Annotated in this window: 103 protein-coding genes, 2 tRNA genes and 3 pseudogenes (1 of these 108 cut by a window edge); 34 read left to right on the plus strand and 74 right to left on the minus strand. The window is 72.1% G+C overall.

The features are described from left to right. Positions 1-2,766: MobF family relaxase (mobF, locus tag C7S10_RS10420; RefSeq protein ID WP_341476746.1), on the plus strand; the 2,766-nt coding region annotated here is incomplete at its 5' end. 2 nt (positions 2,767-2,768) lie between these two features. Here the strand turns inward: mobF and C7S10_RS10425 are convergent. Further along, complete coding sequence (locus tag C7S10_RS10425) at positions 2,769-3,326, minus strand: helix-turn-helix domain-containing protein (protein ID WP_165807113.1); 558 nt, start codon at positions 3,324-3,326, stop codon at positions 2,769-2,771. Positions 3,327-3,449: 123 nt separating this feature from the next. Here C7S10_RS10425 and C7S10_RS10430 point away from each other — a divergent pair, with 123 nt between their 5' ends. Beyond that, positions 3,450-3,680, plus strand: coding sequence for a helix-turn-helix domain-containing protein (locus C7S10_RS10430; protein WP_108344392.1), 231 nt, complete (start codon positions 3,450-3,452; stop codon positions 3,678-3,680). Between the two features lie 38 nt (positions 3,681-3,718). Further along, positions 3,719-4,774: pseudogene (locus C7S10_RS23155) on the plus strand (tyrosine-type recombinase/integrase); the annotation flags it as partial. Between the two features lie 192 nt (positions 4,775-4,966). On the opposite strand, the gene C7S10_RS10440 reads toward C7S10_RS23155, so the two are convergent. From C7S10_RS10440 to C7S10_RS10480, 9 genes are all read right to left on the minus strand, one after another. Next, positions 4,967-5,039, minus strand: a tRNA-Glu gene (locus C7S10_RS10440). Between the two features lie 79 nt (positions 5,040-5,118). Continuing rightward, positions 5,119-5,190 (minus strand) — tRNA-Gln (locus tag C7S10_RS10445). A 54-nt stretch (positions 5,191-5,244) separates the two neighbouring features. Beyond that, positions 5,245-6,183: a CPBP family intramembrane glutamic endopeptidase gene (locus C7S10_RS10450; RefSeq protein WP_108344393.1), complete on the minus strand. Its 939-nt coding sequence runs from the start codon at positions 6,181-6,183 to the stop codon at positions 5,245-5,247. 4 nt (positions 6,184-6,187) lie between these two features. Then, complete coding sequence (gene gltX / locus C7S10_RS10455; RefSeq protein ID WP_108344394.1) at positions 6,188-7,651, minus strand: glutamate--tRNA ligase; 1,464 nt, start codon at positions 7,649-7,651, stop codon at positions 6,188-6,190. Further along, positions 7,648-8,457 (minus strand): fumarylacetoacetate hydrolase family protein, encoded by an 810-nt coding sequence (locus C7S10_RS10460; RefSeq protein ID WP_108344395.1) that lies wholly within the window; start codon positions 8,455-8,457, stop codon positions 7,648-7,650. The genes gltX and C7S10_RS10460 overlap by 4 nt, the downstream gene beginning before the upstream one ends. A 65-nt stretch (positions 8,458-8,522) precedes the next feature. Next, positions 8,523-9,257, minus strand: coding sequence for a hypothetical protein (locus tag C7S10_RS10465; protein WP_108344396.1), 735 nt, complete (start codon positions 9,255-9,257; stop codon positions 8,523-8,525). Positions 9,258-9,333: 76 nt separating this feature from the next. Further along, positions 9,334-10,272 carry an ECF transporter S component gene (locus C7S10_RS10470; RefSeq protein WP_108344397.1) on the minus strand — a complete coding sequence of 313 codons (939 nt, stop codon included), beginning with the start codon at positions 10,270-10,272 and terminating at the stop codon, positions 9,334-9,336. Positions 10,273-10,302: 30 nt separating this feature from the next. Beyond that, entirely contained in the window at positions 10,303-10,689 is a 387-nt protein-coding gene (locus C7S10_RS10475; protein ID WP_108344398.1) for a nuclear transport factor 2 family protein, read from the minus strand. 24 nt (positions 10,690-10,713) lie between these two features. Further along, entirely contained in the window at positions 10,714-11,499 is a 786-nt protein-coding gene (locus tag C7S10_RS10480) for a hypothetical protein (protein ID WP_133176484.1), read from the minus strand. Between the two features lie 37 nt (positions 11,500-11,536). On the opposite strand from C7S10_RS10480, the gene C7S10_RS10485 reads away from it, so the two are divergent. Continuing rightward, positions 11,537-12,412, plus strand: coding sequence for a 3-methyladenine DNA glycosylase (locus C7S10_RS10485; RefSeq protein ID WP_108344400.1), 876 nt, complete (start codon positions 11,537-11,539; stop codon positions 12,410-12,412). Next, the gene (locus C7S10_RS10490; protein ID WP_108344401.1) at positions 12,388-12,894 is read left to right on the plus strand and encodes a 2'-5' RNA ligase family protein; all 507 of its coding nucleotides are present in this window, start codon (positions 12,388-12,390) and stop codon (positions 12,892-12,894) included. The genes C7S10_RS10485 and C7S10_RS10490 overlap by 25 nt, the downstream gene beginning before the upstream one ends. 55 nt (positions 12,895-12,949) lie before the next feature. On the opposite strand, the gene C7S10_RS10495 is transcribed toward C7S10_RS10490, so the two are convergent. Next, a complete protein-coding gene (locus C7S10_RS10495) occupies positions 12,950-13,591 on the minus strand; it encodes a sulfotransferase family 2 domain-containing protein (protein WP_108344402.1) in 642 nt (213 codons plus the stop codon). Between the two features lie 52 nt (positions 13,592-13,643). On the opposite strand from C7S10_RS10495, the gene C7S10_RS10500 reads away from it, so the two are divergent. Further along, positions 13,644-14,261 (plus strand): pentapeptide repeat-containing protein, encoded by a 618-nt coding sequence (locus C7S10_RS10500; RefSeq protein WP_108344403.1) that lies wholly within the window; start codon positions 13,644-13,646, stop codon positions 14,259-14,261. Between the two features lie 15 nt (positions 14,262-14,276). On the opposite strand, the gene C7S10_RS10505 is transcribed toward C7S10_RS10500, so the two are convergent. Both C7S10_RS10505 and C7S10_RS10510 read right to left on the minus strand, forming a co-directional pair. Next, the gene (locus tag C7S10_RS10505) at positions 14,277-14,660 is read right to left on the minus strand and encodes a VOC family protein (protein WP_108344404.1); all 384 of its coding nucleotides are present in this window, start codon (positions 14,658-14,660) and stop codon (positions 14,277-14,279) included. A 64-nt stretch (positions 14,661-14,724) separates the two neighbouring features. Next, a complete protein-coding gene (locus C7S10_RS10510) occupies positions 14,725-15,276 on the minus strand; it encodes an NAD(P)H-dependent oxidoreductase (protein WP_108344405.1) in 552 nt (183 codons plus the stop codon). A 71-nt stretch (positions 15,277-15,347) separates the two neighbouring features. Here C7S10_RS10510 and C7S10_RS10515 point away from each other — a divergent pair, with 71 nt between their 5' ends. Then, the gene (locus C7S10_RS10515) at positions 15,348-15,938 is read left to right on the plus strand and encodes a TetR/AcrR family transcriptional regulator (RefSeq protein WP_108344406.1); all 591 of its coding nucleotides are present in this window, start codon (positions 15,348-15,350) and stop codon (positions 15,936-15,938) included. 18 nt (positions 15,939-15,956) lie between these two features. Here C7S10_RS10515 and cimA read toward each other — a convergent pair whose 3' ends face one another. The 6 genes from cimA to C7S10_RS22200 form a co-directional block, all read right to left on the minus strand. After that, complete coding sequence (gene cimA / locus C7S10_RS10520; RefSeq protein WP_165807114.1) at positions 15,957-17,588, minus strand: citramalate synthase; 1,632 nt, start codon at positions 17,586-17,588, stop codon at positions 15,957-15,959. 161 nt (positions 17,589-17,749) lie between these two features. Next, positions 17,750-19,426: a serine/threonine protein kinase gene (locus tag C7S10_RS10525; protein WP_108344407.1), complete on the minus strand. Its 1,677-nt coding sequence runs from the start codon at positions 19,424-19,426 to the stop codon at positions 17,750-17,752. Between the two features lie 64 nt (positions 19,427-19,490). Further along, a complete protein-coding gene (locus C7S10_RS10530; RefSeq protein WP_243395308.1) occupies positions 19,491-21,371 on the minus strand; it encodes an AMP-dependent synthetase/ligase in 1,881 nt (626 codons plus the stop codon). 61 nt (positions 21,372-21,432) lie between these two features. After that, positions 21,433-22,512: a branched-chain amino acid aminotransferase gene (locus C7S10_RS10535; protein WP_108344408.1), complete on the minus strand. Its 1,080-nt coding sequence runs from the start codon at positions 22,510-22,512 to the stop codon at positions 21,433-21,435. Positions 22,513-22,540: 28 nt separating this feature from the next. Beyond that, on the minus strand, positions 22,541-23,608 hold the full coding sequence (locus C7S10_RS10540) for a 3-isopropylmalate dehydrogenase (RefSeq protein ID WP_108344409.1): 1,068 nt from the start codon (positions 23,606-23,608) through the stop codon (positions 22,541-22,543). Between the two features lie 10 nt (positions 23,609-23,618). Further along, positions 23,619-23,756 carry a hypothetical protein gene (locus C7S10_RS22200; protein ID WP_165807115.1) on the minus strand — a complete coding sequence of 46 codons (138 nt, stop codon included), beginning with the start codon at positions 23,754-23,756 and terminating at the stop codon, positions 23,619-23,621. Between the two features lie 362 nt (positions 23,757-24,118). Between C7S10_RS22200 and C7S10_RS10545 the strand changes: the two genes are divergently transcribed. The 5 genes from C7S10_RS10545 to C7S10_RS10565 all read left to right on the plus strand — a co-directional run bounded on the left by C7S10_RS10545 (position 24,119) and on the right by C7S10_RS10565 (position 29,017). Beyond that, positions 24,119-24,685, plus strand: coding sequence for an O-methyltransferase (locus C7S10_RS10545; protein WP_108344410.1), 567 nt, complete (start codon positions 24,119-24,121; stop codon positions 24,683-24,685). A 30-nt stretch (positions 24,686-24,715) separates the two neighbouring features. Next, entirely contained in the window at positions 24,716-25,348 is a 633-nt protein-coding gene (gene ccmA, locus C7S10_RS10550) for a heme ABC exporter ATP-binding protein CcmA (RefSeq protein WP_108344411.1), read from the plus strand. Next, entirely contained in the window at positions 25,335-26,804 is a 1,470-nt protein-coding gene (locus C7S10_RS10555) for a DUF6297 family protein (protein WP_108344412.1), read from the plus strand. The genes ccmA and C7S10_RS10555 overlap by 14 nt, the downstream gene beginning before the upstream one ends. 145 nt (positions 26,805-26,949) lie before the next feature. Continuing rightward, positions 26,950-27,567 carry a hypothetical protein gene (locus C7S10_RS10560; RefSeq protein ID WP_108344413.1) on the plus strand — a complete coding sequence of 206 codons (618 nt, stop codon included), beginning with the start codon at positions 26,950-26,952 and terminating at the stop codon, positions 27,565-27,567. Positions 27,568-27,595: 28 nt separating this feature from the next. Further along, positions 27,596-29,017 (plus strand): signal peptidase I, encoded by a 1,422-nt coding sequence (locus C7S10_RS10565; RefSeq protein ID WP_108344414.1) that lies wholly within the window; start codon positions 27,596-27,598, stop codon positions 29,015-29,017. A gap of 1 nt (position 29,018) precedes the next feature. Here C7S10_RS10565 and yczE read toward each other — a convergent pair whose 3' ends face one another. Then, positions 29,019-29,690: a membrane protein YczE gene (yczE, locus tag C7S10_RS10570; protein ID WP_108344415.1), complete on the minus strand. Its 672-nt coding sequence runs from the start codon at positions 29,688-29,690 to the stop codon at positions 29,019-29,021. 61 nt (positions 29,691-29,751) lie between these two features. Here yczE and yczR point away from each other — a divergent pair, with 61 nt between their 5' ends. After that, on the plus strand, positions 29,752-31,197 hold the full coding sequence (gene yczR, locus C7S10_RS10575; protein ID WP_108344416.1) for a MocR-like transcription factor YczR: 1,446 nt from the start codon (positions 29,752-29,754) through the stop codon (positions 31,195-31,197). On the opposite strand, the gene C7S10_RS10580 is transcribed toward yczR, so the two are convergent. The 8 genes from C7S10_RS10580 to efeU all read right to left on the minus strand — a co-directional run bounded on the left by C7S10_RS10580 (position 31,109) and on the right by efeU (position 43,514). Next, positions 31,109-35,440 (minus strand): carboxypeptidase regulatory-like domain-containing protein, encoded by a 4,332-nt coding sequence (locus C7S10_RS10580; RefSeq protein WP_108344417.1) that lies wholly within the window; start codon positions 35,438-35,440, stop codon positions 31,109-31,111. The genes yczR and C7S10_RS10580 overlap by 89 nt on opposite strands. A 164-nt stretch (positions 35,441-35,604) precedes the next feature. Then, the gene (serA, locus tag C7S10_RS10585) at positions 35,605-37,194 is read right to left on the minus strand and encodes a phosphoglycerate dehydrogenase (RefSeq protein WP_108344418.1); all 1,590 of its coding nucleotides are present in this window, start codon (positions 37,192-37,194) and stop codon (positions 35,605-35,607) included. Between the two features lie 77 nt (positions 37,195-37,271). Further along, on the minus strand, positions 37,272-37,988 hold the full coding sequence (locus tag C7S10_RS10590; protein ID WP_108344419.1) for a DsbA family oxidoreductase: 717 nt from the start codon (positions 37,986-37,988) through the stop codon (positions 37,272-37,274). 17 nt (positions 37,989-38,005) lie between these two features. Then, positions 38,006-38,668 carry an SDR family oxidoreductase gene (locus C7S10_RS10595; protein WP_108344420.1) on the minus strand — a complete coding sequence of 221 codons (663 nt, stop codon included), beginning with the start codon at positions 38,666-38,668 and terminating at the stop codon, positions 38,006-38,008. Positions 38,669-38,693: 25 nt separating this feature from the next. Beyond that, the gene (locus C7S10_RS10600) at positions 38,694-40,193 is read right to left on the minus strand and encodes a purine-cytosine permease family protein (RefSeq protein WP_108344421.1); all 1,500 of its coding nucleotides are present in this window, start codon (positions 40,191-40,193) and stop codon (positions 38,694-38,696) included. A 19-nt stretch (positions 40,194-40,212) separates the two neighbouring features. Beyond that, positions 40,213-41,451, minus strand: a complete 1,239-nt coding sequence (gene efeB, locus C7S10_RS10605; RefSeq protein WP_108344422.1) for an iron uptake transporter deferrochelatase/peroxidase subunit — start codon at positions 41,449-41,451, stop codon at positions 40,213-40,215. Positions 41,452-41,454: 3 nt separating this feature from the next. Then, positions 41,455-42,612, minus strand: coding sequence for an iron uptake system protein EfeO (gene efeO, locus C7S10_RS10610; protein WP_108344423.1), 1,158 nt, complete (start codon positions 42,610-42,612; stop codon positions 41,455-41,457). 41 nt (positions 42,613-42,653) lie between these two features. Next, entirely contained in the window at positions 42,654-43,514 is an 861-nt protein-coding gene (gene efeU / locus C7S10_RS10615) for an iron uptake transporter permease EfeU (protein WP_108344424.1), read from the minus strand. Between the two features lie 164 nt (positions 43,515-43,678). Here efeU and C7S10_RS10620 point away from each other — a divergent pair, with 164 nt between their 5' ends. Both C7S10_RS10620 and C7S10_RS10625 read left to right on the plus strand, forming a co-directional pair. Then, complete coding sequence (locus C7S10_RS10620; protein ID WP_108344425.1) at positions 43,679-44,578, plus strand: ABC transporter ATP-binding protein; 900 nt, start codon at positions 43,679-43,681, stop codon at positions 44,576-44,578. Then, positions 44,575-45,402, plus strand: a complete 828-nt coding sequence (locus C7S10_RS10625; protein ID WP_108344426.1) for an ABC-2 transporter permease — start codon at positions 44,575-44,577, stop codon at positions 45,400-45,402. Before C7S10_RS10620 ends, C7S10_RS10625 begins: the two co-directional genes overlap by 4 nt. A 68-nt stretch (positions 45,403-45,470) precedes the next feature. On the opposite strand, the gene ilvC is transcribed toward C7S10_RS10625, so the two are convergent. From ilvC to C7S10_RS10660, 7 genes are all read right to left on the minus strand, one after another. Beyond that, entirely contained in the window at positions 45,471-46,496 is a 1,026-nt protein-coding gene (gene ilvC / locus C7S10_RS10630; RefSeq protein WP_108344427.1) for a ketol-acid reductoisomerase, read from the minus strand. Positions 46,497-46,571: 75 nt separating this feature from the next. Continuing rightward, a complete protein-coding gene (gene ilvN / locus C7S10_RS10635; protein WP_108344428.1) occupies positions 46,572-47,123 on the minus strand; it encodes an acetolactate synthase small subunit in 552 nt (183 codons plus the stop codon). After that, positions 47,123-48,889, minus strand: a complete 1,767-nt coding sequence (locus tag C7S10_RS10640) for an acetolactate synthase large subunit (protein ID WP_108344429.1) — start codon at positions 48,887-48,889, stop codon at positions 47,123-47,125. The genes ilvN and C7S10_RS10640 overlap by 1 nt, the downstream gene beginning before the upstream one ends. Positions 48,890-49,133: 244 nt before the next feature. Further along, positions 49,134-49,805: a 4a-hydroxytetrahydrobiopterin dehydratase gene (locus C7S10_RS10645; protein ID WP_108344430.1), complete on the minus strand. Its 672-nt coding sequence runs from the start codon at positions 49,803-49,805 to the stop codon at positions 49,134-49,136. Next, complete coding sequence (locus C7S10_RS10650) at positions 49,802-50,215, minus strand: VOC family protein (RefSeq protein ID WP_108344431.1); 414 nt, start codon at positions 50,213-50,215, stop codon at positions 49,802-49,804. Before C7S10_RS10650 ends, C7S10_RS10645 begins: the two co-directional genes overlap by 4 nt. Before the next feature lie 19 nt (positions 50,216-50,234). Beyond that, positions 50,235-50,744, minus strand: a complete 510-nt coding sequence (locus C7S10_RS10655) for a CAP domain-containing protein (RefSeq protein WP_108344432.1) — start codon at positions 50,742-50,744, stop codon at positions 50,235-50,237. A gap of 22 nt (positions 50,745-50,766) precedes the next feature. Continuing rightward, on the minus strand, positions 50,767-51,468 hold the full coding sequence (locus C7S10_RS10660; RefSeq protein WP_108344433.1) for a GNAT family N-acetyltransferase: 702 nt from the start codon (positions 51,466-51,468) through the stop codon (positions 50,767-50,769). 24 nt (positions 51,469-51,492) lie between these two features. Between C7S10_RS10660 and C7S10_RS10665 the strand changes: the two genes are divergently transcribed. After that, complete coding sequence (locus C7S10_RS10665) at positions 51,493-51,945, plus strand: DUF6973 domain-containing protein (protein ID WP_108344434.1); 453 nt, start codon at positions 51,493-51,495, stop codon at positions 51,943-51,945. Here C7S10_RS10665 and C7S10_RS10670 read toward each other — a convergent pair whose 3' ends face one another. From C7S10_RS10670 to C7S10_RS10690, 5 genes are all read right to left on the minus strand, one after another. Continuing rightward, positions 51,946-53,610, minus strand: a complete 1,665-nt coding sequence (locus C7S10_RS10670) for an amidohydrolase family protein (RefSeq protein WP_108344435.1) — start codon at positions 53,608-53,610, stop codon at positions 51,946-51,948. It lies immediately after the preceding gene. A gap of 104 nt (positions 53,611-53,714) precedes the next feature. Next, positions 53,715-55,397, minus strand: a complete 1,683-nt coding sequence (gene ilvD / locus C7S10_RS10675; RefSeq protein ID WP_108344436.1) for a dihydroxy-acid dehydratase — start codon at positions 55,395-55,397, stop codon at positions 53,715-53,717. A gap of 43 nt (positions 55,398-55,440) precedes the next feature. Further along, positions 55,441-56,172: a helix-turn-helix domain-containing protein gene (locus tag C7S10_RS10680; protein ID WP_108344437.1), complete on the minus strand. Its 732-nt coding sequence runs from the start codon at positions 56,170-56,172 to the stop codon at positions 55,441-55,443. 130 nt (positions 56,173-56,302) lie between these two features. Next, on the minus strand, positions 56,303-56,761 hold the full coding sequence (locus tag C7S10_RS10685) for an SRPBCC family protein (protein ID WP_108344438.1): 459 nt from the start codon (positions 56,759-56,761) through the stop codon (positions 56,303-56,305). A gap of 47 nt (positions 56,762-56,808) precedes the next feature. After that, positions 56,809-57,915, minus strand: coding sequence for a WD40/YVTN/BNR-like repeat-containing protein (locus C7S10_RS10690; RefSeq protein ID WP_108344439.1), 1,107 nt, complete (start codon positions 57,913-57,915; stop codon positions 56,809-56,811). Between the two features lie 55 nt (positions 57,916-57,970). Between C7S10_RS10690 and C7S10_RS10695 the strand changes: the two genes are divergently transcribed. Then, positions 57,971-58,549 carry a PadR family transcriptional regulator gene (locus tag C7S10_RS10695; protein WP_108344440.1) on the plus strand — a complete coding sequence of 193 codons (579 nt, stop codon included), beginning with the start codon at positions 57,971-57,973 and terminating at the stop codon, positions 58,547-58,549. A gap of 22 nt (positions 58,550-58,571) precedes the next feature. Next, on the plus strand, positions 58,572-59,417 hold the full coding sequence (locus tag C7S10_RS10700) for an EamA family transporter (protein WP_243395309.1): 846 nt from the start codon (positions 58,572-58,574) through the stop codon (positions 59,415-59,417). A gap of 25 nt (positions 59,418-59,442) precedes the next feature. Here the strand turns inward: C7S10_RS10700 and C7S10_RS10705 are convergent, their stop codons facing one another. Further along, positions 59,443-61,107, minus strand: a complete 1,665-nt coding sequence (locus C7S10_RS10705) for an alkaline phosphatase D family protein (protein ID WP_108344441.1) — start codon at positions 61,105-61,107, stop codon at positions 59,443-59,445. Positions 61,108-61,204: 97 nt separating this feature from the next. Between C7S10_RS10705 and C7S10_RS10710 the strand changes: the two genes are divergently transcribed. Next, positions 61,205-62,128 (plus strand): alpha/beta fold hydrolase, encoded by a 924-nt coding sequence (locus C7S10_RS10710; RefSeq protein ID WP_108344442.1) that lies wholly within the window; start codon positions 61,205-61,207, stop codon positions 62,126-62,128. Positions 62,129-62,318: 190 nt separating this feature from the next. Beyond that, entirely contained in the window at positions 62,319-63,287 is a 969-nt protein-coding gene (locus C7S10_RS10715; protein ID WP_243395310.1) for a PQQ-dependent sugar dehydrogenase, read from the plus strand. Here C7S10_RS10715 and C7S10_RS10720 read toward each other — a convergent pair whose 3' ends face one another. The 8 genes from C7S10_RS10720 to gatC all read right to left on the minus strand — a co-directional run bounded on the left by C7S10_RS10720 (position 63,288) and on the right by gatC (position 72,589). Then, the gene (locus tag C7S10_RS10720; protein WP_243395311.1) at positions 63,288-64,082 is read right to left on the minus strand and encodes an ECF transporter S component; all 795 of its coding nucleotides are present in this window, start codon (positions 64,080-64,082) and stop codon (positions 63,288-63,290) included. Next, the gene (locus tag C7S10_RS10725) at positions 64,079-65,662 is read right to left on the minus strand and encodes an ABC transporter ATP-binding protein (RefSeq protein ID WP_108344443.1); all 1,584 of its coding nucleotides are present in this window, start codon (positions 65,660-65,662) and stop codon (positions 64,079-64,081) included. The genes C7S10_RS10720 and C7S10_RS10725 overlap by 4 nt, the downstream gene beginning before the upstream one ends. Beyond that, positions 65,663-66,769, minus strand: coding sequence for an energy-coupling factor transporter transmembrane component T (locus tag C7S10_RS10730; protein ID WP_108344673.1), 1,107 nt, complete (start codon positions 66,767-66,769; stop codon positions 65,663-65,665). Further along, positions 66,769-67,662, minus strand: a complete 894-nt coding sequence (locus C7S10_RS10735) for a hypothetical protein (protein ID WP_108344444.1) — start codon at positions 67,660-67,662, stop codon at positions 66,769-66,771. The genes C7S10_RS10730 and C7S10_RS10735 overlap by 1 nt, the downstream gene beginning before the upstream one ends. An 11-nt stretch (positions 67,663-67,673) precedes the next feature. After that, positions 67,674-69,044, minus strand: coding sequence for a prenyltransferase/squalene oxidase repeat-containing protein (locus C7S10_RS10740; protein WP_108344445.1), 1,371 nt, complete (start codon positions 69,042-69,044; stop codon positions 67,674-67,676). Positions 69,045-69,270: 226 nt separating this feature from the next. Continuing rightward, positions 69,271-70,749 carry an Asp-tRNA(Asn)/Glu-tRNA(Gln) amidotransferase subunit GatB gene (gene gatB, locus C7S10_RS10745; RefSeq protein WP_108344674.1) on the minus strand — a complete coding sequence of 493 codons (1,479 nt, stop codon included), beginning with the start codon at positions 70,747-70,749 and terminating at the stop codon, positions 69,271-69,273. A gap of 26 nt (positions 70,750-70,775) precedes the next feature. After that, a complete protein-coding gene (gatA, locus tag C7S10_RS10750) occupies positions 70,776-72,281 on the minus strand; it encodes an Asp-tRNA(Asn)/Glu-tRNA(Gln) amidotransferase subunit GatA (RefSeq protein ID WP_243395312.1) in 1,506 nt (501 codons plus the stop codon). An 8-nt stretch (positions 72,282-72,289) separates the two neighbouring features. Continuing rightward, positions 72,290-72,589 (minus strand): Asp-tRNA(Asn)/Glu-tRNA(Gln) amidotransferase subunit GatC, encoded by a 300-nt coding sequence (gatC, locus tag C7S10_RS10755; protein ID WP_108344447.1) that lies wholly within the window; start codon positions 72,587-72,589, stop codon positions 72,290-72,292. 79 nt (positions 72,590-72,668) lie between these two features. Here gatC and C7S10_RS10760 point away from each other — a divergent pair, with 79 nt between their 5' ends. Together C7S10_RS10760 and C7S10_RS10765 are read left to right on the plus strand one after the other, a co-directional pair. Continuing rightward, positions 72,669-73,199 (plus strand): SigE family RNA polymerase sigma factor, encoded by a 531-nt coding sequence (locus C7S10_RS10760; RefSeq protein ID WP_108344448.1) that lies wholly within the window; start codon positions 72,669-72,671, stop codon positions 73,197-73,199. Beyond that, a complete protein-coding gene (locus C7S10_RS10765) occupies positions 73,192-74,418 on the plus strand; it encodes a hypothetical protein (protein WP_133176485.1) in 1,227 nt (408 codons plus the stop codon). The genes C7S10_RS10760 and C7S10_RS10765 overlap by 8 nt, the downstream gene beginning before the upstream one ends. Before the next feature lie 8 nt (positions 74,419-74,426). On the opposite strand, the gene C7S10_RS10770 is transcribed toward C7S10_RS10765, so the two are convergent. Both C7S10_RS10770 and ligA read right to left on the minus strand, forming a co-directional pair. Continuing rightward, complete coding sequence (locus C7S10_RS10770) at positions 74,427-75,680, minus strand: calcium-binding protein (protein ID WP_165807116.1); 1,254 nt, start codon at positions 75,678-75,680, stop codon at positions 74,427-74,429. Positions 75,681-75,789: 109 nt separating this feature from the next. Continuing rightward, the gene (ligA, locus tag C7S10_RS10775; protein ID WP_108344451.1) at positions 75,790-77,937 is read right to left on the minus strand and encodes an NAD-dependent DNA ligase LigA; all 2,148 of its coding nucleotides are present in this window, start codon (positions 77,935-77,937) and stop codon (positions 75,790-75,792) included. Between the two features lie 174 nt (positions 77,938-78,111). On the opposite strand from ligA, the gene C7S10_RS10780 reads away from it, so the two are divergent. The 3 genes from C7S10_RS10780 to C7S10_RS10790 all read left to right on the plus strand — a co-directional run bounded on the left by C7S10_RS10780 (position 78,112) and on the right by C7S10_RS10790 (position 81,110). Continuing rightward, positions 78,112-78,729, plus strand: coding sequence for a TetR/AcrR family transcriptional regulator (locus C7S10_RS10780; RefSeq protein ID WP_108344452.1), 618 nt, complete (start codon positions 78,112-78,114; stop codon positions 78,727-78,729). Positions 78,730-78,775: 46 nt separating this feature from the next. Next, complete coding sequence (locus C7S10_RS10785; protein WP_108344453.1) at positions 78,776-80,374, plus strand: MFS transporter; 1,599 nt, start codon at positions 78,776-78,778, stop codon at positions 80,372-80,374. A gap of 97 nt (positions 80,375-80,471) precedes the next feature. Then, positions 80,472-81,110 (plus strand): alpha/beta hydrolase, encoded by a 639-nt coding sequence (locus tag C7S10_RS10790; protein ID WP_207769334.1) that lies wholly within the window; start codon positions 80,472-80,474, stop codon positions 81,108-81,110. A 36-nt stretch (positions 81,111-81,146) separates the two neighbouring features. Here C7S10_RS10790 and C7S10_RS10795 read toward each other — a convergent pair whose 3' ends face one another. Genes C7S10_RS10795 through C7S10_RS10810 form a run of 4 tightly spaced genes read right to left on the minus strand, consistent with a single transcriptional unit; the run spans position 81,147 to position 85,961 of the window. Beyond that, the gene (locus C7S10_RS10795; RefSeq protein WP_108344455.1) at positions 81,147-82,610 is read right to left on the minus strand and encodes a carboxylesterase/lipase family protein; all 1,464 of its coding nucleotides are present in this window, start codon (positions 82,608-82,610) and stop codon (positions 81,147-81,149) included. A 44-nt stretch (positions 82,611-82,654) separates the two neighbouring features. Beyond that, positions 82,655-83,644, minus strand: coding sequence for a uroporphyrinogen decarboxylase/cobalamine-independent methonine synthase family protein (locus C7S10_RS10800; protein ID WP_108344456.1), 990 nt, complete (start codon positions 83,642-83,644; stop codon positions 82,655-82,657). After that, a complete protein-coding gene (gene mnmA / locus C7S10_RS10805; RefSeq protein WP_108344457.1) occupies positions 83,641-84,765 on the minus strand; it encodes a tRNA 2-thiouridine(34) synthase MnmA in 1,125 nt (374 codons plus the stop codon). Before mnmA ends, C7S10_RS10800 begins: the two co-directional genes overlap by 4 nt. Continuing rightward, a complete protein-coding gene (locus tag C7S10_RS10810; protein WP_108344458.1) occupies positions 84,762-85,961 on the minus strand; it encodes a cysteine desulfurase family protein in 1,200 nt (399 codons plus the stop codon). The genes mnmA and C7S10_RS10810 overlap by 4 nt, the downstream gene beginning before the upstream one ends. Between C7S10_RS10810 and C7S10_RS10815 the strand changes: the two genes are divergently transcribed. Beyond that, entirely contained in the window at positions 85,960-87,297 is a 1,338-nt protein-coding gene (locus C7S10_RS10815) for a hypothetical protein (RefSeq protein ID WP_133176486.1), read from the plus strand. The two genes, C7S10_RS10810 and C7S10_RS10815, sit on opposite strands and share 2 nt — an antisense overlap. 1 nt (position 87,298) lies before the next feature. Here C7S10_RS10815 and C7S10_RS10820 read toward each other — a convergent pair whose 3' ends face one another. The 5 genes and pseudogenes from C7S10_RS10820 to C7S10_RS10840 all read right to left on the minus strand — a co-directional run bounded on the left by C7S10_RS10820 (position 87,299) and on the right by C7S10_RS10840 (position 90,132). Further along, complete coding sequence (locus C7S10_RS10820; RefSeq protein ID WP_108344460.1) at positions 87,299-87,943, minus strand: hypothetical protein; 645 nt, start codon at positions 87,941-87,943, stop codon at positions 87,299-87,301. Positions 87,944-87,997: 54 nt separating this feature from the next. Beyond that, positions 87,998-88,717, minus strand: a complete 720-nt coding sequence (locus C7S10_RS10825) for a response regulator transcription factor (protein WP_108344461.1) — start codon at positions 88,715-88,717, stop codon at positions 87,998-88,000. A 112-nt stretch (positions 88,718-88,829) separates the two neighbouring features. After that, positions 88,830-88,973 (minus strand): annotated as a pseudogene (locus tag C7S10_RS23160) (mycothiol transferase); the annotation flags it as partial. A gap of 69 nt (positions 88,974-89,042) precedes the next feature. Then, complete coding sequence (locus tag C7S10_RS10835) at positions 89,043-89,525, minus strand: ankyrin repeat domain-containing protein (RefSeq protein WP_133176487.1); 483 nt, start codon at positions 89,523-89,525, stop codon at positions 89,043-89,045. Positions 89,526-89,784: 259 nt separating this feature from the next. Next, entirely contained in the window at positions 89,785-90,132 is a 348-nt protein-coding gene (locus C7S10_RS10840) for a hypothetical protein (RefSeq protein WP_133176488.1), read from the minus strand. Between the two features lie 256 nt (positions 90,133-90,388). On the opposite strand from C7S10_RS10840, the pseudogene C7S10_RS23215 reads away from it, so the two are divergent. Then, positions 90,389-90,559, plus strand: a pseudogene (locus tag C7S10_RS23215) (DUF4304 domain-containing protein); the annotation flags it as partial. Here C7S10_RS23215 and C7S10_RS23165 read toward each other — a convergent pair. Beyond that, positions 90,522-90,821, minus strand: coding sequence for a DMP19 family protein (locus tag C7S10_RS23165; protein WP_108344464.1), 300 nt, complete (start codon positions 90,819-90,821; stop codon positions 90,522-90,524). The pseudogene C7S10_RS23215 and the gene C7S10_RS23165 sit on opposite strands and share 38 nt — an antisense overlap. A 154-nt stretch (positions 90,822-90,975) precedes the next feature. Beyond that, the gene (locus C7S10_RS22035; RefSeq protein WP_133176489.1) at positions 90,976-91,290 is read right to left on the minus strand and encodes a hypothetical protein; all 315 of its coding nucleotides are present in this window, start codon (positions 91,288-91,290) and stop codon (positions 90,976-90,978) included. Positions 91,291-91,547: 257 nt separating this feature from the next. Between C7S10_RS22035 and C7S10_RS21935 the strand changes: the two genes are divergently transcribed. Continuing rightward, a complete protein-coding gene (locus C7S10_RS21935; RefSeq protein ID WP_114327797.1) occupies positions 91,548-92,927 on the plus strand; it encodes an HNH endonuclease signature motif containing protein in 1,380 nt (459 codons plus the stop codon). A gap of 99 nt (positions 92,928-93,026) precedes the next feature. Here the strand turns inward: C7S10_RS21935 and C7S10_RS10860 are convergent, their stop codons facing one another. The 9 genes from C7S10_RS10860 to C7S10_RS10900 form a co-directional block, all read right to left on the minus strand. Beyond that, entirely contained in the window at positions 93,027-93,755 is a 729-nt protein-coding gene (locus tag C7S10_RS10860; RefSeq protein ID WP_108344466.1) for a nucleotidyltransferase domain-containing protein, read from the minus strand. Between the two features lie 6 nt (positions 93,756-93,761). After that, the gene (gene proB / locus C7S10_RS10865) at positions 93,762-94,895 is read right to left on the minus strand and encodes a glutamate 5-kinase (RefSeq protein ID WP_108344467.1); all 1,134 of its coding nucleotides are present in this window, start codon (positions 94,893-94,895) and stop codon (positions 93,762-93,764) included. After that, complete coding sequence (obgE, locus tag C7S10_RS10870; protein ID WP_243395313.1) at positions 94,892-96,451, minus strand: GTPase ObgE; 1,560 nt, start codon at positions 96,449-96,451, stop codon at positions 94,892-94,894. The genes proB and obgE overlap by 4 nt, the downstream gene beginning before the upstream one ends. A gap of 91 nt (positions 96,452-96,542) precedes the next feature. Continuing rightward, positions 96,543-96,797, minus strand: a complete 255-nt coding sequence (gene rpmA / locus C7S10_RS10875) for a 50S ribosomal protein L27 (RefSeq protein ID WP_108344468.1) — start codon at positions 96,795-96,797, stop codon at positions 96,543-96,545. A 42-nt stretch (positions 96,798-96,839) separates the two neighbouring features. Then, entirely contained in the window at positions 96,840-97,151 is a 312-nt protein-coding gene (gene rplU / locus C7S10_RS10880; RefSeq protein ID WP_107767848.1) for a 50S ribosomal protein L21, read from the minus strand. Positions 97,152-97,363: 212 nt separating this feature from the next. Then, positions 97,364-100,735 carry an Rne/Rng family ribonuclease gene (locus C7S10_RS10885; protein WP_108344469.1) on the minus strand — a complete coding sequence of 1,124 codons (3,372 nt, stop codon included), beginning with the start codon at positions 100,733-100,735 and terminating at the stop codon, positions 97,364-97,366. 377 nt (positions 100,736-101,112) lie between these two features. Continuing rightward, on the minus strand, positions 101,113-101,826 hold the full coding sequence (locus C7S10_RS10890; RefSeq protein ID WP_108344470.1) for a TIGR03936 family radical SAM-associated protein: 714 nt from the start codon (positions 101,824-101,826) through the stop codon (positions 101,113-101,115). A gap of 42 nt (positions 101,827-101,868) precedes the next feature. Further along, positions 101,869-103,065: a winged helix DNA-binding domain-containing protein gene (locus tag C7S10_RS10895; RefSeq protein WP_108344471.1), complete on the minus strand. Its 1,197-nt coding sequence runs from the start codon at positions 103,063-103,065 to the stop codon at positions 101,869-101,871. Continuing rightward, the gene (locus C7S10_RS10900) at positions 103,065-104,387 is read right to left on the minus strand and encodes a glycosyltransferase family protein (protein ID WP_108344472.1); all 1,323 of its coding nucleotides are present in this window, start codon (positions 104,385-104,387) and stop codon (positions 103,065-103,067) included. Before C7S10_RS10900 ends, C7S10_RS10895 begins: the two co-directional genes overlap by 1 nt. A gap of 75 nt (positions 104,388-104,462) precedes the next feature. On the opposite strand from C7S10_RS10900, the gene C7S10_RS10905 reads away from it, so the two are divergent. Genes C7S10_RS10905 through C7S10_RS10915 form a run of 3 tightly spaced genes read left to right on the plus strand, consistent with a single transcriptional unit; the run spans position 104,463 to position 106,593 of the window. Continuing rightward, complete coding sequence (locus tag C7S10_RS10905) at positions 104,463-105,260, plus strand: glycosyltransferase family 2 protein (protein ID WP_243395314.1); 798 nt, start codon at positions 104,463-104,465, stop codon at positions 105,258-105,260. Next, on the plus strand, positions 105,257-105,697 hold the full coding sequence (locus C7S10_RS10910) for a DUF2304 domain-containing protein (RefSeq protein WP_108344474.1): 441 nt from the start codon (positions 105,257-105,259) through the stop codon (positions 105,695-105,697). Before C7S10_RS10905 ends, C7S10_RS10910 begins: the two co-directional genes overlap by 4 nt. After that, positions 105,694-106,593 carry a glycosyltransferase family A protein gene (locus C7S10_RS10915; RefSeq protein ID WP_207769335.1) on the plus strand — a complete coding sequence of 300 codons (900 nt, stop codon included), beginning with the start codon at positions 105,694-105,696 and terminating at the stop codon, positions 106,591-106,593. Before C7S10_RS10910 ends, C7S10_RS10915 begins: the two co-directional genes overlap by 4 nt. Here C7S10_RS10915 and C7S10_RS10920 read toward each other — a convergent pair. Beyond that, a complete protein-coding gene (locus C7S10_RS10920; RefSeq protein WP_133176490.1) occupies positions 106,514-108,115 on the minus strand; it encodes a DUF2142 domain-containing protein in 1,602 nt (533 codons plus the stop codon). The two genes, C7S10_RS10915 and C7S10_RS10920, sit on opposite strands and share 80 nt — an antisense overlap. Before the next feature lie 138 nt (positions 108,116-108,253). Between C7S10_RS10920 and C7S10_RS10925 the strand changes: the two genes are divergently transcribed. Both C7S10_RS10925 and C7S10_RS10930 read left to right on the plus strand, forming a co-directional pair. Continuing rightward, a complete protein-coding gene (locus tag C7S10_RS10925; protein ID WP_108344476.1) occupies positions 108,254-108,814 on the plus strand; it encodes a hypothetical protein in 561 nt (186 codons plus the stop codon). Then, positions 108,814-111,363, plus strand: a complete 2,550-nt coding sequence (locus C7S10_RS10930; RefSeq protein ID WP_108344477.1) for a rhamnan synthesis F family protein — start codon at positions 108,814-108,816, stop codon at positions 111,361-111,363. The genes C7S10_RS10925 and C7S10_RS10930 overlap by 1 nt, the downstream gene beginning before the upstream one ends. On the opposite strand, the gene C7S10_RS10935 is transcribed toward C7S10_RS10930, so the two are convergent. Both C7S10_RS10935 and C7S10_RS10940 read right to left on the minus strand, forming a co-directional pair. Continuing rightward, positions 111,350-113,854, minus strand: coding sequence for a rhamnan synthesis F family protein (locus tag C7S10_RS10935; protein ID WP_108344478.1), 2,505 nt, complete (start codon positions 113,852-113,854; stop codon positions 111,350-111,352). The two genes, C7S10_RS10930 and C7S10_RS10935, sit on opposite strands and share 14 nt — an antisense overlap. Next, positions 113,851-114,414 (minus strand): hypothetical protein, encoded by a 564-nt coding sequence (locus C7S10_RS10940; protein ID WP_108344479.1) that lies wholly within the window; start codon positions 114,412-114,414, stop codon positions 113,851-113,853. The genes C7S10_RS10935 and C7S10_RS10940 overlap by 4 nt, the downstream gene beginning before the upstream one ends. Positions 114,415-114,449: 35 nt before the next feature. Between C7S10_RS10940 and C7S10_RS10950 the strand changes: the two genes are divergently transcribed. Beyond that, positions 114,450-114,688 carry the 5' portion of an alpha/beta hydrolase family protein gene (locus C7S10_RS10950; protein ID WP_243395315.1) on the plus strand. The gene runs 838 nt beyond the window's last position, so only the first 239 of its 1,077 coding nucleotides appear in the window; the start codon lies at positions 114,450-114,452; its stop codon lies off the right edge, out of view.

Raw genomic sequence — 114,688 nt, forward strand, 5'->3', positions numbered from 1 at the left:
CCGAGCGACCGCAACGACATCGTCGCGGAACTCCTTGGGATGGGGAGCAGGCATGGTCGACATCCTTCCAGCGGCGACTCACATCGCCACAGGTCAGGTGACAACCAAACCTTCAGCAGTCCCTGGAGGCGGTGGTCCGGGGTGCATGGCGGGGTGAAGTTCTACCGCGGCGCAGCGAACGCTGCCCGCGCCTATGTCGAGCGCGACAGGTCCCGCGCGGATGACTACTACCTCGGTGAGGGCACCGGTGTCGCCACCCGACTGACCGCCACCCCGCACGTCGTCGAGCACGTCGGCGAGCTGACCGGCGACGCGTACGAGGAGTGGGTGGCCGGGATCGACCTCGAATCGGGAAAGCCGAAGGGCCGACTCCGGAAGGATCCGAATGCGCTGCGGTTCGTCGAGGTCACCGTCAACGGACCCAAAACCTGGTCACTGGCCGCTGCCCTGCATCCGGAGATCTCCGCGGCCTTGGATGCCGCGCAGGACCGGGCGGCCGGCGAGATCGTCGGCTGGGTCGCCCAGCACGCCACCACCCGGGTCGGACCCCGGGACCGGCAGGTGCAGGTGCCGGTGGAGCGGATCGAGGCCGCCGTGATTCGGCACTACACCTCGCGGGCAGGTGACCCGCACCGGCATCTGCACCTCCAGATCAACGCCCGCGTGTGGGCGTCCGGGGCGTGGCGGGGTCTGCACTCGGTCGGGATCCGCGATTCGATCGAGGCGATCAACGGGATCGGGCACGCGGCCGTGGCCACTGACCCGGAGTTCCGGGCCGTGCTCGCCCAACACGGCTACTCGCTAAACAATGAGTCCGGCGAGATCCAACAGCTCGCGCCGTACGTGGGCGCGTTCAGTGCCCGGACCGCGCAGATCCGCCGCAACGTCGACCGGTACGAGGCCCAGTGGCGGGGCGAACATCCGGGCGAGGAACCCGGGGTGCGGTTGCGAGAGGCCTGGGATCGGCGCGCCTGGGCGCGAGCGCGTCCCGACAAGATCGTGCCTCGCGACGGTGCTGAGCTGGTGGCGCGCTGGAACGCCGAGCTGCGGGACCTCGGCTACCGCGACCCCGACACCCCGGTCCTGCTGGACCCGATCCGGGTGGGCTGGGTCGATCGTGACGGTGCGGCGGAGTGGGTGATTTCGCAACTCGGGGCGAAGCGGTCGGCGTGGAACGCCGCCGACATCCGTGGCCACGTCGAAGTCCTCGTCGCACAAGAGGGCCTCGTGGCTGAGCACACTGCCCGGATCGAGCTCACCGAGGACATCACCGCCCGCGCGCTCGATCAGTGCATTCCGCTGCTGCTGCGACCGGAGGTGCCCGAGCACATCCGCGCGTACACGTCGCCCCAGGTGCTGGAGGTCGAGGCGGAGATCATTCAGCGGATGGCACGACGCGCGGACCGGCCGGCTCGACCCGTTCGGCTCGCCGGTCGCGGGCTCGTGCGGATCGACCCGACCCAGGCCGCGGTGATCGGCCCCCTGGCCGGCGAAGGGCAATTGGTGGTGGTCGAGGGCGCGGCCGGAGCCGGCAAGACCACCGCCCTGCGCGCGACGCAGGCGCTGCTCGCGAGCCGAGGGCATCGGTTGGTGGTGGTGACACCGACGTTGAAGGCAGCCGAGGTCGCCGCGGCCGAGACCGGCGCGGACGGGCACTCGGCCGCGTGGCTGATCCATCAGCACGGCTGGCGCTGGGACAGCGAGGGCCACTGGATCCGACGCCCCGACTCGACACCGACGTCTGGGGCGCGACTCCGGCCCGGTGACCTGCTGCTGGTCGATGAGGCCGGGATGCTCGACCAGGACACCGCCCGCGCACTTCTCACCATCGCCGACGAGACCGGTGCCCGGGTCGCGCTCATGGGAGACCGCCACCAGCTCCCCGCCGTCGGACACGGCGGCGTCCTCGACCACGCGATCACGTGGGCACACCCGAGCGCCATCGTGTCGATGGACAGCGTGCACCGCTTCACCGACCCCGACTACGCCGCCCTCAGCCTGCGCATGCGCACCGGCGACTACCCCGCCGACGTGTTCGACGAACTCCGCCGACGCGGCCTCATCGTCATCCACCCCCGCGAGGTCGAACGGACCGCCGCCCTCGCCGAAACGGGCGCGACCGGCGCCCTCGTCATCGCGGACACCCGCGACCAGGTCGCCGACCTCAACGCCGCCATCCGCGAACACCAACCGGTCGGCGATACCGCGGACGATCACGTGGTCACCACCGAGCGCGGGGAACGGATCGGGCTCGGGGACCGGGTCGCCACCCGCCGCAACGACCCCAACCTTCAAGTCGCAAACCGTCAGACCTGGACCGTCACCTGCATCGGTGACGACGGCAGCCTCGTCCTCCACGGCAACAGACACGGACATGGTCGTGATCGAGAGATCCCGGCCGAGTACGCGACCCGGTTCGTCGAGCTCGCGTACGCCACCACCGCCCACGGCGCACAAGGCGACACCGTCGACCAGGCCCACGTCGCCATCAGCGACACCACCGGCGCAGCCGCGGCATACGTGGCCATGACGCGGGGCCGTCACAGCAATACCGCGCACCTCGTCGCTGACAACCCCGACGAGGCCAAGCAGCAGTGGATCGAGGTCTTCGGCCGAGACCGAGCCGACCTCGGACCGGCGCATGCTCGGCGCCAGGTGGTTGAGGCCATCGACCGGTACGGACCCAACCAGCGACGTCGCCGGGCACCGATCTCACCGTCGACAGCGCGGGCGCCGGCCCGGGTGCCCGGGCCACTCGGGTTGTAGGTCTACTTGTCCTCCTCGAGCGCCGGGGAGGTGGTGCGGACCGTGTCGCGTCGGCCCTTCGCGGCAGTGATCAGTGGATCCCACGCTTCGCGAATCGCATCGGAGAGCGTGAGCTCCTCCCACAGGTCAACCAAGAGGGCTCCGTCGACCACCTCTTGGATCATCTCCGGGAAGCCGATGGCCAAGACCAGTTGATAGAACTGGATCCGATCGGGCCGCTTGGACAGATCGAACACGGCTCTCTTGCCGAGCGACTCGGTGCCGAATAGTCGCACGCGCGCGAAGCACAACGGCGGCGGCACCGACCACAACCGATCCGGGACGTAGAACACCCGCCCATCGGGCTCCTCGGCCCAGAAGAATTCCACTCGCGGCACCGCCACCAGGTCCGCCTTGGCCGCGGCGAGCAACCGCTCGGTCACCGCCAACGTCGGCGACTTGCGGCCACTCTCGTACTCCGAGACCGCCGACTGCGCCGTTCGGGCCCCATACGCCAGCTCGGCCTGCGACATCCCCGCCGCACGCCGAGCCGTCTCGATGACCGATGTCCTCGACTTCATCAGACCAGTATCGCCCATCATCGATATCGCTGAACATCGATTGGGAGGCCCTGCACACCTACCTGCCGAGGCAGGGCCGTCCTGCCTCCCGACCCACGGGTCGCGACCACCAGGAGCCATCCCATGACCGCACAACCCACCACCCCGAACGCGCACCGCAACCCTGGCGACGAGATGCTCACCCTGCAAGAAGCCTGTGCCTACCTCCGCGTCCCCGAAGGCACCCTGCGCTACTGGCGCCACCTCGGCAGCGGACCCCGCAGCTTCAAGATCGGCCGCCACGTCCGCTACTGGCGCGCCGACCTCGTCCTCTGGCTCACCGAACAGACCAACCGTCCACAGGATCGCGCATGAACAGCGACAGCTGTCGACGTCAGAGCGGAGAATGAGTCATGGCCAGCATCGAGAAGCGCGTCCGGGACGATCGGACGACGTGGCGCGTGCACTACCGCACCCCCGCCGGCGCCCAACGCAGCAAGAGCTTCGCCCGCAAGGTCGACGCCGAGCGCTTCCGCGCCAGCGTGGAGACCTCCAAGGTCACCGGGACCTACGTCGACCCGACGCTCGCGAAGGTGACAGTCGGCGCATGGGGGCAGCAGTGGCTCGACGGACAGACCCACCTCAAGCCGACCACGCGAGCTCGCTACGAGGGGATCGTGCGCAAGCACATCCACCCGAAGTGGGACCGGGTCAAGCTGGCCAACGTCTCCCATGGTGACATTCAGGCCTGGGTCACGGAACTGGCAAGGGACCACTCCCCTGCCACCGTCCACAAGATCCACCGCGTGCTCAGCCTTGTCCTCGACATGGCGGTCAAGGACGGCAGGCTCGTGCGCAACGTCGCGACCGGAGTCAACCTGCCGCGGGCCGTCAAGCACGAGCACCGCTATCTCACCCACGAGCAGGTCGACCACCTCGCCGAGGCGACCGGCTACCCAAGCGACGCGAGCAAGTTCAGCAGCATGGACACCCGCACCAATGAGACCTACCGGCTGGTGGTGCTCTTTCTCGCTTACACCGGCGTGAGGTTCGGCGAGATGGCCGCGCTGCGGGTCGGTCGGATCGACCTGCGTCGGAATCGGGCAGTGATCGCCGAGTCCGTGACGCCGGTCCAGGGGCTGGGTTTGGTCTGGGGCACCACGAAGACACACCAGCGACGCGAGGTGCCGATCCCGCGCTTCCTCGTGGCCGAACTGACAGAGCACATGCGAGACAAGGAGGCGGACGACTTGGTCTTCGCCGGGATCCGGAACGGCCAGCCGCTGCGGGTCAGCACCTTCCGGACCGCGTTCGGTGCCGCGTCCAGGGCGATCGGCGTGCCCGGCCTTCACCCGCACGAGCTCCGACACACCGCTGCAAGCCTCGCGATCGCCAGCGGCGCCGACGTCAAGGTCGTCCAACAGATGCTCGGGCACGGCTCAGCGACGATGACCCTCGACACCTACGGTCACCTGTTCGACGACCGCCTCAACGAGGTCGGCGAGGCAATGGATCGCGCCCGGGCAGCCGCCCACCGGCGTCGCGACACCCTGAGGGCGTTGCCCCGTGTTGCCCCAGTGTTGCCCGAGCCCGATCTGGGCGAAAATGCCGAAGAGGCCCCGGCCAGCGCTTCCGCTGGTCAGGGCCCCTTTTCGGACCTGTACCCCCGACCGGATTCGAACCGGCGCTACCGCCGTGAGAGGGCGGCGTGCTAGGCCGCTACACAACGGGGGCAAGCACTGCTTTGATGCGAGTGGAACTATAGCCGCGGCTGGAGTTCCGCTCCAAATCCCCCACTGCTGCGGGGAATTCGCTGGGATACTAGGACTCGAACCTAGAATAACTGGACCAGAACCAGTCGTGTTGCCAATTACACCATATCCCACTGACTTACTGGTTTTCGGCCCTTCCGACGCATCGTCCGGACCGAGAAGAAACCTTACACGGGACCTCGGGACCGCTCCAAAATGGCCGGTGTCGTGGTGGTCTCCAGCCCCGTGCGACGCGCCAGCCAGGTGGCGAGGGCGAGGTAGACCAGCGACTGGGTGAGGGTCCCGGGCAGGCTCCACCACGTCCCGCCGGTCGGGTTGAGCGCACTGCCCATGTCGGTGAAGGCGAGGGCGAGGCCGAACGCCAGGAAGTTGTTGAGGACGTGCATCGCGATGCCGGCCTCGAGCCCGCCGGTGAGGATGACGAGGGCACCGGCGACGAGTCCGAAGGCGAGCCGATCGACGAAGATCGGCAGGTCCTGGCCGAGGCCGTGGGCGAGGGCGAACAGCACCGATGACAGGAGCACGGCGACCACCCGGTTGCCGAACACTCCCCCGAACGCCTGCATCAGGTAGCCCCGGAAGGCGAACTCCTCGCCGGCGGCCTGCAGCGGCGTGAGGATCAGGACCACCAGCAGGAAGTCGCGCGTCGTCGAGGTGAAGTCGTTGGCCTCACCGCTCAGCTCGGTGCCCCCGCCCTGGGGCACGAAGCTGGAGACGACCACCGTCGCGAGCAGGGCGAGGACGGAGAGCCCGAAGCAGGCCACGAGGAACCGCCACCGGATCCGCCGGGCCACCGACATCAACCAGCCCGGCGACAGGCCGTGCAGCGCGAGGTTGATCAGGATCGACAGCGGGATCGCAGTCGCGAGCACGAGGTTGACGAAGGTCAGGGTGAGCGGGGTTGCGGAGTCGACGTCGAGGAGACGGTCGAGGCCCTCGCCCACCGGCTGACCGGTGAGGGCGAACCAGATCGCGAACGCCGCCTGCCACAGCAGGGGCGACAGCGCGAACAGCCCGAGCACCAGCGCGACGACACCCACGATGGGGCGCCACACGCCGGGCCGGCCCAGCCGGTGGACCTGGTGGTACTCCAGCGGTGCGGGCATCTCCTCAGTCGAACATCGCGTCGTGCAGGCGCGCCAGCGACCGCTCACGGCCGAGCAGCTCGAGCGACTCGAACAGCGGCGGACTGATCTTGCGGCCCGACACCGCGATGCGCACCGGGCCGAACGCGTTGCGGGGCTTGAGCCCGAGCTCGTCGACCAGCTTGGCCCGCAGCGCCTCGTCGATCGCGGCGGTGCTCCAGGTGTCGATGGCCGACAGCGCGTCGTACGCCGCCTTCACCACGTCGCGCCCGGGACCGTCGAGCTCGTCGGTGCGGGTGAAGGACGCCTCGTCGACGAACAGGAAGTCGAGCATCGGCGCGGCCTCGGTGAGCTTGTTGATGCGCTCGGCGACCAGCGGCATGGCGAGCTCGAGCATCTGCGCGTCCGCGTCGGAGACGGGGTCGGACACGACGCCGGCGGCCTTGAGGAAGGGCAGCGCCCGGTGGGTGATCTCGTCGGTCGAGAGCAGCCGCATATGGGAGGCGTTGATGGCGTCGGCCTTCTTCAGGTCGAAGCGCGCGGGGTTGGGGTTGACGTCCGCGATGTCGAACGCCTCGACCATCTCCTCGAGCGAGAAGATGTCGCGGTCGCCCGAGATCGCCCAGCCCAGCAGGGCGAGGTAGTTGAGCAGCCCTTCGGGCAGGAAGCCCTGGTCGCGGTAGGCCAGGGCGTGCGCCTCGGGGTCGCGCTTGGAGAGCTTCTTGTTGCCCTGGCCCATGACGTAGGGCAGGTGGCCGAAGTGCGGCGTCTCCTGGGCGATGCCGAGGGCGACCAGGGCGTCGTACAGCGCGATCTGGCGGGGCGTGCTGGAGAGCAGGTCCTCGCCCCGCAGCACGTGGGTGATCCCCATCAGCGCGTCGTCGACGGGGTTGACGAGCGTGTAGAGCGGATCGCCGTTGGCGCGGCAGAGCGCGAAGTCGGGGACGTTCTCGGTCTCGAAGGTGATGTCGCCGCGCACGAGGTCGGTCCAGGTGATCGAGCCCGCGGGCATCCGGAAGCGGACCACGGGAGCGCGACCGTCGGCCTCGAAGGCCGCGCGCTGCTCGGCGCTGAGCTCGCGGCAGAAGCCGTCGTAGCCCATCACCTTGGAGCCGCTGGCCTTGCGGCGCGCGTCGACCTCCTCGTTGGTGCAGAAGCACTCGTAGGTGTAGGACGACTCACGCAGCTTCTCGAGGGCGTCGGCATAGATCTCGCCGCGCTCGCTCTGCTTGTACGGCGCGTGCGGACCGCCGACCTCGATGCCCTCGTCCCACGTGAGACCGAGCCAGCGCCACAGGTCCAGGATCGCGTCGTAGGACTCCTGGGTGCTGCGCTCCCGGTCGGTGTCCTCCATCCGGAACACGATGGTGCCGCCGTGGTGGCGTGCGAAGGCCCAGTTGAACAGCGCCGTACGCGCGAGGCCGACGTGTGGCGAGCCGGTCGGCGACGGGCAGAACCGGACGCGGACGGGACGATCGGTCGTGCTCATCGGGCAGCCACCTTGTTCGTGAGGGAGCCGATGCCGGCGATGGACACTTCCACCTCGTCGCCGATCTCCATGGGGCCGACACCCTCGGGGGTGCCGGTGAGGATGACGTCGCCCGGCAGCAGCGTCATGACGCTGGAGACGTGGGCGATCAGGGTCGGGATGTCGAAGATCAGGTCGCTCGTGGAGCCGTCCTGCTTCAGGTCGCCGTTGAGGTGGGTCTGGACCCGCACCCCGTCGGCGAAGGTCTGCGGGTCGAGGTCGGTCTCGATCCACGGGCCGAGGGGGCAGAACGAGTCGAAGCCCTTGGCCCGGGTGAACTGCACGTCGCTCTTCTGCAGGTCGCGGGCGGTGACGTCGTTGGCGATCGTGTAGCCGTGGATGACGTCGGTGGCCTGCTCCGGCGGCACGTCGCGACAGATGCGGCCGATCACGACGGCGAGCTCGCCCTCGAAGTGCACGTTGCTCGACTGGCTCGGGTAGAAGATCGGGTCGCCCGGGCCGACGACGCTGGTGTTGGGCTTGATGAACATCAGCGGCTCGGTGGGGACGTCGTTGCCCATCTCGGCGGCGTGCGCGGCGTAGTTGCGGCCGATCCCGACGACCTTGCTCCGCGGCAGGACCGGCGCGAGGAGGCGGACGTCGGCCAGCTTGAACTGCTGGTCGAGCAGCTTGACGCCGACGTAGAGCGGGTCGCCGGCGAGCGCCACGACGACCGCGTCCTCCCCCGCCTGACCGAACTCGTCGACCTCTCCGGTCACCACGCCGTACATCGGCTCGTCCCCAGCAGTGAATCTCGCAATACGCACGGGCCGAGCCTAGTCGTCCGCGACGACCCGACCCCCGTGCGGGCCGTCGCGGAAGCGTGGAGGGGTCAGCAGTAGCCCTCGACGTTGGACTTCGCCGTCGACGTCTGGGCCTTGATCGCCCGGAGCTTCTTCTTGGCGCGTTTGATCCTGGCCTTGCTGTGGCCGGCCTTGGCCTTCTTCAGCGCGGACTTGGCCTTCTTGAGGACCACGTAGTGGCGCGCGAGGGCGGTCTTCGCCGCATAGCACTCCGGCGAGTAGTCGAGCGCGAAGCTCGCCGTCGCGGTCGTGGTGTAGATGTTCTCGAAACCGTTGCACGGCTCCTGCGGGTGACAGATCGACCCACCGAACTTGTAGTTGTAGACGCGATAGGTGGCCACCACCGCGTAGGAACCGGGAGTCACGATGCTGTTGCCGAAGTCGTCCGGGCACACCGTCAGGGTCTCGGAGTCCTCGCTGGCCGGATAGCTCTCCGAGGTGCTCCAGTCGGCGTAGTAGTTGTTCGGCCCGGTGACCGTGACGTCGGCCGCCCAGTTGAGCTCCGTCCGCACAGGGTCCTTGTCCTCCGCGTACCAACCGGCGGCCTCGAGCGCAGCGCCGACGCCGGTCAGGTCCATCGTGACCTTGACGGCCGCTGCGTCCGAGCAGTCGGCGGCGCGGATCGACGTCGGCACCGTGGCCGCGACCGCGGCGAACTGGCCGGACACGACGGGTGGGGCGGCACTGGCGGGCGCCATCGGGGCGAGGACGGCGAGGGCCGCCACGATCGCGGTGGTGCTGGTCAGTCTGGCGCGCAGTCGCACGGGTGGTCCCCCATCTCACGTCGGGCCTCCCGGTGAGGCCGCGGTGAGCAGAAGTCTGAAGTCGCCGCCACCCCGTTCAGACCGGATCGGGGGTTCCCGAACGAGCCCGAACAGCGGGTGGCGCCTCCTGGGGTCCGCCCATCCAGTCGTCCGGCGCCCAGGCGCGCAGGCGCCGGGGCAACCCCTCGATCACGGTGAGGGCCACGAAGCCGGCGATCAGCTTGTCGCTGATCGAGGTGAGCACGTTGGACACGGTCACCGACGCCCACAGCGAGTGGCTCAGGGCCAGCACGGCCTCGGTGACCTGGTCGGTCCCGTGGCCGTTGAAGCCGCCGTCGAGGAGGACCAGGATCGGCACGGCGACCACCGAGCAGGTCAACGCGACCAGCACGTTGAGCACGAAGAAGCGCGGGATGCTCCGGGTCAGGGACCAGCGGCGGGCGCCGTACCCCCACGCCAGGGCACCGGCGACGTTGACGAGCGCGAACGGGATCGACTCGGGTCCGCTCGGTGCGGCTCCGACGACGTTCGTCGACAACCCGACCAGGGCGCCCCACCACGGACCCAGGACGATCGCGGTGACGGCCGTGCCGACCATGTCGAGGTAGACCGGCAGCGCGAGGGCGTCCACCAGCACGCGTCCGGCGAGGTTCAGCACGACGCAGCCGACCAGGACCCCCGCCACGAACCGCCACGAGATCCCCGCCTCGACGGGCACCCCCTCGGACTGGACCTCCGGCGCCACGACCCGGCCACCGGGCGTCGAGAGGTCGAGGGCCCGCTCCTCCGAGCCGCCGAGCGCTCGCACGATGTCGGCGACCAGCTCGAGATCGAGCCGGATGCGGCCGAGACGGAAGGCGTCGTACACCGTGGTGCGACCGACCCTGGCCTGCTCGGGTGTCAGGCCACGCTCGCGTCGCACGCGGCTCACGCCGATCGCGATGTCGCCGAAGGACGGCGAGCCCGCGCCGTGGCGCATCGCGCGCAGCTCCTCCACGAGCTCGTCCGGCTCCATCCACCCTCCCCCGTCGATTCGGGGACGAGCCTAGGCGCTGGTGGGCTCCCCCGGACGCGAACGGAACCCGGAACACATGACTCGCAGGTGACTGATCCGGCCGTCGGTGGTGCGGAAGTAGGCCTGCTGCTCGGCCACCTGCGCACCGGCGTCGTTGCGCAGGTCGAGCCGGTAGGACACGCGGCTGGTGTCGGCCACGTCGTCGCCGACCGTGACGTCGACGAGGTCCTCGATCGTGTCGCTCGGCTCGAACCAGTGCCCGAAGAAGACGTCGACCACGCCGTCCGGGTCGCTCGCCTCCCACACGCGACCGGGCGTGAGCCCCTTGAAGTCGACGTCGTCGGCCAGCAGGGCCGACAGCGCGGTCGCGTCCTTCGCGGCCACCGCGCGCGCGAGGTCCTCGCCGATGCTGTCCATGGAGGCGACCCTAGGCGTGGTCGCTCACCCGCGGAAGAGCTCCAGCTCGTCGCCCCAGCCGCGAATGGTGTCGGTCGTCAGGGTGTGCCCGCGAGCCGCGTCGTGCTCGTCACAGGCGGACGCGACGAGGGTGAAGGTCTCGCGGAGCGCGGCCGGGTCGCCGTCGGCGGTCCGGGTGAGCAGCGGCAGCAGGACGTCGGCCGGCCACCCCTCGACCGGGTGCTCGCGCAGCTCCCAGGGGAGGTACTTGTGGTAGGGCCGGACCCGCCCCGCGATGCTGAAGATCGTGTCGAGCAGCCACGGCAGGGACTCCACGGCGTCGAGGCGGCTCTCCAGCGCACGCCCGTCGCGGTCCGACTTCCGCGAGCGGTAGGCGTAGTTGAGCCAGCCGTCGAGGCGGTCGTGCTCGATCAGGATGGAGTCGGCCTCCTCGGGGGTCACGCTCGCCTGGCAGCGCACGGCCTCGGTGACGGCACCGCCCGACCGGTCCAGCAGCACCGGCGCCCACGCGTAGGACCAGCGGTACCACCAGCCGTCGCTGCCGAACGTCGGGAGCTCCTCGAGCTCGTCGAGGGAGGTGGTGGCCTCGTCGAGCGCCGACGACTTCGCGGTGGCGACGCGCTCGGGCACGCTCGCCAGGATCACGTCGACATCGACGTCGGAGCGCTCGGTCGCCAGGCCGCGGCCGGCCGAGCCGCTCAGGACGAGGCCGAGGAAGGCGTCGCCGTGCGTGCGCTCGGCCCGGTCGGCCACGTCGATCAGCAGGTCGCGACGCTCGGCCGACAGGTGCGAGGGGAAGGTCAGGTCCACGAGCCGCATCGTGGCATGCGGTGTCTACTCTTTTCCGGTGACGACCGAGGTGCTGGAGCGAGCGACGTGGCGGGCCCGTGCGGCCGCGCACGCGGCCCGCGTCGACGTCTTCCTCGAACCGCACCTCGCCCGGTGCGGGGCGTCGGTCAAGCACCCGGTGCACGACTTCCTCTTCACCTACTACTCCCACCGGCCCGCCCAGCTGCGCCGCTGGCATCCGGGGTACGGCGCTGTGCTGGCTGACGCCCCTGAGTACGACGGCCTCAAGGGCTATCGCGACGGCGGGGTCACCGACGAGTTCGTCGCCGCGCAGGCGCGGTTCGTGCGCGGCCTGCTCAACCTGCTCCGGGCGACCGAGGCGAGGCCGGCGCACACCGGCTGCTTCGGGCTGCACGAGTGGGCGATGGTCTACCGGCAGTCCCCCGACGAGCTGCGGCACAACGCGTGGCCGCTGCGGCTGGGCGCCACCGGCACCGACGAGGTCGTCGAGCAGCACCAGGTGAAGTGCACCCACTTCGACGCGTTCCGGTTCTTCACCCCGCCGGCCCGCGGGCTCAACGTCCTCCAGCCCGCCCGGGACGACCGGCCGGCGTTCGAGCAGCCCGGCTGCCTGCACGCGGGGATGGACCTCTACAAGCACGCGTTCCGGCTCTCGCCGATGATCGGCAGCGACCTGGTGGCCGACTGCTTCGAGCTGGCGCGCGACATCCGCGAGATGGACATGCGCGCAGCGCCGTACGACCTGGTCGGGCTCGGCTTCGAGCCGATCCGCATCGAGACGCCCGAGGGGAAGGCGACGTACGTCCGTGAGCAACGCCGGTTCGCGGAGCGCGGCGCGCCCCTGCGACGTCGGCTGATCGAGGAGTGCGAGCGACTGCTGGAGGTGGGATGCCGGACTTCGCCCTCGAGCTGAGCCTCGACCCCGCGAGCGACGCCGCCGTCGTCGCCCAGTGGGAGGCGTTGCGCACGGCCGGGCTGCCGTCGCAGGCCGACCACAAGTCGATGACCAACGCCCCGCACGTGACGCTGGTCGCCGCGCAGGACCTCGACCCCGAGATGGCCGGGGTGGCCTCGGCCGCCATCTCGCTGCCGAGCACGCTGGTCGTGCGCGGGATGGTGCTGTTCGGCGAGGGAGCGCGGGTCACGGTCGCCCACCTCGTCGAGCCCGACCCGGTCCTCGCCGCCGCCGCTGCCCAGGTCCGCGCGCAGGTGCCCGAGCTGCGCCACCCGGTGTGGACGCCCCACGTCACGCTCGCGCGCCGCGTCCCCCGCAGCCGGCTGGCCGAGGTGCTCGCGGTCCTCGCTGACACGGACGAGCCGCGCACCCTCGTCGCCGACCGGCTGCGCTGGTGGGACCCGGTCGCGGGCGAGATCGAGGACCTGGCGACGGCGTGACCCGCGATCGTGTGGGATCGGTGTCACCAGATGACACCGATCCCACACGGATCAGTCAGAACGTGTAGTCGAAGGCCTCGATGGCATCGGCGAACACGTCGGCCACGCGGGCGCGAGAGGCGTCGGTGTAGAGCTCGCGGTAGTGCCCGGCGGGGCGGGCGTTGCCCTTGGCGCGTGGCAGGTCGGGCGAGCCGGGCAGCGAGAGCTGCTCCCAGACCTCGTCGAGCTCGTCGGCGAGGCGCTCGTAGCGCAGCACCCGGTCGACGGCGAGCTTGCCGCGGATGCGGTACATCCGGCGGTTGTTGGCCAGCTGCTCGATCCACTCCTCCCCGACGTACCGCTCGAAGTCGGGCAGCTCCGGGAGGTCCTTGTACTTCCAGTAGTAGAGCGACACGACAGCGTCCCACGGGTTGCGCTCGATCGCGAAGGTGAAGTAGTCGCGCCAGACCTGGGCGCCCACCGCGTCGCGCGCGAGCCGCGCACTCATGTGGTTGAAGGCCTGACGGGGCAGAGGCGGCGCCTCGAAGTTCTGCGGCCCGCGACCGCCGGCCCGTGCGCGCAGCTCCTCGTCCTCGGGGCTGATCCGGGTGATCACGTCGTCGGGACCGCACACCTTCGACAGCGCGATCTCCACGCTGGTGCCCGCCGTCTTGCGAGTCTTGAGGAAGATGAAGCGGTGGGCATGGGACGCGATCACGCGCCTGACCCTACCGGCGAGCCCCGCCACCCGAGCGCGTTAGCGTGGCGGCATGGACGGGACGACGCCGGACGCCCCACTGGAGGCCGAGGGTCGTCACTTCACCGACGAGGACTGGTACGGCGACGACCTCGGCGCCGCACGCTTCGTCGACTGCACCTTCACCCGCGTCGACCTCGGTGAGGCGACGACCACCGGGGCGACCTTCGAGCGCTGCACGTTCCACAACTGCTCGTTCGGCTCGAGCGTGCACACCTCGACCGCGTTCGTCGCGTGCGACGTGCGCCGCTCGAAGTTCTTCGACGCCACCTTCGACGGGTGCAAGCTGCTCGGCACCGTCTTCGCCGAGTGCACGATGCGGCCGCTGACCGTCCGGGGAGGGCAGTGGCAGTCGGTGACGATCCGCGGCACCAACCTGGCCAAGGTCGACTTCAGCGGGGTCGACCTGCGCGAGGCGGACCTGTCGATGAGCGACCTGTCGTTCGCCACCTTCACCACGGCGCAGCTCGACCGGGCGACGCTGCGCGAGACGAAGCTCGAGGGCGCCGACCTGCGCGGCGCCTCGCTGGACGGGGTCGACCTGACGGTGGCCGCGCTGCGGCGTACGAGGCTCGACCTGGCCGGCGCCGTGCTGCTGGCCGAGCTGCACGGCGCCGACGTCACACCCTGACGGGCGGCCGGCGGCTCAGGCCGGCTGGTTGAGGAACCAGCGGTGGCCGAACGGGTCGCGGAACACGGCGACGCGGCCCGCCGGTGACGAGTCCTCGGGGCCGCGGTCGAGTGCCGTGCCGGCGTCGACCACGCGGCCGGCGAGCCCGTCCACGTCGTCGACCTCCAGGTGCAGGCTCACGGCCGCTCCCCGCGCGGGGTCGGGCGCCGCGACACCCGCCTCGGCGAACTCGTCGGACATCATCCACCGAGCCCCGGACACGGCCAGCTCGACGTGCCCGATCCGGCCGTCGTCCATCTCGATCGGCTCGACGACGATCGCGGCGCCGAGCACGCGGACGTACCACTCGGTCGCCGCACGGGCGTCGGCCACGCAGAGGTAGGGGGTGAGGTCGCTCATGGCCTGATGCAACACCGGTCCGGGCGGGGGTGTCGACCCCCGCCCGGACCTGTCCGCGCCTGGGTCAGGCGGCGGCGGGCGTGTGGGAGACCAGGTCGTTCAGCGCGCCGACGAGGCGCTCGATGGCGGCGTCGTCCTGCAGCAGGTCGCCCTCGAGGGCCGGCTCGCTGGCGACGATGCCCTCGACGACGAGGGCGCCCGCGATGGTCGCCGAGTGGCGAGCGTGCTCGTGCGACCACTTGCCGCCGTACGGCGTGGGGGTGGCACCGACGGCCGCGAACGGCTTGCCGACGATGGCACCGGCGCCGTACGGGCGCGACAGCCAGTCGATGGCGTTGTTGAGGACGGCGGGCATGGTGCCGTTGTACTCGGGGGTGACGACGAGCAGGCGGTCGGCCGCGGCGACGGACTCGCGCAGCGCCACGGCGCTGGCGGGCACGCTCTCGCCGTCGAGCTCCTCGTTGTAGAACGGGATCTGGTCGAGGCCGTCGACGATGTCGACGACGACGCCCTCGGGAGCGGCGGTGACGAGGTGCTCGGCGATGCGGCGGTTCAGCGAGTCGGCCCGGAGGGATCCGACGAGGACGGCGACACGGGTCTGCGTTGAGGTAGTCATGACGGTGCAAACGGACCGCGGTCCGCTTCTATTCCGGTTCGTCGAGAAAGTTTCCCGCCTAGTCTGGGCCCGTGCCCCTCGACCTCCCGCTCGCCGACGAGCAGCCGGTCGAGCGCTCCGATGCGGCCCGCAACCGCGAGGCCCTGCTGGTGGCGGCGCAGCGACTGGTCGACCAGTGCGGCGTCGACAGCGTGACGATGGACGCGGTCGCCCAGGAGGCGGGCGTCGGCAAGGGCACCGTGTTCCGCCGGTTCGAGAGCCGGGAGGGGCTGATGGCCGCCGTCCTCGACCGGTCGGAGACCGCGTGGCAGGGCGCCGTCATCGGCGGTCCTCCCCCGCTCGGCCCCGGCGCGGAACCGATGGAGCGCCTCCTCGCCTTCGGCCACACCCGCCTGCGGCTCAACCTCACCCACGGCGCGCTGATCCGCGCTGCCGACCGCTCGGGGGCGCGCTCGTTCGCAGCCGTCTCGTTCGCCGCCATGCACGTGCGCTACCTGCTCACCCAGCTCGGTGTGACCGGTGACATCCCGCTGCTCGCGACCGCCCTGATGGCCCCGCTCGAGGTGGTGATCCTGGAGCAGCAGGCCGGGCGGGAGCACATCCCGGTCGAACGGATCGAGGCGGCCTGGGACGACCTCGTACGCCGCGTGGTGAACGGCTGACCGAGCCGTCGCCCGGACCTAGCGGTGGTGCTTGCGCAGGCCGAACGTGAGGCCGTCGATCAGGGCGCCCCACGACGCCTCGATCACGTTGTGGCCCACTCCCACCGTCACCCACGACGACTCGCCGTCGGAGGTCTCGATCAGCACGCGGGTGATCGCGTCGGTGCCGTGGCCGCCCGGCAGGGACGGGTCGAGGATGCGCACCTTGTAGTCGATGAGCTCGAACTTCGCGACCTCCGGGAAGGCCTGGCCGATCGCCGAGCGCAGCGCGGCGTCGAGCGCGTTGACCGGGCCGTTGCCCTCGCCGGTGACGACGTAGCGCACGTCCTCGGCCTTCAGCTTCACCGTGGCCTCCGACACCGCCTCGGCGGCCGGTGAGGTCTCGGTGATCACCCGCCACGACTCGACGTCGAAGTAGGCCGGACGGACCCCCTCCACCTCCTCGACCAGCAGCAGCTCGAACGACGCGTCGGCCGCCTCGAAGGTGTAGCCTCGGCCCTCCATCTCCTTGACGCGGTCCGTCACGCGCGTCACCAGCTCGCGATCACCGGACAGGTCGAAGCCCAGCTCGCGACCCTTGAGCTCGATCGAGGCCCGGCCGGCCATGTCGGAGACGAGCAGCCGCATGTCGTTGCCGACGCCGAGCGGGTCCATGTGCTGGTAGAGGTCGGGGTCCACCTTGATCGCGGAGGCGTGCAGGCCGGCCTTGTGGGCGAACGCCGACGTCCCGACGTACGGCTGGCGCGAAGCAGGCGGGAAGTTGGTCACCTCGGCGACGGCGTGGGCGATGCGGGTGGCCTCGCGCAGGAGCCCGTCTGGGAGCACCCGCCGGTCCAGCTTGAGCTCGAGGTTGGCGACGACGGAGACGAGGTCGGCATTGCCGGTGCGCTCGCCGTAGCCGTTGATGCAGCCCTGGACGTGCGTGGCGCCCGCGGCCACGGCGGCCAGCGAGTTGGCGACCGCGCAGCCGCTGTCGTTGTGGGCGTGGATCCCGATCCGGGCACCGGTGGAGGCGATCACGTCGCTCACGACGTCGGTGACCCAGTCGGGGAGCATCCCGCCGTTGGTGTCGCACAGGGCCACGACCTCGGCGCCGGCCTCCGTCGCCGTGCGCAACACCTCGAGCGCGTAGTCGCGGTTGGCGCGGTAGCCGTCGAAGAAGTGCTCGGCATCGAGGAAGACGGTCTGCCCCTCCGCCCGCAGGTGGGAGACGGTGTCGCGGACCATCGCGAGGTTCTCCTCCAGGGTGGTGCGCAGGGCCAGCTCGACGTGCCGGTCGTGGGACTTCGCGACCAGGGTCACCACCCCCGCCCCGCTGTCCCGCAGCGCCGCCACCTGCGGGTCGTCGGCCGCGGCGACACCGGCCTTGCGGGTCGCGCCGAACGCGGCCAGGCGCGCGTGGCGCAGGTCGAGCTCGTCGACCGCGCGCCGGAAGAACTCCGTGTCCTTGGGGTTGGCGCCCGGCCAGCCGCCCTCGATGAAGCCGACCCCGAGCCCGTCGAGCTGGCGCGCGATCGCCAGCTTGTCGGCGACCGAGAGGTTGAGCCCCTCCTGCTGGGCGCCGTCGCGCAGCGTCGTGTCGTAGACGTGGAAGGAGCCCTGCAGGTCGAGCGACTGAGCCATGGTCGTGCCTTCGGTCGGTCCGGACATGAAAAAACCTCCCGGGGTGCAGGAGGTCGGCGCGGCGGATGATCCGTCGCGCTAGGAAATGATGATGCGGGTGGAACGCATGGCCCCACTGTGCCACGGACCACTCGACGCCGAACGGGATCGAGGATCGGTCTCGCATCGCGGTCACCGACCGCGTGGGCTCAGAGCCAGGCGGGCAGGTGGACGTCGGCGAACGGCCGGTCCTGTGCGGGCGACCAGGAGGGTCCCTGCGAGGACGCCGCGGCCCCGAGCCCGGTCGCGACCGCGAACGTGACGACGGCCGCGAAGAACCACACGAGCGGCCGGGCGCTGGCCGGGTGGGACAGCCGTTGCACAGGGCCGCGCAGCCGCCGGCTGCCCGGTCCCCACCAGAGCCCGACGCCGATCACGACGCCGATCACGGCAAGGCTGGCGAGCATGGAGGCGGACACGGCGAAGCACAGCAGCGCCGCGGCCAGCCCGAGACCCAGGCTCCACGTGACCAGCAGCAGGGCACCCGGGACCGCCGCGACCACGTGCCACGGGGCGGCGAGCAGCACCTGGACGCCGTCGTACCACTTGGCGCCACGCGCCGTGCGTCGCCGCCCGGCCGAGCTGGCCGCCATCGACCCGCTGCGCAGGAGCCAGACGAGGAGGGCCAGGGCCGCGATCGCGAGGTACGGCGCCAGGGCCACCCCGGCGCCGACGACCCCGAGGCCCGCGAGCACGAGGATGCCGCGCCGCAGCTTCTCGAGCCCACCGACCGGCACGGGAGCGGGCGGCACCGCCGGCTCCTCGTCGATCCGTTGCGTCGACCCGTCGGGCAGCACCAGTGTCTGGCGCTGGGGCGAGGTGTCCTGCTCGGACCAGCCGAACCGGGCCTCCCGAGGCTCGCTGGGACCTGAGTCCGGGGTGGACTCAGGTCGTAGCGTCGGCTCGGCGACCTCGGCGACCTCGGCGACCTCGGTGGGCGCGGCCAGCCCGGCCTGCGCGGCCACCGCCAGCGGCATCGTGAACGGGTCGGTGCGGACCGGCGTGACGGTCCGGGGGCCGAGGGTGGCGAGCAGGTCGATCAGCTCGGGGAGGGAGGGCCGGTTGCGCGGCTCGGGGTCGAGGGCGTCGTCGACGGCGCCGCGGACGGACGGGTCGAGACCGGTCAGGTCGTGCTCCCCGCGGCGTACGCGATCCATGATCGCCATCGACGGACCCCGTCCGAAGGGCGCCCGGCCGGTGCCGGCGAACGCGACGGTCGCGGCCCACGAGTGCACGTCGGAGGCGGTGGAGGCGTCCTCGCCGTAGAGGATCTCCGGGGCGAGGTAGCCGGGCGTGCCCAGCAGCCAGCCGGTGTGCGTGAGCCGGGGGTCGTCGGCCACCCGCGCGAGCCCGAAGTCGATCAGGATCGGGGTGCGGCCCTCCATCAGGATGTTGGACGGCTTGATGTCGCGGTGGAGCACGCCGACCCCGTGCACGGCCCCGAGCGCCTCGGCCAGGCAGCCGGCGAACCAGACGAGCTCGGCGCCCTCGATGGCGCCCTCCTCGTGGACGTGGTCGTGCAGCGAGAGGCCGGGGACGTAGCGGGTCGCCACGAACGGGATCTCGCCCCACGGGTCGGCGTCGAGGATCTCGGCGACCCGGCGCGACCTCACCCGGGTCAGCGACGAGACCTCGCGGGCGAGGCGGTGGCGCGCCTCGTCGTCGCCGACGATGTGCGGACGCAGCACCTTGAGGGCCACCCGCTGTCCCCCGGGCTTGCGGGCCAGGTGCACGACGCCCATGCCGCCCTCGCCGAGGCGGGTGAGCAGCTCGTAGTCGCCGACGAAGAGGCCGGGCGGCGCCTGCTCAGGACGGTGGGTGGTCACGCAGGGAGATTACCGGGACGGCCCCGGTCGGACGGGCATCCGTGCGGATCGGACGGTCGCGTCGTCAGCCGGTCACCTCGGCGGCGAGGTCGGCCTCGGAGACCTCGAAGTCGCCGTGGCGCGCAGACTCCTCCACGGGATACATCGCTGCGATCTCGTCGGCGAAGCCGGCCTCGATGGCCGAGCGCTTCACCTTCATCGACGGCGTCATCTCCCCGCACTCGACGCTGAGCTCACGGTCGGCGACGACGAACTGCTTGATGGTCTCCCACCGGTTCAGCGTCGCGTTCAGCTTGGTGACGTGCCCGTCGACCATCGCGATGGTCGCCGGGTCGCGCAGCACGTCGGCGTAGGCGGTCGACCGCAGCTTCGCGTGCTGCGCCCAACCGACGATCGCGGTCTCGTCGAGGGTGAGGACGGCCACGCAGTAGGGGCGGTCGTTGCCGATGACGACCGCGTCGGCGACGTACGGGCAGGCGGCCTTGAGCCGGCCCTCGAGGTAGGTCGGAGCGACGTACTTGCCGCCCGCGGTCTTGAAGAAGTCCTTCTTGCGGTCGGTGATCCGCAGCCGGCCCTCGTGGTCGAGGGTGCCGATGTCGCCGGTGCTGAGCCAGCCGTTGCGCAGCACGGACGCGGTCTCGGCCGGCATGTTGTGGTAGCCGGTCATCACGCCGGGACCGCGCAGCAGCACCTCCCCGTCGGCGGCGAGGCGCACCTCGGTGCCGGGGAACACGTGACCGACGGTGCCGAGCGTGTTGTCCTCCGGACGGTTGACGAAGCTGCCGGCGGCCGACTCGGTGAGGCCGTAGCCCTCGAGGATCTCGATGCCGGCGAGGCCGAAGAACTCGGCGATGTCGGGGTTGAGCGCGGCGGCACCGGAGATGAAGAAGCGCAGCCGGGGGCCGAAGCGCTCACGGATCTTCGCGAAGACCGCCTTGTCGAGCACGTCGTAGCGCTTGCCGAGGAGGTACGGCACGCGCTTGCCCTGGTCGAGGTAGGCACGCCGGCGACGGGCGACCGCGAAGGCCTGCTCGAAGACGCGGCGCCGGATGCCGCCCTCCTGGTCCTGCATCGCGACGATCCGTGAGTGCACCTTCTCGAAGATGCGCGGGGCGGCCCCCATGAAGGTCGGCTGCACGACGGCGAGGTTGTCGATGATCCGGTCGACGTCACCGTCGACGGCAGTCGGGAACCCGCAGGCCATCTGGGTGGAGAGCAGCACCTTGCCGAAGGAGTGGGACAACGGCAGCCAGAGGTACTGCAGGTCGTCGGGGCCGAGCACGCCCTGCGCGGCGATGGCGGTGCCCTCGTAGGTCCACGCGGAGTGCGTGTGCCGCACACCCTTCGGGGTGCCGGTGGTGCCGGAGGTGTACATCAGGCTCGCGAGCATGTCGGAGCGCAGGGTCCCCATCCGCCGCGAGACGCACGCCGGGTCGCGCTCGAGCACCTCGTCGCCGGCGCGCAGCAATCCCTCGAGGGTCATCACCCGGCCGTCCGGGAAGTCGCCGTCGAAGAGCACGACCTTGCGGACCTTGAGGATCCTGCCGCGGATGGCGCGGAGCTTGGCGACCTGTTCCAGCGAGTCGACCAGCACGACCGATGCGTCGGAGTCGTTGAGGATGTGGGCGACCTCGTCGGCCCTGGTCGAGGGATACACCGTCGTGGTGGCTCCCCCGGCGCACATGATCGCCAGGTCGGCCAGGATCCACTCGAAGCGGGTCTCGGAGATGATCGCGACCCGGTCCTCGGCCTCGATCCCGAGACCGATCAGGCCGGCCGCGAGCGACTCGACGAGCTCGCGGGTCTCGCCCCAGGTCGACTCCTGCCACGACCCGTTGACGGGGTAGCTGAAGGCCATGTCGCCGGGCGAGACCAGGGATCTCGCCCAGAACATGTGCGCCATCGTGGTCGGCCGGTTCGCCAGCCGACGCGCCACCTCGTCCACGCCTCGCAAAGTATCGCGAGACCGGCCCGTCCGAGCCCGGAACGGACCAATTGCGTCTCGGTCAGCCGACCCGGTGCATCCAGCCGAAGGTGTCGTCGGCGCGGCCGAACTGCACGTCGACCAGGGCCTGGCGGATGCGCATGGTGAGCTCGGTGGACGCCGGCGCGGGTGCCTCGCCGCCGTCCCACTTCAGCGAGCCGACCGGCGTCACGACGGCGGCGGTGCCGCAGGCGAAGATCTCGGTGATCGCACCGCTGGCCACGCCGTCGCGCCACTCGTCGATGGAGAGCTTGCGCTCCTCGACCTGGTGGCCGAGCTTGCCGGCGAGCTCGATGATCGAGGCGCGGGTGATGCCCTCGAGGATCGTGCCGGTCTGGGGGGTGACGATGCGGCCGTCGTCGAAGACGTAGTACATGTTCATGCCGCCGAGCTCCTCGACGTACTTCCCCTCGGCGCCGTCGAGGAAGACGACCTGGTCGCAGCCGTTGGCCGTGGCCTCCTGCTGGGCCACCAGCGAGCTGGCGTAGTTGCCGCCGGTCTTCGCCGCGCCCATGCCGCCGCGCCCCGCGCGGGTGTAGTCCTCGGTGAGCCACAGGGTCACCGGCTTGATGCCGCCCTTGAAGTAGGCCCCCGCCGGGGAGGCGATCACCATGAAGGTGACGTGCTGCGCGGGACGCACCCCGAGGAACGCCTCGCTGGCGAACATGAAGGGCCGCAGGTAGAGACTCTTCTCGCCGCCGTCGGTGTTGGTCGGCACCCACCGCTCGTCGGCCTCCACCAGCGCCTCGACGGCCGCGACGAAGTCCTCGACCGGGAGCTCGGGGAACGCCAGCCGGCGCGACGAGCGCACCATCCGCTTGGCGTTCTCCTCCGGCCGGAACAGGTGCACCGACCCGTCCTCGTGCCGGTAGGCCTTCATCCCCTCGAAGGTCTCCTGCGCGTAGTGCAGGACCGCCGTCGCCGGGTCGAGCGTGAGGGGCCCGTAGGGCGTCACGCGCGCGTCGTGCCACCCGCGCTCGGGCGTCCACTCGATCGTCACCATGTGGTCGGTGAAGTGGGTGCCGAAGCCCGGGTTGGCCAGGATCTCGGCGAGCCGGGCGTCGTCGACGGGGGCGGGGTTGGCGGTCGTGCTGATGTCCATGGGGGTCAGGCTAACTTCCCGTGCGGGCTCAGAGGCGAGCGGCGATCGAGTCGCCGACCTCGGGGGTACGGCGCGTGGTGCCGGGCGTCCGCTCGGCCAGGTCGGCGAGCACCGCCGCCTCGACGGCGGCCGACGCGTCGGCGTACCCGAGGTGGTCGAGCAGCAGCGAGGCGGAGAGGATCGCGGCGGTGGGGTCGGCCTTCTGCTGGCCGGCGATGTCGGGCGCCGATCCGTGCACGGGCTCGAACATCGAGGGGGCGGTGCGGTCGGGGTTGACGTTGCCGCTGGCCGCGAGGCCGATGCCGCCGGTGATGGCGGCGGCGAGGTCGGTGATGATGTCGCCGAACAGGTTGTCGGTGACGATCACGTCGAAGCGCGACGGGTTGACCGTCATGTGGATCATCGCGGCGTCGATGTGCATGTAGTCGGTCGTGACATCGGGGTGCTCGGCCGCGACCGTCTCGAAGATGCGCCACCACACGGAGCCGGCGTGGACCAGCACGTTGGTCTTGTGGACCAGGGTGAGGTGCTTGCGCGGGCGCCGCTCGGCGCGGGCGAACGCGTCGCGCACGACGCGCTCCACGCCGAAGGCGGTGTTGACGGAGACCTCGGTGGCGACCTCGGCCGGCGTGCCGACGCGCAGCGCGCCGCCGTTGCCGGTGTAGGGCCCCTCGGTGCCCTCGCGGACGACCACGAAGTCGACGTCTCCCGGCTCGACCAACGGGGAGGGCGTGCCCGGGAACAGTCGGCTCGGGCGCAGGTTGACGTAGTGGTCGAACTCGAAGCGCAGCTTGAGCAGCAGCCCGCGCTCGAGGATCCCGGGCGGCAGGTTGGGGTCGTTGGGCTTGCCACCGACCGCGCCGAGCAGGATCGCGTCGTGCTGCCGGATCTCGGCGAGCACGGACGTCGGGAGCACGTCACCGGTGGCGAGGTAGTTCTCCGCGCCGAGGGCGTAGTGGGTCTGCTGGAACTTCACCGGCACGTCGACCGCCTCGAGCACCTTGAGGGCCTCGGGGGTGACCTCCTGGCCGATGCCGTCGCCGGGGATGACGGCGAGGTTGACGGTTCCGGTGCTGGTTGCTGCGTCTGAGGACATGCGGGCGAATCTAGTTGTCGTCGGGGCGCTGGCCGCCGTTGTCTCGCAGGTCAAGCGAGGCCTGCAGGGCGGCACTCGTCGCCTCCGCGCTGTGCGGGTTGTCGGGGTGGTGGCTGGCGGGGCCCCAGTCGGGGTAGAAGTCGTACATGGCGGTTCTCCGTCGGGTGTCGAGGCGAGGTGGTCCTCGCCCCGCGGCGGAGGGTGGCTCGACTCGACCCGTGGATCACACGGGGAGCACGGCCGACGACATGCGGATCACGCGCTGACGATCAGGAGCGGGGTCCGCCGCGGGGCGATGATGGAACTGACAGGACCCTGACCGACTCGTACGCCGAACACCGCGACGAGTGGGCCCTGTCTTCTCAGGCCTCGCCGCGGCGAACGATAAGTACGAGAACGCTCCGCATGATGGGCACGACCGTACGCCGCCCCCGCCGCGCTCGCAGCCCCTTTCGCGCGGCTGCTCACGATGCGAGACGAGCGTCTCGTCGTGACAGACTCGACCCCCTCATGAGTGCTCCCCCCGAACTGCCCGACATCGTCTCCCGCGCCTTCGACGTCTCCCGCAAGGCGGGCTACGTCTCCTTCTGCCGCAACGAGACCGGCCGGCTGCTCGCCGCCCTGGCCGCGACGCGCGGCGGCACGCTCGCCGAGTTCGGCACGGGGTGCGGGGTCGGGACCGCGTGGCTGCGCAGCGGCGTACGCAACGGCGCGCGGATCGTGACGGCCGAGCTCGACCCGCGCCTGGCCACCGCCGCCGCGGAGATCTTCCGCGACGACGACCACGTCGAGGTGCTCGAGGCCGACTGGTCGACGCTGCACCAGCGCGGCCCCTACTCGCTGATCTTCCTCGACTCCGGCGACCCGGGATCGGTGCGCGTGGACGCCGTCGTCGACCTGCTCGAGCCGGGCGGGATCGTCGTGCTCGACGACTTCACGCCCTGCGAGGTGTGGCCCCCGATCGCCTACGGGCGGGTCGACACGCTGCGCGAGGAGTGGCTCACCGACGACCGGTTCACCGCGGTCGAGGTGATGATCGCCCCCGACGCCTCGGCCATCATCGCCACCCGCCGCTGAGGGCTTCGCGCCGCTTGCTTGGATGTCGACATGGCCGACGCCCTGCTCACTGTCCGCGGGATCACCCGCCGCTTCGGTGAGCGCACCGTCCTCGACGCCGTCGACCTCGACGTGGTCGCCGGCGAGGCGGTCGGGGTCGTCGGTCCCAACGGCAGCGGCAAGTCCACGCTGCTGCGTTGCATCGTCGGCGCGGACCAGCCCGATGCCGGCGAGACGCTGCTCTCCGGCCAGCAGCTCGACGAGCGCCGGGCCGAGGTGCGCCGCGACCTCGCCGTGGTCATGGACGACATCGACTTCTTCCCCGACCTCAGCGTGGTCGAGCACCTCGACCTGGTCGCGCGCGCCCACGGCCAGCGCGACGCGGAGGACCTCGTCGACGCGGTGCTGGACGAGGTCGGCCTGATGCAGGTCTCCGGCCAGCTGCCCTCGACGCTGTCGTCGGGGCAACGCCGCCGGCTCGCGCTGGCCAGCGTCTTCGTCCGGCCCCGGACGCTGCTGGTGCTCGACGAGCCGGAGCAGCGCCTCGACGTGGAGGGGGTCGCATGGCTCGGCGAGAAGCTCGTCGCCGAGAAGGCCGCCGGACGCGGGATCGTGCTCGTGAGCCACGACCCCGACCTGGTGGCGAAGGTGTGCGACCGGGTGGTCCGTCTTGGCGACGCTTGAGGCGCCCCGCGCCTCCGAGCTCCGTGGCCAGGTCCGCGAGTGGCGCCGCGGCCGCGCCGAGCTGAACTACTGGGAGGTCGCCAGCGACGCCTACATCGCGATCTTCGCGGTGGTGATGATCGGCTCGATGGCCGGCAACGTGGTGCTCAACCTGCGCCGCCTCGCCGACGACGCCTGCGTCGGCTCCTGCGCGGTGACCCGGGAGCTGGCCCCGTGGCTCAGCGCTCTCGCCGTCGCCGCGGTGGTGCTCGGCGTCGCCCGACTGCTCGGACCCGTGTTCAGCCCGCCCGCCGCCAACGTCTGGCTGCTCGGCACGCCGGTCGATCGCGGCGCCCTCCTGCGGCCCGGGTGGCTGCGCACCGTCGCGTTCACCGTGGTCGGCGTCGTCGCCGTGCTGCTCACGCCCGCCGTGCTGGGCGGCTTCACGCCGTCCACCGGGGTGGCCTTCGTGGTGGCGGGGAGCGCGGCGAGCCTGGCGTGCGTCGCCCTCGCCGCCCTGTCCCAGGTGCACGAGCACGCCGCCGCCCGCTGGCTGACGTGGCTGGTGACCGGCTCGCTGTGGGTGCTGCTGGCCGCCACCGCCGACGGGCGCCTCGACGGCGTGCCGAGCGTCCCTACGCCCGTGGCGCTCGCCCTGACCGCGGCCGGCCTGGTCGCGGGTGCCGTGCTGGCCTGGCGGGTGCGCGGCTCGTTGTCGTCGATGTCGCGTCGGGTGCTCGGCCAGACCGAGAACCTCTCCCCCGCCCTGTCGGGCGCGCTCTCCTCCCTCGACCTCGGCCTGATGTACGACGTGCTGCTCGCCCGTCGCTGGGGCAAGGGCGCCACGGTCACCAGTCGACGCGGCGGACCGGTCGGGTGGTGGGCGCTCGTGCACAGCGACCTGCGACGCGCGGTGCGCGCACCCCAGCCCTTCGTCGTGCTGGCCGGCATGACGCTCGTGCCGTACGCCGCCGCGTCGGCCGACGCCGGCCGCGCCCTCGTGCTCGCGACCACCTTGGCGGGGTTGCTCGCCGGCCCGCCGCTGTGCGCCGGGTTGCGGGTCGTCGTCCGCACCCGGGGCGTGGCGCGGATGCTGCCGATGAGCACGGCCCAGGTCCGGGGCGCGCACCTGGTGATGCCGGGGACGGCGCTGCTGCTCTACGCGCTCGGCACGACGTGGACCCTGCTCCCGCTGATGCCGACGCAGGAAGCGGTCCGGCTGGCGATCGCGTGCGGCCTGTCGTCGCTGGCCGCCACCCTGCGGTGGGTCAGCGCGCGGCCGCCCGACTACGGCAAGCCGATGGTGAGCACGCCGGCCGGCGCCGTACCTCCCGGCGTGCTGTCCAGCGTGTTCCGCGGCTTCGACGTCTGGGCGGTCACCGCGCTCCCCCTGGTGTTCGGCCCGACCGGCACCGTCGTCTCGCTGGCGATCAGCCTCGGCGTGATCGCGTGGCTCGTCTCGAGCGATCCCGCCTAGCGAGACGACACCTGTCGCGTCAAGACCTGTCTAGACCTTTTTTGCCGATTCCTCGGACAGCCGTGCCGGGGCCTCCCTACCGTGTGCGTGACATCAACGCGGATCCCCCCGGTCCCTCCACCCACGCCACACACTCGGAGCCTCCATGAACACGCCATCTCGTCGCGCCCAGAAGATCCTGGTCGCCGCGACCACCCCCGTCGCCGTCATCGCCTCGGCCGCGATGATCTACCAGGCGTCGTACGCCGCCTTCAGCGGCCAGACCCGCAACTCGGGCAACGACTGGGCGACCGGATCGGTCAACCTGACCGACGACGACAACGGGTCCGCCCGCTTCCAGGTGAAGAACATGCTGCCGGGCGCGACCGACGCCAAGTGCATCAAGGTCACCGCCAACGCGACCGTGGCCAGCACGGTCAAGGGATACGCCGTCAACCCGGTGGTGTCCACGACCGGGCTCGAGGACCACATCAAGGTGCGGATCGAGAGCGGTGAGGGTGGCACGTTCGCCGACTGCACCGGGTTCGTGAGCGAGAGCGGCCCGCTCGTCCCCGCCGGCACGACGCTGCGCGCCCTCGCGACCGCCAACACCTTCGCCGCCGGCATCGGCGGCTGGTCCGTGGCGCCCGGGGCGCCGGTCTCCAAGACCTACAAGCTCACATGGGAGTTCGACACCACCGGGATGAGCCAGGCAGACATCGACAAGCTGCAGAACAGCCACACCGGCATCGACATGCAGTGGGAGATGCAGAGCAACGGCTGACCGCCGCCGCCACCGCCGACCAGCAGCCATGCAGGAATCACCTCACCGATCAGCCGGGCCCCTCCCGTGGGCCCGGCTGGTCGTCGTGCTGCTGAGCCGCACCTACCGCGCGATGCTGGTCACCCTGGTCATCGTCGCGGCGCTCCCGCCCCTCGTCTCGGCGTGGGGTGCCTACGTCGTCGAGTCGGGGTCGATGCGCCCCGGGATCCACGAGGGCCACGTCGTGCTGGCCAGCCCCACGGGTCCCGAGCACCGGGTCCACGTCGGACGCGTCTACGTGTTCGACGATCCCGCCGTCGAGGACCGCGTGCTGGTGCACCGCATCGTCGAGCGGCGCGACGACGGCGACTTCACCACGGCGGGCGACGCCAACGAGCTCACCGACTCAACTCCGCTGGACCCGTCCGGGATCCGCGCGCAGGCGCTGCTGCTCGTGCCCTATGTCGGACTGCCGCTGCACTGGCTGCACGCCGGGCGGTGGCCGCTGGTCCTGCTGTGGACTCTCCTCACCGCGGCCGCCTTCCTGGCGTCCCTGCGACGCCTCGACGGCGAGCCGCCGACCCGCCGACCGGGACTCCCTCGCCGGCTGCGACCTGACCGCGTGGGCATCCCCCGTCGCCGGGCACCCGTCGCGGCCCTCGCCGTGGCCGTCGGGGCGGTGGTCATCGGGGCAGTCGTCGTCGGGGGCAGCCTCACCACCTCGGCAGACGCCCGGTTCACGAGCCGGACGGCGACCGCCAGCGGGTGGACGGCCGGCACCGGACTGCTGCAGCCGTACGTCGCGGCGGTGCTGGCCGACCAGCCCTACGGCCTGTGGCTGCTCGACGAGGCAGCCGGCACGGCCTACGCCGCCGACCGCTCGGGCAACAACCGCACCGGCGAGCTGTTCAACCCGCTCACCCCGGGCCGGGCCGGCGGGCTTCCCCGGAACCCGGGCACCGCGGTCGGGACGAACGGCGGCCGGATCGTCCTCGGGACCGGCGCCGTCGCCGCCCCCGCCGCCTACTCGATCGAGCTCTGGTTCCGCACCACGTCCACCTCGCAGGGCTATCTCGCCGGCTTCGAGAACGACCGGGACGCGAACTACTCCCTCTTCACCACCGACGCCGATCGCGCCATCACGATGGAGGCCAACGGCCGGATCACGTTCGGCCGGTGGCCGTGGAGCTCGCAGACGATCACCAGCACCCGCGCCTACAACGACGGGGCGTGGCACCACCTGGTCGTGACCAGCACGGCCGCGCGGGCCACCACCGTCTACGTGGACGGTGCGGCCGTCGTCGCCGGCACCACCTCAGCCGTCGCGAGCTACACCGGCTACTGGCGCGTGGGCCAGGGCAGCATCGGACTGCTCAACACCCCGGGATTCGTCGGCGACGTCGACAACGTGTCGATCTACCACTCGGTGCTCCCCGCCGCGCGCGTCGCGGCCCACTGGGCCGCGCGCTGAGTCAGGCCTCGCCGCGCGGACCCAGGTCGACGGTGAACCACGGCAGCATCAGCTGGGACAGCGGTCCGATCGCCAGGGCGTAGAGCACCGTCCCGAGCCCGAGCACTCCCCCGAGCAGCAGGCCGAGCACGACCACGGTGACCTCGAGGCCGGTCCGGACCAGGCGCAGCGACCAGCCGGTGCGCCGCGCGAGCCCGGTCATCAGGCCGTCGCGCGGGCCGCGACCGAACTGCGACCCGATGTAGAGCGCGGTGGCGAGGCCGTTGAGGACGATGCCACCGACCAGCAGCACCACCCGCAGCCAGATCGCGTCGGGCTCGGTGATCACGGCCAGGGCGGCGTCCGCCGCGACCCCGACGATCAGCGCGTTGGCGATCGTCCCGATGCCGGGCTTCTCGCGCAGCGGGATCCACAGCAGCAGCACCACGAAGCTGAACAGCACGACCGCCTGCCCGAGGGTGATCGGCACGTGCCGGATGAACCCGGAGTGCAGGACGTCCCACGGCGCCAGCCCGAGCGACCCGCGCACCATGAGCGCCAGCGAGACGCCGTACAGGACGAGACCGACGACCAGCTGCGGCACGCGCCGCGCGAGCTGACCGGCACGGAGCTGGGCGAGGGGGCCGAGGTCGACGAGGGGGCGCGGGGCGCGCACGGTGGTGCTGGAGGACATGCGCCCAGTCTGGACCCGATTGGCCTTCTCCTCGATAGCCAATCGTGGGACAGTGGACTGCATGAGCCGCACCATCAGCGCGTCACGGGTGGCCACCCTGCTGGGTCCCCTGTCCGCCGACGAACGTCCCCTCTACCTCGAGCTCGCCGAGTCGCTGCGGCTGCTGATCGGCGAGGGCCGCATCCCGGTGGCGACCCGGTTGCCCAGCGAGCGCGAGCTCATGGCCGCGCTGGGCGTCAGCCGGACGACGGTGACGCGGGCCTACGCCGAGCTGCGCGACCGGGAGTACGCCGAGTCGCGCCGCGGCTCCGGCACGGTGACCCGGCTGCCGCTGCGGGCGCAGTCGGTGACCGACCGCGTCTTCGCCCCGTGGTCGACCGACCCGGACGTCGTCGACCTCAACTGCGCGGCGCCGAGCGCGCCCGCCGGCGTGGCCGCCGCCTACGAGGCCGCCGTCGCCGAGCTCCCGCCCTACCTCTCCAGCCACGGCTACTACCCGGCAGGACTGGGGCGGCTGCGCGAGGCGCTGGCGCAGACCTACGTCGAGCGCGGGCTGCCCACCACCCCCGACCAGATCATGGTGACCAGCGGTGCGCTGGCCGCAGCGTCCGTGGTCGCGCAGGCCATGACCGCCCCCGGGGACCGGGTCGTGGTGGAGGATCCCGTCTACCCCAACGCGACCCAGGCGCTCAGCCACCGCAGCGCACGGCTGGTGCCGGCGCCCGTCGACCCCGACGGGTGGGACCTGTCCGCCACGGCCGAGATCGTCCGCCAGGCCGCACCCCGGCTCGCCTACCTGATCCCCGACTTCCAGAACCCGACCGGGCTGGTGATGAGCGACGAGCAGCGCGCGGAGTACGCCGCCGCGCTGCGTCGCGCCCGCGTGACCGCGGTCGTGGACGAGGCGCACCAGGCGCTGGCTCTGGACGGGCAGGAGATGCCGGCGCCGTTCGCCACGCACTCCCCCGGCGCCATCACCATCGGCAGCGCGAGCAAGCAGTTCTGGGGTGGGTTGCGCCTCGGCTGGCTGCGGGTCCCCGAGGAGATGATGCCGACGCTCCTCCAGGCCCGCATGAGCCTCGACCTGGGCGCGCCGCTGCTCGAGCAGCTCGCCCTGGTCCACCTGGTCGAGAACCGGCACGACGTGTGGGCGGCCAACCGCGAGCGGCTGGCCCGGCAGCGCGACGTGCTCCTCGACGCGCTCACCACCGAGCTGCCGGAGTGGTCGTTCAACCGGCCGGCGGGCGGGCTGGCGGTGTGGTGCCGGCTGCCCCAGCCGCGCGCGAGCGCCCTCGTCGCCGAGGCCGAGCGGCTCGGCGTGATCGCCGCGGCCGGTCGCGTGTTCGCGGTCGAGGGCGGCCTCGAGCACTACGTGCGACTGCCGTGGACGCGCCCGGGTGAGCAGCTCGAGCTGGCCGTCACCCGGCTCGCGCAGGCGTGGGCGCTGTCGTCGACCCGAGCCGGTGCGGCGGTCCGAACCGGCTCGGACCGCCTGACGGTGGCCTGACCCCGGCCGCGACGCGCTTGCGGGGCACGGTGACGGACTTGCTGCGCACCTTCACCGGCGCCCGACCGGGCGCCGTCGCGGTGACCACCACCGAGATCTTCGCGCCGGCCAGCTTCTTGGTGATCCGCAGCGTGCGTCCGGTCTCGCCCGCCAGCTTCTTGCGACCGGCGAACCACTGATAGGTGATCGTCACGCTGGTCGCGGAGAAGGTGCCGGGGCTCGCCGTCAGCTTCTTGCCGACCTTGGCGACACCCTTGACCTTGGGGGGTACGACGCTCGTGACGGGCCCGGAGGCCGGTGGCTGGGTCGGCACGCCCGTCGCCGGCACGGGCACCACCGGTACGGGCACCGTCGGCACGGGCACGGTGGGCGTCGGGTCCGGGGCTGGCGGCGTCGTCGGTTCCGGCGTCGGTGTGGGAGTCGGCGTCGGAGTCGGCGTCGGAGTCGGCGTCGGGGTGGGTGTGGGAGTCGGTGTGGGAGTCGGGGTCGAGCCCACGAGGGCGAGCACGGCGTTGCGCTCGGTGGCGACCGCGCCGGCCACGACGGCCACGTCGGTGGCGGCGGCGATGGTCTGCGCGTCGTCCCAGAACTCCGGCAGGTAGGTCTCGTCGTCGTCCGGCGAGAAGTAGAGCCGGTAGGTGCCGGCGGGCAGGCGCGACAGGGCGTAGGTCCCTCGGGCCCACGTGCCACGCAGCGCGACCCATGTGCCCGACGTGGTCCGGCGGTAGGGCACCACGTAGGTGTCGACATCGCGTCCCTGGCCGTCCTTGACCCGGCCCGAGATGCTTCCGCCCCGCTCGAGCGCGACGTTGACGTCGAGCCGCTCAGTCCCCGCTGTGACCGTGACGGTCGTGGCGTCGGCGACGTTCCACGCACCGGGATAGAACGCCGAGGCGAAGGCGCCAGTGTCGTCGTCGTAGAAGCCGATCCGGTAGCTGCCGCCTGCGAGGCCGCCGAGCCGGTAGCGACCGTCCTGGCCGGCGTAGGTCGAGTCGACCTCGTTCCACTCCTCGTCCTGCGCGTCGTACGCGTAGGCGGTCACCTCGGTGTAGCGCACCGGGTTGCCCTGCGGGTCGACGACGCGGCCACCGATGACCGCAGCCCGGGCCAGGCCCGCGTCGACGACGACTGGGTCACCGGACGCCGGCACGACCACGTCGGTCGCGTCCCGGACCCAGCCGGCATCGGCGTGGTACTCCGCGATGACGGTGCCCTGCGGGTCGCGGAACCCGAGGCGGTAGGTGCCAGCGGCGAGCCCGCGCACGGCGTAGTGACCGGTGGCGTCGGTCCGCACGGTGCGGATCGAGTCCCAGTAGTCGTAGTCGTCCTCGGAGTACCTCTGGTAGACGCTGACCTCGATCCCGGCCAGAGCCGCCCCGCCGTCGACGCTCACGCGTCCGGTGACGGACGCGGGGCGTGCGTCGAGCAACGTGCCGTCGATGCCGGTGACCGCCGCCCCGGCCGCGACGACGACGTCGGTGGCGCCGGCCAGCGTGGTGGCGCCGTCCCAGAAGACCGCCGTGTAGTTGTCCTCGTCGCGCCAGGACGGGTCGTCGAAGCCGACCCGGTAGGTGCCGGGCGCGAGGTCCTCGATCACGTACTCCCCGCTGTACCTCGCAGTGCTCCGCACCTCCTCCCACTCGCCGACGACCCGGCGGTAGACCGTGACCTCGGCGTAGCCGTCGTCGTCACCCTCGGTGACCACGGTCCCGGTGATGGAACCGGCCCGCTCCAGGGAGGCGTCGACACCGGTCCGCTGCTCACCGGCGGTGAGCGGCAGGACCCGGGCCGACTCCGCGTCGTACACGCCGTCCCAGAACTCGGGGACGAGGGCAGGCCATGACGACGAGGTGAACTTCACGCGGTAGGCCCCGGCGGGCAGCCCGGCGACGGTGTAGCCGCCGGCGTAGTTGGTGCGGGCCCATCCCTGCTGCGACCACGAGCCGTCGAAGGGGTCCTGGATCTCGACGCTGACGAACACCTGCCGCTCGGCGGCGCCGGACGGGCCGGTCACCGTGCCGCGGATCGAGGCGCCCATCCCGAGCTGCGCGTCCTTGCCGGACACGGTCTGGCCGGCCTCGACCCGGATGCCCTGGGCCTGCGACCGGTGCACCTGGTCGTTCCAGTACTCCGCGGCATGGACGTCCGAGGGGTCGCTGAACGAGAGGAGGTAGGTCCCGGCCTCGAGGCCGGCGACGTCGTAGTGTCCCGAGGCGTCGGTGGTGGCGGACCGGGTGAGCTGGTATTCCTCCTCGTCGTCCACGGACTCGATCGCCGTCACGTGCACGTCGCGCAACGGAGCCCCGCTCGGGCCGGTGACCGTGCCGGTGATGTGGCCCTGATCGACCAGCACCGCGTCGATGCCGCTGGTGTCGACCGCGCCGAGCACGACGTCGGTGGCCTGCCCCACGGTCGCCGCGTCGTCGAAGAACTCGGCGACGTAGCGGTCGGACTCGAACCCGATGCGGTAGGTGCCCTGCTCCAGGCCGTTGAGCGCGTACGACCCGGTGGCGCTGGTCCTGGTCGAGGTGACCCACGACCAGTACCCGCCACTCTCGCGGTAGGCGACGACCCGGATGTCGCGCACGGGATCACCCGCGCCGTCCGTGACGGTCCCGCGGATCGCCGGGGGCGCCGAGTAGGCATGGTCGACACCCGTGCGCACCTGCTCCGTGGCGAGGACGACGTCGGTCGCCGCTTCGACCGTGGTGGCCTGGGGCCAGAAGACCTGCGGCTCGTCGCTCCACGAGTCGGAGAAGCGCACGCGGTAGGTGCCGGCGTGCAGGCCTTCGAGGCGGTAGCCGCCGGAGGCGTCGGTGCGGGCGCTGGACGCGGTGCTCCACTGCCCTTGGGCGTCGCGTCGCAGCGCGTAGACGTTCACGTCCGCGAGCGGCGTGCCGCTCCGCGACACGGTGCCGGCGATGACCGATTCCCGGTGCAGCTGGGCGTCCTTGCCCGTCAGCTGGTCGGCCGCCACCACCGGGAACCAGGTCGCGGTGTCCATGCTCGCCGCGTCGTTCCAGACCTCCCCGACCAGGTGGCTGTCCCAGGCCGGGCTGAAGCCGAGCGTGTAGCTGCCAGCAGGCAGCCCCTGGATCTTGTAGCTGCCGTCAGGCCCGGTGGGGCGCGAGGCGATCTGGGTCCAGCCGTTCGTCGCCGTACGGCGATAGGCGGAGACGTAGGCGTCGGTGAGGGCCTCGCCCGTGGGACCTGTCACCTTCCCGGCGATCGAGGCGCCAGCGGCCAGCACCGCGTCGATGCCCGACCGGGTGGTGTTGGCCGCGACCACGATGTCGTTGGCGGAGTCGACGTCGAGCGCGTCGTTCCAGTACTCCGCGACGAGGTTCCCGCTGTAGTCGGTGAAGCGCAGGCGGTAGGTCGCGGCGCTCAGCCCGCCCAGGTCGTAGGCGCCCTGGTAGTTGGTGGTCGTCGAGGCGGCGTGGAGCCAATTGCCCGAGGCGGGGTTGAGCACCAGCGCCTGGACCGAGACCTGCGGGACCCCGTTGCCCGCAGCATTGCGGACGGTGCCGGTGATGCGGGACGCGGCGGCAACCGTCAGGTCCTTGCCGGTGACGGTCACGCCCGCGCTCACGGGCACGTTGTCCGCCAGCTCGACGATCGGCTGGTCGCGGTAGAACTCGGGGGCCCGGACGCCGTTGGGGTCGCTCACCCCGATCCGGTAGATGCCGACGAGCAGGCCCTTGACCGTGTAGGTCCCGTCGAAGGCCGTGTTCACGGACTTCACCTGGTTCCAGTAGTCCGAACCCGCGCCCGAACGCTTGTAGACGGTCACGCTCGCGCCGCCGACGGCCGCGCCAGACTCGGTCACGACCTTGCCGCTGATGCTGGACCCGCGCGCGAGGGAGGCGTTGATGCCCGGCACGGTCGCCCCGTCCGCGACGGTGATCACGTCGGCGTCGGCGGACGTCGCTGCGTCCTCCCAGAACTCCTCGAGGTGCCCGGACGCCTCGGTCGGCGTGAACCGTGCCGTGTAGTCGCCGGCGGGCACGGACTCGAACGCGTAGCGGCCCGCGGAGTCCGCGGCCATCGAGAGGTAGGTCGATCCGCCGTCCGCGTCGGAGAGCGACACCCACGTGCCGACCGCCGGGCTCCCGTCGGCGAGCGTCACCTGACCCGTGACCCGCCCCGGGACGGGCTCGGCTGCTCCGGCCGGCGCTCCGGCGAGCAGCACGAGGCCGAGGATCCCGGCCAGCCAACGGGTGGTCCACGAACGTCCGCGCACGGCGCGATTCCTCTCCCCAGCACACCGCTGCCCCTGCGCGGATCGGCATCAGGCTAGGGGCGAGCGATCCGGCGGGGCGGACGTTTTCCGGGATCGCCCGAGCGGAAAACGACGCACGGGCGGGCTCCCCCGGAGGGGACCCGCCCGCGAGCGCGACGCGTGAGTCAGACGAGGTCGGCGGCGCGCACCGAGACGGCGCTGATGGCCGTCTCGATCTCGGCCAGCGTCTCGGCCGGGATCGCCGAGTCGACGGACAGGGCGACGAGCGCCTCGCCGCCCTTGTCCTGGCGCGAGACCTGCATGCCGGCGATGTTGACCTCGGCGTCACCGAGGATCCCGCCGACGACGCCGACCATGCCGGGACGGTCGGTGTAGGCGAAGAAGGCCAGGTGGTCGGTGGGCTCGATGTCGATCTCGAACCCGTTGACCTCGACCAGGCGCTCCTTCTGGTTGATCCCGACGAGCGTGCCGCTGACCGAGACCTGCGAGCCGTCCGCGAGGGTGCCGCGGATGGTGATCAGGTTGCGGTGGTCGGGGCTCTCGCCGTCGGTGACGAGGCGTACGGCGGTGCCGCGCTCGGCCGCCAGCAGCGGGGCGTTCACGTAGGACACCTGGTCCTCGACGATGTCGGAGAAGACGCCCTTGAGCGCCGCCAGCTCGAGCACCTTGACGTCGTACTCCGTGATCTCGCCCCGGACCTCGACGTCGATCTGCTGGGCGACCTCGCCGGCGAGCGCGGTGAAGACGCGACCGAGCTTCTCGGTGAGCGGGATGCCGGGACGCACGTCCTCGGCGATGACTCCGCCCTGGACGTTGACCGCGTCGGGCACGAGCTCGCCCGACAGGGCGAGCCGCACCGACCTGGCGACGGCGATGCCCGCCTTCTCCTGCGCCTCGTCGGTCGACGCGCCGAGGTGCGGGGTGGCGACGACGTTCTCGAGCTCGAAGAGCGGGCTGTCGGTGCACGGCTCCTTGGCGAACACGTCGAGGCCGGCGGCCGCGATCTGGCCGGTCTTGAGGGCGTCGTACAGCGCGGCCTCGTCGACGATGCCACCTCGCGCGGCGTTGACGAGCACGAGCGAGGACTTGGCCTTGGCGAGCTGGTCGGCACCGATCAGGCCCACGGTCTCGGGGGTCTTGGGCAGGTGCACGCTCATGAAGTCGGCCTCGGCGAGGAGGGTGTCGAGGTCGACGAGGCGCACGCCCATCTGCGCGGCGCGGCCGGCCTGGACGTAGGGGTCGTAGGCGATGACCTTCATGCCGAAGGCGCTCAGGCGCTGGGCCACGAGCACCCCGATGCGGCCGAGGCCGACGATGCCGACGGTCTTCTCGTAGAGCTCGATGCCGGTGTACTTCGAGCGCTTCCACTCCCCGTTCTTGAGCGCGGCGTGGGCGGGGCTGACGTGGCGGGCGGCGGCGAGCATCAGCGCCACGGCCAGCTCGGCCGCGGAGACGATGTTGGACGTCGGGGCGTTGACGACCATGACGCCGGCCTGCGTGGAGGCCTTGACGTCGACGTTGTCGAGGCCGACGCCCGCGCGGGCGACGACCTTGAGCCGCTTCGCCGCGGCCAGCGCCTCGGCGTCGACCTTGGTGGCCGAGCGCACGAGGATGGCGTCGGCCTCGACGATGGCAGCGAGCAGCTCGGTGCGGTCGGCACCGTTGCAGTGGCGGATCTCGAAGTCCGGGCCGAGCGCCTCGACGGTGGCGGGGCTCAGCTCTTCGGCGATGAGTACGACAGGCTTCTGGGTCACAGCGGAGTTCCTCGAGGCAGATGATCGATGAGGGCCTGCACGACGCTGTGCTCCCCCAACCCTACAAGGTGCTCGGGTCAGACAGCGCAGCCGTCCGGTCCGCAGGCGTCGCCCTGCCCAGCGGTTCCGGCGAGCACCTCGATCACCGGGTGCGACTCCGACCACGCCCGCTCCAGCACCTGGCTGAAGGCCTCCGCCGGCTGGGCGCCGGACACGCCGTACTTGTTGTCGATCACGAAGAACGGGACGCCCGTCGCGCCGAACGCCTGGGCCTTCTCGATGTCGGCCCACACGTCGTCGGTGTGCTCCGTGCCGGCCAGCACCCGGTCGATCGCCGCGGCGTCCAGACCGGCCTCGACGGCGACCGCCCGCAGCTCGGCGGGGTCGGCGACGTTGCGGGCCTCGGTGAAGTACGCCGCCAGCAGCGCCTCCTTCACCCGGCCCTGCAGCTCGGGCCCGCCGTCGTGCAGCGCGAGGTGGATGAGGCGGTGCGCGTCGAGGGTGTTGAGGTGCAGCGTCTCGGACAGGCGGTAGACGAGGCCCTCCTCCGCGGCGACGGCCTCGACCTGGTCCTGCATCTGCCGGGCGCCCTCGGGGGTCTGGCCATACTTCCTGGCCAGCATCACGCTGGTGGGCTCGGTGGGCTCCGACGGCGCCCCCGGGTCGAGCATGTAGGAGTGCCAGACGACCTCGACGTCGTCGGCGTGATCGAAGGTGCCCAGGGCCGTCTCGAGGCGGCGCTTGCCGATGTAGCACCAGGGGCAGACCACGTCGGACCAGATGTCGATGCGCATGTGGGGCGCAACCGCGGTCAGCGGGTGGATGTTCCCCTGACCGCCTCGGCGACGGGTGTGTCTCCCGACACGAGGTCCCACTGGGCGCCGATGCCGGCCCCGGAGTCGATGACCTCGGCGAGCACGGCGGCGACGTCGGCGCGCGGGACCTCGGCGCGGGTGACGCCCTCGCCCAGCTCGACCCGGCCGGTCGGCTCGTCGTCGGTGAGGCGGCCCGGGCGGATGATCGTCCAGTCCAGCCCGCTCTCGCGCAGGGCGGCGTCGGCGTCGCGCTTCGCCTCGACGTACGCACGCCAGACCGCGCTGGTGTCGTCGGGCAGCGGCTCGTCGACGTTGATGGCCGAGACCTGGACGACGCGGCTGATGCCGGCCTGCCGGGCGCCCTCGATGGTCTTGAGCGCCCCCTCGAGGTCGACGGTGCGCTTGCGCTCGATGTTGCCGTCGGGCCCACCGCCCGCGGCGAAGACCACGGCGTCGGCATCCTCGAACGCTGCCGCGAAGTCGTCCGCGGTGCTGCCCTCGATGTCGAGGAGCCGCACCGCGGCGCCCATCGCCTCGAGCCGGTTGCGGTAGGACTCCTGCCGCACCAGGGCGATCGGGGTGTGGCCGCGCGCGACCAGCAGCGGGTGCAGCAGGCGGGCGATCTGCCCGTTTCCTCCGACGACGGCGACAGTGCTCATGCCTGCCACCTTGCCACGACCCGGGTCAGACCGCTTCCTGGCGGGCGACGGTGGCGCGACGCGCGAGCAGGGTGACCACGAACGACAGCGCCGCAGCGAGCAGCACGCCGAGGTTGGCGTAGGCCCACGGGCCGTCCCAGTAGGGACCGGCCGGGTCGTCGACGTACGTCCCGAGGCCCAGCGGCTCCAGCAGGAAGCCCTGCCAGTTGTTCCACGAGGCGTCGGCGGCGAACGAGTTGACGACCAGGCCCCAGCCGAGGACCGAGGCACCGACCATGGTCGCGATGGAGGTCCAGTCGAAGGAGCCGTAGCGCCCCCGCGCGTCGAAGAGCGCCTCCTCGTCGTAGTCGCGGTGACGCAGGGCGATGTCGGCCATCATCACGCCGGCCCAGGCCGCCAGCGGGACGCCCAGCGTGATCAGGAAGCTCTGGAACGGTCCGAGGAAGTTGTCGGAGAAGAAGACGACGTAGATCGTGCCCAGCGTCAGGATCACGCCGTCCACCAGCGCGGCCGCGGGCCGCGGGATCTTCACGCCGAGCGACAGGAGCGTGAGGCCAGAGGAGTAGATGCCGAGCACGGCACCGCTGACCAGCGCCAGGATCGCGGCCAGCAGGAAGGGCACCAGGAACCACGTCGGCAGCAGGGTGCCGAGGGTGCCGATCGGGTCGTCGACGATGCCGGCGGACAGGTCCGGCGACGAGCCGGCGAGCAGCAGCCCGAAGAGCACGAGCAGCACCGGGGCCAGCGCGCCTCCGAAGGTGTTCCACCCGACGATGGCGGCTCCGCTGGAGGTACGCCGCTGGTAGCGCGACCAGTCGGCGGCGATGTTGATCCAGCCCAGCCCGAAGCCGGTCATCACCATCACCAGCGCGCCGATCATCTGCTGCGCGTTGCCGTTGGGGATCGCGCTGACGGACGACCAGTGGACCTCGTCGATCGTCAGGGCGACGTACACGATCGTGGCGACGCCGGTGACCCAGGTCAGGACCGACTGCATCCGCATGATGATGTGGTAGCCCGCGACGCTGGCCGACACGATCAGGGCCGCGACGACGAGCGTGGCAATCACCTTGGTGGTGGTGCCCGCCGCCCAGCCGAGCTGGTCGAAGATCGTGGCGGTCGCGAGAACGGCCAGGATGGCGAGGAACGTCTCCCACCCGATCGAGACCAGCCACGACACCACGCCCGGGACCTTCTGGCCGTTGACGCCGAACGCCGCCCGGCTCAGGACCATGGTGGGGGCCGAGCCACGCTTGCCGGCGATGGCGATCACGCCGCACAGCGCGAACGAGACGACGACGCCCACGACCGTGACCACGACGGCCTGCCAGAACGAGATCCCGAACCCGAGGACGAAGGACCCGTAGCTGATCCCGAAGACGCTCACGTTGGCGGCGAACCAGGGCCAGAACAGGTCGCGCGGCTGCGCCGTCCGGTCGGCCTCGTCGATGATCTCGATGCCGGTCTGCTCGACCCCGAGCCGCCGGGTGGCCTCCAGGCCGGTGTCACGTGCCGTAGTGCTCATGGGCACATCTTGCACCCGATCAGGCGAAGAGCGCCTGTCCGACGTGCTCGCCCGGCGCGATGCCGCCGGGGATCGCGAACAGGGCGGAGCCGGTGTGCTGGAGGTATTCCTGCAGCCGGTCCTTGCTGGCGAGCTGGGTCTGCATCGGGATGTAGTGGCTGCGCGGGTCGGTGACGTAGGCCAGGAAGAACAGCCCGGCGTCGAGGCGGCCGATCTCGGTCGAGCCGTCGACGAAGTTGTAGCCGCGGCGCAGCAGCCGCACGCCGTTGTTGGCGGTGGGGTGGGCCAGCGCGACGTGCGAGGCGGGGTCGATGAGCGGCCCGTCTCGTCCCGCCAGCTCGAAGTCGGGGTCGTCGTGCTCCGTGCCTCCCGACAGCGGGGCACCCTCGGCCTTCGTGCGGCCGATGTCGCCCTCCTGCGACTGGAGGGTCTGGCGGTCCCAGATCTCGATCGTCATGTTGATCCGGCGGGCGACCAGGTAGGACCCGCCGGCGAGCCATGCGTCCCGGTCGTCGGACGGCTCGACCCACACGTGCTCGTCGAGGTCGGACTGCTCGTCCGACTTGAGGTTCATCGTGCCGTCCTTGAACCCCATCAGGTTGCGCGGCGTCTGCTCGTCGCGGGTCGTGGTCGAGGTCTTGCCGAAGCCGAGCTGCGACCAGCGCACGCCGACCGTCCCGAAGCCGATCCGCGCGAGGTTGCGCACGGCGTGGACCGCGACCTGCGGGTCGTCGGCGCAGGCCTGGACGCACAGGTCGCCGTCGGAGCGGGCGGGGTCGAGGTTGTCGCCCGGGAAGTGCGGCAGCTCGACAAGGGCCTCGGGCAGGCGGTCGGCGAGCCCGAATCGGTCGTCGAAGAGCGAGCGCCCGAAGCCGAAGGTGATGGTGAGCCGGCTCGACGGCAGGCCGATGGCCTCGCCGGTGTCGTCGGGAGGTGCGTTGTACGACGAGATGTCGGGTCCGGCGGGACGGCCGGCCATCATCTCGGCGGCGGCCACGGTCCACGCCTGCAGCAGGGCGACGAGGGACTCGCGGTCGTCGGTCAGGACGTCGAAGGCGGCAAAGTGCAGCCGGTCCTGCACCGGCGTGACGATGCCGGACTGGTGCTCGCCGTACAGGTCGAACGTCGTCGGGGCGGACCCGGCGTCGTCGGGCTCGCTGCCCTGCGCTGCCCAGCCCGCGCCGAAGCCGATCGCGGCCGCGCCCGCCCCGGCGGCACCGATGCCGCCGAGCAGGCCACGACGAGAGACTCCGGACACGGGTCAGACCACCGCGGCCGCGAGCTTCGAGAGCGGCTCGCTGAGGGCGTTGACGGCGTCGGAGAGCTGGCGCACCTGGTCCTGGGTCAGCTCGTCGTAGGACACGAAGCCGTCGCCCTCCCGCGTCTCGTCGAGCAGCGCCTGCAGCTCCTCGAAACGGGACGTGATCTGGTCGGCGAGCGCGGCGTCGTTCTTCTCCACGATCGGCTTCAGCCCGTCGAACGCCACCTTGGCGCCGTCGACGTTGGCCTGGAAGTCGTAGAGGTCGGTGCGCGACCAGTACTCCTCCTCGCCGGTGACCTTGCCGGTCGCGACCTCGTCGAGCAGCCCGCGCGAGCCGTTGGCGATCTGGTCGACGGTGTAGGTCAGGTCGGGCACTCGGGTGGCGAGCTCCTCGGTGTTGGCCATCAGGTCGTCGGCGAACTTCGCCCGCGCCTTGGCGCCGAGCGGGGTGTAGTCCTCCGCGCGGGCCGGCCACAGGTCCTTCTCCATCCGGTGCCAGCCGGTCCAGGTGTCACCGGGAGCCAGGTCGGCCTCGCGGGCGTCCATCATCGGGTCGAGGTCGCCGAAGGACTCGGCCACGGTCTCGATCCGCTCCCAGTGCGTGCGGGCGACGGGGTAGATGGCGCGAGCGGCCTCGTCGTCGCCGGCCTTGTAGGCGTCGACGAACTCCTGCGTCTTGGCGACGAGCTGGTCGGTCTGGTCGCCGACGTAGGCGGCGTAGTTGGTCAGCGCCTGGTCGACGAGCTCGGTGTCGCCGGCGGAGACGTCGACGGCCTCGTCGGACTTGGTGGCGGTGAAGTCGGCGCGGATGCCGTCGCCGACCATCCCGGGCTTGCAGGCGGTGATGTAGTCGCCCTCGGGCGTGACGACCGTGAGGTCGCGGGTCAGGCCGGGGCCGATGTTCTCGACCTCGCTGACGATCCGCAGGCCGTCGGGGGCGAGGAGGTAGAACTCGGTGACGTCGGTGCCGGTGTTCTTGACCGAGAAGGTCAGCTTGCCGGCGGGTGCCTCGACGGCGGACAGGTCGCAGGCGTCGGCCGACGACTCGACGGTGATGCTGCGGGCGTCGCCCTCGTCGGCCGGGGCGGCGTTCTCGGTGCAGGCGGTGAGGAGCACACCGAGCGAGAGCGCGGCGGCAACGGCGGGGATGCGGGACATCGTGGACCTGTTCTGGTTCGGGTCGATCGGGGGCAGGGTGGTCAGGACACCGGCGCGGGTGCCGGCGGGCGCGTCGGCGCCGCGGTGGCGCGGCGGCGTACGGCGAGGAGGAAGGCGGTCATCGTCGGGACGAGGTAGAGCACCCAGGCCGTGGCCTCGAGGTAGGTGGTCTGTGGCGAGAAGTTGAAGACGCCCTTGAGGAGCGTGCCGTACCACGACGTCGGCGGGACCTGCGCCGAGACGTCGAAGAGCAGGCTGTGCAGGCCGGGCAGGAAGCGCGCCTCCTGGAGGTCGTGCACGCCGTAGGCCAGCACGCCGGCCGCGACGACGATCAGGAAGGCACCGGTCCAGGTGAAGAACCGGCTCAGGTTGATGCTGAGCGCACCGCGGTAGATCAGCCACCCGAGGACGACCGCGGTGGCGATGCCGAGGGCGGCGCCGGCCAGCGGCTCCCAGGTGGTGCTGGTGCCGTCGGTGACGGCACTGGTCGCGGCCCACAGGAACAGGGCGGTCTCCAGTCCCTCGCGACCGACGGCGAACAGCGCCACCACGGCCAGTGACCAGCGGCTGGCCTCGGCGGCCCGGTCGATCTGGCCGCGGAGATCGGCGCCCATGCCGCGGGCGGCCCGCGCCATCCAGAAGACCATCCACGTCACGAAGCCGACCGCGACGATCGACAGCGTGCCGCCGATCAGCTCCTGCGCCTCGAAGGTGAGTCCGCGCGGACCGAACGTGAGCGCGGCCCCGAAGGCGAGGCTCACCCCCACGGCGATCGCGACCCCGGCCCAGATGCGCGGCAGCAGGTGCCGTCGCTCCGACTTCACGAGGTAGGCGACGAGGATGCTGACGACGAGCGCAGCCTCGAGGCCCTCGCGGAGGCCGATCAGGTAGTTGGCGAACACGAAGGGGATCGTACTCCTCTTCTTAGGCCAGCCTCACCTTGGCTCATGCCCGGGCCTCAGGGAGACCCCTGCTCCGGGTCAGGGTCGGGCGGGGGTCGGGTGGGGGCTGCGTGGGGGTCGGCACCCGATGTGGACCGGCGGCCCTCGCAGCGAGGGTTGGGCCCATGATCACCGTTGACTCACTCACCCGGAGGTACGCCGGCTTCACCGCCGTCGACAACGTCTCCTTCACCGCCCAGCCCGGCCGCGTGACCGGCTTCCTCGGTCCGAACGGCGCTGGCAAGTCCACCACGATGCGCGTCATGGTCGGGCTCACCGCCCCGACGTCCGGCTCCGCCACGATCGACGGCGTCCGGTTCGCGGATCTGCCCAACCCCGGCCTCGAGGTCGGCGTCCTCCTCGACGCGTCCGCCCAGCACGCCGGTCGGACCGGTCGCGAGATCCTCACGATCGCCGCCGACACGATGGGCCTGCCCCGCAAGCGCGTCGACGAGATGCTCGAGCTCGTCAGCCTGACCCCGAGCGAGTCGAGGCGCCGGGTGCGCAACTACTCCCTCGGCATGCGCCAGCGCCTGGGCATCGGCACCGCCCTACTCGGCGACCCGCGGGTGCTGATCCTCGACGAGCCCGCCAACGGCCTCGACCCGGCCGGCATCCGCTGGATGCGCGACCTGCTGCGCGGCTACGCCAACCAGGGCGGCACCGTGCTCCTGTCGTCACACCTGCTGCACGAGATCGAGGTCATCGCCGACGACCTCGTCGTGATCGGCAACGGCAAGATCGTCGCCTCCGGGACCAAGGAGGAGCTCCTCGCCGCCGCCGGCACCCTGGCCCGCGCCTCCTCGCCGCGCGACCTCGCCCACGCCCTCGAGCAGGCCGGGGTGCCCAGCACCCTCGCCGGCGACGGGTCCGTGCGCACCGACGCCGATCCTGCCCGGGTGGGCGCGGTGGCCCTGGCCGCCGGGATCGCCCTCACCGAGCTGCGCTCCGCCGAGGGCGCGGGGCTCGAAGACATGTTCCTGGCGCTCACCGCCGAGACCCAACGTGAAGGAGTTGCGGCATGAGTGCCACGACCGTCTCCCCCAGCACCAACCCCGCCGCGCCGGGCGCCGCGACCGTGCCCGCGCGCGTCGCCGCCCGCCGGATCCCGACCTCGCGACTGGTGAAGGTCGAGCTCCGCAAGATGTTCGACACCCGATCCGGCTTCTGGCTGATGTCGAGCATCGGCATCCTGGCCGTCATCGCCACCGGCAGCGTCATCCTCTTCGCCTCGGAGGGATCGCAGACCTACGACAACTTCGGTGCCGCGATCGGCTTCCCGATGGTCGTCATCCTGCCGATCATCGCCGCCTTGTCGGTGAGCAGCGAGTGGAGCCAGCGCAGCGGCCTGACGACGTTCACCCTCGTCCCCCGCCGCGGTCGCATCATCGCCGTCAAGCTGGGCCTCTCGGTCGCGGTCGGCGTCGTCTCGATCGCGCTGGCCCTGGCCATCGGCGCCCTCGGCAACATCCTCGGCGCGGCGATCGCGGGCATCGACCCGGTCTGGGACATCCCGCTCGACCAGGCGCTGGGGATCGTGCTCGCCAACGTGCTCGGGATGCTCGTCGGGTTCATGCTCGCCGTGCTCATCCGCAACTCCGCCGGGGCGATCGTCGGCTACTTCGTCTACAGCTTCGTGCTGCCGCCGCTGTCGATGCTGCTCGCCTCCAGCCAGCAGTGGTGGGAGGACCTGCAGCCGTGGGTCGACTTCAACTTCGCCCAGGGCAACCTCTTCAACGGCGACCTGACCGGCGAGATGTGGGCCCAGCTCGGGGTCACCACGCTGTTCTGGCTCGCGATCCCGCTGGCCATCGGGCTGTGGGTCGTGCGCCGGGCCGAGGTGAAGTAGCGCAGACACACGGACGGCGGTGTCCGGCAGTCATCAGGTGACTGCCGGACACCGCCGTCGTGCGTCGGTCAGCGGGCGGCGCTGCCCTCGGTGTAGTCCGAGTCCTCCTGCTTCCACGCGAAGTGCGAGCGCAGCGTCTTGCCGGTCGCCTCGATGGAGTGGGCGGCCTCCTTCTCGCGCAGCTCGAGGAACTCCTTGCCGCCGTTGTCCTGGTCGTCGATGAAGCGCTTCGCGAAGGCGCCGCTCTGGATGTCGTCGAGGATCGACTTCATGCTGGCCTTCACCTCGGGGGTGACGACGCGGGGGCCGGAGACGTAGTCGCCGTACTCCGCCGTGTCGGAGACCGACCAGCGCTGCTTGGCGATGCCGCCCTCGAACATCAGGTCGACGATCAGCTTGAGCTCGTGGAGCACCTCGAAGTAGGCGATCTCGGGCTGGTAGCCAGCCTCGGTCAGGGTCTCGAAGCCCGCCTGGACGAGGTGCGAGACGCCGCCGCAGAGCACGGCCTGCTCACCGAACAGGTCGGTCTCGGTCTCCTCGGTGAAGGTGGTCTTGATGACGCCGGCGCGGGTGCCGCCGATGGCCTTGGCGTAGGACTTCGCCAGGTCCCACGCGGTGCCCGAGGCGTCCTGCTCGACGGCGATGATGTCGGGGATGCCGCGCCCGGCGACGTACTCACGACGCACGGTGTGGCCGGGGGCCTTGGGCGCCACCAGGATCACGTCGACACCCTCGGGTGCCTGGATGTAGCCGAAGCGCACGTTGAAGCCGTGGCCGAAGACGAGGGTGTCGCCGGCGGTGATGTGCGGCTGGATCGACTCGGCGTAGATGTGGCGCTGGACCTGGTCGGGGGCGAGCACGACGATGACGTCGGCCTCCTGCACGGCCTCGGCGACCGACAGCACGCGCAGGCCCTCGTCCTCGGCCTTGGCGCGGCTCTTCGAGCCCTCCTTGAGGCCGACCCGGACGTCGACGCCGGAGTCGCGCAGGTTGAGCGCGTGGGCGTGGCCCTGGCTGCCGTAGCCGATGACGGCGACGTTCTTGCCCTGGATGAGGGTCAGGTCGGCGTCGTCGTCGTAGAACATCTCAGCCACTGGGGGCTCTCCTTCTGGTTGGGTTTCTTGCTGACTGGTGCGGTTTCGAGGCTCGGCCGCGGGCGGCCTCGCGCCTCAACCGACGAGGGGAGTCGCGGACGCGGGGGCCGGGACGGGGACCGGGCGCATGCTGCGCTCGCTGATGGAGCGCGAGCCGCGGCCGATGGCGACCATGCCGGACTGGACGAGCTCGCGGATCCCGAAGGGCTCGAGCACGCGCAGCACGTCGCCGAGCTTGTCGGCGTTTCCGGTGACCTGGATGGTGATGGCGTCGGGGGCGACGTCGACGACCTTGGCGCGGAAGAGCTGGACGGCGTCGAGCACGGCGCCGCGGGTCTGCGCGTCGGCCCTCACCTTGACCAGCATCAGCTCGCGGTTGATCGAGGCGGACCCGTCGAGCTCGACGATCTTGATCACCTCGATCAGCTTGTTGAGCTGCTTGGTGACCTGCTCGAGCGGCGACTCGTCGACGTTGACCACGATCGTCATCCGCGAGACCTCGGGATGCTCGGTCGGCCCGACGGCCAGGCTCTCGATGTTGAAGCCGCGCCGGCTGAAGAGGCCGGCGATGCGGGCCAGGACGCCCGGCTTGTTCTCCACCAGGACGCTCAACGTGTGCGTGCTCATCAGATGTCGTCCTCGTCGAACTGGGGCGCGAGGTCGCGCGCGTACTTGATCTCGTCGTTGCTGGTGCCGGCGGCGACCATGGGCCAGACCATCGCGTCGCGGTGCACGCGGAAGTCGACGACGACCGGCTGGTCGTTGATCGACATGGCCTTCTCGATGGTCGTGTCCACGTCCTCGGGCGACTCGCACGACAGGCCGATGCAGCCGTAGGCCTCGGCGAGCTTGACGAAGTCGGGGATGCGCTTGGAGTGCAGGTCGGTGTTGGAGTAGCGCTCGTTGTAGAACAGCGTCTGCCACTGGCGCACCATGCCGAGCGACTCGTTGTTGATGATCGCGACCTTGATCGGGATGTCGTTGATCGCGCAGGTGGCCAGCTCCTGGTTGGTCATCTGGAAGCAGCCGTCGCCGTCGATCGCCCACACGGTCGTGTCCGGCATGCCGACCTTCGCGCCCATCGCGCTGGGGACGGCGTAGCCCATGGTCCCCAGGCCGCCGGAGTTGATCCAGGTGTTGGGCTTCTCGTAGTCGATGAAGTGCGCGGCCCACATCTGGTGCTGCCCGACACCGGAGCAGTAGATCGAGTCGGGGCCGGCGATGGCGCTGAGGCGCTCGAGGACGTACTGCGGGGCGAGCGAGCCGTCGGCGGGCGTGTCGTAGCCGAGCGGGTAGGTCTTCTTCACCCCGGCCAGGAACGCGACCCAGCCCTCGTAGTCGCCGGTGTGGCCGGCGTCTGCCTCGGTCGCGAGCAACGCGATCAGCTCGGTGATCACCTCGTGGCAGTCACCCACGATCGGCACGTCGGCGTAGCGGTTCTTGCCGATCTCGGCCGGGTCGATGTCGGCGTGGATGACCTTGGCGTTGGGTGCGAACGAGTCGAGGTTGCCGGTCACGCGGTCGTCGAAGCGGGCGCCGAGGCTGATGATCAGGTCGCTCTTCTGCAGCCCGGCCACCGCGGCCACGGTGCCGTGCATGCCGGGCATGCCGAGGTGCTGCGGGTGGCTGTCGGGGAACGCGCCGCGCGCCATCAGGGTCGTCACGACGGGCATCCCGGTGGCCTCCGCGAGCTTGAGCAGAGCGGCCGACGCCCGCGAGCGGATGACCCCGCCACCGACGTACAGCACCGGGCGGCGCGACTCGAGGATCAGCCGGACGGCCTCGCGGATCTGCTTGCCGTGCGGGCGGGTGACGGGACGATAGCCGGGGAGCTGGAGCTCGCTCGGCCACTGGAAGGAGGTCATCGCCTGCAGCGCGGACTTGGCGACGTCGACGAGCACCGGACCGGGGCGGCCGGTCGAGGCGATGTGGAACGCCTCCGCGACCGTGCGCGGGATGTCGGCCGGGTCGGTGACGAGGAAGTTGTGCTTGGTGATCGGCATCGTGATGCCGCGGATGTCGGCCTCCTGGAAGGCGTCGGTGCCGATCATCGAGGCGCCCACCTGGCCGGTGACGGCGACCAGCGGGACGGAGTCCATGTGCGCGTCGGCGAGCGGGGTGACCAGGTTGGTGGCACCCGGGCCCGACGTGGCCATGCAGACCCCGACGCGTCCGGTGGCCGCGGCATAGCCCTGGGCCGCGTGGCCGGCGCCCTGCTCGTGCCGCACGAGGATGTGCCGGATGCGGGTGGAGTCCATCAGCGGGTCGTAGGCCGGGAGGATCGCACCACCCGGGATCCCGAAGATGTCGGTCGCGCCCGCGCTCTCGAGGGACTTGATCAGGCTCTGCGCGCCGGTCATGGCTGCCCCAGCGATCCCGCCCTGCTCTGTCATGGTGAACCTTTGCTCGTCTGCCAATGAAAAAACCCCTCGGCCCGGCGGGCAACGAGGGGAGGACGCGTGTGTGGCGAGGTCGGGGACCTGCTAGCTCACGCGTCGCGTGCGTACAAGGATCTCAGTGCGCATGCGCCTACCGTCGTCGTCGGGGGGCTCCGACGTCAACCCACTCTCTCACCCGTCCCAACATTTGGTACGGCGGTCCCAGTATGTGGCAGCAGGGGCCGGTTGCGCGCCGCCGTCAGTCGCGGCTGGCGACCGTGCAGATGCAGGAGCGGTTGCCCTCGGCGTCGGCCACCACCCAGTAGGACGGCGAGGCCGCGTCGCTGACGAGCGTGCCGCAGGCGTCGAGTACGGCCTGCACGCGGCGGGCCGCCTCGTCCATCGGCACCCACACGTCGAAGTGCCAGCGCTGGGCCACGTCGGTCTCGGGCAGCGCCGGGCCGTCGTCGCCCGGCTCCTGGAACCACACGGTCGGCACCTGACCGCTCGCGTCCACGGGCTCGCCGTCCTTGACCTCGCTGCCGAGCAGGGCGGCGTAGAACGGGGCCAGCCGCTCCCCCGCCGCGGTGTCGAGCCCGAGCTCGAGCTGGGTGAGCCCGGAGACGTCGGCGTCCACGCCGGCCTCGGCGGCGTACGTGCTGATCGTGCGGGCGAGGTCGAGGTCGCGACTGGTGATGCCGCCGACGTCGTGGCTGCTCAGGGTGACGATCACCTCGGGGTAGGTCAACGAGACGTCCGGGTGGTGGTTGGCCTCCTCCGCCGCCGCGCCGATGCGGTCGACGAGGGCGAGGCCGGTGGCGAAGTCGCCGGTCCTGAACCTCGCCTTGAGGCTGCCGAGCACCTGGCGCCAGTCGTCCAGCCCGGCGTCGGCCACCTCGCGGTGGGTGAGCTTCGTCCTCGGATCACTCATGGCAGCACCTTCTGTCCGATCGGTCCGGGGTTGTAGGCGATCTCCCAGCGGAACCCGTCGGGGTCGACGAAGTAGCCGGAGTAGCCGCCCCACTCGCGCTCGGCGCCGTCGGAGACCTGCTGGGCACCGGCGGACCGGGCGTGCTCGAGCACGCGGTCGACGCCCTCGGGGGTCGCGAGGTTGTGGGAGAGGGTGATGGGCGGGACGCCCCCGCCGGGCGCCTGCCCGACCTCGGCCGCGAACGCGTCGACGTCCCACAGGGACAGCACCACCTTGTCGGCGACCTCGAACATCATCACCTCGCCGGCGACGTACTCACTCGGCTCCCAGCCGAGACCGTCGACGTAGAACTTGCGCGAGTCGCCGAGGTCGCGCACCGCCAGGGTGATGAAGCTGATCCGCTGGTCCATGCGACCCACTCAACCACGCTCAGCGGCGACCGAACACCTGCGCGGAGTACCACTGCCCGTCGGCCCCGGCGCGGGCCGCGACGGCCACGATCCGGTAGCCGCGGTTGAGGATGTTGGCGCGGTGGCCGGGTGAGCCCATCCAGCCGCGGACGACGTCGGTGCCCGAGGAGTAGCCGACGGCGACGTTCTCGCCGGCCATCACCAGGCCGCAGGTGCGCATGATCGCGCCGAGGTCCTGGTGGTACATCGACTGCTGGCTGGCCATGGCCCGGGCCTGACGACCGGCGAACCGCTTCAGGCACCCGTCGGCGTCCAGCGCCTTGAGCTGGTTGCGGGTGCGGGCGGCGTTGGTCGCCGCGAGGGCGGAGGTCGCGTACGTCGCCTCCGGGGTCGCCGATGGACGCGTCCGCTCCTGCGGCTGGGCCGAGGACGCGGGGACGCTGACGAGGGCAAGGGTGAGCGCCGCGGCCGCGGCCGTGGCGGGGGCCAGGGCAGCGGTCAGGGCACGGACCGGGGGGATCCGACGCATGACAGCAGGGTAGGTGGGCTCCTCAGGTGGTGAGGAAATTTGACAATTTCTTTACCTGCCGCCCGGCCGCGTCGAAGTTGGCCGGGTCGAGCCACGCCTCGAGGCCGGCCCGGATCGTTGGCCACTCTCCGTCGGTGACGGAGAACCAGTCGGTGTCGCGGTTGCGACCCTGGTAGACGGTGGCCTGCCGGAAGCGTCCCTCGTAGGTGAAGCCGAGGCGGGCAGCCGCTCGACGTGAGGGCTCGTTGAGGCTGTCGCACTTCCACTCGAACCGGCGGTAGCCCAGGTCGTCGAAGGCGTGCGACATCATCAGGTAGACCGCCTCGGTCGCGGCCGCCGTGCGCTGGAGGGCGGCGCTGTAGATGATCGAGCCGATCTCGACCGACCCGTTGGCCGGGTCCTTGCGCAGGTAGCAGGACACCCCCAGGCCGGCCCCGTCCGGGCTGAGCACGGCCATCGGCCAGGCGGCCGGCAGGGCGAGCACCGCGGCGATGTACGCCTCGAAGGCCGCGGGGTCGGTGAGGTCGGGATAGGGGTAGTAGGTCCAGGTGCTCGGCGGGCTCTCGAGGACCATCGGTCCGTGCAGGAGCGGCGCGTGGTCGGGCCGCAGCCGCTCCAGCCGGACGCGGCGACCGACCAGTTGCTCCGGCTCGGTCGGCGGCCGGGGCGTCCAGCCGGGCACGGGATCGCCGATGGGCTGGCCGAGCTCGTTGGTGCGCGTCACCCGCCCATCTGACACCGTGAGGCCATGTCCTCGGCATTCGACTCGCTCAAGAAGGCTGCGCAGGCCGTCGTCGGCGCGCCCCACCTGTTCAACGCCGCGCGCGGAGCGGGTGCCAGCGCCTCGGCCGCCGCGGACGTCATGGCCGCCTCGGCCGCCGCCCTGCAGGTCGCTGCCGCGGCGACGGACGGCACGCCGGGCCTGCAGAACGCCATCCGCCACTTCATCTGGCAGGCCTACATCGCGGGTCGCCACGGCACCGCGGTCGCCGAGGCGGTCGCGGCCGCCCAGGAGGAGGGCCGCACCAGCCCGGCCGACACGAGGATCGACCTGCACAACAACGCGGTCGGACGGGCGTACGGCGCCGCCAACTCGGCCGCCATCGGCCAGGGGTCGGTCACCGACGCGCTCCGGGCGCTGGTGCCGGTGGCGAAGGAGAAGTGGGCGACCGACGAGCTGGTCTGGCTCAGGCCGCACTAGTCAGCCGGCGCTCCACGCCCGGGTCGCGCCCCACGTGTCGAGGTACATCTGGGCGCCGCCCGCGAGGTCGTCGACGATCGCCTGGCCGGCCGTCAGCCGCAGGTCCTCGATCCAGTCGGGCACGAGTCCGTAGTGGGCCACGCCGTCGGCGTTGACGTCCCACGTGCGCTGTCCGGTGGTCTGTCGGTCGACGCGGGCACCCCCGAGGGCGGTGAAGGGATAGGTGACCGGCGTGCCGGTGGTGTGCGGCGGGTTGGTGCCGCCGACGCCGTTCATGTCGGTGCCGAAGGCGTAGGCCTTGTCGTACGCCGCGCGCAGCCCCGCCTCCCGGGACCACTCGGCGACGAAGCCGTCGGTGCCGGCGTGGTCGTGCCCGGCTCCGTACTGCGCGACCAAGCCGCCGAGGGCGTAGACGCGCTCGTGCCACGACGGGTCCATCCACGAGTGGCTGGACACGACGCCGGGATAGTCGGCGGCCTCGAGGAGGTCGAGGGAGCGGCCGGCGGCCTTGACGCTCATGTGGTCGATCTCGAGCATCATCCGGCGACTCATCAGGCCCTTGAGGGCGTACTCACCGAGCGCCGTGAGCCCGCGGGTGTTGCAGCGCTTGGCCGGGTCGTAGCTGGGCGGGTCGGCCGGGAACAAGGTGCGGAGCGGCCCGGTGAGGTCGACGCTGGAGATCGGGTTGTCGGACTGCGGGCCGCGGCACCGCTCGGTCTGCCAGAACGTGCCGGTGGAGAGGAACTGCCCGGCGTTGACCGCCACGCCGGTCGTGCCCTCGTCGAAGCGCACGCCGCACAGGGCGTTGTCGAACTTGTGGCACAGGAACATCGAGGAGATGCCCAAGGCCTTGAACTCGTCGAGTCCCCGGTCGATGTCGGCGCGGCTGCACTGCGGGAACCCGAGGACCTGCTTGCAGCCGAAGGGCTCGGACATCTCGACGCCGAGCACCATGGCGAGCTTGCCCTGGGCGACGACCTGCTGGGCCTGTTCGGGCGTGGTGACGATGCGCAGCCAGCCGCGGCCGGGACCGCCGTACATCTGGTCGACGTAGGCCTCGAGCTCGCGGGACTTGCGGGCCTGCAGGCGGATCGACTCCATCTCGTTGCAGCCGCGGTCGCGGGGCAGCAGCGAGCAGATCATCCCGTTGGTCACGAGGTCGTTGACCATGATCCGCACCCCGCCGCGCCAGGCGCGCTCCATCCAGGCGTAGTAGTTCTGCTGGTGGGCCAGGGACTTGTACGACGGCCAGTGCGCGAACGTCGGGTAGCCGACCGGGTCGTGGGTGCCGTCGTCGCCGCCGGTGGCGTGCTCGAAGATCGCGCCGATGCCGTGGGGGTAGTGCTCGGGGCAGTCCTTCAGGGCGGTGGCGATGCCGGCGGGGTCGAAGACCTTCCCGCAGATCATCCGGCCGCCGAAACCCTCGTTGCTGAAGACGTGGTTGTGCGCCTCGAGGTAGCCGGTGACGTCGCCCTGCGCGTCGACGCCGCTCGCGGGTGCACCCGTGACGTTGATCTGCGAGTCGGGTGCGGGCCGTGCGACCGGGTCCCACCAGTCCCCCGGTCCGGCGCTCGCCGTCCCGGTGCCGATGGTGGCCGCGGAGGCCGCCAGCAGTCCGACGACTGCGGCGGCAACGGCTCGACGTACGCGACGACCTGCGTGCATGGCGACCTCCCGAGGTGGTGACCCACGCCACACTAGGGAGCCCGCGACGGTTGGTGCAACAGCGAGTTACACGAACCGGTCCACAGCCGGGTCGAGCGCTCCGATCAGCCGCAGACGGCGCCGTGGGCCGCCGACTGGACGACCTTGGCGTACTTCCCGAGGACGCCGCGCGTGTACTTCGGCTCCTGCGGCACCCAGCCCTCCTTGCGTCGCGCCAGCTCGGCGTCGTCGATCTCGACCTCGAGCGTGCGGTTGGCGACGTCGAGGACGATCGGGTCGCCGTCGGCGACGAACGCGATCGGTCCACCGTCGACCGCCTCGGGGGCGATGTGGCCGACGCACAGGCCGGTGGTGCCCCCGGAGAACCGTCCGTCGGTGACGAGGAGGACGTCCTTGCCGAGGCCCGCCCCCTTGATCGCGCCGGTGATGGCGAGCATCTCGCGCATCCCGGGCCCGCCCTTGGGACCCTCGTAGCGGATGACCACGACGTCGCGCGCCTTGATCTCGCCGGCGGCCAGGGCGTCGAGGGCCTTGCGCTCGCCGTCGAAGACGCGGGCCGTGCCGGTGAAGGTGGTGTCGTCGAAGCCCGCGCTCTTGACGACCGCTCCCTCCGGCGCGAGGGAGCCTCGGAGGATGGTGATGCCGCCGGTGGCGTGGATGGGCCGGTCGAGGTCGCGGAGCACGTCGCCGTCGAGGCCCTTCGGGTTCAACGCCTCGAGGTTCTCGCGCATCGTCTTGCCGGTGACGGTCAGGGTGTCCCCGTGCATCAGGCCGGCGTCGAGCAGCGCCTTCATCACGACCGGGATGCCGCCGATCTTGTCGACGTCGTTCATCACGTAGCGACCGAACGGCTTGAGGTCGCCCAGGTGCGGGACCTTCTCGCCGATCCGGTTGAAGTCGTCGAGGTCGAGGTCGACGTCGGCCTCGCGGGCGATGGCGAGGAGGTGGAGCACCGCGTTGGTCGAGCCGCCGAGCGCCATCACGACCGCGATCGCGTTCTCGAAGGCGGGCCGCGTCATGATCTGGCGGGCCGTGATCCCCTGGCGCAGCATCTCGACGACCGCCTCGCCCGAGCGGTGCGCGAAGCCGTCGCGGCGGCGGTCGACCGCCGGCGGGGCCGCGCTGCCGGGCAGGCTCATCCCGAGCGCCTCGGCGACGCTGGCCATGGTGTTGGCGGTGTACATGCCGCCACAGGCGCCCTCGCCGGGACAGATCGCCTTCTCGACGCGGTCGACCTCCTCGCGGGTGATCTTCCCGGCCAGGCAGGCACCGACCGCCTCGAAGGCGTCGATGATCGTCACGTCGTTGCCGTCGACCTGGCCGGGCATCGTGGAGCCCGCGTAGAGGAAGACGCTCGCCAGGTCGAGGCGGGCGGCCGCCATCAGCATGCCCGGCAGGGACTTGTCGCAACCGGCGAGCAGCACGCTGCCGTCGAGCCGCTCGGCCATCATCACGGTCTCGACGGAGTCGGCGATCACCTCGCGGCTGACCAGGCTGAAGTGCATGCCCTCGTGGCCCATGGAGATGCCGTCGGAGACCGAGATCGTGCCGAACTCGAGCGGGTAGCCACCGCCCGCGTGCACCCCGTTCTTCACGGCCTTCGCGAGGCGGTCGAGGCTGAGGTTGCAGGGGGTGATCTCGTTCCAGCTCGACGCGACGCCGATCTGCGGCTTCACCCAGTCGTCGTCGCCCATGCCGACGGCACGGAGCATGCCGCGCGCGGCGGCCTTCTCGAGACCGTCGGTGACGTCGCGGGAGCGGGGCTTGATGTCGGGCGTCTGGGTCATGCAGTCAGGCTACTGGCGGCGGACGCGTCGCTTCGGCCGCGTCTCAACCGGTGCGCCCGAGCGGGTTCGTGACTGGTTCCGACCGGGTCGGGGCACCGCGGGTCCAGAAGTCCGCCGGGCTGCGGTTGCGGGACTTGCGCGAGTCCGCGAGCGCCCAGGCCGGGATCGGGAACCGGAGTGGCCTCGACGGCTGCGACCAGCCGCCCTTGGCCTGCTCGACGAGCTCGCGCCAGGTGGGGTGGTCGTCGGGCTCGGACGGGGCCTGGGCGCGCCACGCCATCCGGTCGCTCCCGAAACGGACGCGCGGCAGCTCCAGCTCCCGCGAGCGACCCTGGATCGCGCCGATCCACGCCGTCATGTCGGCACCGGGCGGCGCCCACCACCCCTCGGTCCACACGAACATGTGCGCCGGGTAGCGACGACCGCCCGCGTCCCTGGCCGCGTCGGACCTCATCGCAGCCACCTGCGCGCCGGTGGAGTCCACCGCGACCAGGCGCAGCTCCCCGAGCGTGAGGATCCGAGCCAGCACGCGGGCCGAGGGAGTCGTGCGCCCGGTCTCCCACTTCGCCACGGCCGACTGCGACACGCCCAGCTGCTCGGCGAGGTCACGCTGGGACCACTCCGCGCGGCGGCGTACGCGCCGGATCAGTCCCGCGACCTCGGCATCCCCCGCATCCCCCGTGTCGCCCGCATCGTCCTCGTGCTCGGCGCTCGACCCCGGTCGTGGCGTGTCCTGCTCGTCGGTCTCCATCCGGTCCCCCTGGTTGCGTCCCATCTCCCTGAGGTCATGAGACCAGCCACCACCGACATCCGGCCGTCGCTTGGACCTGAGTCCTCCGGGGACTCAGGTCCGAGCGGGCTCGGGCGACCCGAGCTGGAGTGGTGGCGAAGGCCCGAGGGTGGGATCAGCGGGCTTCGGAGACGGTCTTGAGCCGGGCCAGCCCTCGATCGAAGTCCTTGGCGATGGCCTTGTCGAAGAAGAGCTTGCCCGCGATGGCCATGATCGGGTTGCGGCGGCCGGTCATGTGCCAGGTCACCCGGGTGGCGCCCGCGCCGGCCGGGGCGAGCTCGAAGACGGTCACGTTGCTCGCCTTGAACGGCTTCAGGAACCCGAGCGCGATCTCGATGCGCGACGGCGTCGAGCCGGTGATCTCCATGGTCCCCTCACCGGCCTTCTTGTTGCCGGCCCAGGCGTAGTGGGATCCGACGCCCTTCTCGGGGCCGGTGTAGGTGCGCTCCATGTCGGGGTCGAGGCCCTCCCAGGGCGACCACTGCGGCCACTCGTGGAAGTCGTCCAGGTGGGAATGGATGCGGTCGGAGGGCGCATTGATCGTCGTCGACCGCGACATCGAGAAGTCAGCCATGGCGGGAGCCTAGGACCTGTCGACCCACGGTCGGCTCACGAGCTCGCTCACAGCGCCGCCGCTCGGACGACCATCACGTCGGGCAGGTCGCGGTGGATCTCCTGCCAGCTGCCACCCTCGTCGGGCGAGCACCACACGGCGCCGTTGCGGCCTCCGAAGTAGAGCCCGACATCGGGGTGGTCGTCGGCGCACATCGCGTCGCGCATCACGGCGGTGTAGAAGGCATCGGGCAGCTGTCCCGCGCCGAGCTGTTCCCAGGAGGCGCCGCCGTCGGTGGTGCGGCACACGCGCGCCTTGGCGTCGACCGGCCAGCGTTCGCCGGCGCCGGAGATCGGGAACGTGAACGCGGTGTTGGCCTGGTGCGGGTGCGCGACCATCGCGAAGCCGAACTCGGCCGGGAGCCCGGGGGCGATGTCCTGCCACGAGCTGCCACCGTCGTCGGAGCGGTAGACGCCGCCGTGGTTCTGGAGGAAGAGCCGGTCGGGATCGACGGGGTCGCGCGCCACCTTGTGCACGCACTGACCGAACTCCGGGAAGAACCGTTCGCCCGGCATGAACTCCGCCTTCACGCCCTGGTTGGCGGGTGCCCAGGACTCGCCGCCGTCGTCGGTGCGGTAGACGCCTCCGGTCGAGATGGCGGCGAGCACGGAGTCGGAGTCGTCGGGGTGGGGAAGGATCGTGTGGAACGCCTGGCCTCCGAAGCCCGCGTTCCACCCCTGCCGGTGCGGGTGGTCCCAGAGGCCGCGGACGAGGTCGAAGTGCTCGCCCCCGTCGGTGGAGCGGAAGATCGCGCCGGGCTCGGTGCCGGCCCACACCACCCCGTCCTCGGTGCCGGGCTGGAGCTGCCAGACGCGAGAGAGCGTCGCCGCCTCCCCGTCGGGGAGCCGGGCGTCCTCGGGGAAGCGGATCGCGCCGTTGGGCGTCTCCTCCCAGGTCTCGCCGAGGTCGTCCGAGCGGCGCACCTGGGGGCCGAACCAGCTCGATGAGCACCCGGCGAACAGCCGTGGTCGGTCGCCGCGTCGATCGATGAGGACCGAGTAGACCTCCTCCATCTGGAAGTGCGGGCCGGTCCAGGACCAGGAGGCGCGCGCCTCGTCCGAGGTACCGATCCACAGACCCTTGCGGGTCCCCACCATGGCGATCGTGCCCGTCATCGGCTCTCCCCTTCGTTGCGCGTATTCCTAATAGGAACAGTAGTCTGATCGGACCATGGGTCAAGACCTTCCCGTCACCTCCTACGCGCTGCTCGGGCTGCTCACGTTCGGCGACGCGCTGACCGGCTACGAGCTCAAGCAGCGGGCCGACGCGACGCTGCGCTTCTACTGGGTGTCCCCCGCCATGAGCCAGGTCTACAGCGAGCTCGCCCGCCTGACGGACCACGGACTCGTGGTCGCGACGGGCGAGGGCCGGGGCACGACGTACACGATCAGCGACGCCGGCCGCGAGGCCCTCGTGGCGTGGATGGGCCACAGCCCGCCGGGCTTCCCCGTGCTCAAGCACCCGATCGCGCTGCGCCTGCTGCTGGGCCACATGGTCGACCGGGAGACCACCATCGACATGCTCCGCGACCACCTGCGCGCACTGGCCAAGGAGCGCGACGCCCTGGTCGAGGTGCGCGAGAGCCTGCGGGGCGGCGACGGGCCGGGAGAGGTGTTCAGGCACCCGAGCCTGGTGGCCGACTGGGGGCTGGACTACTTCGAGAACGAGAGCCGTATCGTCGGCGACCTGATCCGGCGCCTGGAGGACGAAGGGCCGGACAACGCAGGCACGGAGGACGAGGGCCCCTAGGCCGACCACACAGGAGGAGCCCGTGACGCGAGCCGTCTGGTTGGTCGTCATCGGCATCGTCTCCGTCCAGGTCGGAGCGGCGTTCGCGAAGGACCTCTTCGGCACGATCTCCCCGACTTCGATGGTCTTCCTGCGGCTGTTCACCAGCACGCTCGTGCTGCTGGCCGTCGCCCGGCCGTCGTGGCGCGGCCGGAGCCGGGCGGACTGGCTGGTGGTGGCCGGCTTCGGCGCCAGCCTCGGGACGATGAACTGGGCCATCTACCAGTCGTTCGCCCGGATCCCGCTGGGTCTCGCGGTCACGATCGAGTTCATCGGCCCGCTGACGCTCGCCGTGCTCGGCTCCCGGCGGGCCCGCGACCTCGTCTGGGTGGGCCTCGCCGCCCTCGGCGTCGTGCTGCTCGGCTTCGAGCCCGCCGACCTCGACCCGGTGGGGGTCGGGTTCGCGCTCGTGGCGGGGGCGGCGTGGGCGTCGTACATCCTCCTCAGCGCGCGCACCGGACAACGCTGGCCGGGCCTCGACGGGCTGGCGATCGCCAGCGCCTTCGCGACGCTGCTGCTCACCGGTCCGGCGATCGTGTCGGGGGGTACGGCGCTGCTCGACCCGCACGTCCTGATGGTCGGCGCCATGGTCGGCGTCCTGAGCTCGGTCATCCCCTACAGCTGCGAGCTCGTGGCGCTGCGGACGCTGGCCCCCAGCGTCTTCGGCATCCTGATGAGCCTGGAGCCCGCGGCCGCCGCGCTGGCCGCGATCGTCGTGCTCGGCGAGCTGCTCTCTCCACTCCAGTGGCTCGCGGTCGCCTGCGTCGTCGCGGCCAGCGTCGGTGCGACGCGGAGCCGGCCCGTCCTCGCCGAGCCGGCCCCCGACTGACGTCACCCTCGAGCGAGCTCCCGTCTCAGTGCCCCGTCTCGGCCGCGATCGTGTCCTCGATGATCTGGGCCGCGCTGCGTGGGGCCTGCAGGGAGAGCGTGGGGGGCGCCGGGTTGTCGGCGACCTGGCGCATCCCCCGGACCCCGTCGTCGACGACGAAGCTCGCGCGGGTGAACGCCTGCTCGCCCGGGACGGACACGCGCGGCAGGCACCGGTAGTCCGCGGTGAACGACGCCGGCGTGATCGTCGTGCTGACGTAGCCGCGCAGGTTGGTCCAGAACCTCAGGTTGGGGTTCTGCGCGGCCCACGGGTGGGTCCCGTCCGGCTGGTCGTAGCCGTCGCCGCCGCTGGTGATCGAGGAGCACACGAACTCCGAGCCGAGGACCGGCGAGGACGCATCGGTCCAGTCCGTCAGCACGTCGGAGCCCCAGTGCGCGTGCACGTCGCCGGTCAGCACCACGGGGTTGCGGACCCCGGCGTCCACCCACGACCGCACGACCCGGTCGCGCGAGGCGGGGTAGCCGTCCCACGCGTCCATCGACACCGTGTTGTCCGGCGTCGCCGTGCTGTCGCGGCGACCGAAGAAGACCTGCTGCCCGAGCACGTCCCAGGTCTGGGTCGAGGCCGCGAACCGCTCGGCCAGCCACGCCTCCTGGGCTGCGCCGGGCAGCGACCGCTCGGGGGCGGCGGCGGGCGGGCAGTCGTCGTACCCGTCGCCGCACGCCTGGTCGTCGCGGTACTGCCGGGTGTCGAGCATGTGGAAGCTCGCGAGCTGACCCCACTGCACCGAGCGGTAGAGCTGGACGTCGGGCCCGGACGGCAGGGACGTACGCCGCAGCGGCATGTTCTCGTAGTAGGCCCGGAACGCCGCGGCACGACGGTCGATGAACCCGGGCTGCGAGGCGACGTTCTCGGCCACCTCGTCGGCCCAGTTGTTGTCGACCTCGTGGTCGTCGAACACCACGAGCCACGGCGCGGCTGCGTGGGCGGCCTGCAGGTCGGGGTCGGTCCTGTACTGCGCCAGCCGCTGGCGGTAGCCGCCCAGCGTGACGGTCTCGGGCCCCTTGTGGTCGCGGATGTTGCCGCCGGGGATCGTGTAGCCGCCGGCGACGTACTCGTACTGGTAGTCACCGAGGTGCAGGACGAGGTCGGGGCGTTCCTCCGCGAGCCGCCCGTACGTCGTGAAGTAGCCGTGCTCGAACTGCGAGCAGGAGACGAACGCCATGGCCAGCGAGGACGGCATGGAGCGGGGGTCGGGCGCCGTCACGGAGCGGCCCACCGGCGAGACGTGGCGACCGACGCGGAAGCGGTAGTAGTACTCCCGGCCGGGGCGCAGCCCGTCGACCTCGACGTGCACAGCGTGGCCAAGGTCGGGCCCGGTGCGCGCCACGCCGGCCCGGACCACCCGGGTGCAGCGCGGGTCGGTGGCGACCTGCCAGAGCACGACCTGGATGCGCGTCGGCATGCCACCGCCGCCGTCGTCAGCCAGCGGGTCGGTCGCGAGCCGGGTCCAGATGACGAAGCCGTCGGGCAGCGGGTCGCCGCTGGCGACGCCCAGGGTGAAGGGGTCGGAACGCAGCGGGGACGTCGCCGCGCTGGGTCGTTGGTCGATCAGGACGGCGCCGCCAGCGAGGGCGACACCCCCTGTCGCGAGGGCGGTCTTGAGCAGGATCCGCCGAGAAGTCTCCATGCCCGAAGCGTGCGCACCTCGAGTCGACGGCCGGGCGACGCGAGAGTGAAGCGCGGATGACCGTCGCCGGTCCACGCCCCTCGGGCAGACTCTGCGCATGGAGAAGACGACCCCGGGTCAGGTCACGGCGGACGAGCGGCTGCGGTTCGTCGACGTGCTGTCCGACGACGGGACCCGCATCCGGGCGTGGACCAACGACCCCGACGGCACCATCGAGGGACCGACCGTGCTGCTGTGCAACGGGCTCGGGACCTCGCCGTGGGCCTGGCCGGCGCTCCTCGACCCGGACTGCGGCGTCCGCGTCGTCTCCTGGAACCACCGCGGCACCGGCGGCTCGTCGCGGCCCGTCGACGCGAGCCGGGTCGGCATCACCGAGTTCGTCGAGGACGGGTTGTCGGTGATGGACCACTTCGGCGTCGACCGGGCCGTGCTGATGGGCTGGTCGATGGGCGTCAACACGATGTTCGAGCTGGCGCTGCGTCACCCCGAGCGGGTCTCCGGGCTGTTCGCGGTGTGCGGGGTCCCGGGCAACACGTTCGCCACCATGCTCGGCCCGTTCCACCTCCCCCACTGGGTGGCGCGCCTCACGACGGTCAACCTCTCCCGCGCGATGAGGCTCGGCGGCCGCGCCCTGACGCCGATCGCGAGCCGGTTGCCCGTCGGCCGGCGCGCGGTCGCCGTGCTCGGCCACACCGGCTTCATGCTGAAGCAGGCCGACCCCGACCTGTCCGCGCGCGCGATCAAGGCGCTGCTGGAGGTGCCGATGGAGTGGTACTTCCACCTCGCCCTCACGACCTCCGAGCACGCCCGCGTCTCGCTCAGCGCGATCACCGTGCCGGCCTTCTTCGTCGCCGGCAGCCACGACGTCCTCGCGGGCGCCCGCGACATGGCCTCCGCTGCGGCGCGGATGAAGGAGGCGACGTACGTCGAGCTCAGGGCGAGCCACTTCGTGCAGATGGAGCACCCCGACGTCGTCCACCAGCTGCTGGTGGAGTTCCTCGAGACGACCGTCGGTGGCTGAGGTGCGAGCGAAGCGAGCCTCGAAGCTCGCGCCCATCGTCCTGGTCGCCGCAGGCCTGACCGGGTGCGGACTCGGACCTGAGTCCTCTCAGGACTCAGGTCAGAGCGAGGGTACGGCGCAGCCCGATCCGACCTCCTCCGCACCGGCCGTGACCGAGCCGACGCAGGGTGAACCACCGGTCAGGCCGCGCGTGACCGGCACGGTGGCCAGCGGGCTGGCCGTGCCGTGGGGCATCGCGTTCCTCCCGGACGGCTCGGCGGTCGTCACCGAGCGCGACTCGCGCCGGGTGCTGCGGCTCACGCCGGGTGCCGACGGCACCGCTGACGTCGACGAGCTGGGCGAGGTCGTCGCTGCCGCCCCCGAGGTGGAGGGTGGGCTGCTCGGTGTCGCGGTCTCCCCCGACTTCGCGACCGACGACACCCTCTTCGTCTACGCGACGACCAACGAGGACAACACGGTCTTCCGGGTCACCCTCGACGGCGACGAGTTCGGCCAGCCCACCCCGATGCTCACCGGCATCCCCAAGGGCGTCATCCACGACGGCGGTCGCCTGGCCTTCGGGCCCGACGGCTTCCTCTACGTCTCGACCGGAGAGACCGGGGACCCCGGGCTCGCGCAGGACCCCGACTCGCTCGCGGGCAAGATCCTGCGCATCACGACCGACGGCGACCCGGCCCCCGGCAACCCCGAGGCCGGCTCGCCCGTGTTCTCGCTCGGCCACCGCAACGTGCAGGGGCTCGCCTTCGACGAGTCCGGGCAGCTGTGGGCCAGCGAGTTCGGCGACCAGACCTTCGACGAGCTCAACCGCGTCGAGGCGGGCGGCAACTACGGTTGGCCCGAGGTCGAGGGCCGGGGAGGCGGCCGCGGCTTCGTCGACCCGGTGCAGACCTGGTCGACCGCGGAGGCGTCTCCCTCGGGGCTGGCCTTCGCGGACGGGACGCTGTGGATGGCGGCGCTGCGCGGCCAGACGCTCTGGCAGGTCCCGCTCGAGGGGTCCGGGACGGGTCGTCCCGTGGACCTGTTCACCAGCGACTACGGACGGATCCGCACCGTCGTCACGACGCCCGACGGTGACCTCTGGATCGCGACGTCCAACCGCGACGGCCGCGGGGAGCCCGCCGACGAGGACGACCGGATCCTGCTGGTCTCCCTGGGCTGATCAATGCTTGGCGATGACCGATCTCCGCGACGCGCGCCGCAGGGTCGTCAGGATCGCGGGGCCGAGCACGACCAGGGCGATCGAGGTGGTGATCGCGCGCCCGGTGTCCCAGCTGCCGGTGGAGGTGAGCAGCGTGTAGACGCCGAAGCGGTGCAGGTTCTCGAGGAGCGGTGCGCCGGCGACGTACGACAGCGAGCCCTCGTGCCCCTGCACGGCGATGCCGAGGGTGAAGGGCCAGCTCGAGAGGTTCATCAGGATGCCGAAGAGGTACGACGCGACGATCCCGTAGGCGACCAGGACCGCGATCTCGGCACGACCGGTGAGACGGCGCGGGAGCAGCCCGGCCCCCATTCCGATCCACGCCGACACCAGCATCTGGAACGGAAGCCACGGTCCCACGCCGCCGGTCATCAGCGCCGAGGCGAACAGCGAGGTGCACCCGAGGACGAAGCCGAACCCGGGCCCGAACACCCGCCCGGCGAGGATGAGCAGGAAGAAGACCAGCTCGATGCCCGCCGTGCCGGCTCCGAGCCCGCGCAGGATCGCGTTGACCGCCGAGAGCACGCCGAGCACCGCCAGCACCCGCGCGTCCATCCCGCCCTCGCTGAACTCCGCCAGCACCACCACGATCACCAGCGGCAGCAGGGCCAGGAAGATGAACGGCGGGTCCACCCGGGCCGCGTCGGGGACCTCGAGCAGCAGCGGCCAGCCCAGCATCATCAGCCCGGCCACGGACGCGACGGCCAGCACCGCCGCCGAGCGGGGCCGGATCGGGAGGGCCGCGGGCGCGCTCACGTCGCCTCCAGGGCCGCGACGACCTCGTCGACCCGCAGCCACGGCGGGCCGAGGATCTTGGTGACCTGGGGGGCGTACGACGGCGAGGCCGCCACGACCTCGCGCGCCGGTCCGGAGGAGACGACCTGGCCGTCCGCGAGCACGACGACGTCGTCGGCGACGGTCGCGACGAACTCCACGTCGTGGGTGGCGACCAGCACGGCGTGTTCGTCGTCGGCGAGGTCGGCGACGATCCGGGCGAGTCCGGCCTTGGCCGTGTAGTCGAGCCCGCGCGTGGGCTCGTCGAGGAGGACCACGCGCGGCCGTGCGGTGAGCACGATCGCCAGCGCCAGGGCGAGGCGCTGCCCCTCGGACAGGTCGCGTGGATGGCTCGTGTCGTCGATCCCGGGGACCAGCCGGTCGAGCAGCGATCGACACGTCCCGGCCGGGGCCGATGCGCCGGCGTCGGCGGCCGCGCACTCGTCGGCGACCGTCTCGAGGTAGAGCAGGTCGGCGGCCGTCTGCGGGACCAGCCCGACCAGTGCCCGCCGGCCGGCGGCGTCGAGGCGACCCGGGTCGGCGCCGCCGACGGCGACCGTGCCGGAGCGGCGGGACTGCGTGCCCTGGAGCGTCCAGATCAGCGTCGACTTGCCCGCGCCGTTGCGCCCCATCAGCGCGGTCACGTGGCCGCTGCGCAGGTCGAGGTCGACGCCGTCGAGGGCGACGGTCCGTCCGTGCGCGACGGTGAGCCCCCGCGCCGAGAGGACGGACGGCCCGGCCGGCGGGTCCGCGATCTCGGGTGGCGGCAGCGAGAGCGAACGGGCCGCCCGGCGGGCGTCGCGGACGCTGAGCGGCAGTGGTGCCCACCCGGCGGCCCGGCCGAGCTCGATGATCGGCGGCACCACCGGCGAGGTGGCCAGGACGGTCGCCGGCGAGTCGACGACGATGCCGCCGTCGCCGGTGAGCAGGCAGATCCGGTCGGCGAACGGCACCACCCGCTCGAGCCGGTGCTCGGCGAGCAGGACGGTCAGCCCGAGGTCGTGCACCAGCCGGGTCAGGGTCGCCAGCACGTCCTCGGCCGCGGTCGGGTCGAGCGCGGAGGTGGGCTCGTCGAGCACGAGCACGCGTGGATGGGTCGTCAGCACCGAGCCGATCGCGACCCGCTGCTGCTGTCCACCGGAGAGGGTGCGGAGGTCGCGGTGGCGCAGGTCGGCGATGCCGAGCAGGTCGAGGGTCTCCTCCACGCGGCGGCGCATGGTGTCGGCCGGGAGACCGAGCTGCTCCATGCCGTAGGCGAGCTCCTCCTCGACGGTGTCGGTGACGAACCCGGCGACCGGGTCCTGGCCGACGTAGCCCACGACGTGGGCGCGCTCCCGCGGCGGCCGGTCGATGACGCTGACCCCGTCGATGAGCACGTCGCCGGTCAGCGTGCCCCCGCTGAACCGCGGCACCAGGCCGGTCAGCACGCCGAGCAGCGTCGACTTGCCGACGCCCGTGCGGCCGGAGACCAGCACCAGCTCGCCCTCCTCGAGGGTGAGGTCGATGCCGTCGAGGACCGGCCGGTCGGCGTACGCGAAGCGGATGTCGCGGAGCTCGATCACTCAGCCCACCTCCAGCGGCGGTGCGATCGGCTGCCGCGGCGGCGGGGCGACGACGGCCGGGAGCAGGCCGACCAGGGCGCCGGCCAGGACGAGCACGGTGAGGTAGGGCATCTCGGACAGCGACGGGTAGACGACCAGCGGCTCGGTCCGCCCCAGGCGCCAGACAGCCACTCCGACCGCGATGCCGGAGGCCGCGACGGCGACCTCGGCGGGGCGCCAGCGGTCGGGGCGGTAGCGCGACCGCTCGACCCGGCGGCCGGCGCTGACCAGACCCACCACGGCGGTCACGGTCCCGGCCACCAGCAGCGGCACGGCCAACCACCGCGGCGCCGTGTGGTCGAGGAGCGCGTAGGTGCCGACGCACAGCCCACACAGCGCGGCGAGCAGCAGGATGCCGGTGGTCCACCGCTGCCCGCGGGTCGCCGCGCCCGAACGTCCGTAGCCCCGGGCGTCCATCCCGGCGGCCAGGGCGAGCGACCGCTCGAGCGCGTCCTCGAGGACCGGCACGAGGAACCGTCGCAGCCGACCGACGCGACCGCTGGCGTCCCCGCGCAGCGCCTGGGCGGACCGGACCCGGCGGGCACTGTCGGCGAGCTGCGGGAAGACCGTCACCGCGACCACCAGGGCCGTGCCGATCTCGTAGAGCGCCGGTGGCACCGACGCGAGCAGCCGCTTGGGGTTGGCCAGCGAGTTGGCGGCGCCGACGCAGACCACGATGGCGGCCAGCCGGAGGCCGTCGTACAACCCGGCCAGCAGCGCCTCCTGGGTGATCGGCCCGAGCAGCTGCACACCCGCCACCCAGTCGGGCAGCGGGACGGTCGGCAGGTCGACCAGCACCCGGCCGTAGGCCACGCCGCCGAAGACGATGCGGAACGCGACCCGGATGACCACGATCATCAGCCCGAGCAGGAGGTAGAGCCGGAAGGACCGCGCCCACGGGTGGTCGGAGCGCCGCGCCATCACGACCAGGGCCGACGTCGCCACCAGCACCGCCAGCAGCAGCGGGTTGGTGGTCAGCGTCGCGGCGACCGCCAGCCCCACGGCCCACGTCCACCAGGCGACGGGGTGCAGGTCACGGGCGAGGCGGGGCTGCGTCGGGAGGGCCATCAGGAGCGGGTACGCCGCCGCGCGGCCCACGACGACAGCCCGATCGCGACCAGCAGGGCGACCAGGACCAGCACCGTGACCCAGGTCGGGACCCGACCGGACTCCTCGGCGCGGGCACCCTGCGCGTCGTCGCTCGAGGCGGTGGCCGCCGGGTCGCTGGGCGTCGGCGCGTCGGTGGTCGACGACGGCTCGGGGCTCGCCGGCTCCCGGGTGGGCTTCGGTGTCCGCGTGGGGGCGGGGGTCGGGGACGGGGTGGGCGTCGGGGTGGCCGAGGCGGTCGGCGACGGCGTGGGGCTGCTCGACGGGGTCGGCGTGGGCGTCGGCTTGATGATCGGTGGCTGCCGGGTGGGCGTCCGGGTGGGCGTCCGCGTCGGCGTCCGGGTGGGCTGGGGTGTGCTCGTCGGGCTCGGGCTCGGCGCGACCGGGGCGGCGACGGCGGGCGTACGCCGGCTCGCGTCCTGCTGCCAGACCAGGGCGACGGCGCCGCCGTCGGGCACCTGGAGCCCGGTCACCCCGATCGAGGCGTAGGTCCAGGTGCCGCTGGTGCCGTCGGTCCACCACAGGGCCCAGTAGGCGTTGGTCGGCGGGGTGTTGACGCACGGGTCGGAGGCCGGCACGTCGTTGACGCGGCACACGAACCCGGGCTGGCGCTGGACGTAGGAGAGCGCGACGCCGGAGTCGGCGTAGCGGCCGGCTGCGGCCTGGCCGCTGCCGGTGTCGCAGGTGGTCGTGACGGCGCCGCCGAGGGCGCCCGGGTCGACGACCACGGTGACGCCGGACGCGCCCGAGCAGGGGGCGGCCGACGCCGGCCCGGCGGCGGGGCCGATGACGACCGTCGCCGCGGCCACCAGGGTGGCCGCGGCGACGGTGCGTGCGAGGCGTGCTGCCGTCACGGGTGGGACCTTCAGTTGCTGACCGCGATGCGGGTCTTGGCCGACTCGTCGGCGGTCGCGACCTTGACGACGCGGCTGGTGTTGCCGGTCGGCATGACGAGCTTGCGGGTGACGGGCTTGTCGGAGGCCTTGCCGGTCACGCGCTGGGCGTCACCCTTGATCGAGACGCAGGCGCGCTCGCCCGGGGCGAGACCCCAGACCTTGACCCGCACCTTGTCGCCGGCCTCGGCCGAGGCGCGCTGCAGGGTGACCGTGAGGTCCTCGGCGCTGGCCGGGGCCCACTGGAGCACGGCCATGGCCTGCGCGGTGGCGCGGCGCCACTGGCCGCGCACGTCGCCGTCGGTGATGCCGGCGTTGCGGGCGGCACCGATGGCCTTGGACTCGTACGCGATCGCGCCGGTGTCCTTGGTCAGCGCGCTGCGGCACTTGTTCTTCTCGATCGGCTGCTGCTTGCGCACCCACGTGGCGGCCGAGGCTGCGGCGTCGCGCTCCTTGACCAGCCCGAGGGCCCAGCCGGCGAGGCCGGTGCTGTTGGTGTTGGCGTCGAAGGAGCCGTTCTTCTTCTGCTCGTCCTTCAGCCAGGTGACGGCCTTCGCGACCGCGTCGTCGACGGCCTTGCCCTTGACGCCGCCCTCGACGAGGTTGACGACCGCGGTCGCCGTCGCGTCGACGCTCGACTCCGAGCCGGCGGTGCCCTCGGCGCAGGCCTGTGCCGGCGCGGTCTTGTCGGGGTTGAAGTCCTGGCGGAAGAAGCCCGAGGCGCACTGCTGGGCGAGCAGGAAGGTGACGGCGTCGGCGGCGCGGGCCGAGCGGGCCTCGGTCAGCGCGCGGGCGGCGTAGGACTGCCCGAGGGTGTTGGCGAAGTCGCCGAAGCTCGACTTGTCCTCGAGCCGACCGACGATCGGCGCGACGGCGCTGACGCGCTCCTCGAGGCGGGTGACCAGGTTGACCCCGCCGTACGACGTGGGGTTGGCGCCCGCCACGCGCGCGAAGGTCGCCGCCTTGGCGACCGCGCCGGCGTAGGTGCTGCCCGCGTCACCGAAGGCGTCGCCCGCGACGTAGTCGTTGATGACGGGCTGCAGCGCGGTGTTGATGCCCGCGACGCCCTTCTTGTCCCGGGCCTGGTCGAGCGCGAAGCCGGTGTCGATGGTGAGGCCGTAGTCGGTGTAGCCACCGGCGTCGACGAGACCGTCGGTCAGCTCACCCTTGAGCCAGGACGCCGCGAGCGAGATGGCCGCGTCGTCGGTCTTGGCGGCGGGAGCCGCCGGGGTGGCCTTCGGGGCCGCCGAGGCGGGCTGGGCGAGGGCCGACAGGGCGACGGCCGAGACGGCCAGGAGGCCGGCGGCCCGCCGCCACGTGTGGGAGCGCAGTGCGTGGGACATGATTTCCTTCCCGCTGGTCGAGCGGGAGCGCCGGTGGGCGACACCCGCTGTTGCCTCGCAGCGTGGTTGTCAGTGTGTCTGCGACGGGCGGTCCGGCTCGCGCCCCGACCCGGATCGGGGCGCCTACGGTTGCGGGTCAGCGCCGGGTTCGGACCGGCTTCCCCGTTGCAGGCGGATGGTGTGTTCCGTGGGGCAGACTACAACGCAGCCGCCCCCCGGCCTCGGCTCAGGTCAGCTTTTCGAGGATGAGCTCGCGCACCCGGCCGGCGTCGGCCTGACCGCGCATCTCCTTCATCACCGCGCCGATGAGCGCACCGGCCGCCGCGACCTTGCCGTCGCGGATCTTGTCCGCGACGTCGGGGTTGGCGGCGATGGCGTTGTCGACCGCCGTGCCGAGGGCGCCGTCGTCCGACACGATCGCCAGCCCGCGGGCGGCGACGATCTCGGCGGGCGTGCCCTCGCCGGCGTACAGCCCCTCGAAGACCTGGCGTGCGAGCTTGTCGTTGAGGGAGCCCGCGTCGATCAGGGCCTGTACGGCGACCACGTCGGCGGGGGTCACGCCCAGCGCGGCGATGTCGGTGCCGGTGTCGTTGGCGCGCCGGGCGAGCTCGGAGAGCCACCACTTGCGCGCGGACTGCGGGGTGGCTCCGGCCGCGATGGTCTCCTCGACCAGCCCGAACGCGCCGGCGCCGACGGTGTCACGCATCTCGAGGTCGGTGAAGCCCCACTCCTGCTGGAGCCGGGCGCGCTTGGCGGTGGGGTTCTCGGGCAGCGTGCCGCGCAGCTCCTCCACCCACTCACGGCTCGGCGCGACGGGCACGAGGTCGGGCTCGGGGAAGTAGCGGTAGTCCTCCGCGTCGGACTTCTCCCGGCCGCTGGTCGTGATGCCGGTGTCCTCGTGCCAGTGCCTGGTCTCCTGGAGGATCGAGCCGCCGCCGTCGAGGATCGCGGCGTGCCGCTGCATCTCGTAGCGCACCGCCCGCTCGACCGAGCGGAACGAGTTGACGTTCTTGGTCTCGGTGCGGGTGCCGAGGGTGCCGCTGCCCTTGGGCGCGAGCGAGAGGTTGACGTCGGCGCGCAGGTTGCCCTGGTCCATCCGTGCCTCGGAGACGCCGAGGGCGACGATGAGGTCGCGGAGCTGGGCGACGTAGGCCTTGGCGACCTCGGGTGCCTTCTCCCCCGCCCCCTGGATCGGCCGGGTCACGATCTCGATCAGCGGGATGCCGGCGCGGTTGTAGTCGACGAGGGAGTAGTCGGCACCGTGGATGCGACCGGTCGCGCCGCCCACGTGCAGCGACTTGCCGGTGTCCTCCTCCATGTGGGCGCGCTCGATCTCGACGCGGAAGGTCTCGCCGTCGACCTCGACGTCCATCCAGCCGTCGAAGCAGATCGGCTCGTCGTACTGCGAGGTCTGGAAGTTCTTCGGCATGTCCGGGTAGAAGTAGTTCTTCCGGGCGAAGCGGCACCACTCGGCGATCTCGCAGTTGAGGGCGAGGCCGATGCGGATGGCCGACTCGACGGCCTTGCCGTTGACCACGGGCATCGCGCCGGGCAGGCCGAGGCAGGTCGGGCAGGTGCCGGCGTTGGGCTCGCCGCCGAAGGTGGCGGGGCAGCCGCAGAACATCTTCGAGGCGGTGTTGAGCTCGACGTGCACCTCGAGGCCGAGGGCCGGGTCGTACGCCGCCAGCACGTCGTCGAAGGGCATGAGCACGGCGTCGGTCGTCTGCGAGGTCACGACGAGACTCCTTCCAGGCCGGTGGCCTTGTCGAGCAGCGGCCCGCCCCACTCGGCGGTGTGCAGGGCCTCCAGGGCGGCGCCCACGCGGTAGACGCGGTCGTCGGCCAGGGCCGGGGCGAGCGCCTGGAAGCCGCTGGGGAGGCCGTCCTCGTCGGCGAGGCCGTTGGGGACCGAGATCCCGGGGACGCCGGCGAGGTTGGCCGGGATGGTGGCGAGGTCGTTGAGGTACATCGCCATCGGGTCGTCGAGCTTCTCCCCCAGCCGGAACGCCGTCGTCGGCGCGGTCGGCGAGACCAGCACGTCGACGCTCGCGAACGCGGCGTCGAAGTCGCGGCTGATCAGGGTGCGGATCTTCTGCGCCTGGCCGTAGTAGGCGTCGTAGTAGCCGCTGGAGAGGGCGTAGGTGCCCAGGATGATGCGGCGCTTGACCTCGTCGCCGAAGCCGGCGTCGCGGGTGGCGCGCATGACGTCCTCGGCGCTCGGGTCACCGTCGGGGGTGACCCGCAGGCCGTAGCGCATGGCGTCGAACTTGGCGAGGTTGCTGGACGCCTCGGCCGGCAGGATCAGGTAGTAGGCGGCCAGCGCGTGCACGAAGGACGGGCAGGACACCTCGACGACCTCGGCGCCGGCCTTGACCAGCAGCTCGACGGACTCGTTGAAGCGGTTCATCACCCCGGCCTGCCAGCCGTCGCCGGAGAGCTCGGTGATGACGCCGACCTTGACCCCGGTCATGTCGCCGGTCGACCCGGCCTTCGCGGCCTCGGTGAACGAGGGCCACTCCTGCTGGATCGAGGTGGAGTCGCGCGGGTCGTGGCCGCCGATCACGTCGTGCAGCATCGCCGCGTCGAGGACGGTGCGGGTGACGGGGCCGGCCTGGTCGAGGCTGTTGGCGAGCGCGACGAGGCCGTAGCGGGACACCCCGCCGTACGTCGGCTTCACCCCGACGGTGCCGGTGACGGCGCCGGGCTGGCGGATCGAGCCGCCGGTGTCGGTGCCGATCGCCAGCGGCGCCTCGTAGGCGGCGACCGCGGCCGCGGAGCCACCGCCGGAGCCGCCGGGGATCCGGTCGAGGTCCCACGGGTTGCGGGTCGGGCCGTAGGCGGAGTGCTCGGTGGAGGAGCCCATCGCGAACTCGTCCATGTTGGTCTTGCCGAGGATCGGCAGGCCGGCCTCACGCAGGCGCGCGACGACGGTCGCGTCGTACGGCGGGATCCAGCCCTCGAGGATCTTCGAGCCGCAGGTGGTCGGCAGGCCTCGGGTGGCGAGCACGTCCTTGACCGCGATCGGGACGCCGTCGAGCGGACCGCGTACCTCACCGCGGGCGCGCCGGGCGTCGGACTCGGCCGCCTGGGCGAGCGCACCCTCGGCGTCCACGTGGAGGAACGCGTGCACCCGCTCGTCGACCTCGCCGATGCGGTCGAGGTGGCGCTGGGTGATGTCGACCGAGGTCACGGCGCCCTCGGCGAGCTGGTCGGCGAGCCACGCGGCCGTGGTCTCCACGCCGCCGCTCACTGCTCCTCCCCCAGGATCCGCGGGACGGAGAACCGCTGGTCCTCCACGGCCGGCGCCCCGGAGAGCGCCTCCTCGGCGGTGAGGCCGGGCACCACGACGTCGTCGCGGAAGACGTTGGTCAGCGGCAGCGCGTGCGACGTGGGTGGCACGTCGTCACCGGCGACACCGTTGATGGACGCGACCGACTCGAGGATCACGCTCAGCTGGGGGGCGAGGTGATCGAGCTCGGCGTCGTCGAGGTCGATGCGGGCGAGGGTGGCCAGGTGGGCCACCTCCTCGCGGGAGATCTCGGGCATGACCGCAATCCTAGGTGCGCCCAACCCGACCGGCGCACGCGGCGTCTCTTGGGGTGATGATGCATCCGGAGGAGGACTGATGGCACGACCCACGTCCGGCTCCCGGCACGACGAGGACTTCACCGAGTTCGTGCAGGCGAGCTGGCCCGCGCTCTACCGCACGGCCCACCTCCTGCTCGGCGACCGCGAGCTGGCGGAGGACCTGGCGCAGACCGCGCTCGCCAAGACGTACGCCGCGTGGTCGCGCATCGAGGACCGGTCGGCCGCTCCCGCCTACGCCCGGCGGACGCTGGTCAACACCGCGTCGTCGTGGTTCCGCAAGAAGGGCTGGCGCAACGAGCTGCCCACCGAGACCATGCCCGACCCCGGCTACGTCCTCGACCCGAGCACCCGCCCCGCGGTGATCGACGCCCTCGGCGCGTTGCCGCCGCGGCAGCGCGCGGTCGTCGTCCTCCGCTTCTACGACGACCTCTCGGTCGCCGAGACCGCCGAGGTCCTCGGCTGCTCGACCGGGACAGTCAAGAGCCAGACCTTCGAGGCGTTCGCCAAGCTGCGCGTGCTGCTGGGCGACGCCGTGATCCCCGAGACCCTGGGAGCCCACCGTGACTGAACGACTTGCCCAGCTCATGCGCGAGGAGGCCGACGGCCTCGACGTCCCGCTCCCCCGCGTCGAGGCGATCATCCTCGAGGGCCGGCGCGAGCGCCGGCGCCGACGCGTCCTCCCCGCCCTCGCCGGTGTGGCGGCCGCGGCGGTGGCCGGCGCGCTGCTCGTGCCCCACCTGGTCGACGACCCCGCTCCTTCCGGGGAGTCGGTGACCGCCCACGAGCGTGCCGACGCCGCGTTCTCGGGCGCCGAGGCGGCAGCCGCGGCCGACGCGTACGCCCGGGGTGGCGCGTTCGCCGCGGGGTCCCGGCTCTACTTCGGCGGCAGCGGCGAGTTCGGCGTCCCGATCGACGACCCGGCCGTGAAGTCGGTCTACTACACCTCCGCCGGGGTGCTCGTGCGCCACGGCACGGACTACGCGATGGACGACGCCAGCCGCGACGGCTACTCCCTCGTGCGCACCGACGGCAGCATCACCGGGCTCGACCTGCACCTCGGCGACGTCTCCGCGTCCACCGACCCGACGCAGCCGTTGCTCGCCTACGCGCGGCCCGGCCGAGGCAGCGGCGACTGGGACGTCGTCGTGCTCGACCTCGAGTCGGGCGAGCCGGTGGCCACCGTGCCCGTGGACGGCGCGTTCACCTGGGGTGGCTGGGACGCACCCCCGGTCGCCCTCGAGGGCGACCGGGTCTACCTCGGGCTGGACGACGCCATGCTGGCGGTCGACTGGCACACCGGCGAGACCACGACGACGCCGCTGCCCACCTCGACGTACCCCGAGATCAACGGCGACCGCTACCTCTCGATCGACAACGGCGTCTCCGACGACGGGACGGGGCTCGACGCGAGCGTCCGGGTGCGGGACGCCCTCACCGGCGAGACGCTGCTCGACCTGCCCGACGTGGGCGACCGGTTCGCCTCGCTCTCGCCCGACGGGGAGCAGGTGCTCGTGCTGCCGTACCTCCCGGTCGGCGACGACGGTCAGGTCCAGGAGGTCCCCGGCGCCGTGCTCTACACGGTGGCCACGGGCGAGGAGACGACGATCCCCGCGTCTCCGCTCGGCGGCTACGGCTGGACGCCCGACGGCCTGGTCTTCAGCGTGGCCGGCGACAGCACGACCCTGTGCGAGGCAGGCAGCGGCTGCACGACCACCCCGCTCGATCTCGACCTGAGCGACGGGGAGGTCGGCACCCTGCGCCTGGGCGGGATGGTCAACGAGAGCTAGGGCGCGGCTCAGCAGCTCTTGCGCCGCTCGATCTCCTTGCACTTGTCCTTGCCGCCCTTGCCGAAGCCGATGTCGAAGCCCTTCCCGCCGATCAGCACGTCCTTCTGGTTGGACCCGGTGATGACGTCGGCGCCACCGCGGCCCTTGATCACGGCACCGAAGTCGGGGTGCGCGGTGATGACCTCACCCTTGTCGGTGCCCTTGTAGATCGTCCTGGCGTAGCCCGGCAGCGAGACCTCGGTGAAGCTCTGGATCTTGCCGCTGACCGCCACGGGCTGCAGCCTGATGACCTTGGTCAGCCCCTTGCGCTGGTCGATGCGCACCGTCGGGAGCAGGGCCGGGTTGGCGTAGGCCACGAGCCGGAGCTTGTCCTGCCCGCCGTTGCCGACGATGTCGAAGCCCGACTCGCCCGGCACCGGCACGGTCACGACATCGCCGCCCGAGCCGCCCTTGATGAAGGTCTTGTTGGGCGAGGAGTTGGTGATCGCGTCCTGCCCGGGACCGCCGCCCAGGGTGTCGTAGCCGGCCACGCTCACGATCTTGTCGTCGCCCGAGCCGCCGTCGACGATGTCGTTGCCCGCGCTGTCGTTGCCGTCGGGGGTGATGGTGTCGTCGCCGTCCTGACCGAAGATCTGGTCGTCGCCGCCCATGCCGTAGAGCCGGTCGTCCTTGTAGGTCCCGCGGATCACGTCGTTGAAGGGCGTGCCGACGAAGCCGATCGCCGACCCGGCGGCGACCACGATGGTGTCGGTGCCGTCGGCGCCCACGACGGCGGGTACGGCGCGGAGGTCGACGACGGCGGCCGCCGGCGCGCTGAAGTAGCTGATCGTGTCGGGGTCGGCCTCGACGCCGGCGGAGACCGCCCGGGCGTCGTAGCCCGGGTCGACGTAGTCGTTGCCGGCCCCCGGGACGATCGTGTCGCCGGTCTTCTTGAACCGGCCGAAGGAGTCCGTGCGGTAGTTGTCGAGCTCGCCGTAGATGCGGTCGTCGTCGGGTCCGCCCGAGATCCGGTCGGCGCCGGCGCCGCCGCAGATCAGGTCGTTGCCGCCACCACCCGCGATGGTGTCGTTGCCGTCGCCCGCCCAGATGACGTCACGCTTCGCCGTCCCCGTCAGCTTGTTGGCCTTGGCGTTGCCGACGATCGTGGCGCGCTCGCCGGCGCACGTCGGCGGAGCAGCCTGGGCGGCCTGGGCAGGTGCGCCCAGCGCGATGATCGGCAGCCCGAGGGCGAGGGTGGCGGTGAGGACGGGGAGCAGACGCATGGGTTCCTCCGAGGTTGGACGTCCAGGCTGGTGTAGCCACAGGTGTGACGCCCCAAACATCTGCGGAGTTGTCGGCTCGGTTGGCCGGCGGTGTTGCCGACGCTGCGACTCAGCCGGGTGTCTCACCGTCCCGCTCGCCCGGGCCGTCGGCCAGCAACGCCACGAACCCCGCCTCGTCGAGGACGGGCACGCCGAGCTGCTCGGCCTTGTCCGCCTTGGACCCGGCGTTCTCCCCGACGACGACGTAGTCGGTCTTCTTGGAGACCGATCCGGACGCCTTCCCGCCCCGCACGATGATCGCTTCCTTCACCGAGTCGCGGGTGTAGCCCTCGAGCGAGCCGGTCACCACGATGGTCAGGCCCTCGAGGGTGCGCGCCACCGACTCGTCGCGCTCGTCCTCCATGGTGACCCCGGCCGCCGTCCAGCTGTCCACGATCGCCTGGTGCCAGGTCGCCTCGGGGCCGTTGAACCACTCGCGGACCGAGGCCGCGATCGTCGGTCCGACGCCGTCGGTGTTGGCGAGCGTCTCCTCGTCGGCCTCGCGGATCGCCGCCATCGAGCCGAACTGCGTCGCGAGCGCGCGCGCCGCGGTCGGGCCGACGTGGCGGATCGAGAGCGCGACGACGACCCGCCACAGCGGGACCTGCCGGGCCTGCTCGAGATTGGCCAGCAGGCGGGCGCCGTTGGCGGAGAGCTGCGGCCCCTCCTCCCCCTTCTTCGGCGCGCGCGTGAACAGCGACGCCGTCAGCAGGGCCGCCTCGTCGAGGTCGAACAGGTCGCCCTCGTTGGTGATCGCGCCGGCCTCGAGCAGAGCGATGGCCGCCTCGTAGCCGAGACCCTCGATGTCGAAGGCGCCGCGCCCGGCGACGAAGAAGGTCCGCTCGCGCACCTGCGCCGGGCACTTCTCGTGGTTGGGGCAGCGGCGGTCCTTGTCACCCTCCTTCTGCTCCACGAGCGGCGTCCCGCAGCCACCGACCTCCGGCGGGCAGACGGTCGGCGGCACCCACGGCTCCAGCCCGTCGGGACGCAGCGCCAGGACCGGTCCGACGATCTCGGGGATGACGTCGCCGGCCTTGCGCAGGATGACCGTGTCGCCGGGGGTGCCCGGGCGGACGTCCTTGCGCTCGACCTCGTGGAAGTTGTGCAGCGTGGCGTTCTCCACGGTGGACCCCGCGACCCTGGTCGGCTCCATCACGCCGTACGGCGTGACGCGACCGGTGCGCCCGACGTTGACCCGGATCTCGAGGAGCCGCGCGTTGACCTCCTCGGGCGGGTACTTGAACGCGATGGCCCAGCGCGGGGCGCGGCTGGTCGAGCCGAGGCGGCGCTGGAGCGCCACGTCGTCGACCTTCACGACGACGCCGTCGATCTCGTAGCCGACGATGGTGTGGCGGTGCTCCCCCACGTGCTCGACGTAGGTCTCGACCTCGGCCAGGGTCGCCACGACCTTGACCTGGTCGGAGGTCGGCAGGCCCCAGGCGCGCATCGCGGCGTAGGACGCCGACTGGGCCGTCGGCTCGAAGCCCTCGCGGGCCCCCAGCCCGTGGCAGACCATGCCGAGCGCCCGGGAGGCGGTGACCTTCGGGTCCTTCTGCCGCAGCGAGCCCGCCGCCGCGTTGCGGGGGTTGGCGAACAGTGGCTTGCCGGCGTCGGCCATCGAGGAGTTGAGCCGCTCGAAGGCCTCGGCGGGCAGGAACACCTCGCCACGCACCTCCACCAGCGCCGGCACCGGGAACTCTTCCGTGCCGATGAGGCGGTGCGGCACCGAGTCGATGGTCTTGACGTTGGGCGTGACGTCCTCACCGGTGCGACCGTCGCCGCGGGTCAGCGCGCGCACGAGGCGCCCCTGCTCGTAGAGCAGGTTGATCGCGAGGCCGTCCACCTTGAGCTCGCACAGCAGGTCGGGGGACTCGACGCCGTCGCGCGCGAGCCGGGCGTGCCAGGACGCGAGCTCCTCGAACGAGAACGCGTTGTCGAGGCTCTCCATCCGCTGGAGGTGGTCGACCGCGGTGAACTCGGTCGAGACCGCACCGCCCACCGTCTGGGTGGGCGAGTCGGGCGTGCGGAGCTCGGGGTGGGCCTCCTCGAGCGCCTCCAGCTCGCGCATCGAGGTGTCGAACTCGGCGTCGGAGATGGTCGGGTCGTCGAGGACGTAGTAGCGCCAGCGGGCGTCCTCGAGGCGCTCGCTCAGCTCCTGGTGGCGCTCGCGCGCATCCGGTGTGGCGGGTGCGACGGCTGGGCTGTCCGGCTCACTCATGGGGACAGTCTGCCGGTCCGCACCGACAGTCGGCGGCACGTGTCGTGACCCGGTTCACACCGATGTCGCGCATTCGTCGATGAAACGGACTTGTTCCATCCACCGATCGGGCGTACGGTCCTCATGAAACGAAACTGTTTCGTTCCATCATCACCCGATCTCCGAGGATCCACCATGACGCCACCGGACACCGACAGCGCGGTCAGTCGACCGCGCGTGGAGGGCGATCGCGAGCTGGAGATCCTCCACGCCGCGCTCGACGTCCTCGCCGACGCCGGCTACGACCGTCTGACCATGGACGCCGTGGCCACCGCGGCGAAGGCCAGCAAGGCCACCCTCTACCGTCGCTGGAGCACCAAGCAGGCGCTCGTGGTCGACGCGGTCTGCTCGCAGAAGGCCGCCGCCCCGGTCCCCGACACCGGCAACCTGCGCGACGACCTGATCGAGATGTACACCGGCCTCGGGGGCATGCGCGATCCGCGCGGCCTGGCGGTCCTGGCCGCCGTGGTCACCGCCATGTCGCGCGACGAGGAGTTCGCGGAGACCTATCGCTGCGACTTCATCGCCCCCAAGATCGCCGCGTCCCGGGTCATCTTCGACCGCGCCCGCGAGCGCGGGGAGGTCGCCGACGGTGTCGACATCCCCCTCCTCGCCGGCGCCCTGCCGGGCATCGTGCTCCACCGCGTCTTCCTCCTCGGCGAGGAGGCGACGCCCGAGCTGATCGAGCACGTCATCGATCAGATCATCATTCCGGCCACGACCTGTCCGCATCTGCCGACAGCCTCTGAGTAGCACTCCACGAACCCCACGTCTCCACCCGACTCATCCAAGGAACCCCATGACCGACACCAGCAGCACCACACCCCCCGATCAGGTTGCGTCGCCGCCGGCGCGCGAGCTCAACCTGGCCTGGGCCCTCGTCCTGATCTCCATCGCCCAGCTGATGGTCGTGCTCGACGCCACCATCGCCAACATCGCGCTGCCCTACATCCAGAAGGACCTCGCCATCAGCCAGGCCAACCTGACCTGGATCGTCACGGGCTACGCCCTGGCCTTCGGCAGCCTGCTGCTCCTCGGCGGCCGTCTGGGTGACCTCTACGGCCGCCGCAAGGTCTTCATGGTCGGCCTCGCGATCTTCGCGATCGCCTCCCTGCTCGGCGGGTTGGCGACCAACGAGCCGCTGCTCCTCGCAGCGCGCGGCCTGCAGGGCCTCGGCGCGGCTCTCGCCTCCCCGGCGGCCCTCGCGCTCATCACCACGACGTTCCCCGCCGGTCCGGCGCGCAACCGCGCGTTCGCGGTGTACGCCGCGATGTCCGGCGCCGGCGCTGCGGTCGGCCTGATCCTGGGTGGCTGGCTCACCGGCACCTCCCCGGAGATCTTCGGCATCGACGTCGACGGGTGGCGCTTCACCTTCCTCATCAACGTGCCGATCGGCCTGCTGGCGGCCTTCCTGGCGCCGCGCTTCCTCAACGAGTCCGAGTCGCACCCGGGCGAGCTCGACCTGCCCGGGGCCGTCACGGGCACCCTCGGCCTGCTGGGTGTCGTCTACGGCCTCTCCCGGGCCGGCACGGAGGGCTGGGGCGACGGCGCCACCATCGCCAGCCTGGTCGCCGGCGTCGTGATGCTGGTCATCTTCGGCCTCGTCGAGAGCCGGGTCGAGCACCCGCTCCTCCCGTTCCGCATCTTCACCAACCGCACCCGCGCCTCGAGCTTCGTGGCCATGTTCCTCGCCCCGGCTGCGATGTTCGCGATGTTCTACTTCCTGAGCCAGTACATCCAGAACGTCATGGGCTACAGCCCGCTCAAGGCCGGCGTCGCGTTCCTGCCGTTCACCGTCGGCATCGTCGTCGGCGCCGGGATGGCCTCCAACCTGGTGGGTCGCATCAACCCGCGCTACATCTCCGGCGTGGGGACGCTGCTCGCGGCCAGTGCCCTGTTCGGCTTCTCGCGGTTGCCCTACGACACCACGTTCCCGGTGAGTGACGTGACGGGGACCTACGTCACCGACATCATGCCGTTCATCGTCCTGATGGCGTTCGGCATGGGCCTGACGTTCGTGCCCGTCACCCTGACGGCCGTCCACCACCTGCGCGCCCAGGAGTCCGGCATCGGCTCGGGCGTGCTCAACACGGCCCAGCAGGTCGGTGGAGCCCTGGGCCTCGCCGTGCTGTCCACGGTGGCGACGCAGACGTTCACCGACAGGGGTGCCGAGCTGGCCAGGGCCGGTGCCGCCGCCGGTGGCCAGGCCCCGTCGCCGGACGTGGTGGAGAAGATGCAGATGATCGCCCAGCAGCAGGTCTTCACCGAGGGCTCCACCCAGGCGTTCCTGGTCGGCTCCGTCCTCATGCTGGCGGCGTCCGCCGTGATCTGGATCTTCCTCGACGTCAAGCACGAGGAGCTCGCGACCGACGGTCCGGACGGCGTGCACGTCGGCTGACCGAGCGCCGCACCACCCACGTGGGCACCCGCCTCGAGCGGGTGCCCACGTGGCATTTCCGCCCATCCGATGCCGCCACCCACTCCGAACACCTCTCGTGACGGACCGGATGACCACGACGTACGCCTCCCCCGAGTCGCCGCGGGGGATCGTGCTGATGCTCCACGGCGGCAAGCCCCGCTCGCGCCAGGCCGTGGGCGGGCGCAGCGCGTCGTGGCGACGCTCGGACTGGATGGCCCGCACGATCGCGGACCGTGTGGAGCAGAGGCAGGTCGGCCTGTCACTCCTCCGGTTCGGTGAGCGCGGCTGGAACCGCGGCACCGACCGGGTCGCCGACGCCCGGTCGGCCCTCGACGAGGTCCGGGGGACGTACGGCGACGTGCCGGTCGTCCTCCTCGGCCACTCGATGGGCGCCCGGGTGGCCGTCCACGTCGCCGACCACCCGTCCGTGGTCGGCGTGGTGGGGCTGGCTCCGTGGTGGTCGGCCGACGACCCCGTCGACACCCTCCCCGGCCGCAGCCTCGTCGCCGCGCACGGGCGCCGGGACCGCATCACGTCCTTCGCGGAGACGACCCGCTACGTCGAGCGCGCCAAGGGCATCGCGCTGGCGGTGCAGCTCGTCGACATGGGCCAGCTCGGCCACTACATGCTCACCGACGTGGAGCAGTGGAACACCGTCGCCGTGACGTCCTCGATCCAGCTCCTCGACCTGCACGAGCACGCCCAGGGCAGCTAGGCAGGGCCACGACCGGTCTCCCGGGTGCCGGTCCCCCTAGCGGATGCCTCCCCAGAGCTCGCGGGTCGCTCCGCGCGGGTCCGTCAGTGTCTCCACCTCGTCCCCGAACCGACGCACCTGCCGGTCGTCGCCGTAGCGCGGCCAGCCGGGGTCGCCGGTCGTCGCGAACGCCACCCACGCCGCGTGCACGGCGTCGGCCAGCTCTTGGGGTGCATCGGAGCCGGACAGCATCGTCGACGCGGCGAGGGTGTCGAAGACGAACCCGAGCTCCACCGCATGGCACGAGCCGAGCCGACCGTCGAGGACCGGGGTGACCCAGTCGAACTCGTAGACGTGGGCGCCACCGTGGGCCTCGGCGAGCCGGACGGCGGGGATGCGGAAGAACCAGTCGCCCATGATGTCGGCCAGGACCAGGCCGGACGTCGCTCCCGGCTGCTGGGTCCGGTAGGCCTCGACCGCACCACCAGGCAGTCGGTAGGCGCCGGCGACGGCGGCGAGAGACGCCTCCGTGACCAGGTCGACGGTCCCCGGCGGCACCAGGAAGAACCGGTGCTCGTCCCGGTTGCTGCCGACCAGGATCTCCACGTCCGCGCTCGCGCCGGCGGCGATGGCCTCGATCGGGAGTGCCGGCAGCACCTCGCCGTCGACCACCGGCTCGAAGATCATCGAGTTGAGGGTGATCTCGCCCCAGCGCACCGGGTCGGGCTGGGAGGTCGCCTGCAGGCTGAGCCTGCGCTGGGCCTCGACCAGCCGCTCGGCCGGCACGGTCGCGAACCCGGATCGGGTGGCGTCGACCCCGACCTCCTCGGCCATGTGCCCCGCCACCTTCGCGGCCGTGTCGACACGCAGCGCGTGGTGCCCCGCACCGCTCTGCAGGATCGCGCGCCGGAAGAGCCCGGCCGCCGACGGCATCGCCAGCAGTGCGCCCACGCTCATGCCGCCCGCCGACTCGCCGAACACCGTGACGGCATCCGGGTCGCCGCCGAACGCCGCGATGTTGTCGCGCACCCAGCGCAGGGCGGCCACCTGGTCGAGGAGCCCGCGGTTGGCCGGCGCGTCGGGCAGGTGCAGGAAGCCCTCGGCCCCGAGCCGGTAGTTGACCCCGACCAGCACGATCCCGTCGCGAGCGAACGCCGAGCCGTCGTAGGTCTCGATCGAGCTCGAGCCGTTGACGAACGCGCCACCGTGGAGCCACACCATGACGGGGAGCCCGGTGGTCCCCGGGTCGGGGGTCCAGACGCTCAGGTTGAGGATCTCCTCGCCCGGCACCGTGACGACCGGCAGGAGCGCGTCGAACGGCGGCGTGTAGCCGGGCGCCGGCGCCGTGGGCCCGTGCTCCAGGGCGTCGCGGACCCCGTCCCACGCCGTGACCGGCGCGGGCTCGGCGAACCGCCGCGGCCCGACCGGCGCAGCGGCGTACGGGATGCCGAGGAAGGAGGTGACGCCGTCGCGCGTGCGACCACGCACCTCGCCGGACAGGGTCTTCACGGTTGCGTGCACGACCCGTTCCTATCAGGCGGGTGGGTTCGCCGGTCCCCGCTCGCTCAGAGGTGTCCGGCGACGTCTCGGCTCAGCGACAGCGCCTGCCGGCTCCACTCGGGCGACGCCCCGGCCATCCCGCAGGACGGGGTGACGACGAGCCGCTCCCCCACGACCGCGGGGTCGAGGCCGAGCATGTCGAGCCAGCGCAGCACGCGCTCGATGAGCACCGCGTCGGTCGGGACGCTCGCCGGATCGGTCGAGGGCACGACGCCGAGCGCGACGACGAGGCCGCCGTCGAGGGCCTGGGCGAGGGCGTCGAGGTCACCCGCGCCCAGCACGGAGTGGTCGACCGACAGCCCACGGGCACCCGCCCCGGCAACGAGGCCCCACGGGACCCCGGGCGCGCAGGAGTGGACCCACGGCTCGGCGCCGGCGTCGGCGATCGCCCCGAGCACCTCCTCGAGCGCGGCCGAGGCCTCGGGCGGGTGGACGGTGCGGTGCCGGCCGAAGCCGGAGGCGGTGGGTACGGCGCCCGCCAGCACCATCGGCAGCATCGGCTCGTCGACCTGGACGACGAGACGCCGGGCACCGGGTAGACGGCGGCGCAGGTCGGCGACGTGGCCCCGCAGGCCCTCGGCGAGGGCCTGGGCGAGCTCGCGGCGAGCGCCGTGGTCGGCGAGCACCCTGTCGCCGCGCGGCTTCTCGACCGTGGCGGCCAGGGTCCACGGCCCGGCGACCTGTGCCTTGAACGCGCCGGCGTACCCCTGGGCCTGCTCCTCGACCTGGTCGAGGTCCTGGGCGAGCAGCGAACGCGCTCGCCGGTGGTCGACCCCGGACGCGTCGGTCAGCCGCCAGCCGGCCGGTTGGAGGTCGACACCGAGCCCGTCGACGACCGCCAGCGCGCGACCGGTCATGTTCGCGATCGCGCCGCGACCGGGGAGCTCGGGCACGAACGCCAGGTGGGGCAGCTCCCCGAGGGTGACGCGGACCGCCTCGGCGTAGTCACGGTCGTCGTCTCCGGGCATCGACCCGATGCCGGTGGCCAGCGTCATGCGGTGGCCTGCGCCAGCGCCGGGCTGCGGTCGGTGGCGCTGATCGTGGCGGAGCCGACGACGCGGGAGCCGTCGTAGACCACCGCCGCCTGGCCGGGGGCGATGCCCTCGGCCGGGTCGAGGAGCTCGATCTCGACGTGGTCGCCCTCGACGCGCACGACGGCGCGGTGCTCGCCGCCGTGGGCGCGGAGCTGGACGGTGACTCCCGCGCCGTCGAGGAGCTCGGGCACGGTCCCGCACCAGCGCGGCCGGATGCCGGTGATGCGGTCGATGCGGAGCCCGTCGCGCGGACCGACGGTGACGGTCCCGGAGACCGGCTCGATGTCGAGCACGAACCGCGGCTTGCCGTCGGCGGCCGGCATGCCCAGGCGCAGACCGCGGCGCTGCCCGATGGTGAACCCGACGGTGCCGTCGTGCTGGCCGAGGACCTGCCCGCTGGCCGCGTCCACGATGTCGCCGGAGGTGTTGGGGTTGCGGTCGCCGAGCTTCTCCTTGAGCCAGCCGGCGTTGTCGCCGTCGGCGACGAAGCAGATGTCGTGGGAGTCGGGCTTGTCGGCGACGAGGAGGCCGCGCTCGGCGGCCTCGAGACGCACGACCGGCTTGGTCGTGTCGCCGAGCGGGAAGAGCGAGTGGGCGAGCTGGTCCTGGGTGAGGACGCCGAGGACGTAGGACTGGTCCTTGCCCATGTCGATCGCGCGGTGCATCTCGATCAGGCCGTCGTCACCGGTGCGCAGCTGGGCGTAGTGACCGGTCGCGACCGCGTCGAAGCCGAGCGCGAGCCCGCGGTCGAGGACGGCTGCGAACTTGATCTTCTCGTTGCAGCGCAGGCAGGGGTTGGGGGTGCGCCCGGCGGCGTACTCGTCCATGAAGTCCTCGACGACGTCCTCGTGGAAGCGGTCGGAGAGGTCCCAGACGTAGAACGGGATCCCGATGATGTCGGCGGCCCGGCGGGCGTCGTTGCTGTCCTCGATGGTGCAGCAGCCGCGCGCCCCGGTGCGGTAGGACTTCGGGTTGCGGCTCAGGGCGAGGTGGATGCCGGTGACGTCGTGGCCCGCCTCCGCCGCGCGGGCCGCGGCGACGGCGGAGTCGACCCCGCCGGACATGGCCGCGAGGACCTTCATCGCAGCCCCGACTTGGCCGTCCTGGCGCGCTCGACCACCGGTCCGATCGCCTCGACGAGGGCGTCGACGTCCGCCTGGGTGGAGCTGTGGCCCAGGGAGAATCGCAGGGAGTGGCGGGCCTGGTCGTCGTCGCAGCCCATGGCGAGCAGCACGTGGGACGCCTGGGGCACACCAGCGCTGCAGGCGGACCCGGTGGAGCACTCGATCCCGCGGGCGTCGAGGAGCATGAGCAGCGAGTCGCCCTCGCAGCCGGGGAAGCCGAGGTGGGCGTTGCCGGGCAGGCGGTGCTCGGGGTCGCCGTGGAGGTGCGCGTCGGGGACCACCTCGATCACGCGGCGCACGAGGTCGTCGCGCAGGGCGGTGAGCCGGGTGGCGTGCTCGTCCTGGCCCTTGACGGACGCCTCGATGGCGGCCGCGAGCCCGGCGATGGCCGGCGGGTCGAGGGTGCCGCTGCGGATGTCGCGCTCCTGCCCGCCGCCGTGCACCAGCGCGGAGACCCGGAGGTCGCGTCGGACGATGAGCGCCCCGACGCCGTACGGGCCGCCCACCTTGTGCCCGGCGAGGCTGAGCGCGTCGACACCCGAGGCCGCGAAGTCGACCGGGAGGGCGCCGATGGCCTGCACCGCGTCGGTGTGGACCGGGATGCCGTGCTCGCCCGCGAGCGTGACGATGTCGGCGATCGGCTGGATGGTGCCGACCTCGTTGTTGGCCCACATCACCGAGATGAGCGCGACGCCCTCGGGGTCGCGCTCGACCGACTCCCGCAGGGCAGCGAGGTCCAGCCGGCCGCGGTCGTCGACCGGGATCAGCTCGACCTCGGCGCCCTCGGCGTCGGCGAGCCAGACGAGCGGGTCGAGGACGGCGTGGTGCTCGATCGCGCTCGCGAGGATGCGCACGCGGCGCGCGTCCTCGGCGCGTCGGGCCCAGTAGATGCCCTTCAGCGCGAGGTTGTCGGACTCGGTGCCGCCGGAGGTGAACACGATGTCGCCGGGGCGGCAGCCGAGCGAGCGGGCGATGGTCTCGCGGGCCTCCTCGACGACCCGACGGGCGCCGCGGCCGGACGCGTGCAGCGAGTTGGCGTTGCCGACCTCGGCCAGTCGCGCGGTCATCGCCTCGATCGCCACCGGCAGCATCGGCGTCGTCGAGGCGTGGTCGAGGTAGACGGTGCGCTCGGCGTGCCCGGGGTTCGTGGTCATGACCGACCAAGCCTATCCGGGTGGTGCGCGCGGGCCTTCTTTGCCCAACTCCCCGCGGGACGGCGAGGCCGTCCCTAGGATCGGCGCCATGCGGGCGGGGGCGGGTACGACGGTCGGTGCTGCCCTGGCGGTGGTCCTCCTCTGCGGCGCGTGCAGCTCCCCCGGCGACGACCTGCCCGCGGTCCCGGCCGCCGGCGAGACCATGGGCGAGGCCGAGCTGGCCGACGCTGCCGTCGACCTCGTCGAGGAGCGGGACGCGGCCCTCGCCGGCGGTGACCGCGAGGCCTTCATGGCGACCGTGGACGACGACGAGCTGGGTTTCACGGCCACGCAGCAGCGGTGGTTCGACAACCTGGCGGCCATGCCCGTGACTGACCTCGCACTCGCGCCCGCTGGTGACCCGGAGGCCAGGACCGACGGCGACGTGGAGCTGCCGGTGGACTTCACGATGCGCCTCGACGGCTTCGAGCGGCGCAGCGTCACCCAACGCCTGACCTACACCGTGCGCCAGGGCGACGACGGCGGCGCGGTGCTCGTCGCCGACCGCGACGCCGACCGCGACAAGAAGGCGGGCTGGCTGCCCGACCCGTGGGACGTCACCGCCGTCGAGGTGCGGGAGAGCGGCTCGATCCTCGCCCTCTTCGACGAGGAGACCTCGCCGTACGCCGATGCCGTGATGGAGGACCTCGAGGCCTCGCAGCGCACCGTGCTGGCCGCAGTGCCCGGCTGGTCGGGACAGCTCGTGGCCTACGACATCTCCGACCTGACCGCGCTCGAGGAGCGCACCCCGATGGAGCTCTGGGAGACGGGCGGCGTGGCCTACCCGGTGCCGGTCCGCGAAAGCTCGTCGAAGGTCGCGGCCTACCGCTTCATCGTCAACCCCGAGGTCGTCCACAACGGGCTCCAGCGTGACTCGCTGCTGCGCCACGAGCTCACGCACGTCGCTCTGGCCGAGCGGGACGACGCGAGCCCGCGCTGGCTCGTGGAGGGCGCCGCGGAGTATGTCTCCCGCTCGGAGCAGACCGTCGAGGAGCAGCGGGCGCTGGCGGCCTACATCGCGCGATACGTCGGCATCACCGACCCGGTACTGGTCGACGACCCGGCCGCGTTCTACTCCTCCCCCGACGTCAACTACGAGATGGCCGCGATCGCGTGCAGCTTCCTCGCCGACACCCGCGGCCCGGAGGTCCTGTGGGCGCTGATGGACGACTTCACCGCCGACCGGTCGCAGCCCGGCGCACTGTCCAGCGCCCGCGTCGACGAGGTCGTACGCCGCGAGGTCGGCCTCGACACCGACCAGCTGGCGCAGCTGGCCCTCGCCTGGGCGCTCGGCTGACCTATCCCGCGGCCAGGACGCCGTCGAGCCACGGATGGTCGGGGTGCGTCTTGCGTACGGCGCCGCGCAGCCACTCCCGGGCAGCGTCGTCCAGCAGCGGCCAGGCGGTGGCCAGGTCGGCGTCGTCCTTGGGCCGGTCGAGGCGCGCCTTGTGGTGCAGCACCACCTCGGGTCGCATGTAGCGGACGCCGTCGCCCGCCACCCATGTGACGTCCTCGAGCGGGACCACGTGCTCCTCGTCGCGGCGGCTGACCCACAGTCCGTCGCGGTCCTCGGCGAGGATGCAGTCGAGGAACCACGGCGCACCGGCGTGGTCGCGCAGCCACAGCTGGCCCGCTTCGGGGTGCAGCTCGGGCCAGTCGTCGTTGAGCGGGCGGATCATCCCGCTCCCCGCACCCCAGAGGTGGTGCCGGTCCCCCACCATCTCCTGGAACAGCGCGAGGTCGCGGCGCCAGATCACCAGGTCGATGTCGTCGTGGCGACGCGGGACGTGCGTGAACGCCTCGATCGCCCAGCCGCCCACGACCCACCACTCGCCGGGGTAGTCGGCCATGAAGGCCTTCGCGCCCGCCGGGTCGAGGGCGTCCCACTCGCCCCACAGCCGGTGGAACGCGATGTCGTCCGGGTCCTCGGGGGTCTGCGTCACCCCGCGAACCTATCCGTGCGACGGCGCACGGGTCGACGTGCTCGGGTCGGCGCCTCAGCCGAGGTGTGGATCGAAGCGATACCCGTGTCCCCGCACGGTCGTGATCCGACTCGAGGCGTCGAGGGACCGCAGGGTCAGGCGGACTCGCTGGATCATGCGCGTCAACCTCGCCCTGTCGGGGTCGTCGCCCTGCCAGACGCTGGCCAGCAGGTAGTCGGCGCTCAGGACGTGATGGGGGTTGGCGGCGAACAGGCCGAGGATCGCCGCCTCCTTCGTCCCGACCACGACAGCGGTGCCGGCGTGCGTGACGCGCCGCGTGCTCGGGTCGACCTCCAGCCCGGAGGCTCGGGGCTCGACTCCTGGCTCGACTCCTGGCTCGACTCCTGGCTCGGGTCGTTGCTCGGCCCGCGGGTGACAACGGCGCAGGACTGCCCTGACCCGTGCGTCCAGCTCGTCGCCGCTCACGGCGGCGGGGACGACGTCGTCCGCTCCGGCGTCCAGCGCCGCGACGTACGCAACCTCGTGGGAGCTGGCACTGATGCCCAGGACGCCGCCGGCGAACCCCCGCGTGCGCAGCCGGTGCGCGGTGTCGATGAGGTCTCGGACCGAGATCCTCGCCTTCAGGACGACGACGTCGGGAGCCGAGCCACGCGCGAACTCGAGCTCGCCGGCACTCGACACCTCGGCGACCCGGAGGCCCTGACGTAGGAGAGCCCGGACCAACCGGGATCCCTGCCGCTGGGAAGCACCCAGGACGACCAGCCGTTCACGCACGTCCCCAACCTAGGAACGCAACATCCACCCGGCGACCACGCGACACCCTCGGTAGAACCACGCCTCATCCGTCGTTCCAGGTCGTCCATGCCGTCCGGGTCACGCGCGGGGCTCAGAACCGAAAGGGGAACGCCGGCCCGGGAGGGTCCTCCCCCACGCGGCCGTCGACTGCTTCGCGGAGGAGGTCGGCCTGACCCGTGTGGCGGGCGTACTCCTCGATCATGTCGACCACCAGCCGTCTCACGGCGACAGGCCGGGTCCGGGCGCCGGGACGGTACGTCGCCGCAGGTCCGCCTCCTCCGTGAGCACTGTCCGCAGGACCGCGTCACTGCGGGCTGTCGCGTCGTGCCACAGCTCGTGGAGCAGGGCCGCGGGCGACCAGGGCTCGGGCAGCTTTCCAGCAGCCGAAAGCCGTGGCGTCGCCCAGGGGGGTCCCGCCGGCGATGACGCCGCCACCGGGATTGAGGTCGGCGCCGAGGTCGATGGGCGCATGAAGTGCGTCGAGGTCGTCCAAGCTGGCGGCCCAGTGCAAGGGCGTCTCCTGGTGCGGACCGTGGAACCGTGCGTTGACGTCTGCTCCAGCCGCGACCAGCACGCGGATCGTCTCCGCGACGTTCGGGAAGAACCCGGGCCAGTCCGTGGCGACATGAAGCAGCGTCCGGTTCATGCCGTCGGGGTCGTCGTCGCCGAGGCGTGCGGTCGCAAGGCGGGGGTTGGCGTCGAGGAGCTGCTGGAGGTCTGCGACCCTGCCGGCATGAACAGCTCGGACCGCTTCGATTGCCACCGGGTCGAGCGTGCTGATGGTCACCATGTCAACCTCCCTGTCCCGAACGCTAGCCGCTGGGCTGACCGCCTCGCCCGACGAGTCGTGCGTCAGAAAAGGTCGTCGCGACCCAGGCCGACGACCGGGAAGATCTCGACACAGGGGGCGCTGCCAGACGTGTCGCGGGCCGCGGAGCGCAGCAGCCCTTGTCCGCCTTCTGAACGCCCCATCCTGACTGCGATCGGCCGGGCATCCGGCGCTGCCGGTGCAACGTCTGGATCTGCCGATGAGCGGGCTCGAGACATCACGAGGATTGCAGCGTGATCCCCTCGCACGCCAGGACTGCGCCGGAATCGGGGTCGAGGTAGATGAACCATCGTTCGGCAGGCATGTTCTCCAACGACGCAGTCAGCACTTCGGGTAGCGCCGACGCGCGAAGGGCAGCCACGGCTTGAGCGTGCCCGAACACTGTGATCTTCGGGTCGTCCCAACCATCGTTGTCGTTGACAGACAGCTCCGCAGCAAGAGTCTGGGGATTTTCGCGCTGCCAGCCCTCATAGATTCGAATCCCGCGCCTGAGTGCATCCGCCACACGTTGCGACGCGGGGTCGCTGTGCATCATCACGGCGTTCAGGAGCAGCTCACGGTCCACCACCAACACACTAGAAGAGATCCGCTCACGCCGCGATCCGCGCGCCTGGAACAGCGTCAGACCGCTACCTGTCGGACAGGCGCGTGGCTCTGGAGCTGGCGATGAGCGGGGCGGCAACCACCTGCCCTTCGTCTAGCAGAAGCTCGGCCCAACAACTCCTCCGGCACAGTCTGCGCGACGCGCGTCACCTCGACGCTATGTCAGGATGCGAACGTGAGTGTGAAGGAAGACTTGCGGACTGCGACGAGGGACGTCCTTGGTCCCACTGCTCGCTCTCAGGGCTTCAGGGGGACATCTGCCACGGCGTCGCACGACGCCCTCGGGTGATTGGGCGATCGTCAACCTCCAGTCCTCGACGTCCAGCAGTGCGAGTTCCGTGCGATGTGTCCTCAACACCTCGGTCGCTCCCGAACCGTGGCCCGTTCATCAGCAGTCGAAGGGTTCGCAGTACCGAAGAGGTCCAAGGCCTCAACCAGAACTTGTCGCCAAGGCTCGCCCAAGGCGCAACCGACGATCGCAAGTGCATCGGACGCCGTGTCTGCGCCCCAGAAGCGTAGGTAGGAGTCGAACCCTCCTGAGTTCACCTCCTGGCGAAGGTCGCACACGGCGAGCAGTTGCCGCTGCTCGTCTCTGAGAGGACGACGACTCTCGGACGTCGCGTAGGCTTCATACAGTTGCCGGATGTCCACTCGCGGAGGTTAGCCGTCCGGGGATCGCCTCGACCCACCTATCCGGATCTGCCGCTGGGAAGCTCGCCCATCTGCCGACGTGCGTGCGTCAGTCGAAGGTGAGGTGCACGGAAGGTTCGACTGTCAGAAGGCCGCCCCAGTCGCCGCTCACCTCTCAGGCGGGTGCGCCGTCCCAGTCCACCGGGTTGAAGACGTCAATGTTTCCGAAGTCCAGTTCTCCCGACGCATCGGTCGCGGCGGGCGCGTCGGAACGATGCAGCAGCGAGCGCGTTGTGCTGGCCACCGTGAGCGTTGCCCGCACATAACAGTGTTGCTCGCCTGGTGCTGAAGGGTGATACCGGGGATGGTTTGGCGTCAGGACGGCATCCAGTCGGAACGCGACCCCGTGCTCTGTCGCATCGACCTCGAGCACCCACGAGTCTTTAAGGTAGATCTCGGCGAGGTCCGCGAACGCGCCCTGGTATTTCACGCTCAGGAGTATGACGGGCTGACCGCACTCATCTGCCGGGATGAGTCGCTTCGCCTGGACTAATTGGTCGTCGTGCTTCGACGTGCGGCCCCGTCTGACGCCCGTCGCCGGATGATGCCGTTGCGCGGCCTACGCCGCACCCGCCACGAGCCCTCGCCGGCGGCCGCGTCGTGCACCCGACATCGCCATCCACAGGCTCGCGGGAGTCGTTCCGTTCTCGTGGGTTGATTGTCGGTGGTCCCTGCTTGGCTTGACCCATGACAGCGACCGCGAGCACCACCACGACCCTGCCGGACACCCCGGCCGGGGTGCTCGCTGCGCTGCGTGAGGAGCAGGACCTGCGTGCCGCGTCCGAGGTCCGGTCCATGCGACTGGCCGCACACTGGGTGGACCTGCACCCGGTCCTCGACCCGAGCGATCCGAGTGCCTGCTTCCAGTCGCCGAAGACCCTCGCCGGGGAAGGGTCACCGGCGATCGACGAGTTCACCATCCCCGACCTCGCCACCATCCTCGGACAGACCTGCGACGCCATCGGGTCCTGGCTGACCGACGTCATCGAGCTCCGCCACCGCCTCCCCCACCTGTGGGCCGGAGTCCTGTCCGGGGACATCACCCCGTGGCGCGCCCGACGGGTCGCGCAGACCACCGTCGACCTCACCCCCGCCGCCGCGGCCTACGTCGACGAGCAGACCGCCTGGTGCGCCAACCGCCTCACCCCCACCCAGCTGACCCGACTGATCGACCACGCCCGCGCCCGGCACATGCCCGACCAACGCGCGGCCGACCTGGCCGCGGCCGCTGACTCCCGCCACGTCACCTTCACCACCGACCAGGTGTCCTTCGACGGCACCATGCACCTCGAGGCCGACCTCACCATCCCCGACGCCCTCGGCCTCGCCGAGGCCGTCACCCACGGCGCCGCCAGACTCGCCGCGCTCGGGTCCACCGACACCCTCGACGGCCGCCGCGCCACCGCGCTCGGCGACCTCGCCCGCCACCAGCTCGCGTTCGGCTACGACGACACCACGACTGATGTCGCGGACGTCTCGGGCGCGCCGCGGGTGATGCCGGCCACCACGCAGATCGTGCTCCACGCCCACCTCCCCGCCGACGCGATCACCGACGCCATCACCGACGCCATCACCGGACACCCAGTCAGTGGGCTGACAGGCTTCGTCGAGCAGGCCGGCGGACGGGTCCTCACCGCCGAGCAGGTCCGCATCTGGTGCGGACGCCCCGACGTCCAGATCACCGTCCGGCCCGGGCTCGACCTCCACCAGCGGCTCGAGACCACCGGCTACACCCCCACCGACCGGCTCCGGGAGCACGTCATCGCCCGGGACCGGACCTGCGTGTTCCCCTGGTGCGGCCGCAACGCCCGCGGCTGCGACCTCGACCACGTCACCCCCTACGACCACGACGTCGGACCCGACCAAGCCCAGCCCGGCCCGACGTCCACCGACAACCTCGCCGCGCTCTGCCGACGCCACCACCGCCTCAAGGCCCAGGGACGTTGGCACTACGCCATGACCGCTCCCGGCGAGTACGTGTGGACCAGCCCCCACGGCCACCACTACCTCCGCGACCACACCGGCTCCCGCGAGACCCAACCGACAACCCACCCGCCCGACCAGTGACCACCCCGCCCCACACCCCGCAGACGTACAGCTGCGGGGCCGGCGGCACGTCCACGAGGCGATCAGCACGCTTATGCGGCGATGGGGGCGAGGCAAGGCTCAGGCTCGCGGTACCTCGGCCGAGCGGGTCGTCATCCACGCGTCGCGCCACCCGACCCAGCCGGCACGCAGCCGAGGCGAACCAACGACCGCCCCGGAGCGACGAGCCCGCATGTCCTCGATCAGCCAGCCGGGAGCGTGCGCGACCTCGATCGCGGCCGTCTTGGTGAGCAGCGTCCCCGTCCGTAGAGCGTGCCGCCCGCGCGCCATCGAGGTCAGGCCGAGGTCGACGAACGACGTGTCGGACCAGAGGTACGGACGCCGAGCCGCCCAGGTCCAGTAGCCGGCGAGCTCGGCGCGCGCAGCCGCCCGCACGTCGTCCGCCGACACTGGCGGCAGCAGGTCGAGGGGCGACCGGCCGAGCACAGCAGACCCGTGCAGCACGAGCTCCGCCCGCGAGATGCCCGACAGCGGACGATCGACGAGGACACCGTGGGTCCACGTGGGGTGCCGGGTCGGGGCGGAGAGGAGGCGCGCCTCGTCGACGTACACGCAACCCAGGTCCGCCCCGTCAGCGACTCCCCGGTCGAGCTCACGGTGCAGCCCGATCAGGACGGCAGTCCGCGACGCATCCACCGGGCCGTCGACGACGGCGACCAGGTCGAGGTCGCTGACGCCCGGGACGTGGTCACCGGTCGCCAGCGACCCGCCCACCCACAGCGAGCGCACCCAGCCCAGGGCGTCGAGGCGCTCGGCGAACGCCGCCACGGACACCGGGAGCGACTGCACGACGGCTCAGAGCACGACGAGCGCGTCGCGGTGCACGACCTCACGCTCGTACGCCGACCCGAGCTCGCGCTTCAGGTCCTGGCTCGACCTCCCGAGCAGCCCGGGCAGCTCGTCGGCGTCGAAGGTGACCAGTCCGCGAGCGACGGCGTGACCGGCGGCGTCGACGAGCGAGACGGGGTCGCCCGCCTCGAAGTCGCCGGTCACGGCGGTGATGCCGGCCGCGAGCAGCGAGGCGCGACGCTCGGTGACGGCCGCGACGGCGCCGGCGTCGAGGACCAGCGAGCCCTTCGGCTCGGTCGCGTGCGCCAGCCACAGCAGCCGGGTCGGGCGGCGCTTGCCGGTGGGCAGGAAGACGGTGCCGACCTCGTCGCCGACCAGGGCCTCGCCGGCGCGCTCGGCGGAGGTGAGGACGACCGGGATGCCCGCGCCCGTGGCGATCCGGGCGGCGTCGACCTTGGTGGTCATCCCGCCGGTGCCGACACCCGCCGACCCGGTCTTCCCGATCGACACGTCGGCGAGGTCGGCCTCCGAGCGCACCACGGGCACCAGCGACGACCCCGGCCGGCTGGGCGGGCCGTCGTACAACCCGTCGACGTCGGACAGCAGCACGAGCAGGTCGGCGTGCACGAGGTGGGCGACCAGCGCCGCGAGCCGGTCGTTGTCGCCGAAGCGGATCTCCGAGGTCGCGACCGTGTCGTTCTCGTTGACGATCGGCAGGACCCCGAGCTCGATCAGCTTGGCGAAGGTCTGGTAGGCGTTCTTGTAGTGCGCACGCCGGATGACGTCGTCGACGGTGAGGAGCACCTGGCCGGTGACGATGTCGTGCCGGGCGAACTCCTCCTGGTAGCGGTGCGCGAGCAGCCCCTGCCCGACCGACGCGGCGGCCTGCTGGGCGGCGAGCTGGCGCGGCCGCTTGCCGAGGCCGAGCGGCGCGAGACCGGCAGCGATCGCCCCCGAGGAGACGAGCACGACCTCCGCCCCACGGGTCCGGGCGGCGGCGAGGACGTCGACCAGATCGCGCACCCGGGCGGGGTCGATGCCGCCGGTGGCCGTGGTGAGGGACGACGAGCCGACCTTGACGACGACCCGGCGCGCGGAGGCGACGAGGGCGCCACGATCGGGCGCCGCCCGGTCGGTCACTCCTCGCCGTCCCAGTCGGGGTCGTCCTTGGTGCCGATCTCGTAGGCCATCGGGCCGACGCCCGAGCTGGTGACGGTCGTGGGCGCAGCGGCCTTCCCGGAGCGGTCGATGCGGCGGGCCACGTCGGCCCGGGTCTCGTTCTCGGACCGCTCGGGCATCTGCTCCTGGATGTCGCGACGGCGGGTCGCGGCGGGCCGCTCCTCGCGCAGGCGCTCGTCCTCACCGCGACGACCCAGCATCTCGGCACCGGCCTCGATGCTCGGCTTGAAGTCGAACACGACGGCGTTGTCGGGGGGCCCGATGAGCACGGCGTCGCCCTCGATGGCGCCCATCGTGACCAGCTTGGCCTCGATGCCGAGCCGGTTGAGCCGGTCGGCGAGGAACCCGACGGCCTCCTCGTTGCTGAAGTCGGTCTGCCGGACCCAGCGCTCGGGCTTCTCGCCGCGCACCCGCCAGCCCTCGGGCGACTCGATGATCTCGAAGTCGCCGCCGCCGTCGACGCCGCCGGGTCGCAGCACGATCCGGGTGGCCTCGACGACCGGGCGCTCGGCGCGGGCCCGGTCCACGATCTCCGCCATGGCGTAGGTGAGGGCGGGCATGCCGGCCCCGGAGGCGGCGCTGACCGGGAAGACGCGGAGGCCACGGGCCTCGAGGTCCTCGCGGACCATGTCGGCGATCTCGTTGCCGTCGGGTACGTCGACCTTGTTGAGCGCGACGAGCCGCGGCCGGTCCTCGAGGCCGCCGTAGCGAGCGAGCTCGTTCTCGATCACGTCGAGGTCGTCGAGCGGGTTGCGACCCGGCTCGATGGTCGCGGTGTCGATGACGTGCACCAGGGCCGCGCACCGCTCGATGTGGCGCAGGAAGTCGTGGCCGAGGCCGCGACCGTCGGCGGCGCCCTCGATCAGGCCGGGGACGTCGGCGACGGTGAAGATCACGTCGCCGGCCCGGACCACACCCAGGTTGGGGACCAGCGTGGTGAAGGGGTAGTCGGCGATCTTCGGCCGCGCCCGCGACATCGCGGCGATCAGCGACGACTTGCCCGCGCTCGGGAAGCCGACGAGGCCGATGTCAGCGACGACCTTGAGCTCGAGGCGGACCTCGATCTCGTCGCCGGGCTCACCGAGGAGCGCGAAGCCCGGGGCCTTGCGCTTGGCACTGGCGAGCGCGGCGTTGCCGAGACCACCGCGACCGCCGCGGGCGATCACCATCTCGGTGCCCACGCCGACCATGTCGCCGAGGATCTCCCCGTCGACGGTCTTCACGAGCGTGCCGTCGGGCACCGGCAGGACGAGGTCGCCGCCGTGGGCGCCGTTGCGGTGCGCCCCGGCGCCGTGGCCGCCGTGCTCGGCCCTGCGCTTGTTGCCGTGGTGGTAGTCGATCAGCGTGGTGACGTCGGAGTCGACGCGCAGGATCACCGAGCCGCCCGGGCCGCCGTTGCCGCCGTCGGGTCCGCCGAGGGGCTTGAACTTCTCCCGGTGCACCGACGCGACACCGTTGCCGCCCCGGCCTGCGCTGATGTGCAGCGTGACCTGGTCGACGAAGGTGGGCACAGCCATGGGAGGTCCTAACGGAAGAAATGGCACGAAGGGCGCCCCCAGAGTCTAGGGACGCCCTTCGCGGGAAAAGTCGTACGTGACTAAGGCGTGGTCACTCGCCCGGAACGATGTTGACGACCTTGCGGCCGCGACGGGTGCCGAACTCGACGGCACCGGCGATCAGCGCGAACAGGGTGTCGTCGCCGCCGCGGCCCACGCCCGAACCGGGGTGGAAGTGGGTGCCGCGCTGGCGGACGATGATCTCGCCGGCGTTGACGGCCTGGCCGCCGAAGCGCTTCACACCGAGGCGCTGGCTGTTGGAGTCGCGACCGTTCTTGGTGGACGCGGCGCCCTTCTTGTGAGCCATGAGTTCAGTCCTTCGTCGAAAAAGCTGGATCCGAGCGAGAGCTCAGAGGGAGATGTCGGTGACCTTGACCTGGGTGTACTTCTGGCGGTGACCCTGGCGCTTCTTGTAGCCGGTCTTGTTCTTGTACTTCTGGATGACGATCTTCGGGCCCTTGGTGGCACCGAGGATCTCGACCGTGACGGCCGCCTTGTCGAGGCCGGTCGCGGTGACGGTCTCGCCGTCGACGACCATCACCACGGGAAGAGTCAGGGTGCTGCCGACCGTGTTGGCCTTCAGGTCCATCTTGTCGATCTCGATGACGTCGCCGACAGCAACCTTCTGCTGCTTGCTGCCACTGCGCACAACTGCGTACACGGCGGACTCACTCTCCTCAGGTGCTGTGGTGGCCATCGCTGGCGCAGGAATTGGTACGTGATACGTGCTCGGGGTGCTGCCCGGACCTCGCGGCATCGTCCTCGGAGGAGACCGACGCGGAGATCGAACAGGTGGCACGCCCGGAGGCGCACGAGGAGCAACTTTACGGCGCTGGGCCCGACCGGGTCAAAACGAGCCGACCCGGACAGGACTCAGCGCTTGCGGCTGCCCCGCTTCTTGATCGGGACGTGCTCGACGTGGGGCTCGTCGGCGTGCTCGTCGGCCTGCTCACCGGCGGGCACGTCGTCGCTGTCGGGACCCGGCTCGAGACCCGCCGTGCCGGGCTCGACGAGCCCGGACTCCGGCCGCTGCCCGGCCACGCCCACGGGCGGGACGACCGGCGGGCCGGCCGGCCGGGTGGCCGAGCGGCGACGGGTGCGGGTCACGACCTGCGGCTTGACGGGCTCCACCGGCGCCTCGACAGCAGGCTCCTCAGCGGGCGCCTCGACCGCGGGCTCGGCTCCTTTGGGCTCGCCGGCCTGCTCGACCGGCGTCTCGGCCGACTCCGGGGCCGACTCCTGGGCCGGCTCCTGGGCCGACGTCTCGCCGCCCGGTGTCTCGGTGCCCTCCGGTGCGTCCGGAGCCTCGGCGGGTACGTCGACCGCGGACGGCACCTCGACCGAGGCCGCCGCTCCGGGCGTCTCGGTGTCGGGCGTCTCGGTGTCGGGCGCCTCGGTCCCGGACGTCTCCGCCTCGACCGGGTGGTCGTGGCGCGGCATGGCCGCGACGTCCTTGGGCGACGGGGCGGGGGCGGGCGAGGGGCTGGGCGAGGAGCCGTTCCCTCCCCCGTTCGCGTTGCCGTTGCCGTTGTCGTTGGACTGGCCGTTGCCGCCCTCACCGCGGCCGCGGCCCCGGTTGCGGCGGCCGCTGCTGCGGCGGTCGCCGTCGTCCGACTCGCCCTTGGCCTCGACCGGCTCGGCGGTGATCACGACGCCGCGGCCGTGGCAGTGCTCGCAGTCGGTGCTGAAGGCCTCGAGCAGCCCGGTGCCGATGCGCTTGCGGGTCATCTGCACGAGGCCGAGCGAGGTGACCTCGGCGACCTGGTGGCGGGTGCGGTCGCGACCGAGGCACTCGACGAGGCGGCGTACGACCAGGTCGCGGTTGGACTCCAGGACCATGTCGATGAAGTCGACGACGATGATGCCGCCGATGTCGCGCAGCCGGAGCTGACGCACGATCTCCTCGGCCGCCTCGAGGTTGTTCTTGGTGACGGTCTCCTCGAGGTTGCCGCCGGAGCCGGTGAACTTGCCGGTGTTGACGTCGACGACCGTCATCGCCTCGGTGCGGTCGATGATCAGCGAGCCGCCCGAGGGCAGCCAGACCTTGCGGTCGAGGCCCTTCTGGATCTGCTCCTCGATGCGGTAGGCAGTGAAGACGTCCTTGCCGGCGGCGCGGCCCTCGGTCGCGGGCTCGAACTTCTCGAGCCGGTCGGCGAGGTCGGGCGCCACGTGGGAGACGTAGCCCTGGACGGTGTCCCAGGCGTCGTCGCCCTCGATGACGAGCTTGGCGAAGTCCTCGGTGAACAGGTCGCGCACGACCTTGAGGGTGAGGTCGGGCTCGCCGTACAGCAGCTGCGGAGCACTGCCCTTGGCCTTGGACTCGATGTCCTCCCAGCGCGCCTTGAGCCGCTCGACGTCGTGGGTCAGCTCCTCCTCGGAGGCGCCCTCGGCGGCCGTGCGGACGATGACGCCGGCGGTGTCGGGGACGATCTCCTTGAGCAGCGTCTTGAGACGGTTGCGCTCGGTGTCGGGGAGCTTGCGGGAGATGCCGGAGGTGGTGCCGTCGGGCACGTAGACGAGGAAGCGACCCGCGAGGCTGACCTGCGAGGTCAGGCGGGCGCCCTTGTGGCCGATCGGGTCCTTGGTGACCTGCACCAGCACCGACTGGCCGCTGGAGAGCACCGACTCGATCTTGCGGGGCTGGCCCTCCTTGTGGCCGAGCGCCGACCAGTTGACCTCACCGGCGTAGAGCACGGCGTTGCGGCCCTTGCCGATGTCGATGAAGGCGGCCTCCATCGAGGGCAGGACGTTCTGCACGCGGCCGAGGTAGACGTTGCCGATCAGCGAGGTCTGCGACTCGCGGGCGACGTAGTGCTCGACGAGGACCTTGTCCTCGAGCACGGCGATCTGGGTCAGCTCCTTGCGCTGGCGGATGACCATGACGCGGTCGACCGACTCGCGGCGGGCCAGGAACTCGGCCTCGCTGACGATCGGGGCGCGACGGCGGCCGGCCTCGCGGCCCTCGCGGCGGCGCTGCTTCTTGGCCTCGAGGCGCGTCGAGCCGGCGAGCGCGGTGATCTGGTCCTCGGGAGCACGGCGGTTGCGGACCCGGGTGACGGTGTTGGGCTCGTCGTCGGAGTCGTCGCCCTCCTCGCCGGCGCGACGGCGACGGCGACGGCGACGCGAGGTGCCGTCGCCCTGCTCGGTCTGCTCGCTGTCCTGCGGTCCGGTGTCGGACTTGTCGGCGTCCTGGGAGTCGTCGTCGGACTCGGCGTCCTGGCCGTCCGCGGAGCCCTCGCCGCCCTTGCGGCGACGACGTCCACCCCGGCGGCGACGGCGGCGCGCCGGTCCGGTGCCATCTCCCTCACCCTCGGCGTCGGTGCCCTCGGCGCCGTCAGCGGCGTCAGCGGCGTCGGTGTCCGGGCTCTCGGTCGCGTCCGCGTCCTCGGCGGTCTCCGCGTCGGCGACCTCGGTCGAGGTCTCCTCCTCGTCCTCGACCGGCGCGGCGGCAGCCTTCTTCTTCGACGTGGACTTCTTGGTCGTCTTCTTCGCCGCGGCCTTCTTCGCCGGCTTGGCGGGGGCCTCGGCGTCCGCGGCGCTGTCGCCGGCGGAGTCAGCGGTGGTGTCAGCGGTGGTGTCGTCCGCGGGAGTGGCGGCGGCCTTCTTGGTGGCGCGGGTCCGGCGCGGGGCGGTCTCGGGTGCCTGGAAGAGGGGTACGGCGCTGGGCGCGCCGCCCGTCTCGGCGGCGGGCGACTCGGTCGCGGGCTCGGGCGCCGCGGTCTTCCTGGTCCGGGTGCGCGTCGTCTTCTTGACGACCGGCGCGGCGGGAGCGTCCTCGACGGGCGCCTCGACCGCCTCGACCTGCTCGGCGGTGGGCTCGACCGCGGCGGCCTTCTTCGTCGTGGTCTTCTTCGCGGTCGTCTTCTTGGCCGCGGTCTTCTTCGCCGCCGCCTTCTTGGCGGGCGCCTTCTTGGCGGGCGCGACCGGCGCGTCGGCGTCGGCAGCCGCCGGGGCCGCGTCGGGGATCAGGCTGTCCTGCACCGAGGCGGGCGGGGTCGCCGCGGCCTTCTTGGCGCTCGAGCGGGTGCGGGTCGTCTTCTTGACCGCCGGCGCGGTCGGGGTCTCCACGCCGGCAGCGGGGTCGGGGGTGACGGGCTCGACCGGGGCGGCGGCGGCTGCCGTGGCGGCGGTCTTGCGGGGGGCGCGTCGCGTGGTCTTCTTCACCACCGGGGCGGCGGGGGCATCGGAGGTGTCCGAGCCGGATGAGCCGTTGTCGGTGGTGTCGTTCGGGTTGTCGTCGAGCATGTCGCTCTCCTCGCCGGCACCCAGATCAGCTCCGGGGCCGTGTCGGCGTCGCGAGGCCCGGTGGACGGGCGTCGGACGCAAAGCCTTCGTGTGGCGGCGACACCCTCCGCGTGCGCGTCATCCCAAGCGCGTCGATCACCCATCCGCGGTCGCTGGGCCGGGTGTGCACCTCTCTCACCGGTGCACGAGCCGCGTCGCGGAACTGGCGTCGACCTTCATCGGATGTGCCGGACCTTGACGGGGCCAGGCGAGAACGTCGTCGGCTCGTCGTGGATGGCGGACCATCCGCGTCGAACGTGGCGAGTATCGCACACTCGTCACGATTCGCCGGTAACCCCGACGGCGGCCGGACAGGTCGCCCGGGCCCGCCCGGGCGCTCAGACGAGCGGGTCGCCGATCGCGCCGGAGGCCTCGAGGGTGCCCTGCTCGAGACGGGTCATCAGGGGCGCCTCGCCCATCGCCGTACCCGACACCGCGGCCAGCGCCGTGAGCACGTCGTCGGGACGCACGGCCGGGACGCCGTGGCGCAGCACCAGCTCGAAGGCGGCCCCGTCACGCTCGGTGGAGGCGGCGGTCGCGAGCGAGAGCACGGCGTCGCGGGCGTCGAACTCGCGCAACCCCTTCTTGGTCATCCGCTCGACCAGCACCTCGTCGGCGGCCAGGAACGCGTCGGCGGCGGCCTGCGCGGAGTCGAGCGGCACGGTCACGTCGATGCGCCAGCGGCTCGCCTCCAGGCGGTCGGCGAGCGAGCCACCGGGCGACTCCACGACCTCGAGCACGTCGAGGCCGGGCGGCAGCGCCTCGTCGAGCAGCGCGTGCACCTCGGAGGGCACGAGCACCTGCGCGAGCGCGATCTCGAGGTATTCCGCCTCGCTGGCCGAGCCCGTCGGGGCAGCCCCGGCGTAGGAGATGCGCGGGTGCGGGTTGAAGCCGGACGAGTAGGCCATCGGGATGCGGGCGCGGAAGACCGCCCGCTCGAAGGCGCGGCTGAAGTCGCGGTGGCTGGTGAAGCGGAGGCGTCCGCGCTTGGCGTAGCGCACTCGGAGGCGCTGCACCGGGGGCGGCTGCTGGGGCGGGTCCTTACGTGGCATGTCGGGGCACACGCTAGCCGTCATGGTCCCCCACGGCCGACTTCAGGGCAGCTTCGCCTCCCGCATCTGCCGCGACGCGTAGATGCTGTTGACGACCTCGCCGTCCAGCCACGCGGTGAGCCGCACCGCCTCCGCATCGAGGGCGGCCCGAGCGTCCGCGCCGACGTCCTCGCGCAGCACCACCCGCACGGCGGCGTCCGGGTCCTGCACCCAGCACCCGACGACGCGCCCCTCCCACCAGGCGGTGGTGCCACCGTTGCCGTTGGTGTCGAAGAGGTACGGCACGTGGGCGGCCTCGAGGTAGAAGGCGCGCTGCTTCCAGCCCATCAGGGTCGGGTCGAGCGCTGGCAGCAGGGCAGCCCACGGCTCGACCTCCGGCTCCGGCTCGAGGTCGTCGGCCAGCAGCCAGCCGGTCTCGCCCGAGTCGAGACCGACCACGACGGCCCCGAGATCGGCCAGCGCTCGCCGGACCGCGGACTTGGTCGAGCCGAGCCACCACACGATGTCGGTCTCGGTGCCCGGCCCGAAGGTGAGCAGCCAGCGGCGGACGAGCTCGGCATAGCCCGCCGCTTCGTCGAGCGGCTGGGGCGACTCCCCCAGCCAGGCCGCCATCGAGGTCCACTGCGGCTGGGAGACCCGCCAGTGGCTGCCGTTGTGCCCGCGCACGATCAGGCCGTCGGCGCCGAGCTGGCCCAGCACCCGCGGCGCCAGCGAGACGTCGGCCGCCCACTTGGTGTCGCCGCCGATGCGGACCTTGCCGGTCAGGACGGGCAGCTCCTCACGCAGCGCCCGCGCGCTCACCTCGGCTCCCCCGGCCAGCCGTTCGAGCACCGCGTCGCGGGCCGCGGCCAGCCAGGCGTCCCCGTCGTCGGCCAGCCCGCCGGCCACCGCGTCCTTGACGATCCGCTTGGCCTCCGTCAGCGCGACCCGGGCCGACGCGCTCCCCCACGCCGCAGGGAGCAGGTCGCGCGGGAAGACGAACAGGGTCCGGCGCATCGCCAGCTGCTTGACCAGCGTGCGGTCGTCGTACAACGCGCGATCGACGTCGTCGCGGGTGAGCCCGTCGACGCGGGCGTGGAGGGAGAGGTACGGCGTGGGCGGCTCGGTCGAGTGCAGCACCGTCATCGCCCGGGTGGCCGCGACCGCGTCGGCGGCCCGGTGGTCCGGATGGATCGCGTGGCGCCGCGCCAGCCGGGCGCGCCGCTGCTCGTCGGTGACGTGGAGCCGGGCGCCGGTCATCACATGGCGATGCTGTCGAGGCCGAACATGGACGGCGCCAAGGCGTAGAGCACGAGGGCGGCCAGCGCGATCACGACCGCGGTGCGCGTGCGCAGGAGCAGGGCGAAGAAGCCGAGCCCGATCGGCCACAGCGCGAGCCCGTAGCGGGTGTGCACGCCGATGTACTGCCCCGTCGTCACGAAGACCATCACGTCGAGCAGGATCGGGCCCAGCGCGAGGCCGAGGAGGTAGCCCGGCGCGAGCTGGCGCACGAAGGCCGCGGGCTCGCGGGCCACGCCGGCCCAGATCGCCAGCGCCGGGCCGGCCATCGCCAGCATCATCCAGGTGGCCGGCATGTTGAGCGGCCCCTCGCCGTACGGACCGAGGAACCGGAAGCTGTCGAGCACCAGCTGCACGGGCAGCAGCGAGTCGACCAGGTAGTTGCCCGGAGGGGCGGGGTCGCCGATCTGGGTGGCGCTGACGACGAGCATCGAGACGAGCGTGAAGACGAGGGTGCTGGCGCCGAGCCAGGCGCCCGCCACGACCGCTCGCACGCGGGTGGCGCGTTCGACCGCACCCGGCCAGGCCACCACCGCCAGCAGTGCGATGCCGAGCCCGAGCACCACGACGATGTTGGAGCCCTTGACGCCCGCGGCTCCGAGCCCGGCGAGCACGAGGGTCCACCACGGCCACTCCCGGCGCAGGAACTTCAGGGTCGCGAGCGTGGCCAGCGCCCCGACCGGGATGTCGAGGGCGTGCGGGGTGATGAAGGTGTACTGCTGCTGCAGGGCCGGGACCAGCAGCACAGTGGACGCGGCGACCAGGGAGCCGCCCCGTCCGGCGCCCAGCGCGCGGGCGACGAGGAACAGCGACCACATGCTCAACGCGGCCCACAGGGCACCGACCAGCCGGGCGGCCAGCAGCGCGTTGTCGACCAGGCCCGAGCCGGTCAGCACCGCCGCGACGGCGCCGGTCGCCCAGTAGTACGGCGCCGGGTCGGCCGCCGCCGAGTTGAGGGTGAACACGTCGGGCGAGTCGCGGCAGGGGGGCGGCTTCGGGCCGTCGATGCGGGTGATGCCGCGGCACGCGCGGACGTCCTGCCCCCAGGCGCCGATCTCCTCGCCGTTGCGCATCCACAGGTCGCCGGTCGCGACCTGGTGCACCCGCTCGGCGTACTGCCACTCGTCGAAGATGCTGAGCTGGCCGTTGGCGACCGCCTGGTTGGCCACGACCGGGGCAGCCAGGGCCGCGAAGACCACCAGCAGCGCGGCGTGCGCGCGCCACCCGGTGAGCCTGGAACGCACCGACTCGACCCACGTCCTGGCGCTGCCCCCGTTCGTCACGCGGCGAGTATGCCGCAGCCGGGCCCGCCCTCGTGGAGGCACGGGTCGGGGCCGGCCGTTGCTAGCATGCGCGCCGTGCCGACGACAGACCCCCGACCCTCCACCGACAGCCGGGTCCTGGTCATCGTCCCGGCGTGGAACGAGCAGGCCAGCGTCGGCGACACCGTGCACGAGATCCGGAGCACCAACCCGGGCGTGGACGTGCTCGTGGTCGACGACGGGTCCGGCGACCGCACCGCCACCGTCGCGGCGGCGGCCGGCGCGAGCGTCGTGCGCCTCCCCTTCAACCTCGGGGTCGGCGGCGCGATGCGCACCGGCTACCGGCACGCGCTGCGGGCCGGCTACGACGTGGCCGTGCAGATCGACGCGGACGGCCAGCACGACCCGCGCTACCTCGACACCCTGATCGCCGAGCTCGACCGCGTCGACATCTGCATCGGCAGCCGCTTCGCCCGCGCCGACGACCCCTACACCGTCCGCGGCCCGCGACGGTGGGCGATGATCCTGCTCGCGCGCGTGTTGAGCCGGCTGGCCGGCACCACGCTGACCGACGTCACCTCCGGCTTCCGCGTCTGCAACCGCCGCGCGATGACGGTCTTCGCCGAGCACTACCCGGCGGAGTACCTCGGCGACACCGTCGAGTCCCTCGTCATCGCCACGCGCGTCGGGTGCCGCGTCGGCCAGGTGCCCGTCGACATGCGGCGCCGGGCCGCGGGCCAGCCGAGCGCCTCGCCGCTGAAGGCGGCGGTCTTCCTGTGCCGGGCCGTGGTCGCGCTGGGGCTCGCGCTCGTACGCCGCTGGCCGGCCACCTTCGACGAGGGCCTCACCGACAGCGGCGCCCTGCAGACCGACGCACGGGCGGAGGCGTCATGACCCCCACCGCCCTGGGCGTGGCCGTCTCGGTCATCGTCACCGTCGTCCTGTTCGAGATGCTGCGCCGGCACCGGCTGCGCGAGAAGTACGCCCTGATCTGGTTCTCCATCGCGATCGGGCTGCTCGTCATCACGATCTTCCCGGTCGTGCTCACGTCGGCCGCCGAGCTGCTGCACGTGCAGGTGCCCGCCAACCTGCTCTTCTTCGTCGGCTCGCTCCTCCTGCTCGCGATGAGCCTCCAGCACAGCTTCGAGCTCGGCCGGCTCGAGGAGCGCACCCGCACCCTGGCCGAGGAGGTCGCGCTGCTGCGGCTCGCCCTCGACGAGCGCGCCCCCGACCAGCACGGCGTCGACGAGCGCGGCCTCGAGCCGCCCGACGACCTGCCCGAGCCCGGGGAACCCGCCGGCACGGACACGTCGGACGACGGTCCCGCGTGAGCCACCTGCACCTGGTCGTGGCCTACTGGGGAGACCCGGCCCTGCTCGACCTGACCATGCGCAGCGTGCTCGCCCAGACCGACCCGCGCTGGCGGGTCACCGTGATCGACGACGGCTATCCCGACCCGGCCGCGCAGCAGACGTGGGGTGAGCACACGGACGAGCGCATCAGCTATCAGCGAAACGACGTCAACCTCGGGGTCGCCGGCAACTTCGAGAAGGCCAGGCAGGTCGCGGTGGCCGACGAGGACGCGGACCTGGTCGCCTTCCTCGGCAGCGACGACCTGCTGCACCCGACGTACGTCGCGAACGCCTGGCGCGTCCACGAGCAGCACCCGGACGTCGACATCGTCCAGCTCGGGGTGCGGGTGATCGACGAGGCCGGCGAACCCGCCGACGGGCTGACCGAGCGGATCAAGCGCGCGCTGATGCCGCGCGGCGCCGGGCAGCACGTCCTCGGCGGGGAGACGCTGGCCACCAGCCTGCTGCGCGGCAACTGGCTCTACTGGCCCTCGCTCGTGTTCCGGCGCGAGGCGCTCGGCCGGGTGGCGTTCCGGGCCGACCTGCCGACCATCCTCGACCTGGCCCTGGTCCTCGACCTCGTCAGCGGTGGCTCACGGCTGGTGGTCGACCCCGCCGTCTGCTTCTCCTACCGCCGTCACGCCCAGAGCGCGTCCTCGCAGGGGCTGCACACCGGCGACCGGTTCGACGAGGACCGCCGCTTCTTCGCGGAGTCCGCGGGCCGCATGGACGCGCACGGTTGGCCGAGGGCGGCCCGGGCCGCACGCCGCCGCTGGGTCTCGCGGCTGCACGCGCTCACACTGGCTCCGGCAGCCCTGCGTCTTCGCTCCGGCGACCAGCTGCGGGCCGTGGCTCGTCACGCCCTTCGTCGCTGACGACGCCGGCCCGCAGCAGCATCCGGCTCAGCGCGAGCCAGGTGACGACGACGAGCACCGTGTAGAGGGCGAACTGCACCTCCGCGGTGAGCGGCGGCTCCCAGCCGCCGTCGAAGGCGCTGCCCGACACGCCGCTCACGTTGCGTCGCAGCTGGGCGAAGTAGGCGCGGACGTGGACGTAGGCCAGCAGCCCGGTGATGGGCACGCAGATGAAGGCGACCCGGTTGGCGAACGACTGGTCGGACCGCTCGGAGGCGACCATGCCGGCGAGGACCGGGACGAGCAGGAGCAGCGGGATCGTGTAGCGGCCCTGCCAGACCGGGCCGACCGAGCCCCACTGGGCGGCCTGGATGGCGATCGGCACGAAGTAGGCCGCGGCGACGAGCGTCGCGAGCGCGGCGAGGCGGCGCCGGTCGACGACGGTGGCGAGCATGCCGACGATGAAGATCGCGCCGGTGATGTAGAAGGTGTACTCCCGCGGGGAGAGCACGGTGTCGAGCCAGCCGAAGATGCCGACGACCTCGTTGAGGCCGGAGTCGATCCGCGCGGCGGACAGCGACCAGGCGTCCCACATCGAGACGGGGGCCGCGGTGGAGGTGCCCTCCAGCGACCCGGCCGAGCTGAAGGTCCAGGCGCAGTTGATCGCGCTGGCCACGACCGGCAGCGCCGTGAAGGCCAGCATCCGGCGCTCCAGCAGCCGCTTGACCAAGGGGCCACCGAAGGCGACCAGCAGCACGCCGAGCCAGATCGCGAGCCACACCGGCGAGATCATCCGGGCGATGCACAGCGCCGCCGCGGACACCAGCGAGATGCGCAGCAGCAGCGTCGAGAGGAGCGCCTGCGGGCGCAGCAGTGCCGCGAGGCTGCACGCGCCCACCGCGGCCATCGCGGTGATCTCGAGCGAGTTGGGGTTCACCACGCCGCCGAGGTAGAGCACCATCGGCGAGCAGCCGACCAGCACCCCCGTCATGGCCAGCGCCGGACGACGCATCGTGCGGGCGGCCGCGAGGGCGAGGCCCAGGAACATCGAGCTGATCAGCACCGCCATGCCGCGCTCGGAGGGGACGGCGAGGTCGAGCGGCACCACCAGCGTCGGCAGGCCGGTGACGACGTAGTAGCTCGGGATGTAGCGGCCGGCCGGGTTGGGGTAGGGCAGCAGCTTCTCGCTGTCCCCGACCGGCGCGAGGCACTCGGCCGAGACCAGCGGCTGGAAGGCATAGCAGCCAGCACTGCCGGCGGAGGACAGCAGCCCCTCGGGCACCTCGTCGACGCCGGTGGTGCCGAGCACCTGGTCGCCCTCGGGCGGGTCGGGAGTCAGGTTGCCGTGCGCGGCGCCGTACGCCCGCAGCTCGTGCGCGACCGAGTCGGGGGCCGACCACAGCGGGGTGGCCAGCGACCACATCGTCATGAAGAGCGCGCTCCAGAGCCAGAAGACCAGCGCGTGGCGCACGAAGCCGCGCAGGTCCACCTCACGGTCCGGTCCCATCGCAGGTCCCCACGCCCGGCCCCTCGCCTTGCTCACGGTGCTGTCGTCTCCTCGGTGCTCGCGGCCCCGCCGGCGGCGGGACCCGGGCGAGTCTAGGTTCTCCGCGCCGTACGTCCACGATCGCGGTTCACGCGCCGGCGGCGGGCTCGCGCATCAGCGATAGGGTCTGGAGCCATGTCTGATGGGAGCGCTTCGGGGGACGACCGCACGGCCGCGCTGGCGCAGGAGCTCGGTCTGGCGCGACGCGAGATCAAGTGGGTCCGCACCGAGCTGGAGCACCTGACCGAGGCCCTCCAGCGCGTACGCCGCCAGCGGGCGCGGCTCCGCGAGCAGTCCGAGTCCCTGGCCACCGGCCTCGCGGTCGAGCTGTCCGCGGCCTACTGGCGCGAGCAGGAGTCGGGCCTCGGGCGCCTGCGCTCCAAGGCCGGCCGGCGCTCCGACGAGGCGCAGCTGGTGCGCGAGGTCGAGGCGAGCGAGCACTTCGACGCGGGGTGGTACCTCCGCCAGGCCCAGCGCGAGATCCTCGACCAGCGCATCCCTCCCGCGCTGCACCACGTCCGTCATGCCAACCGGCTCCGGCTCGACCCGAGCGAGGACTTCAGCACCGGCCGCTACCTCAACCGCCACCCCGAGGCCGCCGACAGCGGGCTGCCGGCCCTGCTCCACGCCCAGCGCGAGGGCCGGCTCGCCGACGGGCTGGTCGAGGTCTCCTCCGGCGCCGGCTCGGACGACTGATGCTCGAACTGGACGACTACCGCACCCGCTGGCTGGCCTTCACCGAGCGCTACCTCGCCGCCCCCTCCGGGGACCGGCGCGCCCTGGCGGCCGAGGTCGTCGCGGAGGGGTTGCCCGCGGATGAGCCGTCGTCCGGGTTCGACCCGAGCGCGACCGAGCGGTGCTCCGTCGAGGGGGCGGTGATCCTCGCGGCGGGCCTGTTCGACTCCTTCGGCTACCAGCAGCACAACCCCGACCTGTTCTGGGACCTCGACGGGCGGCTGGAGGAGCTCGAGCACTTCGTGGCCAAGGGGTGGAAGGAGCTGCGCCACCCGTCGCCCGACTTCGACATGTGGAACTACTGGTGCGAGCACCTCGACGCCACCCGCGAGGACATCAACCCGGTCGTGCACTACGCCGTCGAGGGGCGCCGGGCCGGGTTGCCGACGCTGCCCGCCCTGGAGACGATGCCGCCGCCCGAGCCGCCGGGGCCGGACTACACGCCGCGTCGGGTCGTGATGTTCGCGGCGTACGACGGCGACGGCGTGGTCGACGACACGGTCGTCACCTACGTCGCCGACCTGAGCCGGTTCGCGGACGTCTACTACCTCGCCGACTGCGAGATGGCGCCCGGGGAGCTGGACAAGCTGGCGCCGTACACGAAGGGCGCCTGGGGCATCCGGCACGGCCGCTACGACTTCGGCTCCTACTCGATGCTGGCCAGGGACCTCGTCGGCTGGGACGTCATCGACGGCTACGACGAGCTGATGTTCGCCAACGACTCCTGCTTCATGGTCCAGCCGCTCGACCAGGTCTTCGCCAAGATGGACGCCACGACCTGCGACTGGTGGGGACTGCAGGCGACGTACGACGACTTCGACGACCGGGCCTTCGACCGGCTCGGGCGGCGGCTGGGCCTCGACGAGGTCGGCGAGGAGATGCGCGAGCCTGCGCTGTGGCGCTACTCCGACTTCATCCACGTCGGGTCCTACTTCCTGTGCTACCGCCGCCGCGTCCACACCGACCCGCGCTTCCGCAAGCGCCTCGACGAGGTGGCCTCGCAGTCGGAGAAGGTCACGATCATCTTGAAGTACGAGATCGGCTTCTCGCGGCTGCTCATCCTGGCCGGCTTCACGATGGCGACCTTCGTCGACGGGATCCTCGCCTACCACCCGGTCTACCGGGCCTCGGCGTTCGACCTGATGCACGAGGGCTTCCCGTTGCTCAAGCGGCAGCTGCTGACGGAGAACCCGTTCGAGACGCCCGACCTCAACCGGTGGAAGGAGCGGGTGCTCGAGGCCGCGCCCGACGCCGACGTCGCGGCGATGGAGCGCGCCCTGAGCCGCACCGCCCCGCCGTGGAGCCTGGTGCGCAGCTTCGGCTTCCGCACCCGCCGCGACGGGACCGTGCAGCCGCCCGGTCACGTCGGGCCGCACGAGTTCGCCGACGAGGATCGCTGGGTGCCGACCCACCCGCACTGGTGGGTGTTCCCGGTCGACCCGCGCACGGGCGTGCTGTCCGGTGCGGTGCGCGCGGTCTTCGACGAGCTGCGCGACGACCCGTCGGTGAAGAAGATCGTGCTGCTCGGCTCGCGCGGGCTCAAGATCGGCGGCGACAACGTCGCGCTCGTGGCGAGCGAGAGCGCGGCCGGGCAGATGTACGGGCTCCGGGCCGGCACGATCCTCACGACCATCGGCTCGCGCTCCGACGTCAACCATCCGCTGGCCCGGCGCTACCACCGCTTCCTCGACGTCGGTCGGCCCACCGGGATCGCCCCGGCCTTCGTCGCCTTCGGCGGCCAGGGCCTGCACGGCGAGCGCCCGCTGCCGGACGTGGACTACGAGAAGCGGTTGACCACGGCGGTCGTGACCTCGCACGCCGGAGCGGACGTGTCGTTCCCCGACCTGGAGGCGGACGGGACCTGGGCGATCGGCTCACCCCGCGTCGACCTCCTCCTCCGCGACGAGGCGCTGCTCTCGCCCGAGCTGCGCGGCGACCTCGGCGCGGTGCGCACCCTCCTCGCCGGGCGCCGGCTGGTGCTCCTCTCCCCCAGCCGCGGCGGTGAGCTCGACCTGGCCGCGTTTGCCGAGTGGGCGGCGTCGCGGTCCTCCGACGTCGTCGTCGCGGTGCTCCCGCTGTCCGGGGCCCAGCCGCGCGTGCCGGCCCCGCTCGTCGACCTCCTGGACCCGCGCTGGCTCGAAGTCACGCTCGGGCTGCGGGTGCCGCCGGTGCCCGAGATGGTCTGGCGGCTGACCGACGTGCTGGTCAGCGGCACGCCCGCCGACCTCGCGGACTTCGCGCCCCTCGGTCGCGCGGCGGTGGCCGCGCCCGGGACGTCGGGTGTGCCCTTCGCCGTACCCTCCGACACCGCAGCGCTGCTCGCCGGGGTCGAGGCCGCTCTGGGCGGGGCCGTCGACGCCGACTACACGGCATGGGGCCGTGGGCTGCACGAGCTGTCCGACGGCCACAGCGCCGCCCGGCTGGTGCGCCGCCTCAAGCAGACCTACCTGCCGTGGGAGGACTGGCTCGCCGCGGAGTCCACCAGCAGCGAAACCGTCAGCGGAGCCTGAGGCTGCGCAGCCGGTGCACGAACCGGCGGGCGGCGGCTCCGTCGAGCGGAGCGGCACCGGCCGGGAGCTCGACGTCACGGCACGCGAACCCGCCCTCGGCCAGGTCGCGCAGGTGGCGCAGGAGGTCGTCGTCGGCCTGCCTCGGGCGCGCCCATCCCTCGTCGAGCAGGTCGGCGCCCGGCGACGTGCGCAGCACCGGGACCCCGGTCACGAGCGCGTCCAGCGCGTGCGGGTCGTGGTCGGTGACGACGGCCGACGCGACGCGGTGGATGGACGTCGTCGAGGCGACGGCCCGGTCGGAGAGCCCGACGAGGTGCGGCAGGTCGTGCGCCATCAGCGCCCGGGTCCAGCCGTCCGGCCGGTCCACGCGCGGCTCGCGCACCCCGACCACGACGTCGTGCTCGCGCGCCCAGTCGGCCAGTCCGTCGGGGAGGTCCCGAGCGGGCCCGTGCATCCACCAGACCACGAGGGGGCGGCCGTCGAGGCGCTGGCGCAGGCGCTCCTCCTCGGCGCGCACGTCGGCGGGCAGGTCGTCCGGCGCGAGCACGAGGTGGTCGTGACGGGGCAGGCCCGTCGCCCAGGTGCGCCCGAGCTGGAGGTCGGGGATGGTGGCGGCGCGCAGCAGCGCCTCCCCCGTCGAGGCGGTCGCGACGGCCTCGACCCGCGCCCAGTCGACGCCGTCGGACGCCTCGGTCGCGGCCGGCAGTCCGACGCCGAGGTGGACGTGGTGGTGGCGGGCCCGCGGGAAGGCGAACGGCCACGCGACGTCGGGCTTCTCGGCGGCGAGCAGCACGCCGCAGCGCACCATCGCGGCCTGCCCGGCGGGGGTGTCCATCGGGATCACCGTCACCCGCTCGCCGGTCGGCACCTCGTCGAGCGGCCTCCCCCGCGTGAGCACCACCTTGTGCAGGCTCGGGTCGTCGCGCACTTCGTCGAGGACGGCCCGCATCCCGGGGTCCATCCGCCCCGACGGCGACACCGGGAAGGCCCACCAGTGGTCGAAGCTGGGCGTCTCGCGGTCGAGCCGGCGCAGGCCGTAGCCCTGGGTGGCCCGGACCGGGATCTGCCGGCGTCCGTCGTCGGCCAGCGCAGCGGCGTACGCCTCGTGCAGCATCGCGGGCGCCGTCACGCGCTCGAGGTGGGCGCGCATGAGGGCGTACGGCGCGTCGGGGACCCCCCGGAGCGCTGCCCGCAGCCGCTCCTCCCAGCGCCCGAGGTCGGCGACGTGGCGCGGGTTCTCGCCGAGGTAGTTGCGCTTGACCAGCGGGAAGCCCTGCTCGACGAGCTCGAAGAAGTGCCGGCCGTAGAGCGGGTGGAACGCCCACAGGTCGGGCAGGTACGTGTCGAAGTCGAAGCCGGCGTCCACGAGGTAGCGGCTGATGCCCACCTCGTACTTGTGGATGACCAGCCGCTTCTCCTCCTGCCGGGTCACCGTGTCGAGGCGCCAGCGGAAGCCGGGGTCGTCGAGCACCGGCCGGCGGAAGACGAGGAAGTAGGAGCTCAGGTGCAGGAACCGGTCGTCGGTCCAGTGCCGCGGGCCGATGAAGCGGCGCTTCGCCTCGGCCAGCGGGATGGGCGAGTCGTCGGTGATGTAGGACTCGTCGTGCTCCATCGAGGTCGCCTGGAGGCTCCACCAGTCGCAGGCGCGGGTGTCCATCTCGGCGAACACGTCGTCGAGCGGGCGCAGGAGGTAGCAGCTGTCGTTGGCGAGCACGACCTCGTCGTAGGCCTCGAGCCGCTCCCACCCGACCAGCTCGCGCGCCAGCAGCGAGAACGAGCCGAAGTCGTACGCCGCGTGCGGGATGCTCCACGCGCCCTGGACGATGCCGTCGAGCCGGGCCAGCTCGCCCGGCTCGAGCACCCCGTCGGCGAGGTAGAAGACGTCGGCGTGCCGCGCGAGCTCGGTGAGGTAGAGCACGACCGTCTCGTCGACGAGGCCGTCGCGGTCGTAGCCCGCGAAGAGGCAGGCGCGCCGCGGCCCCGTCGTCAGGGTGGTGGGCGTCCGCGTCGGTGCCGGCGTCGGCAGGGGCGCGAGCCCGTCGTGGCGACCGCGCAGCAGGTAGTGGACGAGCGGGTTGACCGTGTCGTCGGTGGGGTCGAGGTGCTCGGCCCAGTAGTGCCACAGGTCGAAGCGCAGGCTGGGGGTGCGCAGGCTGCGCCATCCCTCGGACACGAAGTGGCGGACCGGGTCGGTGCCGCGCCGCAGCCGGTGCTGCACGGCGTAGTCGTCGGCGTCCATGAAGCCGCTCGCGGCGACCACGGCACGCGCGGCCGCCACCTCGACGGCCGGGGCGGGCGGCGGCGGCACGACGTCGCCGATCTCCGGCAGCCCGTCGGCGAGCGCCGCCTCGAGGAACGCGCGCCCCTCCTCCGGGTCGCGGTTGTTGGCCGCGCGCCAGCGGCGGCAGAACCGGAACCAGCGCCGCCGGAAGTCGTCCACCTCGGCCCGGCGCTGCTCGAGCAGCCGGTCCGTCTTCCTCGGCGTCGTCACCGCGGCTTGGGCGGGTAGGCGTCCGCGCCCTGCGACTCCGCGGTGAGCAGGAAGTGGACCAGCGGGTTGATGCGCTGCTCGACGGCGTCGGGGTGGTCGATGAGGTACTGCCGGATGTCGAAGCGCTCGCTCGGCGCCCGCACCGGGTAGTAGGGGTGGCGCAGGAAGTGCAGCGCGGGGTCCTCGCCGAGGTCGACGACGTCGGGATAGGTCCGGAGGTACCACGCGGGGTCCCACAGCTCCGAGCCGCGGATCAGCTCGAGCTGCTGGCGCTCATCGCGGGTCACCGAGTCCTGCCGGCCCTTGAACAGGCCGCCTCCACGGGTCCCACCGGCGGTGTCGATGCGGAGCCGCTCGGCCAGCGCCTCGGAGAGGAAGCGGGCCGCGCGGTCGGCCTGGTCGGCCGTGGCGGCCAGCTCGGCCTCCCGTTCGCCGGCCTGCTCCTGCGCCTCGCGCAGCCCGGCGATCTCGGTGCGGGCGGCCGCCAGCTCGGCCTGCAGCTCGGCCTGCAGCTCGGCCTGCGACTCGGCGGCGGCGGGCGCGGGGCGGGGCTGTGTCACGTGCGCGACCCTATCGCCCGACGTACGTTGGTGAGGTGAGGTCCCTGCGCCGACTCGTCGCCCTGTCGCTCCCCTGCGCCCTCCTGGTCGCGTGCAGCTCCGCCGAGTCCCCCGGACCGACGCCGTCCCCGTCGTCCTCCCCGTCGTCCTCCCCGTCGTCCTCCCCGTCGTCGGCCACCTCATCGACCACCTCGCCGTCGCCGTCGGCGTCCAGCGCGTCGCCGACGCGTCCGCCCGACCCGGTCTCGATGGCGGCGCTGCAGGCGGCGACCCA

Source organism: Nocardioides currus, assembly GCF_003057875.1.
Classification (GTDB): domain Bacteria; phylum Actinomycetota; class Actinomycetes; order Propionibacteriales; family Nocardioidaceae; genus Nocardioides; species Nocardioides currus.

Bases quoted from the DNA above. Each gene is read 5' to 3' on its own strand.
- C7S10_RS10535 (WP_108344408.1), bottom strand. From the start codon at position 22,512: ATGGACATCAGCACGACCGCCAACCCCGCCCCCGTCGACGACGCCCGG.
- C7S10_RS10645 (WP_108344430.1), bottom strand. From the start codon at position 49,805: ATGAGTGATCCGAGGACGAAGCTCACCCACCGCGAGGTGGCCGACGCC.
- C7S10_RS10655 (WP_108344432.1), bottom strand. From the start codon at position 50,744: ATGCGTCGGATCCCCCCGGTCCGTGCCCTGACCGCTGCCCTGGCCCCC.
- C7S10_RS10910 (WP_108344474.1), top strand. From the start codon at position 105,257: ATGACCCCCACCGCCCTGGGCGTGGCCGTCTCGGTCATCGTCACCGTC.
- C7S10_RS10670 (WP_108344435.1), bottom strand. From the start codon at position 53,610: ATGCACGCAGGTCGTCGCGTACGTCGAGCCGTTGCCGCCGCAGTCGTC.
- C7S10_RS10590 (WP_108344419.1), bottom strand. From the start codon at position 37,988: ATGCGCATCGACATCTGGTCCGACGTGGTCTGCCCCTGGTGCTACATC.
- C7S10_RS10760 (WP_108344448.1), top strand. From the start codon at position 72,669: ATGGCACGACCCACGTCCGGCTCCCGGCACGACGAGGACTTCACCGAG.
- C7S10_RS10450 (WP_108344393.1), bottom strand. From the start codon at position 6,183: ATGCCCGCACCGCTGGAGTACCACCAGGTCCACCGGCTGGGCCGGCCC.
- C7S10_RS10540 (WP_108344409.1), bottom strand. From the start codon at position 23,608: ATGTCCTCAGACGCAGCAACCAGCACCGGAACCGTCAACCTCGCCGTC.
- gltX (WP_108344394.1), bottom strand. From the start codon at position 7,651: ATGAGCACGACCGATCGTCCCGTCCGCGTCCGGTTCTGCCCGTCGCCG.
- C7S10_RS10925 (WP_108344476.1), top strand. From the start codon at position 108,254: ATGTCTGATGGGAGCGCTTCGGGGGACGACCGCACGGCCGCGCTGGCG.
- C7S10_RS10620 (WP_108344425.1), top strand. From the start codon at position 43,679: ATGATCACCGTTGACTCACTCACCCGGAGGTACGCCGGCTTCACCGCC.
- C7S10_RS10640 (WP_108344429.1), bottom strand. From the start codon at position 48,889: ATGACAGAGCAGGGCGGGATCGCTGGGGCAGCCATGACCGGCGCGCAG.
- C7S10_RS10730 (WP_108344673.1), bottom strand. From the start codon at position 66,769: ATGGCCCTCCCGACGCAGCCCCGCCTCGCCCGTGACCTGCACCCCGTC.
- yczR (WP_108344416.1), top strand. From the start codon at position 29,752: ATGAGCCGCACCATCAGCGCGTCACGGGTGGCCACCCTGCTGGGTCCC.
- C7S10_RS10895 (WP_108344471.1), bottom strand. From the start codon at position 103,065: ATGACCGGCGCCCGGCTCCACGTCACCGACGAGCAGCGGCGCGCCCGG.
- C7S10_RS10890 (WP_108344470.1), bottom strand. From the start codon at position 101,826: ATGCCACGTAAGGACCCGCCCCAGCAGCCGCCCCCGGTGCAGCGCCTC.
- ilvN (WP_108344428.1), bottom strand. From the start codon at position 47,123: ATGAGCACGCACACGTTGAGCGTCCTGGTGGAGAACAAGCCGGGCGTC.
- C7S10_RS10665 (WP_108344434.1), top strand. From the start codon at position 51,493: ATGTCCTCGGCATTCGACTCGCTCAAGAAGGCTGCGCAGGCCGTCGTC.
- C7S10_RS10815 (WP_133176486.1), top strand. From the start codon at position 85,960: ATGACCGACCAAGCCTATCCGGGTGGTGCGCGCGGGCCTTCTTTGCCC.
- C7S10_RS10770 (WP_165807116.1), bottom strand. From the start codon at position 75,680: ATGCGTCTGCTCCCCGTCCTCACCGCCACCCTCGCCCTCGGGCTGCCG.
- C7S10_RS10695 (WP_108344440.1), top strand. From the start codon at position 57,971: ATGGGTCAAGACCTTCCCGTCACCTCCTACGCGCTGCTCGGGCTGCTC.
- C7S10_RS10600 (WP_108344421.1), bottom strand. From the start codon at position 40,193: ATGAGCACTACGGCACGTGACACCGGCCTGGAGGCCACCCGGCGGCTC.
- C7S10_RS22200 (WP_165807115.1), bottom strand. From the start codon at position 23,756: ATGTACGACTTCTACCCCGACTGGGGCCCCGCCAGCCACCACCCCGAC.
- C7S10_RS10810 (WP_108344458.1), bottom strand. From the start codon at position 85,961: ATGACCACGAACCCCGGGCACGCCGAGCGCACCGTCTACCTCGACCAC.
- C7S10_RS10490 (WP_108344401.1), top strand. From the start codon at position 12,388: ATGCCGGACTTCGCCCTCGAGCTGAGCCTCGACCCCGCGAGCGACGCC.
- ilvD (WP_108344436.1), bottom strand. From the start codon at position 55,397: ATGACCCAGACGCCCGACATCAAGCCCCGCTCCCGCGACGTCACCGAC.
- C7S10_RS10500 (WP_108344403.1), top strand. From the start codon at position 13,644: ATGGACGGGACGACGCCGGACGCCCCACTGGAGGCCGAGGGTCGTCAC.
- C7S10_RS10475 (WP_108344398.1), bottom strand. From the start codon at position 10,689: ATGGACAGCATCGGCGAGGACCTCGCGCGCGCGGTGGCCGCGAAGGAC.
- C7S10_RS10425 (WP_165807113.1), bottom strand. From the start codon at position 3,326: ATGAAGTCGAGGACATCGGTCATCGAGACGGCTCGGCGTGCGGCGGGG.
- C7S10_RS10800 (WP_108344456.1), bottom strand. From the start codon at position 83,644: ATGACGCTGGCCACCGGCATCGGGTCGATGCCCGGAGACGACGACCGT.
- C7S10_RS10680 (WP_108344437.1), bottom strand. From the start codon at position 56,172: ATGGGACGCAACCAGGGGGACCGGATGGAGACCGACGAGCAGGACACG.
- C7S10_RS10625 (WP_108344426.1), top strand. From the start codon at position 44,575: ATGAGTGCCACGACCGTCTCCCCCAGCACCAACCCCGCCGCGCCGGGC.
- C7S10_RS10740 (WP_108344445.1), bottom strand. From the start codon at position 69,044: ATGTCCCACGCACTGCGCTCCCACACGTGGCGGCGGGCCGCCGGCCTC.
- C7S10_RS10690 (WP_108344439.1), bottom strand. From the start codon at position 57,915: ATGACGGGCACGATCGCCATGGTGGGGACCCGCAAGGGTCTGTGGATC.
- C7S10_RS10560 (WP_108344413.1), top strand. From the start codon at position 26,950: ATGAACACGCCATCTCGTCGCGCCCAGAAGATCCTGGTCGCCGCGACC.
- C7S10_RS10785 (WP_108344453.1), top strand. From the start codon at position 78,776: ATGACCGACACCAGCAGCACCACACCCCCCGATCAGGTTGCGTCGCCG.
- C7S10_RS10930 (WP_108344477.1), top strand. From the start codon at position 108,814: ATGCTCGAACTGGACGACTACCGCACCCGCTGGCTGGCCTTCACCGAG.
- C7S10_RS21935 (WP_114327797.1), top strand. From the start codon at position 91,548: ATGACAGCGACCGCGAGCACCACCACGACCCTGCCGGACACCCCGGCC.
- C7S10_RS10885 (WP_108344469.1), bottom strand. From the start codon at position 100,735: ATGCTCGACGACAACCCGAACGACACCACCGACAACGGCTCATCCGGC.
- mnmA (WP_108344457.1), bottom strand. From the start codon at position 84,765: ATGAAGGTCCTCGCGGCCATGTCCGGCGGGGTCGACTCCGCCGTCGCC.
- C7S10_RS10685 (WP_108344438.1), bottom strand. From the start codon at position 56,761: ATGGCTGACTTCTCGATGTCGCGGTCGACGACGATCAATGCGCCCTCC.
- gatB (WP_108344674.1), bottom strand. From the start codon at position 70,749: ATGCCCTTCGACGACGTGCTGGCGGCGTACGACCCGGCCCTCGGCCTC.
- efeO (WP_108344423.1), bottom strand. From the start codon at position 42,612: ATGTCCCGCATCCCCGCCGTTGCCGCCGCGCTCTCGCTCGGTGTGCTC.
- C7S10_RS10505 (WP_108344404.1), bottom strand. From the start codon at position 14,660: ATGAGCGACCTCACCCCCTACCTCTGCGTGGCCGACGCCCGTGCGGCG.
- C7S10_RS10595 (WP_108344420.1), bottom strand. From the start codon at position 38,668: ATGAGCACTGTCGCCGTCGTCGGAGGAAACGGGCAGATCGCCCGCCTG.
- rpmA (WP_108344468.1), bottom strand. From the start codon at position 96,797: ATGGCTCACAAGAAGGGCGCCGCGTCCACCAAGAACGGTCGCGACTCC.
- gatC (WP_108344447.1), bottom strand. From the start codon at position 72,589: ATGCCCGAGATCTCCCGCGAGGAGGTGGCCCACCTGGCCACCCTCGCC.
- C7S10_RS10545 (WP_108344410.1), top strand. From the start codon at position 24,119: ATGAGTGCTCCCCCCGAACTGCCCGACATCGTCTCCCGCGCCTTCGAC.
- C7S10_RS10430 (WP_108344392.1), top strand. From the start codon at position 3,450: ATGACCGCACAACCCACCACCCCGAACGCGCACCGCAACCCTGGCGAC.
- C7S10_RS10470 (WP_108344397.1), bottom strand. From the start codon at position 10,272: ATGGAGCCGGACGAGCTCGTGGAGGAGCTGCGCGCGATGCGCCACGGC.
- C7S10_RS10650 (WP_108344431.1), bottom strand. From the start codon at position 50,215: ATGGACCAGCGGATCAGCTTCATCACCCTGGCGGTGCGCGACCTCGGC.
- C7S10_RS10705 (WP_108344441.1), bottom strand. From the start codon at position 61,107: ATGGAGACTTCTCGGCGGATCCTGCTCAAGACCGCCCTCGCGACAGGG.
- cimA (WP_165807114.1), bottom strand. From the start codon at position 17,588: ATGTCCGGACCGACCGAAGGCACGACCATGGCTCAGTCGCTCGACCTG.
- C7S10_RS10780 (WP_108344452.1), top strand. From the start codon at position 78,112: ATGACGCCACCGGACACCGACAGCGCGGTCAGTCGACCGCGCGTGGAG.
- ligA (WP_108344451.1), bottom strand. From the start codon at position 77,937: ATGAGTGAGCCGGACAGCCCAGCCGTCGCACCCGCCACACCGGATGCG.
- C7S10_RS10565 (WP_108344414.1), top strand. From the start codon at position 27,596: ATGCAGGAATCACCTCACCGATCAGCCGGGCCCCTCCCGTGGGCCCGG.
- ccmA (WP_108344411.1), top strand. From the start codon at position 24,716: ATGGCCGACGCCCTGCTCACTGTCCGCGGGATCACCCGCCGCTTCGGT.
- obgE (WP_243395313.1), bottom strand. From the start codon at position 96,451: ATGGCTGTGCCCACCTTCGTCGACCAGGTCACGCTGCACATCAGCGCA.
- C7S10_RS10510 (WP_108344405.1), bottom strand. From the start codon at position 15,276: ATGACTACCTCAACGCAGACCCGTGTCGCCGTCCTCGTCGGATCCCTC.
- C7S10_RS10710 (WP_108344442.1), top strand. From the start codon at position 61,205: ATGGAGAAGACGACCCCGGGTCAGGTCACGGCGGACGAGCGGCTGCGG.
- yczE (WP_108344415.1), bottom strand. From the start codon at position 29,690: ATGTCCTCCAGCACCACCGTGCGCGCCCCGCGCCCCCTCGTCGACCTC.